At 64.3% G+C, this 113,835-nt stretch carries 98 protein-coding genes, 1 tRNA gene and 4 pseudogenes; 51 read left to right on the forward strand and 52 right to left on the reverse strand.

The annotated features are described in order from the left end of the window. Positions 1–129: 129 nt before the first annotated feature. Positions 130–1,044 (reverse strand): phosphoribosylaminoimidazolesuccinocarboxamide synthase, encoded by a 915-nt coding sequence (locus IVA92_RS05620; RefSeq protein ID WP_247282042.1) that lies wholly within the window; start codon positions 1,042–1,044, stop codon positions 130–132. Positions 1,045–1,107: 63 nt separating this feature from the next. Continuing rightward, positions 1,108–2,025, reverse strand: a complete 918-nt coding sequence (locus IVA92_RS05625; protein ID WP_247282041.1) for a pirin family protein — start codon at positions 2,023–2,025, stop codon at positions 1,108–1,110. Between the two features lie 322 nt (positions 2,026–2,347). On the opposite strand from IVA92_RS05625, the gene IVA92_RS05630 reads away from it, so the two are divergent. Both IVA92_RS05630 and IVA92_RS05635 read left to right on the forward strand, forming a co-directional pair. Beyond that, positions 2,348–3,412 (forward strand): helix-turn-helix domain-containing protein, encoded by a 1,065-nt coding sequence (locus tag IVA92_RS05630; RefSeq protein ID WP_247282040.1) that lies wholly within the window; start codon positions 2,348–2,350, stop codon positions 3,410–3,412. A 206-nt stretch (positions 3,413–3,618) separates the two neighbouring features. Beyond that, positions 3,619–5,029 (forward strand): annotated as a pseudogene (locus IVA92_RS05635) (serine hydrolase). Positions 5,030–5,245: 216 nt separating this feature from the next. Here IVA92_RS05635 and IVA92_RS05640 read toward each other — a convergent pair. Further along, on the reverse strand, positions 5,246–6,616 hold the full coding sequence (locus IVA92_RS05640) for an MmgE/PrpD family protein (RefSeq protein WP_247282039.1): 1,371 nt from the start codon (positions 6,614–6,616) through the stop codon (positions 5,246–5,248). A 122-nt stretch (positions 6,617–6,738) separates the two neighbouring features. Between IVA92_RS05640 and IVA92_RS05645 the strand changes: the two genes are divergently transcribed. Then, positions 6,739–7,854, forward strand: coding sequence for an FUSC family protein (locus IVA92_RS05645; RefSeq protein WP_247282038.1), 1,116 nt, complete (start codon positions 6,739–6,741; stop codon positions 7,852–7,854). Positions 7,855–7,856: 2 nt separating this feature from the next. On the opposite strand, the gene IVA92_RS05650 is transcribed toward IVA92_RS05645, so the two are convergent. From IVA92_RS05650 to rpsT, 10 genes and pseudogenes are all read right to left on the reverse strand, one after another. Beyond that, positions 7,857–8,339, reverse strand: a complete 483-nt coding sequence (locus IVA92_RS05650) for a DUF2867 domain-containing protein (RefSeq protein WP_247282037.1) — start codon at positions 8,337–8,339, stop codon at positions 7,857–7,859. Then, complete coding sequence (locus IVA92_RS05655) at positions 8,336–9,727, reverse strand: MATE family efflux transporter (protein ID WP_247282036.1); 1,392 nt, start codon at positions 9,725–9,727, stop codon at positions 8,336–8,338. Before IVA92_RS05655 ends, IVA92_RS05650 begins: the two co-directional genes overlap by 4 nt. A gap of 207 nt (positions 9,728–9,934) precedes the next feature. Further along, positions 9,935–11,230, reverse strand: coding sequence for a UDP-N-acetylglucosamine 1-carboxyvinyltransferase (gene murA / locus IVA92_RS05660; protein WP_247282035.1), 1,296 nt, complete (start codon positions 11,228–11,230; stop codon positions 9,935–9,937). 117 nt (positions 11,231–11,347) lie between these two features. Beyond that, positions 11,348–11,470 (reverse strand): hypothetical protein, encoded by a 123-nt coding sequence (locus IVA92_RS35725; protein ID WP_256464605.1) that lies wholly within the window; start codon positions 11,468–11,470, stop codon positions 11,348–11,350. 96 nt (positions 11,471–11,566) lie between these two features. Beyond that, a complete protein-coding gene (gyrB, locus tag IVA92_RS05665; RefSeq protein WP_247282034.1) occupies positions 11,567–14,002 on the reverse strand; it encodes a DNA topoisomerase (ATP-hydrolyzing) subunit B in 2,436 nt (811 codons plus the stop codon). A gap of 479 nt (positions 14,003–14,481) precedes the next feature. Continuing rightward, positions 14,482–15,618, reverse strand: a complete 1,137-nt coding sequence (recF, locus tag IVA92_RS05670) for a DNA replication/repair protein RecF (RefSeq protein WP_247282033.1) — start codon at positions 15,616–15,618, stop codon at positions 14,482–14,484. Positions 15,619–15,707: 89 nt separating this feature from the next. Continuing rightward, positions 15,708–16,060 (reverse strand): annotated as a pseudogene (locus tag IVA92_RS05675) (DUF559 domain-containing protein). Between the two features lie 126 nt (positions 16,061–16,186). Then, complete coding sequence (gene dnaN / locus IVA92_RS05680) at positions 16,187–17,305, reverse strand: DNA polymerase III subunit beta (RefSeq protein WP_247282032.1); 1,119 nt, start codon at positions 17,303–17,305, stop codon at positions 16,187–16,189. A gap of 247 nt (positions 17,306–17,552) precedes the next feature. Then, entirely contained in the window at positions 17,553–18,962 is a 1,410-nt protein-coding gene (dnaA, locus tag IVA92_RS05685) for a chromosomal replication initiator protein DnaA (protein ID WP_247282031.1), read from the reverse strand. 1,230 nt (positions 18,963–20,192) lie between these two features. Continuing rightward, complete coding sequence (gene rpsT / locus IVA92_RS05690) at positions 20,193–20,459, reverse strand: 30S ribosomal protein S20 (RefSeq protein WP_027549990.1); 267 nt, start codon at positions 20,457–20,459, stop codon at positions 20,193–20,195. 402 nt (positions 20,460–20,861) lie between these two features. Between rpsT and IVA92_RS05695 the strand changes: the two genes are divergently transcribed. From IVA92_RS05695 to IVA92_RS05705, 3 genes are all read left to right on the forward strand, one after another. Then, positions 20,862–21,179 carry a hypothetical protein gene (locus IVA92_RS05695; RefSeq protein WP_247282030.1) on the forward strand — a complete coding sequence of 106 codons (318 nt, stop codon included), beginning with the start codon at positions 20,862–20,864 and terminating at the stop codon, positions 21,177–21,179. A 125-nt stretch (positions 21,180–21,304) separates the two neighbouring features. Further along, complete coding sequence (msrA, locus tag IVA92_RS05700) at positions 21,305–21,961, forward strand: peptide-methionine (S)-S-oxide reductase MsrA (RefSeq protein WP_247282029.1); 657 nt, start codon at positions 21,305–21,307, stop codon at positions 21,959–21,961. A 319-nt stretch (positions 21,962–22,280) separates the two neighbouring features. Beyond that, entirely contained in the window at positions 22,281–23,027 is a 747-nt protein-coding gene (locus IVA92_RS05705) for a polysaccharide biosynthesis/export family protein (protein ID WP_247282028.1), read from the forward strand. Between the two features lie 163 nt (positions 23,028–23,190). Here the strand turns inward: IVA92_RS05705 and IVA92_RS05710 are convergent, their stop codons facing one another. The 4 genes from IVA92_RS05710 to IVA92_RS05725 form a co-directional block, all read right to left on the reverse strand. Next, positions 23,191–23,673: a hypothetical protein gene (locus tag IVA92_RS05710; protein WP_247282027.1), complete on the reverse strand. Its 483-nt coding sequence runs from the start codon at positions 23,671–23,673 to the stop codon at positions 23,191–23,193. Between the two features lie 208 nt (positions 23,674–23,881). Next, positions 23,882–24,553, reverse strand: coding sequence for a dienelactone hydrolase family protein (locus tag IVA92_RS05715; protein ID WP_247282026.1), 672 nt, complete (start codon positions 24,551–24,553; stop codon positions 23,882–23,884). A 158-nt stretch (positions 24,554–24,711) separates the two neighbouring features. Continuing rightward, positions 24,712–25,053, reverse strand: coding sequence for a hypothetical protein (locus IVA92_RS05720; RefSeq protein WP_247282025.1), 342 nt, complete (start codon positions 25,051–25,053; stop codon positions 24,712–24,714). A gap of 25 nt (positions 25,054–25,078) precedes the next feature. After that, entirely contained in the window at positions 25,079–25,843 is a 765-nt protein-coding gene (locus IVA92_RS05725; RefSeq protein ID WP_247282024.1) for an alpha/beta fold hydrolase, read from the reverse strand. Positions 25,844–26,468: 625 nt separating this feature from the next. Between IVA92_RS05725 and IVA92_RS05730 the strand changes: the two genes are divergently transcribed. From IVA92_RS05730 to IVA92_RS05740, 3 genes are all read left to right on the forward strand, one after another. Then, entirely contained in the window at positions 26,469–26,957 is a 489-nt protein-coding gene (locus tag IVA92_RS05730; RefSeq protein ID WP_247282023.1) for a (2Fe-2S)-binding protein, read from the forward strand. Next, a complete protein-coding gene (locus tag IVA92_RS05735; protein WP_247282022.1) occupies positions 26,954–29,236 on the forward strand; it encodes a molybdopterin cofactor-binding domain-containing protein in 2,283 nt (760 codons plus the stop codon). The genes IVA92_RS05730 and IVA92_RS05735 overlap by 4 nt, the downstream gene beginning before the upstream one ends. A gap of 335 nt (positions 29,237–29,571) precedes the next feature. Beyond that, positions 29,572–30,666 carry an HD domain-containing phosphohydrolase gene (locus IVA92_RS05740; RefSeq protein ID WP_247282021.1) on the forward strand — a complete coding sequence of 365 codons (1,095 nt, stop codon included), beginning with the start codon at positions 29,572–29,574 and terminating at the stop codon, positions 30,664–30,666. A gap of 63 nt (positions 30,667–30,729) precedes the next feature. On the opposite strand, the gene IVA92_RS05745 is transcribed toward IVA92_RS05740, so the two are convergent. Together IVA92_RS05745 and IVA92_RS05750 are read right to left on the reverse strand one after the other, a co-directional pair. Next, the gene (locus tag IVA92_RS05745; protein ID WP_247282020.1) at positions 30,730–32,310 is read right to left on the reverse strand and encodes an ATP-dependent acyl-CoA ligase; all 1,581 of its coding nucleotides are present in this window, start codon (positions 32,308–32,310) and stop codon (positions 30,730–30,732) included. A gap of 137 nt (positions 32,311–32,447) precedes the next feature. Further along, a complete protein-coding gene (locus IVA92_RS05750) occupies positions 32,448–32,858 on the reverse strand; it encodes a VOC family protein (protein ID WP_247282019.1) in 411 nt (136 codons plus the stop codon). 124 nt (positions 32,859–32,982) lie between these two features. Between IVA92_RS05750 and IVA92_RS05755 the strand changes: the two genes are divergently transcribed. The 5 genes and pseudogenes from IVA92_RS05755 (at position 32,983) to IVA92_RS05775 (ending at position 36,052) form a co-directional block, all read left to right on the forward strand. Then, positions 32,983–33,957, forward strand: a complete 975-nt coding sequence (locus tag IVA92_RS05755) for a tripartite tricarboxylate transporter substrate binding protein (protein WP_247282018.1) — start codon at positions 32,983–32,985, stop codon at positions 33,955–33,957. Positions 33,958–34,103: 146 nt separating this feature from the next. Next, a complete protein-coding gene (locus IVA92_RS05760; protein ID WP_247282017.1) occupies positions 34,104–34,406 on the forward strand; it encodes a DUF3551 domain-containing protein in 303 nt (100 codons plus the stop codon). Positions 34,407–34,490: 84 nt separating this feature from the next. Continuing rightward, a complete protein-coding gene (locus tag IVA92_RS05765) occupies positions 34,491–34,949 on the forward strand; it encodes a metalloregulator ArsR/SmtB family transcription factor (protein WP_247282016.1) in 459 nt (152 codons plus the stop codon). Between the two features lie 11 nt (positions 34,950–34,960). After that, positions 34,961–35,227: pseudogene (locus IVA92_RS05770) on the forward strand (SRPBCC domain-containing protein); the annotation flags it as partial. An 87-nt stretch (positions 35,228–35,314) separates the two neighbouring features. Further along, on the forward strand, positions 35,315–36,052 hold the full coding sequence (locus tag IVA92_RS05775) for a DUF899 domain-containing protein (RefSeq protein ID WP_247282058.1): 738 nt from the start codon (positions 35,315–35,317) through the stop codon (positions 36,050–36,052). Between the two features lie 78 nt (positions 36,053–36,130). Here the strand turns inward: IVA92_RS05775 and IVA92_RS05780 are convergent, their stop codons facing one another. Continuing rightward, positions 36,131–37,378, reverse strand: coding sequence for a serine protease (locus IVA92_RS05780; protein ID WP_247282015.1), 1,248 nt, complete (start codon positions 37,376–37,378; stop codon positions 36,131–36,133). Positions 37,379–37,576: 198 nt separating this feature from the next. Here IVA92_RS05780 and IVA92_RS05785 point away from each other — a divergent pair, with 198 nt between their 5' ends. The 5 genes from IVA92_RS05785 (at position 37,577) to IVA92_RS05805 (ending at position 40,678) form a co-directional block, all read left to right on the forward strand. Then, positions 37,577–38,194 carry a hypothetical protein gene (locus IVA92_RS05785; protein WP_247282014.1) on the forward strand — a complete coding sequence of 206 codons (618 nt, stop codon included), beginning with the start codon at positions 37,577–37,579 and terminating at the stop codon, positions 38,192–38,194. After that, a complete protein-coding gene (locus tag IVA92_RS05790; protein WP_247282057.1) occupies positions 38,181–38,555 on the forward strand; it encodes a transcriptional regulator in 375 nt (124 codons plus the stop codon). The genes IVA92_RS05785 and IVA92_RS05790 overlap by 14 nt, the downstream gene beginning before the upstream one ends. Positions 38,556–38,582: 27 nt before the next feature. Next, on the forward strand, positions 38,583–39,371 hold the full coding sequence (locus IVA92_RS05795) for a di-trans,poly-cis-decaprenylcistransferase (protein ID WP_247282013.1): 789 nt from the start codon (positions 38,583–38,585) through the stop codon (positions 39,369–39,371). A 109-nt stretch (positions 39,372–39,480) separates the two neighbouring features. Continuing rightward, positions 39,481–40,167 (forward strand): DNA-3-methyladenine glycosylase I, encoded by a 687-nt coding sequence (locus IVA92_RS05800; protein ID WP_247282012.1) that lies wholly within the window; start codon positions 39,481–39,483, stop codon positions 40,165–40,167. A gap of 217 nt (positions 40,168–40,384) precedes the next feature. After that, on the forward strand, positions 40,385–40,678 hold the full coding sequence (locus tag IVA92_RS05805; protein ID WP_018319488.1) for a hypothetical protein: 294 nt from the start codon (positions 40,385–40,387) through the stop codon (positions 40,676–40,678). 76 nt (positions 40,679–40,754) lie between these two features. Here the strand turns inward: IVA92_RS05805 and IVA92_RS05810 are convergent, their stop codons facing one another. The 3 genes and pseudogenes from IVA92_RS05810 to IVA92_RS05820 form a co-directional block, all read right to left on the reverse strand. Continuing rightward, entirely contained in the window at positions 40,755–42,191 is a 1,437-nt protein-coding gene (locus IVA92_RS05810) for a HAMP domain-containing sensor histidine kinase (RefSeq protein WP_247282011.1), read from the reverse strand. Positions 42,192–42,296: 105 nt separating this feature from the next. Then, entirely contained in the window at positions 42,297–43,046 is a 750-nt protein-coding gene (locus IVA92_RS05815; RefSeq protein WP_346015614.1) for a DNA polymerase IV, read from the reverse strand. Then, positions 42,958–43,413 (reverse strand): annotated as a pseudogene (locus IVA92_RS05820) (hypothetical protein); the annotation flags it as partial. The pseudogene IVA92_RS05820 and the gene IVA92_RS05815, both read right to left, overlap by 89 nt. A 205-nt stretch (positions 43,414–43,618) precedes the next feature. On the opposite strand from IVA92_RS05820, the gene IVA92_RS05825 reads away from it, so the two are divergent. After that, positions 43,619–43,828, forward strand: coding sequence for a hypothetical protein (locus tag IVA92_RS05825; protein ID WP_247282010.1), 210 nt, complete (start codon positions 43,619–43,621; stop codon positions 43,826–43,828). 27 nt (positions 43,829–43,855) lie between these two features. Here the strand turns inward: IVA92_RS05825 and IVA92_RS05830 are convergent. The 10 genes from IVA92_RS05830 to IVA92_RS05875 form a co-directional block, all read right to left on the reverse strand. Next, positions 43,856–43,932 (reverse strand) — tRNA-Arg (locus tag IVA92_RS05830). 60 nt (positions 43,933–43,992) lie between these two features. Beyond that, on the reverse strand, positions 43,993–45,045 hold the full coding sequence (locus IVA92_RS05835) for a diguanylate cyclase (RefSeq protein ID WP_247282009.1): 1,053 nt from the start codon (positions 45,043–45,045) through the stop codon (positions 43,993–43,995). Beyond that, a complete protein-coding gene (locus tag IVA92_RS05840; RefSeq protein ID WP_247282008.1) occupies positions 45,045–48,155 on the reverse strand; it encodes an EAL domain-containing protein in 3,111 nt (1,036 codons plus the stop codon). Before IVA92_RS05840 ends, IVA92_RS05835 begins: the two co-directional genes overlap by 1 nt. Positions 48,156–48,290: 135 nt before the next feature. Next, positions 48,291–49,376 carry a branched-chain amino acid ABC transporter permease gene (locus tag IVA92_RS05845; RefSeq protein WP_247282007.1) on the reverse strand — a complete coding sequence of 362 codons (1,086 nt, stop codon included), beginning with the start codon at positions 49,374–49,376 and terminating at the stop codon, positions 48,291–48,293. Then, the gene (locus IVA92_RS05850; protein ID WP_247282006.1) at positions 49,373–50,383 is read right to left on the reverse strand and encodes a branched-chain amino acid ABC transporter permease; all 1,011 of its coding nucleotides are present in this window, start codon (positions 50,381–50,383) and stop codon (positions 49,373–49,375) included. The genes IVA92_RS05845 and IVA92_RS05850 overlap by 4 nt, the downstream gene beginning before the upstream one ends. Further along, on the reverse strand, positions 50,380–51,102 hold the full coding sequence (locus tag IVA92_RS05855) for an ABC transporter ATP-binding protein (protein ID WP_247282005.1): 723 nt from the start codon (positions 51,100–51,102) through the stop codon (positions 50,380–50,382). The genes IVA92_RS05850 and IVA92_RS05855 overlap by 4 nt, the downstream gene beginning before the upstream one ends. After that, the gene (locus IVA92_RS05860; protein WP_247282004.1) at positions 51,099–51,875 is read right to left on the reverse strand and encodes an ABC transporter ATP-binding protein; all 777 of its coding nucleotides are present in this window, start codon (positions 51,873–51,875) and stop codon (positions 51,099–51,101) included. The genes IVA92_RS05855 and IVA92_RS05860 overlap by 4 nt, the downstream gene beginning before the upstream one ends. A 172-nt stretch (positions 51,876–52,047) precedes the next feature. Next, positions 52,048–53,232 carry a substrate-binding domain-containing protein gene (locus IVA92_RS05865; protein ID WP_247282003.1) on the reverse strand — a complete coding sequence of 395 codons (1,185 nt, stop codon included), beginning with the start codon at positions 53,230–53,232 and terminating at the stop codon, positions 52,048–52,050. 240 nt (positions 53,233–53,472) lie between these two features. Beyond that, the gene (locus tag IVA92_RS05870) at positions 53,473–55,206 is read right to left on the reverse strand and encodes an EAL domain-containing protein (protein WP_247282002.1); all 1,734 of its coding nucleotides are present in this window, start codon (positions 55,204–55,206) and stop codon (positions 53,473–53,475) included. A gap of 318 nt (positions 55,207–55,524) precedes the next feature. Next, entirely contained in the window at positions 55,525–56,490 is a 966-nt protein-coding gene (locus tag IVA92_RS05875) for a sensor histidine kinase (protein ID WP_247282001.1), read from the reverse strand. Positions 56,491–56,670: 180 nt separating this feature from the next. Between IVA92_RS05875 and IVA92_RS05880 the strand changes: the two genes are divergently transcribed. Further along, positions 56,671–57,510 (forward strand): glucose 1-dehydrogenase, encoded by an 840-nt coding sequence (locus IVA92_RS05880; protein WP_247282000.1) that lies wholly within the window; start codon positions 56,671–56,673, stop codon positions 57,508–57,510. 210 nt (positions 57,511–57,720) lie between these two features. Here the strand turns inward: IVA92_RS05880 and IVA92_RS05885 are convergent, their stop codons facing one another. Continuing rightward, a complete protein-coding gene (locus tag IVA92_RS05885) occupies positions 57,721–59,097 on the reverse strand; it encodes a cytochrome P450 (RefSeq protein WP_247281999.1) in 1,377 nt (458 codons plus the stop codon). Positions 59,098–59,472: 375 nt separating this feature from the next. Next, positions 59,473–60,708, reverse strand: a complete 1,236-nt coding sequence (locus IVA92_RS05890; RefSeq protein ID WP_247281998.1) for an LLM class flavin-dependent oxidoreductase — start codon at positions 60,706–60,708, stop codon at positions 59,473–59,475. On the opposite strand from IVA92_RS05890, the gene IVA92_RS05895 reads away from it, so the two are divergent. Continuing rightward, on the forward strand, positions 60,652–60,981 hold the full coding sequence (locus tag IVA92_RS05895; protein WP_247282060.1) for a hypothetical protein: 330 nt from the start codon (positions 60,652–60,654) through the stop codon (positions 60,979–60,981). The two genes, IVA92_RS05890 and IVA92_RS05895, sit on opposite strands and share 57 nt — an antisense overlap. A gap of 336 nt (positions 60,982–61,317) precedes the next feature. Continuing rightward, a complete protein-coding gene (locus IVA92_RS05900; RefSeq protein ID WP_247281997.1) occupies positions 61,318–62,487 on the forward strand; it encodes a PHB depolymerase family esterase in 1,170 nt (389 codons plus the stop codon). Between the two features lie 26 nt (positions 62,488–62,513). On the opposite strand, the gene IVA92_RS05905 is transcribed toward IVA92_RS05900, so the two are convergent. Further along, a complete protein-coding gene (locus tag IVA92_RS05905; protein WP_247281996.1) occupies positions 62,514–62,816 on the reverse strand; it encodes a hypothetical protein in 303 nt (100 codons plus the stop codon). A 140-nt stretch (positions 62,817–62,956) separates the two neighbouring features. Between IVA92_RS05905 and IVA92_RS05910 the strand changes: the two genes are divergently transcribed. Beyond that, positions 62,957–63,343: a helix-turn-helix domain-containing protein gene (locus tag IVA92_RS05910; RefSeq protein ID WP_247281995.1), complete on the forward strand. Its 387-nt coding sequence runs from the start codon at positions 62,957–62,959 to the stop codon at positions 63,341–63,343. A gap of 4 nt (positions 63,344–63,347) precedes the next feature. Here IVA92_RS05910 and IVA92_RS05915 read toward each other — a convergent pair whose 3' ends face one another. Beyond that, positions 63,348–64,016: an MBL fold metallo-hydrolase gene (locus IVA92_RS05915; RefSeq protein ID WP_247281994.1), complete on the reverse strand. Its 669-nt coding sequence runs from the start codon at positions 64,014–64,016 to the stop codon at positions 63,348–63,350. A gap of 174 nt (positions 64,017–64,190) precedes the next feature. Here IVA92_RS05915 and IVA92_RS05920 point away from each other — a divergent pair, with 174 nt between their 5' ends. Then, positions 64,191–65,792, forward strand: a complete 1,602-nt coding sequence (locus IVA92_RS05920; protein ID WP_247281993.1) for an alpha-amylase family glycosyl hydrolase — start codon at positions 64,191–64,193, stop codon at positions 65,790–65,792. 166 nt (positions 65,793–65,958) lie between these two features. Here IVA92_RS05920 and IVA92_RS05925 read toward each other — a convergent pair whose 3' ends face one another. Beyond that, the gene (locus IVA92_RS05925) at positions 65,959–67,659 is read right to left on the reverse strand and encodes an alpha-amylase family protein (protein ID WP_247281992.1); all 1,701 of its coding nucleotides are present in this window, start codon (positions 67,657–67,659) and stop codon (positions 65,959–65,961) included. 289 nt (positions 67,660–67,948) lie between these two features. Between IVA92_RS05925 and IVA92_RS05930 the strand changes: the two genes are divergently transcribed. Beyond that, positions 67,949–68,440, forward strand: coding sequence for an MmcB family DNA repair protein (locus IVA92_RS05930; protein WP_247281991.1), 492 nt, complete (start codon positions 67,949–67,951; stop codon positions 68,438–68,440). A 150-nt stretch (positions 68,441–68,590) separates the two neighbouring features. Here the strand turns inward: IVA92_RS05930 and IVA92_RS05935 are convergent, their stop codons facing one another. Beyond that, positions 68,591–69,145 (reverse strand): ActR/PrrA/RegA family redox response regulator transcription factor, encoded by a 555-nt coding sequence (locus IVA92_RS05935; RefSeq protein ID WP_275974801.1) that lies wholly within the window; start codon positions 69,143–69,145, stop codon positions 68,591–68,593. A 103-nt stretch (positions 69,146–69,248) separates the two neighbouring features. Then, complete coding sequence (locus tag IVA92_RS05940; RefSeq protein ID WP_247281989.1) at positions 69,249–70,571, reverse strand: ActS/PrrB/RegB family redox-sensitive histidine kinase; 1,323 nt, start codon at positions 70,569–70,571, stop codon at positions 69,249–69,251. Between the two features lie 108 nt (positions 70,572–70,679). Here IVA92_RS05940 and IVA92_RS05945 point away from each other — a divergent pair, with 108 nt between their 5' ends. From IVA92_RS05945 to IVA92_RS05960, 4 genes are all read left to right on the forward strand, one after another. Further along, positions 70,680–71,483 (forward strand): ABC transporter ATP-binding protein, encoded by an 804-nt coding sequence (locus IVA92_RS05945; RefSeq protein WP_247281988.1) that lies wholly within the window; start codon positions 70,680–70,682, stop codon positions 71,481–71,483. Positions 71,484–71,676: 193 nt separating this feature from the next. Then, positions 71,677–72,495 (forward strand): ABC transporter permease, encoded by an 819-nt coding sequence (locus IVA92_RS05950; RefSeq protein ID WP_247281987.1) that lies wholly within the window; start codon positions 71,677–71,679, stop codon positions 72,493–72,495. Between the two features lie 122 nt (positions 72,496–72,617). After that, positions 72,618–73,946 carry a polyhydroxyalkanoate depolymerase gene (phaZ, locus tag IVA92_RS05955; protein WP_247281986.1) on the forward strand — a complete coding sequence of 443 codons (1,329 nt, stop codon included), beginning with the start codon at positions 72,618–72,620 and terminating at the stop codon, positions 73,944–73,946. A 217-nt stretch (positions 73,947–74,163) separates the two neighbouring features. Beyond that, positions 74,164–75,003, forward strand: coding sequence for a SprT family zinc-dependent metalloprotease (locus tag IVA92_RS05960; RefSeq protein WP_247281985.1), 840 nt, complete (start codon positions 74,164–74,166; stop codon positions 75,001–75,003). 304 nt (positions 75,004–75,307) lie between these two features. Here IVA92_RS05960 and IVA92_RS05965 read toward each other — a convergent pair whose 3' ends face one another. Next, positions 75,308–77,518 (reverse strand): penicillin-binding protein 1A, encoded by a 2,211-nt coding sequence (locus tag IVA92_RS05965; RefSeq protein ID WP_247281984.1) that lies wholly within the window; start codon positions 77,516–77,518, stop codon positions 75,308–75,310. Positions 77,519–77,686: 168 nt separating this feature from the next. Between IVA92_RS05965 and IVA92_RS05970 the strand changes: the two genes are divergently transcribed. Further along, complete coding sequence (locus tag IVA92_RS05970; RefSeq protein ID WP_247281983.1) at positions 77,687–78,112, forward strand: DUF1330 domain-containing protein; 426 nt, start codon at positions 77,687–77,689, stop codon at positions 78,110–78,112. A 116-nt stretch (positions 78,113–78,228) separates the two neighbouring features. Here the strand turns inward: IVA92_RS05970 and IVA92_RS05975 are convergent, their stop codons facing one another. Continuing rightward, positions 78,229–79,455 (reverse strand): ABC transporter substrate-binding protein, encoded by a 1,227-nt coding sequence (locus tag IVA92_RS05975; protein ID WP_247281982.1) that lies wholly within the window; start codon positions 79,453–79,455, stop codon positions 78,229–78,231. Between the two features lie 357 nt (positions 79,456–79,812). Between IVA92_RS05975 and IVA92_RS05980 the strand changes: the two genes are divergently transcribed. Beyond that, complete coding sequence (locus IVA92_RS05980) at positions 79,813–80,343, forward strand: methylated-DNA--[protein]-cysteine S-methyltransferase (protein ID WP_247281981.1); 531 nt, start codon at positions 79,813–79,815, stop codon at positions 80,341–80,343. Between the two features lie 47 nt (positions 80,344–80,390). Here IVA92_RS05980 and IVA92_RS05985 read toward each other — a convergent pair whose 3' ends face one another. Continuing rightward, a complete protein-coding gene (locus tag IVA92_RS05985) occupies positions 80,391–83,180 on the reverse strand; it encodes a [protein-PII] uridylyltransferase (RefSeq protein WP_247281980.1) in 2,790 nt (929 codons plus the stop codon). A gap of 187 nt (positions 83,181–83,367) precedes the next feature. Between IVA92_RS05985 and IVA92_RS05990 the strand changes: the two genes are divergently transcribed. The 5 genes from IVA92_RS05990 (at position 83,368) to IVA92_RS06010 (ending at position 87,544) form a co-directional block, all read left to right on the forward strand. After that, positions 83,368–84,339, forward strand: coding sequence for an aliphatic sulfonate ABC transporter substrate-binding protein (locus IVA92_RS05990; RefSeq protein ID WP_247281979.1), 972 nt, complete (start codon positions 83,368–83,370; stop codon positions 84,337–84,339). 40 nt (positions 84,340–84,379) lie between these two features. Beyond that, positions 84,380–85,225 carry an ABC transporter permease gene (locus IVA92_RS05995; RefSeq protein ID WP_247282056.1) on the forward strand — a complete coding sequence of 282 codons (846 nt, stop codon included), beginning with the start codon at positions 84,380–84,382 and terminating at the stop codon, positions 85,223–85,225. A 4-nt stretch (positions 85,226–85,229) separates the two neighbouring features. Then, positions 85,230–86,015 (forward strand): ABC transporter ATP-binding protein, encoded by a 786-nt coding sequence (locus IVA92_RS06000; RefSeq protein WP_247281978.1) that lies wholly within the window; start codon positions 85,230–85,232, stop codon positions 86,013–86,015. 54 nt (positions 86,016–86,069) lie between these two features. After that, on the forward strand, positions 86,070–86,579 hold the full coding sequence (locus tag IVA92_RS06005) for an OsmC family protein (protein ID WP_247281977.1): 510 nt from the start codon (positions 86,070–86,072) through the stop codon (positions 86,577–86,579). 167 nt (positions 86,580–86,746) lie between these two features. Next, a complete protein-coding gene (locus IVA92_RS06010; protein WP_247281976.1) occupies positions 86,747–87,544 on the forward strand; it encodes a hypothetical protein in 798 nt (265 codons plus the stop codon). Between the two features lie 106 nt (positions 87,545–87,650). Here IVA92_RS06010 and mutS read toward each other — a convergent pair whose 3' ends face one another. After that, on the reverse strand, positions 87,651–90,389 hold the full coding sequence (gene mutS, locus IVA92_RS06015) for a DNA mismatch repair protein MutS (RefSeq protein ID WP_247281975.1): 2,739 nt from the start codon (positions 90,387–90,389) through the stop codon (positions 87,651–87,653). 217 nt (positions 90,390–90,606) lie between these two features. Here mutS and pcaF point away from each other — a divergent pair, with 217 nt between their 5' ends. From pcaF to IVA92_RS06040, 5 genes are all read left to right on the forward strand, one after another. After that, complete coding sequence (gene pcaF, locus IVA92_RS06020) at positions 90,607–91,815, forward strand: 3-oxoadipyl-CoA thiolase (RefSeq protein ID WP_247281974.1); 1,209 nt, start codon at positions 90,607–90,609, stop codon at positions 91,813–91,815. 203 nt (positions 91,816–92,018) lie between these two features. Continuing rightward, complete coding sequence (gene pcaH, locus IVA92_RS06025) at positions 92,019–92,720, forward strand: protocatechuate 3,4-dioxygenase subunit beta (protein WP_247281973.1); 702 nt, start codon at positions 92,019–92,021, stop codon at positions 92,718–92,720. Further along, positions 92,721–93,323: a protocatechuate 3,4-dioxygenase subunit alpha gene (gene pcaG, locus IVA92_RS06030; RefSeq protein ID WP_247281972.1), complete on the forward strand. Its 603-nt coding sequence runs from the start codon at positions 92,721–92,723 to the stop codon at positions 93,321–93,323. Positions 93,324–93,542: 219 nt separating this feature from the next. Beyond that, positions 93,543–95,231, forward strand: coding sequence for a methyl-accepting chemotaxis protein (locus tag IVA92_RS06035; RefSeq protein ID WP_247281971.1), 1,689 nt, complete (start codon positions 93,543–93,545; stop codon positions 95,229–95,231). Between the two features lie 49 nt (positions 95,232–95,280). Next, positions 95,281–96,372, forward strand: a complete 1,092-nt coding sequence (locus IVA92_RS06040) for an ecdysteroid 22-kinase family protein (RefSeq protein WP_247281970.1) — start codon at positions 95,281–95,283, stop codon at positions 96,370–96,372. A 136-nt stretch (positions 96,373–96,508) separates the two neighbouring features. Here the strand turns inward: IVA92_RS06040 and IVA92_RS06045 are convergent, their stop codons facing one another. From IVA92_RS06045 to IVA92_RS06055, 3 genes are read right to left on the reverse strand one after another with little or no spacing between them, the layout of a single operon-like run. Next, positions 96,509–98,065, reverse strand: a complete 1,557-nt coding sequence (locus IVA92_RS06045; RefSeq protein WP_247281969.1) for an MDR family MFS transporter — start codon at positions 98,063–98,065, stop codon at positions 96,509–96,511. Between the two features lie 19 nt (positions 98,066–98,084). After that, positions 98,085–99,254, reverse strand: a complete 1,170-nt coding sequence (locus IVA92_RS06050; RefSeq protein ID WP_247281968.1) for an HlyD family secretion protein — start codon at positions 99,252–99,254, stop codon at positions 98,085–98,087. Next, a complete protein-coding gene (locus IVA92_RS06055; protein WP_247281967.1) occupies positions 99,247–99,729 on the reverse strand; it encodes a MarR family transcriptional regulator in 483 nt (160 codons plus the stop codon). The genes IVA92_RS06050 and IVA92_RS06055 overlap by 8 nt, the downstream gene beginning before the upstream one ends. Positions 99,730–99,886: 157 nt before the next feature. Between IVA92_RS06055 and IVA92_RS06060 the strand changes: the two genes are divergently transcribed. The 7 genes from IVA92_RS06060 (at position 99,887) to IVA92_RS06090 (ending at position 106,350) form a co-directional block, all read left to right on the forward strand. Continuing rightward, positions 99,887–100,381 (forward strand): transcriptional repressor, encoded by a 495-nt coding sequence (locus tag IVA92_RS06060; protein ID WP_247281966.1) that lies wholly within the window; start codon positions 99,887–99,889, stop codon positions 100,379–100,381. Between the two features lie 120 nt (positions 100,382–100,501). After that, the gene (locus IVA92_RS06065; protein WP_247281965.1) at positions 100,502–101,455 is read left to right on the forward strand and encodes a DMT family transporter; all 954 of its coding nucleotides are present in this window, start codon (positions 100,502–100,504) and stop codon (positions 101,453–101,455) included. A 12-nt stretch (positions 101,456–101,467) separates the two neighbouring features. Continuing rightward, positions 101,468–102,751 (forward strand): flavodoxin-dependent (E)-4-hydroxy-3-methylbut-2-enyl-diphosphate synthase, encoded by a 1,284-nt coding sequence (gene ispG / locus IVA92_RS06070; protein ID WP_247281964.1) that lies wholly within the window; start codon positions 101,468–101,470, stop codon positions 102,749–102,751. Positions 102,752–103,128: 377 nt separating this feature from the next. Next, entirely contained in the window at positions 103,129–104,025 is an 897-nt protein-coding gene (locus tag IVA92_RS06075; protein ID WP_247281963.1) for a TauD/TfdA family dioxygenase, read from the forward strand. 175 nt (positions 104,026–104,200) lie between these two features. Beyond that, positions 104,201–104,593 carry a Rieske 2Fe-2S domain-containing protein gene (locus IVA92_RS06080; RefSeq protein WP_247281962.1) on the forward strand — a complete coding sequence of 131 codons (393 nt, stop codon included), beginning with the start codon at positions 104,201–104,203 and terminating at the stop codon, positions 104,591–104,593. Beyond that, positions 104,590–105,537: a ring-hydroxylating oxygenase subunit alpha gene (locus IVA92_RS06085; RefSeq protein ID WP_247281961.1), complete on the forward strand. Its 948-nt coding sequence runs from the start codon at positions 104,590–104,592 to the stop codon at positions 105,535–105,537. Before IVA92_RS06080 ends, IVA92_RS06085 begins: the two co-directional genes overlap by 4 nt. Before the next feature lie 3 nt (positions 105,538–105,540). Further along, positions 105,541–106,350, forward strand: coding sequence for an N-acetylmuramoyl-L-alanine amidase (locus IVA92_RS06090; RefSeq protein WP_247281960.1), 810 nt, complete (start codon positions 105,541–105,543; stop codon positions 106,348–106,350). A 110-nt stretch (positions 106,351–106,460) separates the two neighbouring features. Here IVA92_RS06090 and IVA92_RS06095 read toward each other — a convergent pair whose 3' ends face one another. The 3 genes from IVA92_RS06095 to IVA92_RS06105 all read right to left on the reverse strand — a co-directional run bounded on the left by IVA92_RS06095 (position 106,461) and on the right by IVA92_RS06105 (position 109,514). Further along, positions 106,461–108,068: a Na+/H+ antiporter gene (locus IVA92_RS06095; protein ID WP_247281959.1), complete on the reverse strand. Its 1,608-nt coding sequence runs from the start codon at positions 108,066–108,068 to the stop codon at positions 106,461–106,463. A 48-nt stretch (positions 108,069–108,116) separates the two neighbouring features. Beyond that, positions 108,117–108,974 carry a class A beta-lactamase gene (gene bla, locus IVA92_RS06100; RefSeq protein WP_247281958.1) on the reverse strand — a complete coding sequence of 286 codons (858 nt, stop codon included), beginning with the start codon at positions 108,972–108,974 and terminating at the stop codon, positions 108,117–108,119. A 165-nt stretch (positions 108,975–109,139) separates the two neighbouring features. Continuing rightward, complete coding sequence (locus tag IVA92_RS06105) at positions 109,140–109,514, reverse strand: nuclear transport factor 2 family protein (protein ID WP_247281957.1); 375 nt, start codon at positions 109,512–109,514, stop codon at positions 109,140–109,142. A 95-nt stretch (positions 109,515–109,609) separates the two neighbouring features. Here IVA92_RS06105 and IVA92_RS06110 point away from each other — a divergent pair, with 95 nt between their 5' ends. Together IVA92_RS06110 and IVA92_RS06115 are read left to right on the forward strand one after the other, a co-directional pair. Further along, the gene (locus IVA92_RS06110) at positions 109,610–110,038 is read left to right on the forward strand and encodes a GFA family protein (RefSeq protein ID WP_247282055.1); all 429 of its coding nucleotides are present in this window, start codon (positions 109,610–109,612) and stop codon (positions 110,036–110,038) included. A gap of 177 nt (positions 110,039–110,215) precedes the next feature. Continuing rightward, a complete protein-coding gene (locus IVA92_RS06115; protein ID WP_247281956.1) occupies positions 110,216–112,036 on the forward strand; it encodes a caspase family protein in 1,821 nt (606 codons plus the stop codon). A 60-nt stretch (positions 112,037–112,096) separates the two neighbouring features. On the opposite strand, the gene IVA92_RS06120 is transcribed toward IVA92_RS06115, so the two are convergent. Both IVA92_RS06120 and IVA92_RS06125 read right to left on the reverse strand, forming a co-directional pair. Beyond that, a complete protein-coding gene (locus IVA92_RS06120; RefSeq protein ID WP_247281955.1) occupies positions 112,097–112,789 on the reverse strand; it encodes a DUF1345 domain-containing protein in 693 nt (230 codons plus the stop codon). A gap of 9 nt (positions 112,790–112,798) precedes the next feature. Further along, complete coding sequence (locus IVA92_RS06125; RefSeq protein WP_247281954.1) at positions 112,799–113,722, reverse strand: polyprenyl synthetase family protein; 924 nt, start codon at positions 113,720–113,722, stop codon at positions 112,799–112,801. Positions 113,723–113,835: the final 113 nt, after the last annotated feature.

The following is a 113,835-nucleotide window of genomic DNA, read 5'->3' on the forward strand; positions in this document are numbered from 1 at the left end:
TGCAGATAGTTGCGCTCAATCGTCCGGTCATAGCTGTTGTCGCGCATCGGATCGTCCTCCGCTGGAGCGATCCAATCAGCGAATTAGTGAACATGCACAGCAATGACGGAGCTGCGGTAACAGTCCCGCCTAAATCTTCAGCTCTTTCCCCGTCACGCGCCGATACGCTTCCAGATATCGCTTGCTGGTCGCCTCCACCACGCTCGCCGGCAGCGGGGGCGGTGGGGCGTCGCCGTTCCAGCGGCCGGCGCGGCGCTCGACGTCGAGATAGTCGCGCAAGGGTTGCTTGTCGAAGCTCGCCTGCGGCTGGCCGGGCTTGTAGGTATCGAGCGCCCAGAAGCGCGAGGAATCCGGCGTCATGACTTCGTCGATCAGGATGATGCGGCCGTCCTTGTCGCGGCCGAACTCGAACTTGGTGTCGGCGATGATGATGCCCTGCTCGCGGGCCAGCTCCTCGCCGAGCGTGTAGATCGCGCGCGTCATGCTCTCCAGCGTGTAGGCAACCTCGTCGCCGACCACCGCGCGCATCCTCGCGATGGTGATGTTCTCGTCATGGCCGCTCTCGGCCTTGGTTGCCGGGCTGAAGATGGCAGGCTCCAGCTTCTCGCTCTCGACGAGCCCCGTCTTCAGCTTCTCGCCGGCCAGCGTGCCGCTCGTGGCATATTCCTTCCAGGCCGAGCCCGAGAGATAACCGCGGATCACGCATTCGATCGGGAACACGGTGGTGCGCTTGCACAGCATGGCGCGACCGAGAATCTCGGCGCGGTGGGGCATCAAGGCCGGCACGGCCGAGATGATCGCGTCGGTGTCGGCGCTGATCATGTGATGCGGCACCACGCCCTCCAATTCGTTGAACCAGAACGCGCTGATTTGAGTCAGCACCGCGCCCTTCATCGGGATGGTCTCGCCCATCACGACGTCGAAGGCGCTGATGCGGTCGGTGGTGACGAGCAGCAGACGGTCGTCGTCGACGGCGTAGATGTCGCGCACCTTGCCGCGTCCGATCTTGGGGAGCGGCAGGTCGCTTGAGAGCATGGTGGTCATCGGCAAAGCCTTCGCACAAGGAATCCGGCCGCGGCTGACAGCGCGGCCGGAAACCGGGATAGCCTATTCCGGCAGCGGAATGAACTCATGTTCCTGCGGAACTGCGGCGAAGCGGCCGGTTTTCCAGTCCTGCTTGGCCTGCTCGATCCGCTCCTTGCTGGAGGAGACGAAATTCCACCAGATATGGCGCGGGCCCTCCAGTGCATCGCCGCCCAGAAACATCATCCGCGTGGCCTTCAGGGCCTTCACCGTAATGCGGTCGCCGGGGCGGAAGATTAAGAGCCGCGGTCCCTCGTAGCGCTCGTTCGCGATCTCGACCTCGCCGTCGACCACGTAGATCGCGCGTTCCTCGTGATCGGGATCGAGCGGCACGCTCGCGCCCGCTGCCGCCGTGACCTCGGTGTAGAACCAGGGCGACACCATCGTAACAGGCGAGGCGATGCCGAATGAGGAGCCCGCGATCACCCGCGCGGTGAAGTCGCGCTCGGAGACCATCGGCAGGTCGCCGGCGGCATAGTGCTGGAATGACGGCGCGATCTCTTCAGATCCGGCCGGCAGTGCGATCCAGCTTTGCAAGCCGAGCATCTTCTGACCCGAGGCGCGCTGCGCGTCGGGCGTGCGCTCGGAATGGGCGATGCCGCGCCCTGCGGTCATGAGGTTCATCGCGCCAGGCGCGATCTCCTGGACATTGCCTTCGCTGTCGCGATGCATGATCGCGCCGTCGAACAGATAGGTGACGGTGGCAAGCCCGATGTGCGGATGCGGCCGCACGTCCATGCCCTTGCCGGAGACGAACTGCACCGGCCCAAAATGATCGAAGAAGATGAAGGGCCCGACCATCTGCCGCTTGCCATGCGGCAATGCGCGCCGCACCGCGAATCCGTCGCCGAGATCGCGCGTGCGCGGCACGATGACGAGATCGAGCGCATCGCAGGACATGGGATCGCCGAGCACGGGATCATTGGAGGGTTGCCAGCTCATGGGTGGGCTCCTTTTGACTTTCTTCGGCGCGATCGTAGCACGATTTCGCATCGCCGTCGCGTCAGAGCCTGCTGTCATGCCCCGCGAAGGCGGGGCATCCAGTGCGCTGCAGCCTTTCGGTTGAATCGCAACCGTCTCGGAGTACAGGATCGCCCGGTCCCGTCTCCGCAACGCTGCGCCGGGCCCACAGCAATGCTCGGCCGGCGAAGCTGGAGCGAAGACGGCAAGCCGGCCGATGACAATTGTGGTGCGAATGGTCCTTGAAAAAATATGCCTGACGAAAGATGTTCGCCTGATTTCAACCGCGACCGTCGCATCGCCGATGACATTTACCGCAACAGAACTAGCCTTTTGCGCCGCGTCCGTGGCGCTGCTGCTTGTGCTTGGGGCCTCGCTCGTCGCGGATTTCCGCAACGTCCTCGCGGCCCGGCTTGGCGCGGCCTTCGCGCTTGGATCGGCCGCGCATGCGGCGAGCTATTCGGTCGGCGTGTCGTCGCTGGCGCCGGCCTCGCATGCGCCGCTGATTGCATTGTCGACGGGCAACATCGTGGTGTTCTGGCTGTTCACGCGCGCGCTGTTCGACGACGAGTTTCGCCTGCGCTGGTGGCACGGATTGATCTGGGGACTGGTGACCGCGTTCAGCTTCGCTAACTGTCTCTGGATCGTAGCGGGCGGAAGCGTTCGGCTCGCCGTCACCATTGTCAATCTGATCGTGCTCGGTTTCATTGCGCTCGCGGTGGTGCAGACGATCAATTCGTGGTCGACCGATCTGGTCGAGCGCCGTCGCCGCGTTCGCGTCTTTATCGTCTGCGCGGCCGCGCTCTATGGCGGGGTGAACGCGCTGCTCCAGATTGGCGTGGCCGGCACGGAGGTTGGCGATATCGCCGACACGGTCAATGCGGGCGTGCTCGCCTGCATCGTTGCGGCCATCGCCTATGCGATGATGCGCGTCGATGGCGCCGGCCTGTTTCCTCTTGCCGCTGAAACAGCGCGGCCGATTATTTTGAGCCAATCCCCAGCGGCAGAGCAAGCCTCCGACCAGAAGCTCATCGATGCCCTGATGCGGCTGATGGCGGACGAGCGGATCTATCGCCAGGAGAACGTCACAATCGGCGCGCTGGCGAACCGGCTGAAAATTCCCGAATACCGGCTGCGCCGGCTGATCAACCAGCGGCTCGGCTATCGCAACTTCAATGTATTCCTGAATAATCATCGGATCGAGGAAGCCAAGGCCGCGCTCGCCGATCCCGCCCAGGCCGAGGTCCCCGTCATCACCATCGCCATGGATGCCGGCTTCCAGTCACTCGGTCCCTTCAACCGCGCCTTCAAGGCGGTGACCGGCGTGACCCCGACGGAATATCGGCGGCTCAAGGCCAGCCCGGCGTGATGGGCTCTTCGCCTCTCCCCGCAAGCAGGGCGAGGGGACTGAGCGCCGTTGCCGCAGCATTCCCTATAATTCTGAAATAGCTCACTTATTTCAAAATCGGCCAGCCCATGCGCAATTCCGGCGAGGTCGTTTTCCAAATCCGGCGAGCAGTCCTCCCACGCCTCCTGCTTCGTCTCCGGCACACGCCCCCAAGCCGGAGACAGCCCGTGACCTGCCGCCACAACATCGTCCTCCTCACCACCATCGCCTGTGCCGGCCTCGCGCTCGGTGCTGCGCGCGCCCGCGACGTGCCGAAGGTCGCCACCGGCTTTGTCGCCGGCATCCTGTGCTCTGAGACCTTCGTCTCCGACCTCGATCCGCGGCGCACCTTCACCGAAACCAACGATGCGATGCCCGGGACCGGCCTGATCAGCTGGGCGATGGACTACCGGATCGATCGCGTGCGCAAGGACGTTACGGTGACACTGTTTGGCCTCGGCCGCAGCCATGCCGTCTATCGCGAGGGGCTCGGCTGCACGCTCGCGCATGGCGAGCCGCTCGCCGAAGTCATGCCGCCGCTGGACGACAGGCAGCCCGCGCTGCTTCCAGAGATCGCCGGCCCCGCGATCGTGCCGCCGCAAAGTCCCGAGGTTGCTGCCGCGCTCGACCGCGCCTTTGCCGAGCCGGCGCAGCCGCCCTATCGCCGCACCCGGGCGGTCGTCGTGGTGAAAGCGGGCCGCGTCATCGCCGAGCGTTACGCCGACGGTATCGGACCGGAGACGCCGCTGCTCGGCTTCTCCATGACCAAATCGGTGATATCGGCGCTCACGGGCGTACTGGTGCGCCAGGGCAAGCTGAAGCTCGACGGACCTGCGCCGGTCGTCGCCTGGAACGATCCGGATGATCCGCGCCATGCCATCAGCGTGGATCAATTGCTGCGCCACACCGCAGGGCTCGCGCTCGGCAGTTCGTTGCAGGCCTCGCTCGGCTCCGCCTTCGAGCCGGTCAACCGCATGAAGTTCGTCGAAGGCGACATGGCGGCCTATGCCGCGAGGATGCCGCTGGCAACCACGCCGGGCGCGGCGTGGAATTATCACGACGGCAACACCATGCTGCTCTCGCATCTGATCCGCAACGCGGCCGGTGGAACTCCCGCAGATGCACTGCGCTTCGCGCGCCGCGAATTGTTCGTCCCGCTCGGCATGCGCCATGTCACGCTCCAGCTCGACGGTGCCGGTACAATCGAGGGCTCGAGCGAGATGCTGGCATCGGCGCGGGACTGGGCGCGCTTCGGCCAGTTCTATCTCAATGACGGCATCGCCGGCGGCCAGCGCATCCTGCCCGAGGGCTGGGTGAGCTATTCGTCCTCGCCCACGCCGAAGGCCTGGGTCGGCATCGGCGCCGGCTTCTGGACCAACCTGGGCGACAGTTTCGGCGCGAAGTTTCGCATCGAGCGCGGCTGGCCGCGCGATGCCTTTTTTCGCCAAGGGCACGATTGGGCAGTACACCATCGTGATCCCCTCGGAGCGGCTGGTCATCGTGCGGCTCGGACGTTCGCCGAACTGGCCGCCAGAAGCGGATCGCGTGTTCGACCTCGTGCGCGACGTGGTGGACGCAACGCGCGAGAAGGGAAGGTAGCCGGGATGAATTGATGAAAGCAGAGCGAAGTGCCGCCTTTTCTTCCTTCTCCCCTTGTGGGGGAAGGTGGCGCGAAGCGCCGGATGAGGGGTCTGCATCCGCGAGTTCAACTGCTGAAGAGTTTGCGGAGGCAGACCCCTCACCCGTCTCGCCGCCGTCGCGGCGAGCCACCCTCTCCCACAAGGGGAGAGGGTGCAGCGTTCGTGTGGCGAGAGCTTACGACCTCCCCAGCTCGGTCGCCTTCGCCACCCGGTCGAACCGCTCCAGCGTCATGATCGCATCCGCAAACTTCTCCGCCCGTGCGTTCAGCACGGGCCGCGCCAGCGTCAAAAACTTCTGCTGCATCGCCTGCGTGTCGGGAAACGAATTCGGTTCGCCCGACGGGTCGGCATACAGTCGCTCATGCACGCCATCGTCCGTCGTGATGCTGACGCGGGCGCCGAACGGATGGGTGCGGCCGATTTCGAGCCGGTCGTCCTGCACGACGTCGAACCTGTCGGCGAGCGCGTCGATGGCGGCATCGCCCAGGCGGCTGTAGTCGTCCCAACCAAATGAGCCCTGGTCCAGCGCGAGCGCGCCGGTGAAGAACATCGAGAACTGACCGCCGACGATCGAGGTCGGATGCCGCTTGGTGGCGGCATCGCCGGTCAGCGTGATGCCGTTGCGATGCAGGCCGATCTCGACGCGCTTGACCTGGTCCGGCGTCAGATTGTGCTCGCGCCGCATCGCGATCAGCGCGTCGATCGCGGCATGGGTGTAGCGGCAGCTCGGATAGGGTTTGACGCCGATCTTCATGGTCTCGTAGCTCTTGCCGAGCTCGGCGACCGCCTTGCCCGGATGCGCGTCGTCAGTGTAGCCGGCGAGCAGGCCGTGCCTGCCCTCGACCGATTCCGTCGCGCCGACGAAATCGTTGCGCGCCAGTGTCGCGGCGATGACGCCGTTCATTGCGGCGGCGCCGACCTGGTAGCGCTTGTTCCAGGCGCCGTTGACCAGGAATTGCAGCGATCCGGCGGCCTGGCTGCCCGAGACGCCGAAGGCGGCGATGATCTGTTGCTCGGAGAGGCCGAACAGTTTTGCGGCGGCCGCGGCCGCACCATAGGTGCCGGCGGTCGCAGTCGGATGGAAGCCGCGCGCATAATGCGAGGTCGAATCGAGCGCATTGCCGAGCCGGCAGCAGACCTCATAGCCCGCGACGATCGCCGTCAGCACGTCGCGGCCCGACGCGCCGACCATCTCGCCGACCGCGAAGGCGGCCGGCACCACCGGAGCGCTCGGATGCAGCGAGGAATCGGCGTGGGTGTCGTCGAAATCGAGCGAATGTCCCAACGCGCCGTTGAGCAGGGCCGCCACCGCTGGCGTCCAGGTCTTGCTGTCGCCGAATACGGTGGCCTCGCCCTTGGTGTCGAGCGCGAGGGCTTCTAGCGTCTTCAGCATCGACGGGGTCGATTCCGCCTCGTTGCGGGCGCGGATGGCGCTGCCGAGGAAATCCAGCGTCAGCACTTTGGCGCGATCCAGCACCTCCGCCGGAATATCCTGGTATTTCAGATTGAAGACATAAGCGGCGAGCGTTGCGGTTTCGTGGGCCATCGTGTTTCCTCGTTTTGGCCGGCAAGTTAGGCGGGCTGATTTCGCCTTTCAAGCGGCCATGCCGGGGCGGGCATCAGCCATGCTTTTGCCTGGCTCAAGAGGATCTGACCGGGACGTTGACGATGACACGCGTAAGAGAGCTGTTCGACCAGATCCGGGCGCGACGGACGCAACTGGGGCTGGCGATCCGGGTCACCGTGGCGGCCGTCGCGGCCTATGCCATCGCCACCGCGCTGCATCTGCTCTTGCCGCTCTGGGCAGTGCTGACCTCGCTGATCGTGACCCAGATGAGCGTCGGCCGCTCGCTGAAGGCGACGCGCGACTACATGCTCGGTACCATCGGCGGCGCCATCTATGGCGGCGCCATCGCGATCCTGATCCCGTACTCCAGCGAAGCGGGCCTGTTGGGGCTTCTGGTGCTCTCGGTCGCCCCGCTCGCCTTCATCGCCGCGATCAATCCGAGCCTCAGCGCCGCGACGGTCACGGCCGTGATCGTGCTTCTGGTTCCGACCATGCATCACTCCGATCCCATGACCTCGGCGATCGATCGCGTCAGCGAGGTCGCGGTCGGCGCCATCACGGGGCTGCTCGTTTCGTTTCTGCTGCTGCCGTCGCGCGCGGTGCGGCAGATCCGCGCCAGCGCAGCAAAACTGCTCGAGCTGATCGCCGATGCCTTTACCGAGCTGCTCGCGGGCCTCACGCGCGGGCGCGACAACGATGCGCTGCACCGGATCCAGGACGGCATCGGCGCTGCCATGGTCAGCCTCAACGCGATTGGCGCCGAAGCCGAGCGAGAGCGCGCCGCGCGCCTGTCGAGCGGGCCGGACACCGGTCCCTTGCTGCGAACCATCCTGCGGTTACGGCATGACGTCGTGATGATCGGCCGCGCCACCGTGGTGCCGCTGCCAGCCGAAGTGCAGACGCGGCTCGCAGCCCCGCTGACGGAGGTCTCGACGGTGATCGCGCGTTTCCTGCGCTCGGCCGCCGCAGCCTTGCGGGAGGGCGCCGGTGCGCCGCCGATCCATCCCGTTCACGTCGCGCTCCAGCACTACGCCGAGGCCGTCGCCGCCGTTCGTCACGACGGTCTGATCCGCGGCCAGCCCAGCGACACCGCCGAGCGCTTCTTCGCGCTCGGGTTCTCGCTGGAGCAGATGCACCAGAACCTCTGCGACCTCGATCGCGTCGTCGGCGAATGGTCGGAAGCGGCGGCCGACAAGCCGGCGCGGTTGGCGGAGTGAAGCTAGCGCGTCACGATCCGTCCCATCATGCTGCGGACCACGAGCTTGTGAAAGGGCATGATGAGGCCGAGATAGGTCCTGCCCAGGAGATTATGCGTCCGCACCAGCGTTGTGGATGTTACCCACCGGCCGTCGGCATCGCAGGCAACATCGACCACGATACGGAAGTCGAGATGATGATCGTTGAAGCCAGCGATCAGCCGCTCCGGTGTTTCGCTCAGCACCGGAAAAAGGCCGATCATCCCGTGCGGTGCCGGTGCGCCTTCGCCGGATGTTTTCAGCCCGAACGGCGTCACCAGGATGTTGCGCAGGCGAATCAGCACATCGATCCAGCGCGGCCCGTGCAGCACCATCCGCATGCAGGCCTCACGGGCATTCACGGTCGCAGCGCCGATCTCGACGCGAAACGCGTCGACGAACTGCGCGCCTGCTAGCAGCGTGCCGGCATCGACATTGGGGGTGACTTCGCGGACGGTCCCGATCATTCCGCCAATCTGCGCGTCAGCGTGCGGAAGCGCAAGATCAGGAGACCGGCGTAGACGAAGGTCCCGACCGAGAAACCGATCCAGACGCCGACTGCGCCAAGGGCGGCGTTGAAAGCCAGCAGCCAGGCGATCGGGAAGGCGACGCACCAATAGCCGATCACCGCGAACAGCAGCGTCATCTTGGTGTCGTTGATGCCGCGCAGCGCGCCGCCCATGATGGTCTGGAGGCCGTCGGCGATGAAGAAGGTCGCGCCGACCACCAGCAGTGTCGCCGTCAGTTCGACGGTTGCCGCGCTTGCCTCGCTGCTGCCGAAGAACAGCCGTCCGAGCTGGTAGCGGCCGAGGATGATGGCGACCGTCAGCGCGGAGATCAGGACGATTCCGAGCACGGCCGCGACCAGCCCTGCGCGTTTCACTGCGGCCGGCTCGTTGCGACCGAACGCGTGGCCGACCCGTACGGTGGCGGCCATGCCGATGCCGAGCGGCACCATGAACAGCACGGCGGTGACCTGGAGCGCGATCTGATGCGCGGCGAGCGCGGTGGTCGAGATCAGCCCCATCAGCAGCGCCGCCGAGGAGAACAGGCCGTATTCCATCAGCAGCGCGAACGAGATCGGCGCGCCGATCGCGATGAGCTGGCGCATCAAGGGCCAGTCGATCCGCCACAGTCGGGCGAGCGGTTGATAGTTCGCGAACGGTTTTCGCCATGCGGCAATGGCGAGCGCGGCGAGGAAGGTGCCGAGATTGACCAGCGTGGTCGCAAGCCCCGCGCCGAACAGGCCGAGCTTCGGCAGGCCGAACAGACCGTGGATCAGGACATAGACCAGTGCGGCATTGGCGGGGATCGCGGCGAGCGTGATCCACAGCGGCGCCTGCGGCCGGTTCACCGCGCTCATCATGCTGCGCAGCGCGATGAAGCCGAGCGCCGGCGCAATGCCCCAGGCCAATCCGTTGAGGTAGCGCTGCGCCAGCGCGGCCGAGTCCGGCGCTTGCCCGAGCGCGAGCAGGATGTGCTCGCCATAAAGCGGCGAGGCCATCATCGGCAGCGAGATCAGCAGCGCGGCCCACAGCCCGACGCGCAAGGAGCGGCGTATCAGCCTGACGTCGCCGGCGCCAAACGCCTGCGCGGCGAGCGGCGACACCGCCGACATCAATCCGAGCCCGAAGGTGAAGCTGACGAAATAAACCGTATGCGCGAGCGCCGCCGCGGCCACGGCGTCCTCGCCAAGCCGGCCGATCATCGCGAGATCGGTCGTGATCATCGCGATCTGCCCGAGCTGGGTCAGCATCAGCGGAACAGCCAACCGCAGCGTCTCGGCGAATTCCACGGCGAGATGATTTGACGGCACGCCGGCTTGCGGCTGCGAATGATGGACGGTGTCGAGCATGGCCGGTCCTTAGCACAGCCACACGTCGAAAACATGGCCTGCGTTTTTCCCCTCTCCCCTTGTGGGAGAGGGTGGCTCGCCGCGATAGCGGCGAGACGGTGAGGGGTTCTCTCCGCGAATTCAAATCAGAGCTTAGTTCGCGGATAGAACCCCTCATCCGGCGCTTCGCGCCACCTTCTCCCACAAGGGGAGAAGGGAAGAAAAAACTCACCCCTTCCGTTCCGGCACGCGCTTGATCTTCGCGCCCAGCGCGTTCAGGCGTTCCTCGATGCGCTCGTAGCCGCGCTCGATCTGGTCGGCGTTGTTGATGGTGGAGGTGCCCTCAGCGCAGACGGCCGCGAGCAGCATGGCCATGCCGGCGCGGATGTCGGGCGAGATCATCGATGCGCCGCGCAGGCGGCTAGGACCGGCGATGATGGCGCGGTGCGGATCGCACAGCACGATGCGCGCGCCCATCGCGATCAGCTTGTCGACGAAGAACATCCGCGATTCGAACATCTTCTCGAACATCAGGATCACGCCCTCGCATTGCGTGGCGGTGACGATCGCGATCGACATTAGATCGGCCGGGAAGGCCGGCCAGGGCTGGTCCTCCAGCTTGGGCACGTGGCCGCCGAAATCGTCCTGGATCTTCAGCGTCTGGTTCGAGGGCACGATGAGGTCGTCGCCCTCGACGCGGCAGAGGATGCCGAGCCGCTCAAACCCCATCCGGATCGAGCGCAGATGCTCGACGCCGGCGCGGGTGATGCGTAAGGGCGAGCGCGTCACCGCCGCAAGCCCGATGAGCGAGCCGACCTCGATATGGTCGGGCTGGATCCTGTAGGTCGCACCGCCCAGCGTGGCCTGACCGTGCACGACCATGGTATTGGTGCCAATGCCCTCGATCTTTGCGCCGAGCGCGACCAGGAAGTTGGCGAGGTCCTGCACATGCGGCTCGGACGCGGCATTACGCAAATAGGTGACGCCGCCGGCGGCGACCGCCGCGACCAACGCGTTCTCGGTCGCGGTGACGCTCGGCTCGTCCAAAAATACGTCCGCACCGGCGAGCTTTGGCGCGCGGAATTCGAGCCGGTCGGTTGCGGTCACCTTGGCACCGAGCTGTTCCAGCGCCAGCACATGGGTGTCGAGCCGGCGCCGGCCGATGACATCACCGCCGGGCGGCGGCAGCATCACTTCGCCGCAGCGGGCGAGCAGCGGACCTGCGAGCAGGATCGAGGCGCGGATGCGCACGCACAGCTCCGGGTCGAGATCGGCGGCACGGATGCTCTTGGCGTGGATGTGCAGCGTATTGCGCTCGGTCCACTCCGCCGCGGCGCCGACCGAGCGGACCAGCTCGACCAGTGTCTCGGTGTCGCGGATCCGCGGCACGTTCTGAAGCGTCACCGGTTGTTCGGTGAGCAGCGCGGCCGCAATGATCGGCAGCGCCGAGTTCTTGTTCCCGGACGGCTCGATCGAGCCCGAGAGCCGGTGACCGCCCTCGACGATGTATTGGATGGGCGCCAAATGGGGTCTCGCTGTCTTGTTGGTGGGGGTGGTTTTCGAGCCGGAAACTACAGAGAATTGAGTGCGGGAGCAATTGCGCTTGCTGCCGCTGACGTCCGTCCGTCAGCCCCGAAAGGCTCAAAGCAGGCCGATGATATTGCCGACCACATGGAGAATTGCGATCAGGATCAGCGCGCCGATCACGACGAAGGAGATCTCGATCGCAATGGCGCCGGTGCCGAGAATGGCCGAACCGGCCAACGGGGTTCATGCCACTTCGTCGCGATGGCGGTTGGGCAGGTTCACCTTTCCCGCCGGGGAGAGGTGAGCCCGCAGAGCGCCAAAGCGCAGCACGCCTCAGATATCGATCGTCGCGCTGAGCGAATGTTCCTGGATAAAGTCGCGGCGCGGCTCGACCACGTCGCCCATCAGCTTGGTGAAGATATCGTCGGCCTCGTCGACTTCCTTGACCTTCACCTGGAGCAGCGAGCGCCCGTCGGTGTTCAGCGTCGTTTCCCAGAGCTGTTCCGGGTTCATCTCGCCAAGGCCTTTGTAGCGCTGGAGCGTGATGCCCTTGCGGCCGGCGTCGGTGACGGCCTCGAACAGATCGACCGGACCGTAGACCATGTGCTCGACATCTCTGCGCCGCAGCTTGCCTGGGCGGGCATAAACGTCTTGAAGCTTTACCGTGTACTCGTCGAGCTTGCGGGCCTCGGCGGACCCCAGGAAGGCGTCGTCGATCACAGCGGCCTCCTTGACGCCGCGCACCGTGCGCTCGAACTGAAAGCCCTGGCCCTCGACATATTGCCCGACCCAGCCGCGCTCGACCTCCTCGGCTTGGTTGTCCAGCCGGCCTGCGATGTACTGCGCCGCAGCCGCGGCCTTCTCGGGATCGCCGTAGATCGCCTTGTTCAGCACGCCAGTGATGGCGGCCTGCTCGATGACCTTGCGGTTGTAGCGGCTGTGCAGGTTGCGCAAAATACTGCGGACCACGCGGGCGTCGTCGACCAGCGAGCGCAGGTCGCGGCCCGTACGGTCGCCGCCGGTTCCGGGAACGAAGACGCAATCATCGAGACCGGTGTCGATCAGATAATCCTCCAGCGCGCGTTCGTCCTTCAGATATTGCTCGGACTTGCCTCTGGAGACCTTATAGAGCGGCGGCTGGGCGATGTAGAGATAGCCGCCGTCAATGATGTCGCGCATCTGCCGATAGAAGAAGGTGAGCAGCAGCGTGCGGATGTGGGCGCCGTCGACGTCGGCGTCCGTCATCACGATGATCTTGTGATAGCGCAGCTTCTCGATCGAGAACTCGTCGCTGATGCCGGTGCCCAGCGCGGTGATCAGCGTGCCGATCTGCTCCGACGACAGCATCTTGTCGGGACGCACGCGTTCGACGTTGAGGATCTTGCCGCGCAGCGGCAGCACCGCCTGGAACTCGCGGTTGCGGCCCTGCTTGGCGCTGCCGCCTGCCGAGTCACCCTCGACGATGAAGAGTTCGGATTTGGCCGGGTCCTTTTCCTGGCAGTCGGCGAGCTTGCCGGGCAGCGAGGAGACCGACAGCGGGCTCTTGCGTGTCAGCTCGCGCGCCTTTCGCGCAGCCTCGCGGGCCGCGGCCGCCTGGATCACCTTGCCGACGATCACCTTGGCTTCGCTCGGGTGCTCCTCGAACCAGGCCTGGAGCGCCTCGTTGAGGATGTTCTCGACCACGGGACGCACCTCCGAGGACACCAGCTTGTCCTTGGTCTGCGACGAGAATTTCGGGTCGGGCACCTTCACCGACAGCACGGCGGTGAGGCCTTCGCGGCAATCGTCGCCGGTCAGCGCGATCTTTTCCTTCTTGGCGTTGGCCTCGGCATAGCCGTTGACCTGGCGCGTCAGCGCGCCGCGGAAACCGGCCAGATGGGTGCCGCCGTCACGCTGCGGGATGTTGTTGGTGAAGCACAGCACATTCTCGTGGTAGCTGTCGTTCCACCACAGCGCGGCCTCGACGCCGATGCCGTTGGCTTCCGCGCGCACCATGATCGGCGCCGGCACGATCGCCTTCTTGTTGCGGTCGAGATATTTGACGAACTCCTCGACGCCGCCGGAATAGTGCATCTCCTCGCGCTTCTCGACCGCGTGGCGCATGTCGGAGAGGGCGATGTTGACGCCGGAATTGAGGAAGGCGAGCTCGCGCAGCCGGTGCTCGAGCGTGGCGAAATCATATTCGATGTTCTTGAACGTCTCGGTCGAGGCGAGGAACGTCACCTCGGTGCCGCGCTTGCCCGGGGCATCGCCGACGACCTTGAGCGGTGCGACGGCATCGCCATGGGCGAACTCGATATAGTGCTCCTTGTTGTCGCGCCAGATCCGCAAGCCGAGCTTGCTGGACAGCGCGTTGACGACGGAGACGCCGACGCCGTGCAGGCCGCCGGAGACTTTGTAGGAATTCTGGTCGAACTTTCCGCCGGCATGGAGCTGGGTCATGATGACCTCGGCCGCCGAGATGCCTTCGCCCTTGTGGATGTCGACCGGAATGCCGCGGCCGTCGTCGCGCACCGTGACGGAATTATCGGCATTGAGGATGACGTCGACGCGCGTCGCGTGGCCCGCGAGTGCCTCGTCGATCGCGTTGTCGACGACCTCGTAGACCATGTGGTGCAGGCCCGAGCCGTCGTCGGTGTCGCCGATATACATGCCCGGGCGCTTGCGGACGGCGTCGAGACCCTTGAGCACGCGGATCGATTCCGCGCCGTAATCGCTCGCGTTGGAGAGCTCGTTTTCGGCAGCGGGCTGCCGAGCAGGTTCTGTCATGAGAGGCCTTCGAGATGTCGCCCGAATCAGCGGCGCAAAAGGCGCTGATTTGCAGGCTATTTGTGCCATGAAAGAGAGTTTGCGCCTAGCGCAAAGTATCTCCTTGCAACCCTTTGGGAAGATAGGGTTTTTGGACCGATTTTCAAGGCTTCCGAAAGCCGATTCACGGCGGTGCAAAAAGCGCGATTCGAAGGCGCGTTTTGGGTCTCGAAGCCCTGGTTTTCGCGGCTTGGAGGAGTGGTTCCGGGGCGTCTTGGAGTTGCTTCGAAATGGCTCGGTGACGCTTTACTCTCTCAATTCCGGCGCACCGGCGACACTGCTGCGCGCGCGGCATCAGCGCCGGGGCAGGGTGAGACTGTTCGTGGTGGCTGAATGACCCGGCACGCTCAGTCTATAGGCGTATTGGCCTGGCAGGTCCGGCGCTAGCGGCCTCAAGCAGCTAATTGCTGATGGAAACGGCCGGGGTTCAATGTGGCGGTCTACCTTCGGGCAGAAACTCGTCCGCTTTCGACGTCAAAGACTTCGCCGCTGGCGCCGATCTCGGCGAAGGCAGCGGGGTCCGCGCCGGTCAGCCAGACCTGCGCGCCGAGCTTCTTCAGCTCCTCGAACAGCGCCGCGCGGCGGTTCGGATCGAGATGCGCGACGACTTCGTCGAGCAGCAGCAGCGGCGCGATGCCAGTCATCTCGGCGACCAGACTCGCATGCGCCAGCACGAGGCCGATCAGCAGCGCCTTCTGCTCACCGGTCGAGGCATCGCGCGCCGGCATGCTCTTTGGCGCATAGACCACCTGGAGGTCGGTGAGATGCGGGCCGTCGGTGGTGCGGCCGGCGATGGCATCGCGCGGACGGTTATCGCGCAGGATCTGGCGGTAGCGGTCCTCGACCGACGTCGCGGTCTCGTTAAGCAGCGCGTTCTCCATCCAGCCGTCGAGCGCGATGTGCGCCGACGGGAAGGCGGAGGCCTGCGCGCGCGTATTGAGCATGCCGGTCAGCCGTGCCGCGGTCTGGCCGCGCGTTGCGGCGACCGCGACCGCAAGCTCGGCGGTCTCGCGCTCGATCGCGTCACACCAATGGTCGTCGTAATTGCGCGTCTCCAGCAGGCGGTTGCGCGAACGCAAGGAACGCTCCAGCGCCGCGATACGGCTGGAATGGTCGCTGTCGATGGCGAGCACCAGGCGGTCGAAGAAGCGACGTCGCTCGGAGGCCGCGCCCATGAACAGGCCATCCATCGCCGGCGTCAGCCACACCATGCGGATGTGGTCGCCGAACGAAGCGGCGGAATTGACCGGCTCGCGGTCGATACGGCAGCGCCGGCTCACGGGGCTGTCAGGCCGCGGCGCATCGATGCCGGTGCCGAGCGTGGCGAGCCCGAGCGCGCCCTCGACCTGCGCCGACACCGCCCAGGAGCCGTCGCCCTGGTTGTCGGCGACCTCTTCCAGCCTCGCCCGCCGCAGGCCGCGCCCCGGCGACAGGAACGAGATCGCCTCGATGCAATTGGTCTTGCCCGCCCCGTTCGGCCCGACCAGCGCCACCATATCAGCCGCCGTCTCGAGCCCCGCCGCCCGGTAATTGCGAAAATGCGTCAGGGTCAGGCGATGAATGCGGGAGGGGGTCATCAGTTCTTCGTCGTGAACGGGATTCTTCCCCTCTCCCCTTGTGGGAGAGGGTGGCGCCTCACGTAGTGAGGCGACGGGTGAGGGGTATGTTACCGCCCGGCAAGCTTTGCAAGGATGTCCTCCAATACAGAGGCGGACTGCTGAAGCACGTCATTATTCCAATAGCGCGCTATACCGGAGAGCGCGGCTTCACGAGCTGCATCGCGTTGCGATTCAACGTGCTGGCTTCCGTCGATCTCGATCACAAGACGCTTCTCGAAGCAGACGAGTCGAGAATGTAATTCTTGAACGGGACTTGCCGGCGAAACTTGAAGTCCGACAGGCGTCGCTCCCTGAGCAGCCGCCACATCGCGCCTTCCGCATCGGTCGGCTCGCGCCGCATATTCTTCGCAAACGCGCGGAGATGTTTGGGGACCGGCCGATGGGACGGCTCTTGCGGCACTAACCCCTCACCCGATCGAATATATATCCGCCAGCGGAGCTGCCCTCTCCCACAAGGGGAGAGGGCGCAATAATGCGCATCGCGCCTGGCTCACGAAGGATTGCTCGGGGCCGAGAGCCACCTCCCTCACACCCGCATCGGCATCAGCACGTACAGCGCGCTCTTGTCGTCGCGGTCTTGCACCAGGGTGGGCGAGCCGGGGTCGGCGAGCCGGAGCGTTGCGACGTCGCCTTCGATCTGGGCGGCGATGTCGAGCAGGTAGCGGGAGTTGAAGCCGATATCGAGGGCATCGGAGGCGTATTCGACCTCCAGCTCCTCGGTCGCGCTGCCGGAATCCGGATTGGTCACCGACAGCACCAGCTTGCCCGCCGACAGCGACAGTTTTACCGCTCGCCCGCGCTCGCTCGAAATCGTCGAAACACGGTCGACCGCGTTCTCAAAATCCTTCTTGTCGACGATGAGCTCCTTGTCGTTGCCTTGCGGGATGACGCGTCCGTAGTCGGGGAAGGTGCCGTCGATCAGCTTCGAGGTCAGCACCACGTTGCCGATCGTGAAGCGGATCTTGGCCTGTGACAGCTCGATCGTCATCTCGGCCTCGGTGTCCTCGATCAGGCGCTGCACCTCGCCGACGGTCTTGCGCGGCACGATCACGCCGGGCATGCCCTCGGCCCCCTTGGGCTGGACCAAATCGAGCTGGGCGAGGCGGTGGCCGTCGGTGGCGACGCCGCGCAGGGTCGCGGCCTTAGGCGTGCCGGCCGCATGCAGATAGATGCCGTTGAGATAGTAGCGCGTCTCTTCCGTCGAGATCGCGAACTGGGTGCGGTCGATCAGCCGCTTGACGTCCTTGGCGGCGAGCGAGAACGAGTGCGACATGTCGCCGGCGGCGAGATCCGGAAAGTCGTTCTCCGGCAGGGTCTGCAGCGTGAAGCGCGAGCGGCCGGCGCGGATCGCCAGCACCGCACGGTCGCCGTCGGCCTCCAGCACGATCTGCGAACCGTCCGGCAGCTTGCGCACGATGTCGTAGAACATGTGCGCCGGCACGGTGGTGGAGCCCGCGGTTGCGGTCTCCGCCGGCAGCGTCTCGGTCACCTCGAGGTCGAGGTCGGTCGCCTTCAGCGACAATTTCGCGCTCTCGGCGCGAACCAGCACGTTGCCGAGGATCGGGATCGTGTTGCGGCGCTCGACCACGCGATGGACATGGCCCAGCGACTTCAGGAGTTGCGCGCGTTCAACCGTAACCTTCATTGCACTACTCGCCCGATCCCCAAGATGAGAAGGCCGGGCGGCGGGACGCGCGCCACGGCACCGAAGACCCCAAAAAGCCGGATCATCCTGCCGATATGACCAAAGCTGCCAGGGTCGCGCAAGGTGGCGCGGATGGCCTCCGGATTCAAGGGATCGGAGGCAGTTCCCCCACGATTTACCGCCCAGAACGAAAGCCGCCGCCCAGGCCTGGCCGGGGCGGCGGGAGCATGGCGGGAGCTCTAGGCGTTTATTCCTGAAGCTGGCGCTTCAGCGATTCCACTTCCTCGGACAGCGCGGTGTCCTTGGAAACCAGCGCCTCGATCTTGCGCACCGCATGCAGCACCGTGGTGTGATCGCGTCCGCCGAAGCGGCGGCCGATCTCGGGCAGCGAGCGCAGGGTGAGCGTCTTGGCGAGATACATCGCCACCTGGCGCGGGCGGACCACGTTGGCGGTGCGACGCGAGGACAAGAGATCGGAGCGGCTCACGTTATACTGCCGCGCCACCACGCGCTGGATGTCCTCGATCTTGATCCGCTTGGGCTCCTGCGGCCGGACCAGGTCGCGCACCTCGTGCTCGGCCATTTCCAGCGTCACCGGGCGGTTGTTGAGTTTCGAGTGCGCCAGCAGACGGTTGATCGCGCCTTCGAGGTCGCGGCCGTTATGGGTGATGGTGCGCGCCAGATAGTGCAGCACCTCCTCGGGCACCTCGAAAGTTGCATGGTGGGCGCGGGCCGCCGCGACACGTGACTTGAGAATGCCGTGCCGCAGCTCCTCGCCGAGCGAGCCCATCTCGACCACGAGGCCGCCGGCGAGCCGCGAGCGGACGCGATCGTCCAGGCTCTCGAGGTCGGACGGCGGACGGTCGGCCGCGATCACGACCTGGCGGCCGGCGTCGATCAGCGCGTTCAGCGTGTGGCAGAACTCGGCCTGGGTCGACTTGCCTTGCAGGAACTGGAGATCGTCGATGACGAGCACGTCGATGCCGCGCAGCGCTTCCTTGAAGGCCAGCGCCGTCTGCGTCTTCAGCGCGGCGACGAAGCCGTACATGAATTTCTCCGCAGTGAGATACAGCACTTTGCGCTCGTTGCCGGAATTGCCGGCCCAGGTCACCGCCTGCAGGAGATGCGTCTTGCCGAGGCCAACGCCGGCATGGATGTAGAGCGGGTTGAACATCACGGGGTCGCCGCGGCGTCCTTCGGCGACCTGGCGAGCGGCTGCATGCGCCAGCGTGTTGGAGCGGCCGACGACGAAGCTCGCAAAGGTCAGGCGCGGATCGAGCGGCGAGCCGCCGAGCGCATCGTGATTGGCCGAGACTGGCGCGGTCGCGGTCGAGCGCAGCTCCGGCGCCGGCGTGCGGCGCGCCTCGACCGGGGCGGGCGCTTCCTTCGGCTGGGCGAGCGGGCGCACCGCCGAGCGGACCGTGAGATCGATGCGATGCACTTCCGGCATCTCGGCCTGCCAGCACGACAGCACGCGCTCGGCGTAATGGGCCTGAATCCAGCTCTTCAGGAAGCGGGTCGGGACCGAGAGCCGCACGCTCTCGTCCTGCACGCCTTCCAGATCCATGCGCGCAAACCAGCTCGTGTAAACGTCTTCGCCAACGCTTGAGCGCAGCCGACCCTTCACGCGTGACCAGCGATCCTGTTCCATTGTCATCGTCTGAAAAACTTCTCTTGAGAGATAAGGTTGCGTTGTGAGCGCCATGCAGGGTTCCTGCCGGGATCCCTGGAATGGCACGACCTCAAGCGAGTCCATCGTCAGGCATGGCTCGACCGTCCGGCGAGAACGCCGCGTCCGATCAGCGATGTCAGAGATGAAGGGGTCGCGAGGTCAGCGCGTACTCTGCGCGCTCTCACACGTGGGAGGCTGGCCGTATGACGGATCGGAGACGGCATCGCCGAAAGAAGGACACTGTGTCAATACCGCGTTGAATCCGTAGGACATGATACCTCCCCGTCCCGCCGTGATTGCTCACGACAAGGTCCTGCGTGTGAAAGACAGCCGCACCTGAAAGCCCCAGTCGCGGATGCCCTGCCCGTCTATACTCGTCCGCTCGACTTCGCCGCCTTGCGAGCCGGGGTAGCCTTGCGATGTCTCTCGTGAGCGCTTGGCGCGAGGCGGGAAGATCCCACTTGGAGACATTCAGACAAAAAACTACCATTCCCATATTGCTATGGGTTTTGAACCGACATCGCTTGTTGAAGCGTCGCCTACGTGCACATCGCCGCCGATTTGCACGCTCGCCCCGTTTCCTAAACCGCGCTGGTCTGAAGATCGTGGGCGCCGCTGACGACTTAAGGAATACACTAAGCGGAAAGACTCGCAATCGAATTGATTCACACTTGAGGCATCAAAAAACTTGATCTGCGTTAATGGCGCGCCCGAGTTGTTCACAGGCTGCGAAGCAAGTTTTTGGATTCGTGCACAGAATCGAGAACGCCGCGCCTCATGTGACAAATTCTCCGCCACCGCCAATATTTTTTTACAAATTCGTCACGCCCCTGACGTGCCGGCGATTTTTCCAAACGCTTGCGATCACTATGTCGATAAGTGATTAGCGAGACATCGTTTTTTGAGTCTCGTTTTGCAGGGTAACTCCACGCCGACGTGCGTTCCTGTGAATCTACGGTGTGTAGAACTTTCGTCACTCGCGGATTCAATTCAAGCCGGCAGCGCAGGGGTTTTTGCAACGCGGTGAAAGTTTCCGCTGTTGCAGAACATCTGCAGGTAGAATTACGGTACGAAGAATAGTGCAGACGATCCAGATCTTCCAATGCGAAGATCGAGCAATGGCGTCACTGCTTGCGTGAATCAACAAAAAAGCCCGGCGCGATGCCGGGCTTTGTTTGACGTGCTGATCGGGTCGGGCCGATCAGATCACGCCGATTACTTCGCGAGCTTGGCGATCTGCGCGGTGAGGCGCGAGACTTTGCGGCTGGCGTTGTTCTTGTGAATGATGTTGCGCTGCGCGGCACGCATCAACGCCGGCTCGGCATTCGCCAGCGCCTTCACGGCAGCGGCGCGATCGCCGGTCTTGATGGCTTCCTCGACGGTGCGCACGGCACCGCGCATCTGAGTGCGGCGCGACTTGTTGACGGCGGTGCGGCGGGCGATCTTGCGCGTCGCTTTCTTGGCGGAAGTGGTATTGGCCATGGTCTCAATGTCCTTTGCGGTACCGGTCGCGTCTTGGTCGGGTAGCGCCGGCTGCTTGACCGCTTAATCGACGCTCGGATTTAGGGTGTTCGGTTGCTGGGCCGTTCCCGGAACATGAGCGACGGCCTTGCGGTCGTCTCTGAGGCTCCAAAGAGTCTTAAGCTCAAGGTGCCTGCAATTGCTCAAAGAACAGCGGCGGCAGGATTGCGCCCACCGCCAGTTGGCGTCCTTATAGAGAGGGTCTTCGGCACCGTCAACGCTTTCGGGAGTTGGAAAAGCGGCCGCGAACGGGCTGGAGGCGGGCCCTAACGCTCTGAAGAGGTTGAATTTCTGCCGTCGCCCGGCTATTGGCTGGCGACGTTCCGCAAGGCCGTCCGGTCGGACGACCATCGTAGGTGAGGCATGATCCGCGGCTTTTTCCGACTTATTGGGCTGTTGCTGCTCGCCGGCGGGTTCATCTTCATGGTCTATGACGGCGCCCGCTGGGTGGCCGACCAGACCCTCAAGTTCACCCGGTTCGACCAGTTCTGGAACGATATCAATCAGGCCAGCCAGACCGCGTTCCGGACCTGGGTCGAGGCCAAGGCGCCTTGGCTCTGGACCTCGGTGATCCGCCTGGTGCTGGATCAGCCGGTGTTCGCCGTTCTCGGCGTTCTCGGCATCCTGCTGATGATCCTGTTCCGCCCCCGGAAACCGCTGATCGGCTATTCTCGGGATTGAGCGCGCGCGGGCCACGTAACAGAGCTACCTCTCGCTGCGTAGATGCTTATATTCCCCACTGATCGCGAGCTCGCCGCCTGAGCGCTTGTCTCATGGACCGGACGGCTCGTTGCGGAGACCCAATCATGCTGTTCATGCGCAAGACCACCGCATTGCCGAGCGCAACTGAGGCGCTGCCGGGCCGTGCGCAAGCCATCCCGACTGCGACCACCCATTTCGTCAACGGTGCGAAGCTGCAGCCGCCTTATCCCCCCGGTCTCGAGCAGGCGGTATTCGGCCTCGGCTGCTTCTGGGGCGCCGAGCGCAAGTTCTGGGAGCTCGGCGATGGCGTCCATGTGACTGCCGTCGGCTATGCCGGCGGCCACACGCCGAACCCAACTTATGAAGAGGTCTGTTCGGGCCGCACCGCCCATACCGAAGTGGTGCTGGTCGTGTTCGATCCCAACAAGATCTCCTACGACAGGCTCTTGAAGACATTCTGGGAGAGCCACAACCCGACGCAGGGCATGCGCCAAGGCAACGATGTCGGCACGCAGTACCGCAGCGCGATCTACACCTTCAGCGACGCGCAGAAGAAGGCCGCCGCGGAATCGAGAGCGCTCTATCAGAAGGCGCTTACCGCAAAGGGTCTCGGCGACATCACCACCGAGATCGCGCCCGCCGGCGCATTCTATTTCGCCGAGGACTACCATCAGCAATATCTGGCGAAGAATCCCGCCGGCTATTGCGGCTTAGGGGGCACCGGCGTGTCCTGCCCGATTGGAGTCGGTGTGAGCGCGTAATTGAAAGTGGTCGAAGCGTGCTGCGCTTACCCGCCCTCTGGAGGGTAGAGCATCGCATATGACTTCTCGCAACGCCGGAGCGCAGGCCTCGTCCTTCGAGACGACCGCTTCGCGGTCTCCTCAGGATGAGGCTAAGCAGCACGGCCCGTTGACACTGCTGCCACGCATTCCGTCCTTATCCTGAGGCGCCCGCCTAAAGCGGGCGTCTCGAAGGATGGCCACAGGAACCCGCTCTCAACCTCCAGGCGAGGGTACGAAACGCTTTATTAACCATAACCGGTGCAAGACTGGAGCTGTCTCGTTTCGAGGGATGGGTCCGGTGCCGGTTGCACGCGCGTTTCGATGGTCGAGTTTGGCAGCGTCCCTGGCAGCGTCCGCGGCGCTTGCCCTTGGCGGCTGCATGCAGACCGCCGGCCCGGTCGCGGTGATGCAGCCGCGCCCCGATCTCGACTCCATGGCCTACGGCCAGCCCTATGGCGCGCCGCAGCCCGTTGTCGTCGCCGACGGTGGCGGCGCCATCGGCGCGCTGCGCAATTCCTTCGCCTCGTCGCCCGCGCCCATGCCGGTCGGCTATGCCGTGCCCATGGCGGCGCCGGTGCGCTATGACTCTTCCTACCATCTCGATGCTGGCGACAAGCTGCGCGTCGTGGTCTACGGCCAGGAAGGTCTCACCAACAGCTATGCGATCGATGCCGGCGGCTCCATCACCATGCCGCTGATCGGCGCGGTGCCGGCGCGCGGACGCACCACGGCGGGCCTTGCCGGCGAAATCGCCGCACGCCTGCGCAACGGCTATATCCGCGAGCCCTCGGTCGCCGTGGAGATCGAGGCCTATCGCCCGTTCTTCATTCTCGGCGAGGTCCTCGCGCCCGGCCAATATCCTTACGTGCCGAATATGACGGTCGAAAGCGCGGTCGCCATCGCCGGCGGCTTCTCGCCCCGCGCCAAGCGCGATGTGGTCACGGTCACGCACACCGAAGCTGGCGGCGCTATGCGCGCCGTCGTCCCGCTCGGCACGCCCTTGGCGCCGGGTGACACCGTGTTCGTCGGCGAGCGCTGGTTTTAGGTTTCAGCCGACTATCTCCGTCATCATTCCGGGGCGCACGTGAGCGCGAGTCCGGAATCCATTCCTCCACCAACTCTGTGGCAAGATGGATCTTTCCGGGTCTGCGCCTGTCGGCGCGTCCCAGAATTGACGAAGGTGAGAGTGGGGGCGCTACGTCCGCATTTCACCTTCGGAAATCCAGCCGCCCGTTCGGAAAACACCCGTCGATCCGCGTATCGTCGACCACGCGCCCGACCCATGGCCGTGTGATCGCCGGCGTGGTCAGGTTGATGTACTTGCCGACCAGGCGATCCGCGCCCTCCCGCGCCGCATCGATCAGCCCGTGCCGGCGGCCGTTGTCCCAGTCGAAGCGCAGGTAGATGCGGCCTCCCGTGATGCGGATTTCCGCGCGCCCTTCTTTCCATCTGTCCGATGTATCGCCGGCAATGGTCGGATCGGCGCCGCCATTCCAGCGGCTCTGCCAGCAGCCCTCGAGCGGATCGGAGGGCGAAGCGGCTATTGCCCACGCCGCCGCGTTGGCGTCCGCGGCATCGCCGGACAGCGTGGCCGTCGCGGCATAGTTCCTCACTTCGGAATCATCGGGCTCTGGCACGTCCATGGTTCCGAACGGATTGCGACGGATGAGGTGCGTGATGGCTTGCTGCATGGCGAAGCTCCGGAGCGAGTTGGCTTGATCGGCCAGCTCTATCGCCGCGCGGCCTGATGCAGCCACCCGATTTCCGCTCTCTCCGTCATGTCCGCGGCGCAACGACGTCGCGAGCGCAAAATCCATTCTTCCACTAACCCTGACGCACAATGGATACCGGGCTCGCGCTCCGCGCGCCCCGGGATGACGGAGAGAGAAATGCTGTGCTCTACTTCAAATGCTTTGCGAAAAAATCCATGCTGCGCGGCCAGGCGATGTCGGCGCTGGCCTTGTCGTAGCTTGCCCGCTCGTCGCAATGGAAGCCATGCTGCGCGCCCGGATAGACGAAGACTTCGACATCGGGCCGCTTCGCCTTGATGGCGTCGACGTCGGTCAAGGAAATGCCGGCATCCTTCTCGCCGAAATGCAGCTGCGTCGGCACCTTCGGCGTCTCGTCCGCGAAGCGCACCACCGCGCCGCCGTAATAGCCGATCGCGGCCTTGAGGCCCGACAGCCGCGTCGCCGCGAGGAAGGCGATGCTGCCGCCAAGGCAAAAGCCGATGATGCCGACCGGGCCAGCACCCCGCGCCGCATCGATCGCCGCCTGGGTGTCGCGCAGCATCGCGGCCCAGTCCGGATTGGCGACGAATTTGCGCGCCTCCGCGATCTCGTCGGGCGAGTAGCCCGATTGGAAATTCGGCGCGGTCCGATCGAAGATCGACGGCGCGATCGCGACATAACCCTCCTTGGCGAGCCGATCGCAGACCGAGCGGATGTGGTGATTGACCCCAAAGATCTCCTGGATCACCACCACCGCGCCCTTCGCGGTGCCTGCGGGATCGGCGCGATAGGCGCCCAGCTGGAAATTGTCCGAAGCCGTCAGCTTGATATCTTGTCCCACGCAGGTTGTCCTTCTTGGTTGGTCTTCGATCCGAAAGCTATTTCCCCTCATCTGAGGAGCGCGTCAGCGCGTCTCGAAGGATGCCAGGCCGAGATGTCGCCGCGGGGCCTTTAGTTCGAGACACGGCTTCGCCGCTCCTCACCACGGGGAGGTCCACCTCACTCCCACATCCAGTTCTCGCCGTAATCCTCCTTCCATCCTGCCAGCCGGCCGTGACGGAATTGCAGGAACAGGCGGTGGCGGTTGGGGATCAAGCGGCTGCCGCCGATGTTGCGCAAAGCAAGATAGATTTCGTCGCCAGGACGCCCGCGCACATATTGCAGCGGCTGGCCGAGGGCACGGGCGGTCTGTTCGGCATCCATGCCGAAGGCGAGCGGCGTGTTGTTCGACAAGGTTGCGAGGAACGGTCGGCGCGGCGGCACGGTGCCGAACGGCTCGGCCTGCGCCGCCGACGCCAGCAGCGACACGACTGCGCCCACCGCGAAGATCCCTCGCATCATGGTCTTGCGTCCTCGATTGACCGGCCTATCCCGGCAAGTTCTTCAGGAAAGGCGCGACCGCGTCAACAAAAGCCTCGGGCTGATCGATGTTGACGGCGTGTCCGGCGGCGGGGATCACGACCTTTTGTGCGCCGGGGATCTTTGCCGCCATGTAGTCGGACGCCGCCAGGAACGGCGTGTCGTCGGCGCCGACCACGATCAGCAACGGCACCGTGATGTCGGGCAATAGCTCGATCACGCGCGCGTCGCGCTGGGTCAGCATGCCGCGTGCGGCGAGCGCCAGCCCGTTGGCGTTGCGATGGCTGGCGGTGGCGCGCTCGCGCGTCGCCGATTTGAGGACGTCAAGGCCTTCGCGGTCGAGCCTGTCGGCGGTGGCAAGCGCGCGCGCGTTCCAGGCCTCGCGCGCATCGTCTTTCTTGAAGCCCGGGCCAGTGTCGATGATCAGCAGCGCGCGGGCGCGCTGTGGGTAGGCGCGATAGAACGCAAGCGACATGTAGCCGCCGAGCGAGAGACCCCCGATGATGGCGCGCTCAGTGCCGACAGCATCGAGGATCGCCGCCATGTCGCCGACCGTGAGTGCTTCACTGTAGGCGTCGGGATCATCGGGGTAATCGGACTGGCCGTGGCCGCGCATGTCCCACAGCACGAGCTTGTGGTTTTTCGCGAGCGCATCGATTTGCCCATGCCACATCGCCGATGTCGATGAATAGCCGTGAGTGAGCAGCAACGGCGGCCCCTCACCATGAACCTCGTAGTAGATTCCGACGCCGTCTCGATCGATCCTTGGCATTGCTCCCGCCCTGTTGTTTCTGGTTTCGTCGCCGCGATAACGGTGCACCCTCTCCCCTTGTGGGAGAGGGTGGCTTCGCGCAGCGAAGCCGGGTGAGGGGTTCTCCCCTCACAAACAGTCTCGCGAGCCGAGAGATACCCCTCATCCGGCGCTTCGCGCTGAGCAACCGGCGACATGGGTAACAGTTCAAACCGACGACATGGGTAACACAATTCTCGTTTCGTTCAGGCCTGCTGTTGTTGGGGCTGTGGACCCTGGGGGCAACGCGCAGCGTTGTCCCCAAGGTCCACAGCGCTTTGGCGTTCTTAATTGATCCGCCCGATAAGCAATGGTGCCGAGCGTGACCGGGCCGTAGGTGACCGTTTGGCCATCCTCGGACGCCACCAAGCCTACGGGCTCGCATGTCGGATGCGCTTGCTGTTGTGTCCAGTGGCTGCACCGCGTCCTTGGCGCGGCGCACAACGAGCAAGTGCAGAGCTGGTTTTTTCGACCCATTCCAAATTGCATTTGCCTCCGCGCGTTAACGCGATCATGCTCGCCGTCAAGGTCGACGCCAGCCCGGTGGGCGTCCGCCGCACAAGTTGCCGCCGTAAGCGGCTTCATGCACCGGCAGGGGAAGACGCCTATGCCAACACTCACCATCAACGGGCGGAGTCTGTCCGTGGATGCGGCGAACGACACGCCGCTCCTCTGGGCGATCCGCGAGCAATTGCAGATGACCGGCACCAAGTTCGGCTGCGGCGCCGGGCTGTGCGGTGCCTGCACCGTGCACGTCAACGGCGAAGCCGTGCGTTCGTGCCAGACCATGGTCGGAGACGTCGCCGGCAAGAAGATCACCACCATCGAAGGCCTCTCCGCCAAGGGCGATCATCCCTTGCAGAAGGCGTGGATCGCCGAGCAGGTGCCGCAATGCGGCTATTGCCAGTCCGGGCAGATCATGCAGGCAGCCTCGCTGCTGTCGAAGAATCCCAATCCGACCAAGGAAGAGGTCGTCGCTCACATGGATGGCAATCTCTGCCGCTGCATGACCTATTCGCGGATCCAGAAGGCGATCATGCGGGCCGCGTCCGAGATGCGCACCGCATCCACGGCCACCGAACGGAGGCCCACATGAATAAGCACGTGAACAACGTCGTCCCAGAGGCGACCGATCTCAGCCGCCGCTCCTTCCTCGTCGGCACCGCCGCGACGGGTCTCGTGCTCGGTTATTCCGGCGTGCCCGGCATCAGCGACGCGCTTGCGGCGCCTTCGAACTTCGAGCCGAGCGTCTGGTATGCGATCTCGCCGGACGGTCTCGTCACCGTGACCTGCGGCAAGGCCGATATGGGCCAGCATATCGCCTCCACCATGGCGCAGATCGTCTGCGAGGAACTGGGCGCGAAGTGGAGCGACATGCGCGTGTCGCTTGCCTCCAACGACCCGAAGTTCAATGATCCCGTACTGGGCGCGCAGATCACCGGCGGCAGCTGGTCGACGATGATGAACTTCGACGCCATGAGCCGCGCGGGCGCCGCGGGCCGCATGGCACTAACGGAAGCCGCGGCTGCCGCCATGGGTGTGCCGGCCTCGGAGCTCGTGGTGCGCGATTCCATGATCGTGCATCCGAAGTCGAAGAAGCAAATGTCGTTCGCCGATGTGGTGAAGAGCGGCAAAGCGACCAAAACCTTCACGCCGGATGAGCTGAAGGCGATCAAGCTGAAGACGCCGGATCAATACACCATGATCGGCGTGTCGGTGCCGCAGCTCGACATCCCCTCAAAGACCAATGGCACGGCAAAGTACGGGATCGATGTGATGTTGCCGGGCATGGTCTATGGCGCGGTGGTCACGCCTCCGGTGCGCTTCGGCGCCACGGTGACATCGGTCGACGACAGCGGCGCCAAGAAGGTGCCGGGCTTCATCAAGGCCGTCACGCTCGACGACAAGACCGGAACGACGTCGGGCTGGGTCGTCGCGGTGGCCGGCACCTACGCCAACGCCAAGAAGGCGGCGCAAGCGCTGAAGATCGCCTATGACAATGGTCCGAACGCCAAGCTGTCGAGCCAGTCGCTGCTCGATGAAGCCAAGCGGCTTCAGATGTTAGAGGATTCCGGCCAGTTCTTCGTCAAGGACGGCGATCCCAATGCAGCCCTCGGTTCGGCGGCCAAGGTGGTGGAGGCCGAATACACCACCAGCATCAACATCCACGCGCCGCTGGAGCCGATGAACGCCACAGCGGAGTTCAAGGGCGACATCCTGCACATCTATTCCGGCAACCAGTTCGCGACGCGCTCCGGCGCGATCGCTGCAGGTGCAGCCGGGATCGATCCGAAATTCGTGGTCATGCACCAGATGTGGCTGGGCGGCGGCTTCGGCCGGCGTCTCGATGCCGACATGATGATTCCGGCGGTGCAGGCGGCAAAGGCGGTCGGCAAGCCGGTGAAGGTGATCTATTCGCGCGAGAACGACATGACGATGGATTTCTCGCGCCCGCTTACCTATCAAAAGGTCAAGGCCGGCGTGGACGGCGATGGCAAGCTCATTGCGATCAGCCACGACGTGGTCTCGGCCTGGCCGACCGCGCGCTGGGGAATCCCCGACTTCCTGACGCCGTCGGTCGACAAGAAGGGCCCGCTCGATTCCTTCACGGTGAATGGGGCCGACTTCTTCTACACCGTGCCCAACCATTATGTGCGCGCGATCAAGAACGAGCTCGCGCACAACGCCACGCCGTCCGGCCAGCTCCGTTCGGTGGCGCCGGGCTGGACCTTCTGGGCGGTCGAAAGCATGATCGACGAGATCGCGGCGGCCACGGGCAAAGACCCCGCGCAGTTCCGCATCTCGCTGCTCGATGGCGCCGGCAAGAACGACGGCGGCGCGCAGCGGCTGCGCAACACGCTGCTCGCCGCGATGGGACTGTCCGGCTATGGCACCAAGCAGCTGCCGAAAGACGAGGGCATGGGTGTGGCCTGTGTATCGTCGCAGGAGCGTGCGACTGCGAGCTGGACGGCCTGCGTCGCCCATGTCGCGGTGGCGCCATCGGGTGAGGTGACGGTGAAGAAGCTCACGGTCGCAACCGACGTCGGCACCCAGGTGCATCCCGACAACATCCGCGCCCAGGTCGAGGGTGCGGCGCTGTGGGGCCTGTCGCTGGCGATGTACGAGAAGGCGACACTCAAGGACGGTGGCATCGAGCAGACCAATTTCGACAGCTATACGCCCTTGCGCATGAGCCAGACGCCCGAGGTCGCCGTCGCCGTGATCGCCAACGGCGAGAAGGCAACTGGCGTCGGCGAGCCCGCGGTGACGGTGGTGGCGCCCGCCATCGGCAATGCCATCTTCAACGCCTCCGGCGCCCGCGTCCGGGCGCTGCCGATCACGGCCGAAGCCGTGAAGGCGAGCATGAAGGCGTAAGGCTGGCCAAGACAGCTTGAGACGATCCGCCGGAGGGCAACCTCCGGCGGATTTGTTTTGGCGCCGCCTCCACACTGTCGCTGTCAAGCCGGGCGATGACAGCGGAGGGTGTGGCTATGGCGCCCAAAATTCCCCTTATTCCTCAATGGCCCGCTACTGTGCATGGGGTTGTTTTTCGACTTTTTTGTTTGGAGCCGCCCCACAGCGGAAATTCCTCAAATTGCCTCCAATTGCGCAGGGTTCCATTGAGGACGCCTCTTAAGGGCCAGAGAACCTGATCCGGCTTAGGCTTAAGGCCAATACGCACGTGCTCTCGGTACCCTTTTGGGGAAGTCATGAACGCCTCAGCCAAACCTGCCGCCAAACGCCGGCTTCTGCTCGCTTCCGACCGGAGCGACGAGAGCAGCGAGCTCGTCAGCATCCTGAAAGCGGTCGGCGAGGTCTCGACGGTGACGACCCAGGACATCCCCGACAGGCCGTCGCGGGATCTCTCCGGCCTCGTCGTCGACATCAATCTGCGCTCGCCCGAGAGCGTGCAGCGGGTGCGCAACAAGCTGCGCGGCGACGCCTATCGGTCGATGCCGCGCCTGTTCGTACTCGCCGATGCCCTCCACCACGGCACCATGCAGGCCTGGGCGCTGGGCGCCACCGACACCATCTCGCGCCCGCTGCAGGCGGACGCCATCCTTCAGCGCATCCGCTCAGCGTTCCCGGACACCGCCCTCTATGACGCGACCGACCGCGGCAAGACGCTCAACCGCGGCGTCGAGGCGGCGCATGCCGTCCTGGCAAAGATGTTCGAGAAGCTTCCGCTCGGCGTGCCCCTGACCTTCGACGACGTCATTGCCGCCGAGAGCAAGATTCTGAAAGCGATCAAGCACTCCTCGTTGCGCGAATGGCTCACCACGGTCGGCTGTCACCATGTCGGCAGCTATCGGCATTGCCTGTTCGTCACCGGCTTTGCCGTCGCCTTCGCGCAGCATCTCGGCATGCGCGAGGACGACCAGCGCCGCCTGACTCGCGCCGCGCTGCTGCACGACGTCGGTAAGGCCTTCGTTCCCTCCGCACTGCTCGACAAGCCCGGCAAGCTCACCGACGAGGAGATGACCGAGGTGCGCCAGCATCCCCGCCGTGGCTATGACGCGCTCGCCGCGCAAGGCGGCTTCCCGCCGGAGATGCTCGACGTGGTGCTGCATCATCATGAATTCCTCGATGGCTCCGGCTATCCCAACGGCCTGTCGTCGAACCAGATCAGCGACATCGTGCGGCTGACGACAATCGTCGACATCTACGCCGCTCTCGTGGAGAAGCGCGCCTACCGCATGCCATTCACCCACTCGCGTGCGTTCACGATGATGGAAGGCATGGGCGGCAAGCTCGACCAGCAGCTGTTGCAGGCGTTCCGCCCGGTGGCGCTGGGATCGTTCTAAGCGAGACGCTGCAATTCCAGAGGCGCGCGGCCTGCTTACCCTCCCCTCCAGGGGAGGGTGAAGTCACTCCACCATCTTGCGCAGCTCCGCCTTCGCCACCTTCTCCAGCGTCGAGCGCGGCATGTCGTCCACGAACCTGATCTCGCGTGGCACCTTGAAGTCGGCGAGGCCGGCGCGGCAGGCCGCCATCACGCGATCATGCAGATCGCGTACCGCACCGGCGACGCCGCCCTGCGGAATGATGAAGACGACCGGCACCTCGTCCAGCATCGGATGCGTCTTCGCCACCACCGCCGCCTCGCGCACGCCGGGAACGAGCGCGATCACCTGCTCGATCTCGGAGGCCGCGACGTTCTCGCCGCCGACCTTCAGCATGTCCTTGGCGCGGTCGCCGAACTTGATGTAGCCGTTCGCCAGCCGTTCGACACGGTCGCCGGTAAGGAAGAAGCCGTGCTCGTCAAAACTCTCGCGCGTCGCCTTCTCGTTGTGCAGATATTCGGCGAACAGCGATAGACCGGGGATGCCCTTGATCGAGAGATTGCCGGTGCCGCCGACTTCCGTCGGCCGGCCGTCGTCATCGGTGATGCGGATCTGGTACTCCGGCGCGGCGCGGCCGATCGACATGGGTATGTTGGGCTGGTCGACCTCGCCGACGATGCCGTGGGTGATGGTCTCGGTCATACCCCACCAGCCGATGATCTTGACGCCGAACGCGGCGAACGCCGGCGGCTCGTTGATCGCGCTGCCCCACAGGCGGAATTTGTGATCGTGCGGGATCTCCTGCTCGAGCAGCGCTTTCATGCAGAACGGAATCGTCGAGGTCCAGGTCGCGCCGTGCTCGCGCGCGACGTGCCAGAACCGGCTGGCGGAGAAGCGCGGTTGGATCACGCAAGTGGCGCCGACCCACAGCGTCGCCAGCATGGAATAGGCCAGCGCGTTGGTGTGGAACAGCGGCAGGTAGGTCTGGTGCACGTCGCCGGCATGAAGGTCTTCATGCGCGGCGTTGATCTTGGCGCCCCACAGTGTGTTGGCGTGGGTCCACAGCACCGCCTTGGGGCGCGACGTCGTGCCCGATGTGTACTGCACGCTGCACGGCGCGAGCGGATCGGGGGCGCGCCTGGGACGGTCGGCACTGTCGGCGAACAGGGATTCAAAACTGTCGCCGCGTGCGACCGCTTGCGCAGGCGCTGTGCCCGCATCGTGTGAGGTCACCGCCATCCAGCGGATGTTGCGGCAATTCTGCGCGACGACTTCCGCATAGGACGGCTGAGTGATCGCGGCGGCCGCGCCGCAATGATCGGCGAAGTACGCGATCTCGGCTGGCGCCGAGCGGGTGTTGGTGGTCACCGCGATTGCGCCCAATTCGACGCAGGCGAACCAGGCCAGCATCGCCTCGATGCAATTGTCGAGATGGATGAGCACATATTCGCCGGGCTTGACGCCGCGCTTGGCGAGGCCCGCCGCGAGCGCGCCGACCCGCTCGTGAAACTCGCCATAGCTCCAGCGCCGCGCCGGCGCATCGAACGGCGCCCAGATCAGGAACGGATGTGAGTGGCGCACCTCGGCGCGCAGCTTCAGCAGCCAGGGCACGTCGAGCCCGTCGAAAGGGCCTATGATCCCGGCGGCGGTCTGTGGATTGGTCATGTGTCCTCCCGTGCAGCCCTGCATCTTGATGGCGGCTGTCTTTGGATGATTGCGTCTTCCTGCCATTGGACAGCGCGGGGAGCAACTCGGCGGGGCGGCATGGAACAGCCAGCGCTCGCTCTCTCGACGAGCGCGCCCTATTCCGCGTAAGACGAGATCTCGATCAAGCTGCCGTCGGGATCCCGGCAATAGACCGAGCGCAGCGTGCCGCGGGCACCTTGCCTCGGGCCCGGCCCTTCCTCGATCGCAACGCCGTGCGCCTGCAAATGCGCCATCACCTCTTCGGGCGTGGAGGAGGTGAGGAAGCACAGATCCTCGCTGCCGGCGGTCGGGTGGTCCGCGGTGAACCACTCCACCTTATCGCCATCGCGCGGCCGCACGTTGATCTTCTGGTCACCAAATACGAGCGAAGTCCGCGGCGCTTTGCCGCCGCCGGGGTCGAACACCTTGACTTCCATGCCGAGATTCCTGCGGTACCACTCCGCAGTCACTGCGACATCGGCGACATTGATCACGAGATGATCCAGGGCATGAACCTTGACCGGCATGTCTTATCCTTTCGTCGTGATGCGCCCCGTGCACTTTCCGCCTGCGGCAAGCTTTGTTACAACCGCGCCGACGCCACTTTCAAGATATCCGTCTTTCAAGAACAACACTGGGAGAACCCTTGAGATGATCACTCGCCGTACCGCGCTGGGCCTGCTCGCCGCCAGTCCGCTTGCAGCCGCCCCGCTGTCCAAGGCCCTTGCCGCCGATTATCCGGCCCGTCCGGTGAAATGGGTGGTCGGCTATCCGCCGGGCGGGGCCACCGACATCCTGGCGCGGCTGATCGGCCAGCGGCTGTCGGAAAGGCTAGGCCAGCAATTCGTGATCGAGAACAAGCCGGGCGCCGGCAACAATATCGCCACCGAATCGGTCGTCAACGCCGAGCCCGACGGCTACACGCTGCAGCTGGTCAACCCGGCCAACTACATCAACGCCTCGCTCTATACCAACCTGAAGTTCAACTTCGTGCGCGACATTGCCCCGGTCGCCTCGTTCCAGCGTGTGCCGAATGTGATGACGGTCAACAAGGACGTGCCGGCCAAGACCGTCGCCGAGTTCATCGAATATGTGAAGGCCAATCCCGGCAAGGTGAACATGGCCTCGTCCGGCAACGGCACCTCGGTGCATCTGTCCGGCGAGATGTTCATGGCCATGACCGGCTGCAAGATGCAGCACGTGCCGTATCGCGGCGCGGCGCCCGCGATCACCGACATGCTCGGCGGCCAGGTGCAGGTGATCTTCGACAACATGCCCTCGATCATCCAGCACATCCGTTCCGGCAGCTTGCGTGCAATCGGCGTCACCACCACGGAACGCTCTGCGCAATTGCCCGACGTGCCCGCGATCGCCGAGACCGTCAAGGGTTATGAGGCCAGCGCGTTGTTCGGTATGGGCGCACCCAAGAACACGCCCAAGGAGATCATCGCCAAGCTCAACAATGAGGTCAACGCGCTGATGAAGGAGCCCGACATGACCAAGCGTCTGGTCGAGCTCGGCGGCGAGCCGCGGGTGCAGACGCCCGAGGCGTTCGGTGAGGAGATCAAGGCCGAAACCGAGAAATGGAAGAAGGTCGTCGAGTTCGCCGGCCTGAAGGTCGAGTAGATATCTTGTGATCAACGCGCTTGAAGCCCTGCCGTCCGGCAGGGCTTTTTTCTTACGCGCGCTACACTCGATCTGGAATAAATTGGCGCGACCAAACCTGATGAGGATGGTGGCGTATCTCACGCCAGCAGGAGAGGAGTTGGATCATGCGCAATATCCGATTGGCGCTGCTGACGCTCGGCGTGACGGTCCTTGCCGGTTTCGCCGCCATTCCTCCAGCCGCCGCGCGCGACTATCCCTGGTGTGCCCAGGGCGGCGAGTATGACTATCCCGGTGAATGCGCCTACAGCACCTATGAACAATGTCAGGCCAGCGTCTCCGGCCGGCTGCTGTTCTGCGATCGCAATCCCCGTTTCGGCTACGGCCAGCTGCAGCCGCTGCAACCGCAGCCGCGGGTGCACCGCAGGCGGGCCGTCGCGCCGTACGAGCCGCGCCCCACGTCCCACTGACCGCTGCCTGATCACGCGCTCGTGCAGAACCGCGTGCGGGCTTTCTCGCTTGACGCGTCACCGTTCGCGGCTATACTAAACCTAATGGTTAAGTATCAGGACGAGACGCTGGACCGGACCTTTGCGGCGCTATCCGACCCGACGCGGCGTGCCCTGCTGGCGCGGCTCGGCGAGCAGGACGCCCTGTCGGTGAGCGAGCTGGCCGCACCGTTCCCGATCTCGCTGCCGGCGATCATGAAGCATCTCGACGTGCTCACGGATGCGGGTCTGATCGTGCGGGAGAAGACCGGGCGAACGGTCGCCTGCCGGCTCACCGCGCAGCCGATGGAGCAGGCGATGAACTGGCTCAATCGCTACGCCCAATTCTGGTCCGACAATCTCGATCGCCTCGCCGCCTTTGTGGAGGAAGAGACATGGCCAACGCAGCCGCCGCCGAATGCTCAACCGAACGCCCAAAGGAAAGTCCAAGCCTCACGCTCACGCGCCGGCTCCGCGCGCGGCCGGAAAAGGTCTACGCGGCCTGGACGCAAGCCGAGCAGCTAGCGCAATGGTTCGGGCCGCCGAACATGAAGCCGGCGACGCTTCGGGCCGAGCTCGACGTTCGCACCGGCGGCAGCTTTCGCATCGGCTTCACCCGTGACGACGGCGAATATTTCGAGGCCGGCGGTACCTATCGCGACGTCGTGCCGAACGAGCGGCTGGTCTTCACCTGGGCCTGGCATTCGACGCCGGAACGCGAATCGCTGGTGACGATCACGCTGAAGCCGGACAGCGCCGGCACCTTGATGGTCTTCCATCATGCCCAGTTCTTCGACGAAACCGCCCGCGACAATCATTTGCGCGGCTGGAGCTCGTTCTTCGACAAGCTCGACGCCTTCGTCGGCTCACCCCGATCAGAGGAGGATACCATGCAGCAACATCAGATCGTCTCGCGCGAGCAATGGATCGCCGCCCGCAAGGTTCATCTGGCCCATGAAAAGGAGCTCACTGCCGCCCGCGAGCGTCTGGCCGAGGAGCGCCGTGCATTGCCCTGGGTCAAGGTCGACAAGAACTACGTGTTCGACGGACCGAACGGCAAGCTGACGCTCGGCGATCTCTTCAAGGGCCGGCCGCAGCTCGTGGTGCAGCACGTGATGTTCGCACCCGATTGGGACGCCGCCTGCAAGAGCTGCTCGTTCTGGGCCGACGGTTTCGAGCGCATGGTGCCGCACCTGGCGGCGCGCGACACCAGCATGGTTGCGATCTCGCTCGCGCCTGTTGCCAAGCTCGACGCGTTCAAAAAGCGGATGGGCTGGACCTTCGACTGGGTCTCCTCGGGAAGCAACGACTTCAACTACGATTATGAAGTCTCGTTCACGCGCGAACAGATCGACAAGGGCGTGCCGAAGTACAATTTCGGCACCACGCCGTTCTATGGACCCGAGCTGCCCGGCATCAGCGTGTTCTTTCGCAACGAGGCGGGCGAGATCTTCCACACCTACTCATGCTTCGCCCGCGGCCTCGATATGATGAATGCCGCCTATCAGTACCTCGACCTTACGCCGCTCGGCCGTCACGAGGACGGTTTGCCCTATCCGATGGACTGGGTTCGCCTGCGCGACGAGTACGAACCGCAGGCGGCGAAGGAGGCGTGCTGTCACGGCTGAGAGGCCGCCTCGTTCAGCCATGTCGTCCTGGCTTTCGTCGGGACGATGGCGGCGTGTGGGACGCCGCCAGCCGCCGTTCTACCGCTTCGCGTCGGCCTGCTCGGTCGCATTGCACGAGATCAGCATCGTGTAGGCGCGGGCATTGCCGGCGATGTCGGTGGTCTTGAGCTCGCCCTTCGGCTCGGCGGTCTGGTAGGGCACCACGGAATTGTCGAGGAAATCGCGTAGCGCGCCGGTTTTGATGGCGAAGTTGATGTTCTCGGGAATATCGCCGGTCGCAGCGGCGATGCGCAATCCGGGGATCTTGCCGGTGACCACGCCCACAATCTGGCCGGTGGTGTCGAACAGCGGGCCGCCACTATTGCCGGGTTGCACGGGTGCACTGATTTGCAGAAAACGCGTGTCATTGCGCATGCCGCTGAGCGAGCTCACGATACCGGTCGTCACGGTGAAGTCCGAGCTGAGCAGTCCGTGGTAGGGAAAGCCGATCGCGACGACGGAATCGCCGGAGTGAAACGAGCGGTCGCGGATCCGGGCAAAGTCCTTGAATGCCGTCGGCGACGGCGCCTGAAGGAGAGCAAGATCATTGTTGGCGTCGGTCGAAACGACGCGCAGCACCATTGCGGCCTCGCCGGTGAGATTGCCCCTGATGTCGCCGACGCAGCCATTGATCACGTGATTGTTGGTGACAACATGCCCGCTGGCGCTGACCACAAAGCCGGTGCCGCTCCTGGCCCTGGCAACTTTGCTTCCAGCCGGCGGAGACGCCTGCTTCTCCGCCGTGGCCGCCGGCTTGGCCGCACCCTTGGTGAAGTCGCCGGCCTTGTCGAGCCCGTCGGCCTTCACCTTGCTCACGCAATTGGCCAATGCCGCGATGACCGGCCCGGTCGATGTCAAATCGAAATTCAGTACGGCGCGGCCGGCTGTTGCCACCATAAGGCTCGCCTTTTGAAACGTACGCACGACATTGAGCGGCATAATGGCCGTGAGCATGTTGGACTGATACGCCGTAGCGTACAGCCTAGCTTGCTCCTGCCCGTCAAAGGTCACGTCGATCGCGGCGTTCTCGCCCTTGTTGAAGCGGTAACCGGGACTCGCAAAGGCGAGCGACCAGGTGCCGGCGGCGTTTTGGCTGACGACGAGGATGACGCCGTTCGCATAGGGCGTCGTCGCAGCGCAATGGGAGAAGCCGCCCGTTTGGTCATTGCTGAAGGCGCCGCCGATCCAGTTGCCGACATTGACGGAGCCGAACGGTCCCGCCGCACGCGCGGCGTTGATGACACCCACTTGCAACAAAGACGCAACGACAAACGATTTAAGCCACATACCAGCCCCCGGGAATGCTTTGGCTGCATCTTAGCCGTGGCGGGAGCGGCAACGCAACCGGCAGTTGCCCGCGCGGACAAGATCTCCTTGCCGCGACATTCGGGCTTGCCTTTACTTTGCAGTGCCATATACTTTGCAATACAAAGCGGCGGGAATGATCCCGGGAAGCATGAGCGGAACGAGATTTTGGCATTGCCAATGCGCGATCTCGACAAGGCACTGGCCGATATCGTGGCGATCCGCAGCCAGATCGCGGCGGGCACCGCGTTCCGCGGCTACGGCCCGGCGACTATGGCGGCGACAGGTGCCGTCGCGCTCATCACTGCGATCCTGCAATTCTGGCTGATCGGCGATCCCACCAGCCAGCCGCTCGCCTTCTTCACCGGCTGGTTCATTGCCGCCGCGCTCTCCGGCCTCCTGATCGGGATCGAGATGCGCGCACGCTCGCGCCGCCATCATTCCGGTCTTGCCGATGCCATGATCTACCAGGCGGTCGAGCAGTTCCTGCCGGCAGGCGCTGCCGGCGTGCTGCTTGCGGTGGTGATGTGGAAGTTCGCGGCCGAAACGCTGTGGCTGTTGCCCGGCTTGTGGCAGATCCTGGTGTCGCTCGGCATCTTCGCCTCCGTCCGCACGCTGCCGCGCACCGTCGCGCTCGTTGGCGCCTGGTATTTCGTGTCCGGCTTTGCGGTGGTGACGCTGGCGAGCCAGACCAAGATGCTGTCGCCATGGACCATGGGTCTGCCCTTCGTGATCGGACAGTCGGTGATGGCTGCCATTCTGTATTTCGCATCCGGAGACCATGATGTCGAAGTCTGACAGCGCGCCCTTCTCCTATGAGGGGCTTGATCGCGTCATCCACGAGAAGGCGAGGCTCGGCCTGCTGACCTCGTTGATGGCGCACCCCAAGGGGCTGGCATTCGCCGACCTCAAGCAGCTCTGCGGCCTCACCGACGGCAATCTCAGCCGGCACATCGCCGTGCTCCAGGAGGCCGGCCTCGTCGAGGTGACCAAGGGTTATGAGGGCAATCGCCCGCACACGACCTGTCGTCTTACCAAGTCCGGCCGCCGCCGTTTCCTCGATTATCTCGCCGTGCTCGAACGCCTCGTGCGCGACGCCGCCAAGGCCGCCGGCCGCGAGGCCCCGCCGCTCGGCCGTCTCGGCTTCGCTTCGGCTTGATCCCCTTTTTTGACCGGAGACTTTGTAATGCAAAGTAAGCCTGTGTTCGACGACAAGCTTCACGTTGGCATCATCATGGACGGCAACGGTCGATGGGCGACGCGGCGCGGCCTGTCGCGCCTGCGCGGCCACGAGACCGGCGTCGAGACCATCCGCCGCATCGTCGAGGCCGCGCCAAAGCAGGGCATCGGCACGCTGACGCTCTACGCCTTCTCCACCGACAATTGGCGAAGGCCCAAGGCCGAGGTCGCCGCGCTGATGACGTTGCTGCGCTTCTATCTTTCCAATGAAGTGCAGAGCCTGGTCAAGAACGGCGTGCGCCTAACCGTGATCGGCCGTCGCGACCGTCTGCCCGACGGCATCGCCAGCGCGATCGCGCGTGCCGAAGAGGCGACCGCCCATGGCAGCACGCTGCATTTGCGCATCGCCGTCGACTATTCCGCGCGCGATGCCATCCTCAATGCCGCGGCCAAGGCAGCGGCGCTGACCAGCCTCACCCGCGAGGCGTTCTCGCAACTGGTCACCGGCGAGGCCAGCCTGCGCGACGTCGATCTCATCATCCGCACCTCGGGCGAGAAGCGGCTGTCGGACTTCCTGCTCTGGGAAGGCGCCTATGCCGAGCTGCACTTCACAGAGCGGATGTGGCCCGAATTCGACGCGGGCGATCTCGCCGAAGCGCTCGCTGCTTTCCACGGCCGCGAACGCCGTTTCGGCGGCCTCCAGGCGATCATGCCCGAGGAGTGCCCGCGCTCTCGCGAGCATGATGGGACGCGCGTGATCGATCTTGGCCTGAGACGATCGCCGGCGGTGCCATGATCATCGGTGCGAGAGCACGCTGCGGCACGCATGGCGACCGGGTCGCGCAGGACTGGACCAGATCATCGAATTCTGATCTCGTGACGCACCCTCAACCGCTCTTGTCCGCATGACCTCCTTCAAGACCATTCGTGCCCGCGCCGAGAAACGCAAGGGTGGGCCCAAGGCGCTGGAGAAGTTGATGCCGGCAAGACCAGACCTCAAGCGGCTGGCGAAGCTCGGCGACGACCGCATCCTCGCCGAGATGACGAGACGGGTGTTCTGCGCCGGCTTTGCATGGAGCGTGATCGAGTCGAAATGGACCGGTTTCGAAGCCGCCTTCCTGCATTTCCAGCCGGCCAAGCTCAGCTTCCAGCCCGAGGATTATTGGGAAGGCCTGCTGCGCGATACACGCATCGTACGCAATGGCGCCAAGATCATGTCGGTGCGCGACAATGCCGCTTTCGTGCAGGAGATCGCGAAGGAGCACGGCAGCTTCGGCAAGTTTCTGGCGAAATGGCCATCGTCCGACGAGATCGGCCTGCTCGATCTCCTCACCAAGCGCGGCAGCCGGTTAGGGGGCAACACCGGCCAGATGCTGCTGCGCTTCGTTGGCTGGGACGGTTTTGTGACCTCCAAGGACGTTGTCGCCTGCCTGCGCGGTGCAGGTCTCGACATTGCCGAAGAGGTGAGATCGAAGGGTGATCTCGCCAAGGTGCAGGCGCAATTCAACGCCTGGGCCGAGGAGACCGGCCTACCCTACACCTATCTATCACGCATCTGCGCGCTGTCGGCCGGCGGAGACCGGAGCGAGTAGCGGGTTAGTGGAAGGCCGTCGGGTCGCTGGATCGTGTGGTTCCTGTGGCGATCTCGTGCCGCGAGCGCGGCAGATGCGGCGCGCGATCACGAAATACATTTCTCAGGAACAATTGTGCGCAGCACTTGTTCGGACGTTTGAGCCAGGCGCATCGAGGCAGGGAACGTCCGCTCTGGCTCAGCTCAACGAAACCCGACGTGACAGAACGGAGCAGCTCATGAAGCTCACATCCGAACAGGTGAAGCAGACCGTCAACCAACTCGGCGCTCAGGTGCTGCCCGACGAGCATCCGGCCATGCCGCAGCTCAACAGCATGTTCGGCGAGCACACCTTCTTCGTCGACGAGATGGGCCTCAAGGTCCTCGAACCCACACCGTCGCTCGGCGCCGACCGCCAGAGTGGCGAGGTCGTCAGCCTCGCCGATTGGGGCGATTCCGACCTGACCCGCCTCATGGCGCACGAGCCCGAGCCGACCGGCGTGATCGTGGTGTTCGAGCACGTGAGGCATTGATCGGCCCGAGCGGATCGACTTTCATGGGTGGCGGGATTTGAAAAAATTCCGTCACCATCAGTCGCGCGCGAGCGCTCTATGCCCAGGCGGCTCCAAGGTGGTCGCAGGAAACTGGAATCTCGATGGCGATCTGAGTTCCCGGACCCGCCTTGCTCTCGAGGCGCAAGCGCCCGTTGAGCGATGAGACAACCAAATTGAACGCGATGTGGAGCCCCAGGCCGGCGTTGCCACGCTGCCGGCTGGTCGTAACGAACGGATCGAAGATGTGAGCCTGCAATGGCTCGGGGATTCCGATGCCTTCATCGGCGCAGACCAGGCGGACTGACGTCGGGTCCGGTTGGCTAACGGTGATGACAAACCTGCCGCCTCTCTTGTCAGGGTACGCGTGCGCGGCACTGTTGAGAGCGAGATTGCTGATCACCTGAGCGAGCGCTCCGGGATAGCTGTTGAGCGTGATTCCGGCCGGGCATTGCACGTCGACCGTCAGGGCGTGGTGCGACAATAGCGGCCCGAGTTTGGACATCAACTCTGACAGCCAATCCTTGAGCTCGAAGGTGCGCCGGTCCTCATCGGCTTGATGCACCGCGACCTGCCTGAAACTATGCACCATTTCGGATGCGCGGTGCAGGTTATCGAAGGTCAGACCGAGCCCCTGCTTGAGCCTGTCAATTCCCTTGGTCAAATCGGATCGCCGGACCGACACTCCACCTAATGCCTCAGCCATTGCTTGGAGATCAGTCTGCATGGCCGTCGAGGTCGTCAAGGCCAGGCCGAGCGGGGTGCTGACTTCGTGAGCGACGCCTGCCACCAATTGTCCGAGCGAGGCGAGCTTTTCTGCCTGCACAAGGTGCTCCTGGGCCGCACGTAGATCGCGCAGCGATTTCTCCGAGCGTTCTTTTTCCCGTTGCAGCGCCTCGGACGTTCGGAATTGCTTTCGCGCCCGGTACTCGCGCGCCGCTACGGCATAGAGCGACAATGCGTAAGCGTTTCCGACGAGAGAATGATTGATGAATCGCAGGCCCGTCGGCATCGCCAGCGCGAACGTCTCGGCCACCAGCAGCGCCACCCAGGAGAGCAAACAGAAAATAGCCAGCGAACCGATCCGCAACGGCAGCATGGTCGAGACGAACAGGATGATCATCATCATGCCCGGAGCGGCAAACGTGAAGCCCGACGGCAGGACGAGATAAATGCTCGGCAGGATACAGCCGGGAATGACACAATAGACCAGGAAGATCGTCTCGGCCCACGGCTTCATCCATCGCCGTGACAGCAGCGCGGTCAGTGGTAGCAGCACGAACAGAGCCGTGCCGCCGCGGATGGCCAGCGTGGTCGGAACGACTTCGGGGTAGAGCACCCAATCCCAGATGGTGTAGCCGGCATAGGTGGCGGCACCGAGCAGCATCGCGATCTGCGTCCACCCGAGATTGCCCCGGACGTATTGGTCGACAAACCGCCGCTCCTCGATGCGGTCTTCGAAGCGCAGTCCAAGGCGTATCAATAGGGCAAGCATTCCAACATCAATCGCGAAAAGTCGTGTTTTGCTGTCTCTACGACAGGTTTGGAGGCGCGTCGCGGACAAAGATGTCGCGTTTGCCGGGATCCCCGCCGGTCTCGTTCAAATGCCCAATGTCAGCTGCGGCTGCGCATCGTCCCCGGCCTGGAGCGAAGACAGCGAGACCCCCAGCAGCCTGACGCGCTTGGGCAGCGGCATCTCGATTTTGAGCAGGCCGCAGGCCAGCCGCTCCAGTTCGTCTCGTCCCGCAACCGCCCCCGGGACGGACCTGCTGCGCGTGATGATCTCGAAGTCGGCAAACTTGATCTTCAGAGTGACGGTGCGGCCGCGGTTGCCGGTGGCCTCGCAATGGTGCCAGACCTTGTTAACGAGAGGTCTGAGCTCGGCGACCAGCGCATCGAATTCGGTGAGATCGCTTGAGAACGTGTTCTCAGCGCCGATGGACTTGCGGATCCGGTCGGCCCGGACTGGACGTTCGTCCACCCCGCGTGAGATCCAATAATAGTACGCGCCCGACTTGCCGAAATTCGCATTCATGAACTCCAGCGTCTGGTTGCGGATGTCGAGACCGGTGAACATGCCGAGCGCGTTCATCTTCGCGCGCGTCGCCGGGCCTATCCCGTGGAACTTGCCGACGGGCAGCGTCTCGACGAACGCGGGTCCCATCTCTGGCGAGATCACGAACTGGCCGTTGGGCTTGCGATGATCGGAGGCGAGCTTCGCCAAAAACTTGTTGTAGGAGATGCCCGCCGACGCGTTGAGGCCCGTCTCGGCCTTGATCTTCTCGCGGATGCGCAGGGCGATGTCGCGCGCGAGCGGAATGCCTTGCAGGTTTTTCGGTGACGTCCAGATACGCTTCGTCGAGCGACAACGGCTCGATGATGGGCGTGTGTTCGGCAAAGATGTCGCGGACTTGCCTGCTGATTGCCTTGTAGACCTCGAAGCGCGGCTTGACGAAGATCAGATCGGGGCACTGCCGCTTCGCAGTCACGGATGGCATGGCAGAGCGAACACCGAACTTGCGTGCTTCATAGCTGGCGGCCGCGACGACGCCGCGTTCCGCAGAGCCTCCGACTGCGACCGGCTTTCCGTGCAGGTCCGGATTATCGCGCTGCTCCACGGACGCATAGAAAGCATCCATGTCGATATGGATGATCTTGCGGATGGGCGAGGCTTCGCCGGTCATCGTGTCGGATCCGGTCATGGAAGGATAATACATTTGAGAGACGTCAAGCGCGAGATGATGGACGTTTCAGTTGTCGCTCTTCGTCGCCACCGGGGCCGGCATCGTCTGGCTGAACTCAGCCGCATGGCCCGACGCTGCGCGACGCTCTGGAATGTATCGGATCATCAACCGGCAATCTCACGCTTGTGAGTGGCGAGCGCGGGCCTGCAATCTAATATAAGCCCGCGGAGGACAGCCAATGCAATACAGCTCCGAACTCATTCAGACGATGCGGCAGGCGCTGGAGGCCGTGATGGCGAGCGTACCGGCCGATCAGTCGGTGTTCGGCCTGAAAGCGGCCGTAGCGGAATACATCTTGAAGGCTGCGGCACATGGTCAGACGTCATATGACGGGCTGGTCTCGTCCGCCTCCGACCAGATCCAGACGATCGTCTCGATGCTGACCTAAGCGCCGGCATGAAAACGGCGACAAGGCTGGCGCACCCGACACGATTCGAACGTGTGACCTTTGCCTTCGGAGGGCAACGCTCTATCCAGCTGAGCTACGGGTGCAGTGAGGCTTCATGTAGCCGATTGGCGAGGGGCGGGCAACGGCTTCTCACCGGCTCGCGATTAAGCCGATTTGCGCCGGACCGGGGCCGGAACCGGCTCGTCCTCCCGGGCAAGGTCGGCGAATTCGGCGAGCAGCCGTTCGGCGCAGATGACGCGGTTGCGGCCGAGCCGCTTCGCCGCATAGAGCGCCTGATCGGCCGCGCCGAGCAGCCGGTCCGGCCCGCCATCGGCTTCGCCGGGAATGTGGCTCGCGACGCCGACGCTGAGGGTGACGTGGTCGCCGGCGCCAGTGGCGCCATGGGCGATCCGCAAGCTCATGACAGCGCAGCGGATCTCGTCGGCGACGACGCAGGCGGCGTCGCAAGTCGTGTCGGGCAGGATCAGCGCGAACTCCTCGCCGCCATAGCGGCTGGCAAGATCGAGCGGCCGCACGGCGTGCCGGCTGACGGCAGCGGCGACCGCGCGCAGGCATTCATCGCCGGCCTGATGGCCGTGGCGGTCGTTGAACAGCTTGAAATGGTCGACGTCGACGAACAGCACTGCCAGCGGCTTCTGCGTGCGCTGGGCGCGGGCCCATTCGCTCATCAGCATCTGGTCGAAGGAGCGGCGGTTCGACAGGCCGGTCAGCCCATCCTTGGTGGCGAGCTCCTTCAGCGCCATCTCGGCGCGCTTCTGGTCGGTGAGGTCGCGCAGCGTTTCCACCACGGCGATCAGTTGGCCGGCCTCATCGTGGATCGGGCCGGCGTCGATGGCGAGATAGAGCTGGCTGCCTAGCTTCGGCATCACGCACCAGTTCTCCGCGGAAAAGCCGAGGCCGTTATGACCGCGCGCCGCATATTCCGAATAGAACTCGGGCAGCTGCTCCGGACGGTCGAGAGCGACCAGGTCGGCGAGACAGGGACGCTTGGTCTCGTAGAAGGCCTGCCAGTGCTTATTGGTGCCGATCACCTCCGAGGCGGCGACGCCGGTCAGCCGCTCGCAGGCACGATTCCAGATCACGACGCGGCGCTTCGGGTCGATCACGAAAGTCGGCACCACAAGATGCTGCATCAGCCGCACCGCGTAGGAGTCCGCGACATCGACGGTCTTGGAAGGACTCTTTGACTTCGTCATCACGCCACCGCCGCCACCGGTGCGGCATCGCCTGTGCGAAACAGTTTTCGCACCTCGCTGGCCGGCTTCGGCGCGCTGAAAAGATAGCCCTGCATTTCCGTGCAGCCGAGCTTGCGCAGCATCTCGCGCTGGGCTTCGGTCTCGACGCCTTCGGCGACCGTGGTCATGCTGCTGGCGGCCGCGATGTTCACCACGGCCTGCACGATGACCGGCGCACCGTTCGTCTCCGCGATGTCGGCGACGAAGCAGCGATCGATCTTGATCTTGTCAAACGGGAAGCGCTTCAGATAGCTCAGCGAGGAATAGCCGGTGCCGAAATCGTCGAGCGCGATGCGCACGCCGATGGCGCGGAGCTGGTGCAGGATCGAGAGCGCCGCCTCGTCGTCGCGGATCAGCACGGCCTCGGTGATCTCGAGCTCGAGCCGGCGCGGGTCGAGCCCGGAGGCGGCGAGCGCGCCGGCGATCCGCAACGCCAGCGTGTCGCATTTGAGCTGCACCGGCGAGACGTTGACCGCAACCCGCACATGCGCCGGCCAGGTCGCGGCCTCGTTGCAGGCCATGCGCAGCACCCAGTCGCCGAGCTCGTTGATCAGGCCGGTGTCCTCGGCGATTGGAATGAATTCGGCGGGCGACACCATGCCGCGCTCGGGATGGCGCCAGCGCAGCAACGCTTCGCAGCCGGAGACCTCGCCCGAGCGTAGATCGACCAGCGGCTGGTAGTGAATCTCGAAGCCGCCGTTCACCAGGGCCTGGCGCAGATCCTGCTCCATGGTCAGACGCGCCTTGGCGCAGGCGTCCATCTCCGGCTCGAAGAAGCGGTGGGTGCGACGTCCTTCGGCCTTGGCGCCGTACATCGCGAGGTCGGCATTCTTGATGAGCTGATCGAGATCGGAGCCGTCCTGCGGTGCCAGCGCGATCCCGATGCTCGCGTCGGTGGAGAGCTGATGGCCCAGACAGTGATAGGGCTGCCGGATCGCTTCGTACATCCGCGTCACGAACGACACCACGTCGGCGGAGGACTGGATCCCGGTCTGGATGACCGCGAATTCGTCGCCGCCGAGCCGCGCGATCAGATCGCCCTGCTTGAGGCAGCCGCGGAGACGGCCCGCGATTGCCTTCAACAGCTCGTCGCCGACATGGTGGCCGAGCGAATCGTTGATGCCTTTGAACTCGTCGACGTCGATGTAGAGCAGCGCGAACTGCCCGCCGCCGGCGACCTCCGCCAGCTCGCGTTCGATCTGCTCGCGAAACAGCGTGCGGTTCGGTAGATCAGTCAGCGCATCGTAATGCGCCATGTGCGCGATCTTCTCGTCGGCGCGACGCCGCTCGGTGACATCATCGATGACATGAATGAGATAGCGCGGCTCGCCGGCTTCGTCACGGATGCCGATCCGGGTCGAAGTAATGTAGCGAAGCCCCATGCCTGGCATCTGCCAGGGGTGTTCGTCCTTGAACAATCCCTTGGCCGATTTCAGCGCGCTGCTGTCATCTTCGGTGATACGGGCGGCAGGCGCCTCAGGGAAGATGTCGAAAGCGGTCTTGCCGACGACATCCTGGCGAGACTGGCCGAACAGTTGTTCGGCGACGCCATTGAGCAGCAGATATTGCCGCGTGCGCGCATCCTTCACCGTGATCTGCGAGGGAATGTGGTCGATGATCTCGCGCAGGAAGGTGTGGTTGCGGTCGCGCTCCTGCTCCAGGTTGCGACGCTCGGTAATGTCTTCGATCGTGGCAACCCATCCGCCTTGCGCCAGTGGCGTGTTGATGACCTGGAATGCGCGGCCGTTGGCTAGCTGATGAGTTCGCGTGGAGACCGTGCCTTCCGCCGCGATCCGCATGACCTCGGCGCAAAATTCCTCGACATTGCCATCGAACGCGCCGCGCTCCTTGCGGTGATACATCGCCTCGCGGATGTGGCAGCCGGGTTTGATGACGTCGTGCGAGAGACCGAACATGTCCGCGTAGCGGCGGTTGCAAATGACGATATATCCGGCGGCATCGTACAGGATCAGCCCCTGCGACATGTTGTTGAGGGCAGTGTCAAGCCGCTGCCGCTCCAATTCGATTCGCTCCTGGGCCTCGCGGCTCTGCCGGTTGATCTGCCGGATGATCAGATACAGGATCAGCGCGATCATAGCGGCCGAAAGCGTCGCGGTCGTGACCATGAAGCCGGTCTGCTGCCGCCAGTCGGCAAGCGCAGCCGACATCGTATTGGTCGCGACGATGACCAGCGGAAAATGATTGAGGGACGCGGCCGAGCCGAGCCGCTCCTCGCCGTCGATCGGACTCCTGACGCGAAGCGTGTGCTGACCGCCATTGGTCAGCACCTTCCGCATCAGCGGGGCATCCTTGAAGCTCCGTCCGATCAATTCTTCGACGTGCGGATAGCGCGCCAGCATCTTGCCTTCGCGATCGAACAGCGAGATCGCCGTCCCCTCGGCAAGCGCGACAGATGCAAAATATTGCCGGTAGCTGTCGGGATCAATTCGCCGGACCATCGCGCCGAGGAAGGAGCCGTCGGCGCCGTTCAGCCGCCGCGCGACGACCGTGGTCCATTTACCAATGATGTAGCTGCGGACGGATTCCAGGATGACCGGCTCGGCCTTGGGATCGGATTTGAACGACTGGAAGTAGGCGCGAGAAGAGATGTTGATCTTCGGCAGCGGCTGGGCCCGCGACCAGTTGATCAGCTCGCCGTCGGCGTCGTAGATCGCGATGTCGCCAAGATTGGACACCGAACTGATCTTGCTGCGTAGCATCTGGTTCGTCGCGAGCCCGGACATGTGCTCGCGGAACATCGCGGGCGAGCTGATCTCCGGCAGGTTCATCTGCGCGATTACATCGGTGGCGACGACGTCGGAATCCTCGAATTGCTGATCGAAGTGTCGAGCGATCAGTTGCACGGTGTTTTCCAGCTCGCGTTCGCGGTTGGCCAGGGTTCGCTCGCGAAACTCGCCGACGGCCATGGCGGTCACGGTGAAGATGCCCGCGACCAGCAGCACGCCGCACAGGGTCAGCCACAGCACTGGCCCGCGCCGAATGGCCGCCCTCCGGCCGTTGCTCGCGGCCTGCGACATTCCGGCAGCGATCGTTGCAAATACCTGGCGCATTCCCCCTCCCGCAACAGCAGGAATACACCACACAAATGGCCTAAAGCTTAGGAAAGCCAGTTACCTGAGCATTAATCCCGTCGCGCGATCGCGTCTGTGTGCAGCGAACCGCTGCGCTGCATCACTAACAGCGGCTTAATGCGAGGCGCTGCCGCTCTTGGCGCCGCCGGCATTGCGCAGCCGTCCGACCACGCCGGTCGGGAAGAAGTACACGCTGGCGATGAACAGCAGCCCGAGCCACAGCAGCCAGCGGTCGGGATGCAACAGCCCCGGCAGCAGCGGTAGCCCGGCTTCCGACGCCGCCTTGGACGCGACGCCCATCAGCGACTGCAAATAGTTCTGCGCGAGGATGAAGATGGCAGCCCCGATGATCGCGCCGTAGATCGTGCCCATGCCGCCGATCACGACCATCAGCAGGATGTCCAGCATGATCGAGAAGCTGAGGGAGGTGTCGGGCCCGGCATAGCGCAGCCACAGCGCATTCAGGATGCCGGCGCTCGCAGCGACCGATGCGGCGATGCAGTTGGCGTAGGTCAGGTGGAAGACGGTGCGGAAGCCCAGCGCCTCGGCGCGAAAACGGTTCTCGCGGATGGCCTGGAGCACGCGTCCGAACGGTGAGTTCACCACCCGCAGCAAAGCGAGGATCATCAGGGCGGAGATGGCGAATACCAGGTAGTAGGTGAGGATGCGGCCGTTGATCTCGAAGCCGAACAGGTTCTTGGAGACCAGCACCGTGCCGGGCCGCAGCAGCTCGGGAAGCTGAAAACTGCGTCCATCCTCGCCGCCGGTCAGCCAGGACAGCTGCGAGGCCAGCACCTGGAAGGCGGAGGCGACCGCGAGCGTGATCATGGCAAAGAAGATCGCGGCCACCCGCAGTGAGAACAGCCCGATCGCGAGCGCCAACAGGGCCGCGAGCGGCAGGCCGATGACGATGCCGGTCGCGACCGCGGCCCAGTTCGGGCCCATCCCGTACAGCGCGATCGCGATCGCGTAGCTGCCGATGCCGTAGAACATGGTGTGGGCGAACGACACCGAGCCGGTATAGCCGAGCAACAGGTCGTAGGATGCGACAAGGGCGGCGAAGACGCAGATCTTGGCTGCGACGTTGAGCGCCTTGGCGCCCGGGAACAGGAATGGCGTCGCCGCCAGCGCCAGGATGATGAGGACGAGAACAAGCGTGAGAACACGGCTGCGCGGCGGGTCGCCTGAGAGGATCATCATCGGCTGGTCACCGCATAGAGGCCGCGCGGCCGCCACATCAGAATGGCGACCATCAGCAGGATGTTGGAGACGAGGGCGAGCTTCGGCACCAGGAAACCGCCGTAATTGGCAACCATGGCCACGAGGATGGCGCCGATGAAGCAGCCGCCGATCGACCCGAGCCCGCCGATGATGACGACGATGAAGATCAGCACGGTGAGCTCGTCGCTCATGGAGGCATGGACCTGCTCGCGATAGAGCGCCCACATCACACCGCCGAGGCCCGCGAGCGCCGATCCCGTCATGAACACGCCCAGGAACAGGCGGCGGATACGATAGCCGAGCGCCTCGACCATCTCGCGGTTCTCGACGCCGGCGCGGATCAGGAGGCCAAGCTTGGTGCGGTTGAGCACGAGCTGGATCGCGATGAAGACGGCGAGGCCGATCAGCATCGCCAGCACGCGGTATTTGGCGATCGCGACGTCGCCGAGAATGAAGGAGCCGCGCAGCGAGGTGGGCAGCGGCATCGGGATGATCTGCGGTCCCCACAGCGCATACAGCGTCTGCTCGGCGACGATCAGGCCGCCGGTCGTCATCAGGATCTGCTTCAGATGCTGGCCATAAACAGGAAGGATCAGCACGCGCTCGACGACCAGGCCGAGCGCGCCGGACACGGCCATCGACAGCAGCGCTGCTGGCGCCAGCACCGCGAGGTTCACCCACAGCGAATCGGCCTGGATCGAGGCTGCAAACGGCGCCAGCACCAGGGTCGCGACATAGGCGCCGACCGCGATGAAGGCGCCGTGGCCGAAATTGAGCACGTCCATCAGGCCGAACACCAGGGTTAGACCGGAAGCCATGATGAAGATCATCATGCCCATGGCGAGGCTGGCGGCGGTCAAGGTCAGCCAGGTGCTGGGCGAGCCGATCAGCGGGATCATGACAAGCGCGAGCGCGACCGGCAGCAGGATCGGTGCGATGTCGCGCTTCGGCTTCGGCAGCGGATCATTTGCGGCGAGTTCAGTCACTGATGCGCCTCCAGGCTCAGGCCGAGCAGTCGCTCTTGCAGCGGCATGTCGGCGGCCAGCGCCGCCATCTCGCCGCGATGGACGATGGTACCGTTGTCCATCACCAGCACGTTGTCGCCGAGCTCGCGGGCGGCAAAGAAATTCTGTTCGACCAGCAGGATCGTCGCGCCCTTGCGCTTGATTTCCTTCAGGCACTCGATCAGCGCCATGACGATGGCAGGCGCGAGGCCCTTGGTCGGCTCGTCGATCAAGAGAAGCTTGCGCGGCTCGATGATGGCGCGCGCGATCGACAACATCTGCTTCTGCCCGCCCGAGAGGCTTCCCGCACGCGACAGCCAGAAGCGGCGCAGCGCCGGGAAGAAGCCAAAGATCCAGTCGAGCTGGGCATCGTCCAGCGGACCATCGCGCGCCGCCAGGACCAAATTCTCTTTCACCGTGAGGTCGGAAAACACGGCCATGCTCTCCGGCACGTAACCGACGCCGAGCCGCGCGATGTCGGGCGTGGCGCGGCGCTCGATCCGCTGCCCGGCGAAGCTGATCTCGCCGTGCGAGGCCTGCCACAGGCCCATGATGGTGCGCAGCGTCGTGGTCTTGCCGGCACCATTGCGGCCGAGCAGCATCGTGGTCTGCCCCTGCGGAACCGCGAGATCGATGCCCTGGAGAATGTGATAGCGGCCGATATGGGTGTGCACGCCGGAGAGTCTTAAAAGGTCGGTCATGCTGCACTCCCTGCAGCCGTCTTGGGCGCCACGCCGAGATAGGCCTCCTGCACGATCGGCGAGGCGATCACTTCGGCAGGCCTGCCGTCGGCGACGAGCTGGCCGTTATGCAGCACGATGATGCGGTCGGCGAGCGAGCGCACCACGTCCATCTTGTGCTCGACGAGCAGGATGATCTTGTTTAGGTCCTGTTTGAGCTGCGCGATCAGGTTCAGGACGACGGGCACCTCGTCGATGCTCATGCCGGCGGTCGGCTCGTCGAACATGAACACCTTCGGCTCCAGCGCCATCATCAGCGCCACCTCGAGCTTGCGCTGGTCGCCATGCGACAGGGCGGTCGCGGCGACGCCGCGCCGGCTGCCGAGCGCGACCTGGTCGAGGATGCCGTCTGCGCGGGTGATCAGGTCGCGGCGGACCATCCAGGGCCGCAGCATATCGTAATGAGTGCCGTTCGCAGCCTGCACCGCGAGGCGGACGTTCTCCTCCACGGTGAGGTTCGGGAAAAGATTCGTGAGCTGGAAGGCACGCCCGAGGCCTGCGCGCGTCCGCATCGGCGCGGACTGCCCCGTGATATCAATGCCGTCGAACAGGATGCTGCCGCTGGATGCGCGCAGCTGACCCGAGATCAAATTGAAATAGGTGGTCTTGCCGGCGCCGTTCGGCCCGACGATGGCGGTGAGCTCGCCCGGGCGGAACGTGCAGGTGACGTTGTTGACCGCGACATGGCCGCCGAAGCGGATGGTGAGGTCGCGGGTTTCGAGGGTCAGCGGCATTGGAGTCCGGCGAATGATGGAAACGGAGATATATCCGCGATCACGCTGCGCTCCCTCCCCCGCTTGCGGGGGGAGGGCTGGGGAGAGGGCTGTTTCGACAATCGAGAATCCCCAAGAGGAAAAACCCTCTCCCGGCCTCTCCCGCAAGCGGGAGAGGTGAAGCACCACCGCCCTACCGCTTGTTGCGGACCGGCACGTCCATGTCCTCGATCTTCAGCTCGCGCACCGGCTCGAGCACGGCCCAGGCGACGTTCGGATCGACCTTGACCTTGAAGTGATACATGCTCTGGAGCGCCTGATGGTCCTCTTTGCGGAACACCATCTTGCCCTTCGGCGTATCGAATTCCAGGCCTTCCATTGCCGTGATCAGCTTCTCGGTGTCGGTCGACTTCGCCTTGGTGACGGCGGCGACGACGGACATCGCGGCGGCAAAGCCGCCCGCGGTGAAGAAGTCCGGCGGCGCTTTGAAGCGCTTCTGGTGCTCGGCGACCAGCCAGTCGTTCACCGGGTTCTTCGGGATTTCGTAGAAATAGTAGGTCGCGCCTTCCATGCCGGGCAGGCCCTTATAGGCGGCGAGCGCCGGCAGGATGTTGCCGCCGGTCGACAGCTCGATGCCGTAGCGCTTGGGATCCATGTCCTGGAGCTTGGCCAGCGGATTGCCCGCGCCGGCCCAGATCACCCAGATCACCTTGCGGCCTGGCTTGTCCTTCAGCGCGTCGAACAGGCGCTGGCCGACGGCGGTGAAGTCGGTGGTCGAGGTCGGCGCGTATTCCTCGGCGGCCAGCGTCGCGCCCGTCTTGGCGAGCGCCTCCTTGAAGGCGGCGACGCCGTCACGGCCGAAGGCGTAGTCCTGCGCCAGCGTCGCGACTGTGACGCCCTGCTTGCCGATGGCGACCGCGTTGGAGATCGCGTCCTGCGAGGAGTTGCGCGCCGTCCGGAAGATGTAGCGATTCCACTTCTCGCCGGTAATCTGATCCGCGACCGCAGGCTCGACGATCAGAATCTTCTTGTTCTCCTCGGCGACGGGAAGAATGGCGAGCGCCGCGGCCGACGAGGTCGTGCCGATCGCGATGTCGGCCTTGTCGTCCTGATAGGCTTCCGCGAGGGCGGCCTTGGCGAGATCGGGCTTGCCCTGGTCATCCTTGGTGATGACGACGATCTTGCGGCCGTCGAGCGTCATGGTGCCCTTGGTGGCGTATTCAAAGCCCATTTGCAGGCCGGTCTCGGTCTGCTTGGCATAGGCCTCCAGCGGACCGGTCTTGCCATAGATAAGCGCGATCTTGAGATCGTCGGCCCGTGCGGACGCGCCCGCGGCGAGCGCGAGGACGGCTGTTGCCATGATAAATGATCGACGCACGATATTCCCTCCTGATTTAAAGCTTCTGGCAACAGCGATTTGCACACGCCGAGAAACTTTGCAATTCCACCTTACGGTGGTCTGGCGCGTGAGACCATGTGTGACAGCTGTGACAGCGTCTTGTCTTGATCGCCGGTTGCCGCCTGCCCAGGAAATCGGCAGAGCAGATCTTGCAGGTGCGCCGCAATCATCACAGGATCGGGTTACCAGGCTTTGAATCTACCTGCCTGAAAGGCAACCCTATCGCCGGTACCCGCTCGCCCGCGAATAGCCTTGGCGGTTCTGCTGCGTCGGGCGGCTCACCATGTTGACGCGCGCTTCGCTGGAGATTGGTGTTACGAGCTTCAGCTCCTCCAGGAAGATCGGCCGGGAGAAGTAATAGCCCTGCGCGTAGCGGATCTTGGTCGCGGCCTGGAGATAGGCGAGCTCCTCGTAGGATTCGAGGCCCTCGGCAATCACGGTCATGCCGAGCGCTTCGCTCAAGGATTCGATCGCGCGCAAAATGCCCTGGCTGCGCGGACGCTTATGGATGTCGGTGATGAAGGAGCGGTCGATCTTGATCTCGTCGGCAGTGATGTCGGCGAGCGCCGAGAGCGAGGAATAGCCGATGCCGAAATCGTCGATTGAGATGCCGACGCCGAGCTTGCGGAACGTCGGCAGGATTTCGGCCTGGAAATGATTCTTGGCGACAAAGGCGTCTTCCGTTACTTCGATCATGAAGCGGCTGGGAAAGCCAGTGTCGTCCAGCGCTTGCGCGAAGCTGCGCATGAACTCGGGGTTGCCGGCCTGCTTGGCGGCGACGTTGATGCTGATGGTTGCTTCGGCGCCGAAGGTCTCGTTGATCAGGTCGATCGACTTGACGATCTCGGCCAGCACGAGATGGGTCAGCTCATCGATCAGTCCGAGCTCGCTGGCGAGGTTGATGAACGAGCCGGGCGCCTGGATCACGCCTTCGTCGTCACGCAGGCGCACCAGGGCCTCGATGCCCGTCACGGCCTGCGTCCTGATGTCGACCTTGGATTGGAACGCGCAGCAGAAGCGCTTCTCCAGGATGGCAAGTCGTAGCGACTGCTCAACCTTCATTCGCGCCAGCGCCTCTCGCTCCATGCTGGAATCGAAGAAAGCCGCCGACCCCTTGCCATCGTTCTTGATGCGGTACATCGCGATGTCGGCGTTCTGGCGCAGAGTCTCGAAGCTGCGTCCGTGATCGGGGTAGAGGCTGATGCCGACCGAGGTGGAGGCGAAGACTTCCGAAGTGTCGATGAAGAACGGCGCGGTGAGCCGCTCCAGGGTCGATTGCATGAATTCGGCAACTTCCTCCTGGCTCTGGATCGGCGACAGCAGCAGCAGGAATTCGTCGCCGGAGATGCGCGAGAGCATGTCGGAATCGCGCAAGTCGCGTCCGAGCCGCTTCGACAGCTCGACCAGCAGCGCATCGCCGACTGCGTGGCCGTAATAGTCGTTGATGTGCTTGAAATTGTCGACGTCGAGAAAGGCCAGCGCGAACCGCTCGCCGCCATCGCGCGCGAGCAGGCCGTTGGCGTGATGCTCGATCACGCGCCGCGAGGGCAGCCCGGTCAGCTCGTCGAAATAGGCCGAGCGGAACAGCTGGTCCTCGAAATTCTTCTGCTCGGTGATGTCGGAGGAAGCCGAGATCAGGAGCTCGCGTCCGGCGAGGCGGACGGGACGATGGGTCGTGAGCAGCACCTGGCGCGCGGCGCCGTTGTGAATGGCTTCCTCGGTGACGACCGGCTGGCCGGCGCTCAGCGCCTGCCGACAGGCTTCGCGGCGCGGCGACAGATCGGGCGAGGGACGGCTGCCGTCGATGCCGAGCTGGGCAGCCGCGGCATCGTTAACCAGCAGCAGCTCGCCGTGCGCGTCCTGCACGGTCAGGCCGGCCGGCAGCATTCTAACGATTTCCTTGAGAAATCCGAGCTCGGCTTCGCTCGCGCCAAAATATTTATTGTCGTTCATAGAAGTCATGAATCTTGTTGTTTCAGCGCGCCTTTGCAATGGACGCGATCTTGCGCGGTTCCCTCTTAAGTTTGGTTAAGGGGTCCGAAGAAATACGGGGGTGTTTTGGCCGAAACTTGCGACCATGCGACGCGCGCCGCCGATCGTCATTAACAGAGCGTCAATGCGCCCAGGGAAACTGCGAGTGGAGCGCGCGTTCTCTTTCGCTTGTAACAATCCGGCGGCGCGATGAGCTTTGGCTGAACCGATGCGAGCCCCGGGCTCGATCACCTCTCTCTCCGGGGAGAGGTGACCCGATCGACCGAACTTTGTTGTCCGTCAGCCGCTCTTGGGGATACGGCATTGCATGATGCAATGGAGGCCGGTTTTCAAGAATGAGAGCTCGGTCTTGCCGTCGAAGGCGGTTAGCGCCGACTTCAGCAATTTGGTGCCGAAGCCCGGTGCCGACACCTCGCCGATGCTCGGCCCCTCGGTCTCATCCCAAGTGATGGTCAGGCGATCGCCGGTGACCGTCCAGGACACCTGCAACAATCCGCGCGGTGCAGAGAACGCGCCATATTTGCCTGCATTGGTGGCGAGCTCGTGAAACATCAGTGACAGCGTGACCGCGAGCTTCGGCGGCAGGAACAGCCGGTCGCCGTTGAGGGTGAAGCGCACATGGCCGTAAGGCCCGAGCTCCGCGATCAGGAGGTCGCGGATGTCGCAGCCCGCCTTGTCGATCCGTGAGATCAAATCGTCGGTGCTGGCCAGCGACCGCAGCCTCGGATCGATCCGGGCCCAGACCTGCGGCTGGTCGTGCAGCACCTGGTGCAGCACGGCGTGCACCGTCGACAGCTTGTTCTTGAGCCGGTGCTGGAGCTCGTCGACCAGCAGCTTGCGATAGTCTTCTTCCTCGATCAGGCGTTTGGAAATCCGGCGCTGCTCGATCAGCAGGGTACGATAGTGCTCGACACCCCAGATGGTGAGTGCACAGACCACCCAATAGAGCGTCAGCAGCGCAAACCGGGCGCGGTCGGCAGAGGCATCGCCGAAATTGACGATCACGCCGAGCACGCCGCCGAAAAGTGCGGTCACGATGCCGATCCGGAAGCCTCCGAACGCGGCGGCGAAGAACACGGCCGGGAAATACGGGGTGAAGTAGACGTCTGGCCGCACCTGGGCGAGAGCCCAGCGCGACAGCGTCGCGAGCAGCAGGCAGGCGACCGCGAAGGCGATGCTCAGACCGAGCGATGGCGGTGCCACGCCCTGCCAGCCCTTGCGGAACTCGTCGATCAGCTTCCCCATGCCCAGCCCGGTCGCGATGCCCGTCCGAAAGTCGAGCCATGGGTTCGAATGTTACGCATGTCGGACACGCAAGCAAAGCTTGCCTTGCCACGGGTCGGCGGGAATAGTGACCGTCGCGGCGCCGTCATCTGTCAGTGTCCGCCATCTGAAAATCAAATCATTCGAAAACGGGAACATTACATGGGCAGGCTGGACGGCAAGATTGCGATCATCACCGGCGCGACGAGCGGGATCGGATTGCGCACCGCGGAAGTCTTCGTTGCCGAAGGTGCCAAAATTGTGATCGCGGGCCGGCGCATCGCCGAAGGCGAGGCGCTGGCGAAGCAGCTCGGGCCGACTTGCGTCTTCCGCCAGACGGACGTGACGGTCGAAGCGCAGATGCAGGCGCTGATCGCGCTCGCGGTGGACAAATTCGGCAAGATCGATTGCCTCTTCAATAATGCCGGCGGTCCGGCGCAGACCGGGGGCATCGAAGGCCTCGAGGTCGAGCGGTTCGACGCGGCGATGGCGACGCTGGTGCGCAGCGTCATGCTCGGCATGAAGCACGCAGCGCCCCACATGAAGAAGCAGGGTTTTGGCAGCATCATCAACAATGGCAGCATCGCCGGCCGTCTCGCCGGGTTCTCGTCCTCGATGGTCTATAGCGCGGCCAAGGCGGCGGTGATCCATCTCACCAAATGCGTGGCGATGGAGCTCGGCGAGTCAAACGTGCGCGTCAACTCGATCTCGCCCGGCGCGATCGCAACCGGAATCTTCGGCAAGGCACTCGGGCTGTCGACCGACGCAGCCGAGAAGACGCCGGCGGTGATGCGCGAGGTCTACAAGACCGCGCAGCCGATCCCGCGCGCCGGTCTCCCTGATGACATCGCCCACGCCGCGGTGTTCCTGGCGAGCGACGAGTCCAGCTTCATCAACGGCCACGACCTCGTCGTCGACGGTGCCATGACCGGCGGCCGCAACTGGAGCCAGCAGCAACAGGGTTACGTGGCCTTGCGCAAGGCGTTCGATCAGGGGGCGTAGCGGCGAGCGGGAGGCGGGCTCCAACACCTCTCCCGCTTGCGGGAGAGGGAGTGCGCTTCTTGTGCTGCGAGCTATCAATCCGATCTCGTCATTGCGAGGAGTCCGCGATCAAATTGCGAAGCAATTTTGTCGCGGGCGACGAAGCAATCCAGCCTGTTTCCGCGGAGATAGTCTGGATTGCTTCGCTTCGCTCGCAATGACGGTGTGGCGCTAAATCGCCTTCACCCGCACCTGCAAGCCGTCCCGCGGCTTCGGGATCGGCCACATCTGCCAGTCCGGCTTGTAGCCCGGTTCCAGCGACACCTCGATGTTCTGCAAAAAATGCCGCGCGAAGCATTTCGTCTGCATATAGGCGAAGTGCAGGCCGAGGCACATATGCGCGCCGCCGCCGAACGGCACAAAGGCGAAGCGGTGGCGGTTGCGCTGGGCTTCCTCGGTGAACCGCAGAGGATCGAAGCGGTCCGGCTCCGGCCAGATGTCCTTCATGTGATGTGTGTAGAGCGGATTGACGCCGACGGCGGTGCCGGCGGGGATCGTAAAGCCCTTGAAAGTGAAAGCGCGCATCGCGCGGCGCGGCATCGATGGTACCGGCGGCTTGATCCGCAGCGCCTCCTTAAACGCCATCTCCGACAGCGGCATCTTTTCCAGATCGTCGAAGCTGCTCGGCGCATTCGGAGCGAGCCCCAGCGCGAGGACCTCCTCCCGCAGCCTGTTCTGCCAGTCCGGATTTGCCGCGAGCTCGCCGATGAAGGAGGTCAGGGACGAGGTCAGCGTGTCGTGCGCCGCCATCATCAGGAAGCTCATATGGTCGACGATGTCCTGCTCCGACAGCAGCGCGCCGTCTTCATGGGTGGCGCGGCAGAGCTGCGAGAACAGGTCGTCGCCGCCATGATTGCCGCGTCGCAGCGGAATCTGCTCGCGGAAATAGGCGACGATGCGTTTGCGCCCCTTCACGCCTCGCGCCATCTGGGTGCCCGGCAGGGGGCGGCGGATCGGGGCGACGGCGGCCGCGACCATGTCGATGAAGGCACGGTTGATCTCGTCGACTTCCGGTCCGATGTCGGCGCCGAGAAACGAGGCCGCAGCGAGATCGAGCGTGAGCTGCTTCATCGCCGGGTAGAGCTGCATCTCGCCGGGCTTGGCCTTCCACTGCGCGACGCGCGCGGAAATGCCGCGATCGAGATCGCGCAGATACGACTTCATCGGACCGGACTTGAACGCGACCGACAGCGCCTTGCGATGCAGGCGGTGCTCATCGAAATCGAGCAGCATCAGCCCGCGCGGAAACAACAGACCGAGCACCCTGTTCCAGCCGTGTGTCGACGAGAACAGCTTCTGCTGGTCGAACATCACGAGCTCGTTCGCTTCCGGACCGAGCAGCACGACATTGGTCTCGCCGAAAATGTGCGTGCGGTAGACCGGGCCGTATTTGGCGCCGTTCGCCTCGACGTGGCCCTTGGGGTCGGCGAGCACCTGAAAGGTCTTGCCGATGATCGGCCAGCCCTCGTCGCCGGGAATGTGCGTCAGCTCGTTGCGCCTGGGCGCAGTGAACTGAAGCGCAGGGGCGGCCACATTCTGCATCGACATGACGATCGCTCCGGTTGGCGGACACGGTCAGCATAGCACAGCCGATTGCGATGACACGGCGGTCGTTTGCGCACAAAATCGTCACACGCGCGTCGTTGTCGTCCCGGCGAAGCCGGGACAATCGCATTTGAGAGCAGTCCTTGCGGCCGATCCTTCGAGACGCCCGCCTTTGGCGGGCCCTCAGGATGAGGACGGAGCGCGCGGCAGCAGATTCGGCGGACGCCGATGCCGCTTAGCCTGATCCTGAGGAGACCGCCACCGGGTCCGCGCAAAGCGCGGCCCGATGACAGGCTCCGCGATCGTCTCGAAGCACGAGGCGCTCGCTCAGGCGCCGCCAAGTATATGCGACAGCCCTGCGGGAGCGCAGATCGGCGCCTACCGCTTCGCCGCTTCCTTCTGCAAATCCGGTGCGTTCACGGCGGGAATCGCGACACGGCCGGGGCCAGTCACCTTCAGCGCCTCGGCGGCCTTCTCGTTCTCCATGATCTTGGCCATCACGGCCTGGCCCGCGCGCTCGAAGATCGCGCGATTCTCGATCACGAATTTTTGCGACTTGCGAAGACCGTCGATATAGCCGTTGATCTCCGGCACGACGTAGCGCGCGACCATGTCCCAGCTGCGGCGCGTATTCTCCGGATTGGCCCAGTCATGCACGAAGCCGATGATGGCGCCGACGCCGCCGGACACTTGCATCACATTCTTGATGGTTTTGACGAGATCGTCGGGCGTGCCGATGGTGGATGCCGCGCCTTCGACGAAGGCGGTCTTGTCCACGGCCTCATCAGGTGAGGAAAAAGCCGTGAGGCCCGGACGTTGCAACGTGCCGACATTATATTCGTTGTGCCAGCGCATCAGCCCTGCACCGGCCTCGCGGCGCGCCTGCTCGCGTGTCTCGGCGATATGCCAGGTCAGGAGCACGCGCCAGTCGGCGCGGCTCACATTGGTGCCGTGTTTTTTCGCCGCGTCCTCGGCGAACTGCCATTGCTGCTGCAGCGACATCAGTCCCTGCGTCGTCATCGAGCCCAGCGAGATGATGCCGATGCCGTATTTTCCGGCGAGCGTCATGCCGGAGGGAGAGATCTGCGAGGCCACCACGAACGGCATCTCCTCCTGCAAGGGTAGGATCTGGAGCGCGGCGTCGTTCATGGTGAACCAGTCGCTCTTCGCGGTGACGCGCTCGCCGTTGAAGAGGCGGCGGATCACGCCGATCGCCTCGTCCTGGCGGTCGCGCTGCGTCATCGGGTCGATGCCCAGCGTGTGCGCGTCGGACGCCAGCGCGCCCGGGCCGGAGCCGAAGATGGCGCGGCCGCCGGTCATATGGTCGAGCTGCACCATGCGCTGGGCGACGTTGAAGGGATGGTGATAGGGCAGCGACACCACCCCGGTGCCAAGCTTGATCCGCTTGGTGCGCTCGCCGGCCGCGGCCAGGAACATCTCGGGCGATGCGATCATCTCCCAGCCGGAGGAGTGATGCTCGCCGCACCAGAACTCGTCATAACCGAGGCTATCCAGCTGCTCGACCAGGTCGAGGTCGCGCCGGAACTGGAGCATCGGATGCTCCCCGATCGGATGATGCGGGGCAAGAAAGGCTCCAAACTTCAGGCGCGCCATGGCGTTCTCTCCGGCTTTGATTTTCTGTTTGTTGAAGCGGCGAGGCTACGTGCTCGCGGAAGCGAACGCAATCGTACGATGTCCCGCATGGCGGAATGCGCGCATGCGTCTGTCTTTTTCCTCCCCCATTCTTGCGTGCAGGCGCTTACGGCCGGGCTTGTCCCGGCCACCCGCGACCTTTGTCAGGGCACGAAGAACGTAGATGCCGTGCTCTGGCGCCGGAAGGCGATCGCGTTTGATCATTCACAGGAGATCGTCATGCTCGGACGGTAGCTGGCGCAGGGCGCGACCGCCGCCTTGATGGTGCGAGCAGGTGCCGGCGATCCTGCATCTGTTGGTCACCGACGATTGGGGCAGCCGCGCCTTCAGCGCGCGCAGGATTTCTCATCTCGCTTGGGCTGTCTGTCACATTGATCATGATCTGCGCCGCATTTCTGGCGTGAATGCGCCCCGCATCGGCACGAAGTCAGGGCATTGCGGTTAATGAGCGCAGATTCCACGGGAAATCCCGTCGATTTTGCAGGATTGACAGCACACGGCCTTTTTATTTCGCAATGCAGCAACTATCTGGTTTGGCTGGAGTTGAACCTCGCCCACCAGGAAGTTGCCGTGTCGTTAGCCAGAAATGTCGATCTCTTGAGACGTCTGCCAAAGCTGGACGGTCTGCGCTTTGCCGAACTCGGCCGCAGCGCAGGTTCATCCAGCCCACTGCAAGAGGTCACGGGCTTCGGTGTCAATCCCGGGACCTTGCGCATGTTCGCGTTCGTGCCGGCGCAGCTTCAGCAGCCGCGCGCGCTCGTCGTCGTGCTGCACGGCTGCGGCCAGACCGCTTCCGGCTACGATCTCGGCGCCGGCTGGTCGACGCTGGCGAAGCATTACGGCTTCGCGCTGCTGATGCCCGAGCAGCAGCGCATCAACAACGGCAACACCTGCTTCAACTGGTTCAATCCGGAAGACACCGCACGGGACAGCGGCGAGGCGCGTTCGATTCGCGAGATGATCGCGCACATGGTGGAAGCGCATCGCATCGACCCCAAGCGCATCTTCATCACCGGCCTGTCCGCCGGCGGCGGCATGACGTCGGTGATGCTCGCGACCTATCCGGAAGTCTTCGCGGCCGGCGCGATGATCGCCGGCTTGCCCTATGGCATTGCCTCGAACCTGCGCGAGGCGCTGGACGGCATGTTCCATTCCCCGGCGCGTCCGGCGCGCGAGCTCGGCGATCTCGTGCGCCGCGCCTCTGATCATCGTGGTCCCTGGCCGAAGGTGTCGGTGTGGCACGGCAGCGCCGACCGCACCGTCAACCCCGGCAATGCCAACGAGATCGTCAAGCAATGGCTCGATTTGCACGATCTGCCCGAGGTGCCGATGGCGGAGACCATTGTGGACGGCTATCCGCGTCAGGCCTGGTGGAACAAGGACGGCGAGACGCTGGTCGAGTCCTACGCCATCACCGACATGGCGCACGGCACGCCGCTCGGTCTCGCCGACAACGATCAGCGCTACGGCATGGAAGGCGCATTCCTGATCGAGGCCGGCATCTCCTCGTCCTATCACATCGCAAAGTTCTTCGGTCTCACCGGCTGGATTCCGGAGGCGGCAAAGAAGGCGCAAGCCAAGTCATCGAAGCCGGCGCTGACGCCCGCGCCGCATCTCGCCCGCTCGATCCTGACCGCTGTCGCCGAAAAGCCGGCCGAGCCGAAGCGCGAGAGAACACGCAGCTTCGATCTCGGCCGGATCATCACGCGCGCGCTGACGGCGGCGGGGTTGATGAAGTAGTTTGTCGCGCAGGCAGATGATACTCACTACGCCGTTGCGCCAATCATCTCGATCGGCGTCACCGTGACCTCGCCGCCGGCCACCTTGCGCGTCATCTCCTGATAGGCCCGAAAGAAGTCGCGCGATTGCAGGGTCTTTTGCGCGGTATCGTCCATGACGCTGGCGAGGTGGATATAGCTGCCGTCGTCGCGGTGCTTCAGGACACGATAGCCGATCCGCCCTTTCAGCTCCGGATCGCCGTCGATCGCCCTGATGAAACGGCCGACCTCCTGGTGCCAGGCCTCCGTCGTGCCGCTCCTGAATTCATACTTGATCATGAAGTGCTTCATGTGACGCTCCCTGTTCGTCATGTGCGTCAATCATCTGCGCCTTGCACGCGATCCTGCAAGTATGGACAAAATTGATAGTATGGATTTTTTCGGCGCCGCCCCTATTCTCGTGCAAGCTGGATGCGCATGGAGGAGACGAGATGGCCAAGGCACTGGTGAAGGCAACAGCGAACCCGGCGCGCACCTGTCCGGTCGCGGCGTTTCAGAAGATGATCAGCGGCAAGTACAAGCTGCGCATCGTCTGGGATTTGAAGGATGGTCCGCGCCGCTACGGCGAGATCAGGAGCGGTCTGCTGCGCGGCACGGAAGGCAGCGCGGAGATCACCCCGCGCGTGCTCAGCCGCGAATTGAAGGCGCTGACGGCGAGCGGCCTGATCGACCGCAAGGATTTTGGCGAGGTGCCGCCGAAGGTCGAGTATCGCCTGACTCGCAAGGGCAGGAGTTTTGTGCCGGTCGTCGCCGCGATCCGGGAATGGGGCGACCGTAACCTGAGCGAACCCGCGGCGCTGGCGGACGCCGCCGAGTAGAACCTTACATCTCGCCGGTGATGAACGGATTGGTCATCCGCTCCTGGCCGATGCTCGAGCCGGCGCCGTGTCCGCAGATGAAGCCGACGTCATCGCCGAGCGGCAAGAGCTTGGTCTTTATCGAATTGATCAGCGTGGCGTGACTGCCGCCGGGCAGGTCGGTGCGTCCGACCGAGCCGGCGAACAGGACGTCGCCGACATGCGCAAAACGCAAGTCCTTGTTGAAGAACACCACACTGCCGGGCGAGTGGCCGGGGCAGTGCAGGATGTCGAACTGCAAGCCGCCGATCGAGACGCTGTCGCCTTCGTCGAGCCAGCGGTCCGGCGCAAAGTTGCGCACCCCCGTCATGCCGAAGCGCGCGCCGCTCTCGACCACATTGTCGAGCAGGAACTTGTCCGTTTCATGCGGGCCCTCGATCGGCACCTTCAGCGCGTCGCGCAGATCGGCCGCGCCGCCGACATGGTCGATATGGCCGTGGGTCAGCCAGATCTTCTCCACGGTGACGCCGGTCTGCTTGATCGCATCCAGAATCTTCGGCACGTCGCCGCCGGGATCGATCACCACGGCCTTTTTGGAGGGCTCGTCCCAGATGATGGTGCAGTTCTGCTCGAACAGCGTCACGGGCACGATGATCGCGCCGGCTTTGGCTTTGGTGTCATTTTGCTCGGTCATGGCCTCACAATGCCGATTTTTGCCAGGCCGCCAAGCAAAAGATTCGGGCCAAACAGCCGGAACGAGACCGGGAACAATGGTCACACCGCCGTCCCAATTGATCTGCCAATTTGAACCGGGGCGTCGCTGTCGCGTTCTCCCGCGCGAGGGCGCAGATTTGGGTGGTCTTTCGGCATGGCTCAAGGCAATGCGAATTGGTGGCGCGACGGGATCTTCTATCAGATCTACCCGCGCTCGTTTCAGGATTCGAATGGCGACGGCGTCGGCGATCTCGCCGGCATCCTCAGGCGGCTGCCTTACGTCAAATCGCTCGGCGTCGACGCGATCTGGCTGTCGCCGATCTTTCCCTCGCCGATGGCGGATTTCGGCTACGACATTTCCGACTATACCGGCATCGAGCCGCTGTTCGGCACGATGGAAGATTTCGATGCGCTGCTCGCCGCCGCCCATGACAACGGCCTGAAGCTGATCCTCGACCTCGTTCCCAACCACACCTCGGACCAGCATCCCTGGTTCATCGAGAGCCGGTCCTCACGCGACAATCCCAAGCGCGACTGGTACATCTGGCGCCATCCGGCGCCGGATGGCGGCGTGCCGAACAACTGGTTGTCCGAGTTCGGCGGCAGCGCGTGGCAATTCGACGAGACCACGGGCCAATATTATTACCATGCTTTCCTGGCCCAGCAGCCGGATCTCAACTGGCGCAATCCGGAGGTTCGCACGGCGATCTACGACGTGATGCGGTTCTGGCTGGAGAAGGGCGTCGACGGCTTTCGCGTCGACGTGATTTGGCACCTGATCAAGGACGCCGAATTCCGCGACAATCCACCGAACCCGCACTACGTCGAGGGCCGGGCGCCGAACGAGAAGATCCTGACGCAATACTCGACCGATCAGCCGGAGGTGCATGACGTGATCGCGCAGATGCGGCGTGTCACCGATGCCTTTGGCGCGCGCGTCTTGATCGGCGAGATCTATCTGCCGCTGCATCGATTGGTGGCCTATTACGGCAACGATCTGACCGGCGCGCAGATGCCGTTCAACTTCGCGCTGCTCTCGACCTTCTGGAGCGCGCGCTCGATCGAGAAGATCATCGAGGATTACGAGAAGGCGCTGCCGCGCGGCGCCTGGCCGAACTGGGTGCTCGGCAATCATGACCGTCCGCGCGTTGCCAGCCGCGTCGGTCCCGAGCAGGCGCGTGTCGCCGCCATGCTGCTGCTGACGCTGCGCGGCACGCCGACGCTCTATTACGGCGACGAGATCGGCATGCATCAGCTCGCGATCGCGCCGGAGGACGTACGCGACCCCTTCGAGAAGAACGTGCCCGGCATCGGTGTCGGCCGCGACGGCTGCCGCACGCCGATGCAATGGGATTCCTCCAACTTCGCCGGCTTCTCGGAGGTCCGGCCATGGCTGCCTCTGCCGGAGGATCACATCCGCGAAAACGTCGTCAATCTCGAAGCCGATCCACGCTCGATCCTCACGCTATACAGGCGCCTGATCGCGTTGCGGAAAGCTTCCCCGCCGCTGGTCGCAGGTGATTATCACCCGATCTCGGCGCAAGGCGATCTGCTGATTTATCGCCGCGAGGCCGGCGGCAAGGCGGTGATCGTGGCGCTCAATCTCGGCGCCGATCCGATCGCTGTCACCACCAGCGCCATCCCCTTCGGCAGCGAGATCCTGCTGTCGACGTTTCTCGATCGCGAGGGGGAGAAGTTGGAGGGCGTGCTGGACTTGCGCGGCAACGAGGGCATGGTGCTGGCGCCGCCGACGTAGCCACGCTTTCGCCAGGAGAACGTCGGAAGAGTGACCACTGCTATCTCCCTGTCATTGCGAGCGCATCGAAGCAATCCAGACTGTCACCGCGGCGCGATTCTGGATTGCTTCGCTACCCTCGCAATGACGATCGTTGAAGCAGTGGAGCAGATTGCGGCTCTCGACGTCACCCCGGATGCTTCTTCGCCCGCACCGTGCTCCCGTCGATGTCGCTCCGCTTCAACAGATAATCCAGCCCGCCGACGCGGTACCAGCGATAGCCGTAGGGCTCCAGCACGACGCGGTGCTGGCCGCGCTTGTCGGCGTGGCTGTGGTCTTCCGCGAGCAGATTGACGAGGTGCGCGCCGGCCCCATCAGGCAATCCGGCCGAGAACGCGATCTCGCGCGGCTTCTCGTCGAGATTGTGCACGAACAGCACCGAATTGTTGCGCCAGTCATAGCGCATGATGAACACGGCGGGATCGCGCACAGGAATTATCGCGAAATCGCCCCAGCCGACTTCCGGCACCTCCTTGCGCATGCGCACGATGCGTTCGGTCCAGTTCAGCATCGAGTTGGGATCGCGCCGCTGCTTGGCAACGTTGACGTGGTCGTAGCCGTAAGGGCCCTTGTCGATGACGGGGCATGCCGGCTTGTTGCTCTTGGTGAAGCCGCCATGCGGCTCGGTCGACCATTGCATCGGCGTGCGCGCGCAGTTGCGTTCAGGCAGCGAGAGATCGTCGCCCATCGCGATCTCGTCGCCATAACGGATGACGGGCGTCCCCGGCAGCGTGCACATCAGGCTATAGGCGAGCTCGAGCCGCCGGCGGTCGCCGCCCAACATCGGTGCGAGGCGCCGCCTGATGCCGCGGTCGTAGAGCTGCATGTCCTTGTCGGGACCGAAGCATTTGAACACGATCTCGCGCTGTGCCTTGGTCAGGCGGCCGAGATCGAGCTCGTCGTGATTGCGCAGGAACAGCCCCCATTGCGCGGTGGCCGGCCGCGGCTTGGTCGCCTTCAGCGCCTTCGCCAACGGCCGCGAGTCGGCCGAGGCCAACGCGTAGAACAGGTTCTGGTTGACGTGGAAGTTGAACATCATGTGCATGCGATCGCCGTCGCGCCCGAAATATTCCATGTCCGTCTTCGGCAGCACGTTGGCTTCGGCAAGGATGATGGCGTCGCCCTGGCGCCATTGCAGGAATTCGCGGAAGGCGCGCAGCATGTCGTACTGCTCGACCGGCTTCCTCACTTTCGCGCCCTTGGTCGCGATCACGAAGGGCACGGCATCCATGCGGAAGCCGGAGACGCCGAGCTGGATCCAGAACCCCATGATCTTGAGGATCTCGGCCTGCACGCGCGGGTTTGAGGTGTTGAGATCGGGCTGGAAATCGTAGAAGCGATGAAAGTACCAGGCACCGGCTTCCTTGTCGCGCGTCCATGTCGATTTCTGCACGCCTGGAAACACCATGCCCTCGTTGGCGTTGGCCGGCTTCTTGTCGGACCAGACATACCAGTCGCGATAGGGCGAGTTCTTGTCGCGCCGCGCCTCCTTGAACCAGGGATGCTGGTCCGAGGTGTGGTTGACCACGAGATCGATGATGATTCGGATGCCGCGCTGCTTGCAGCCATGGGCGAACTCGACGAAATCGCCGAGCGTGCCGTAGCGGGAATCGACGCTGTAATAGTCTGCGATGTCATAGCCGTCGTCGCGGCCCGGTGAGGTCTGGAACGGCATCAGCCAGATCGTGGTGATGCCAAGCCCGTGCAGATAGTCGAGCCGGCGGAGCAAGCCCTTGAAGTCGCCGATGCCGTCGCCGTTGGCGTCCATGTAGGAGCCGACGGACAGGCAGTAGATTATGCCGTTCTTGTACCAGAGATCGTCGATCATGCGCCGCAGCCTCGATGGATCCGCCCGGGCGCGGCGGCTGCGTGATAAGTGTGAAGGAGAAGGGAGGTTCCGCCCTCTCGCCTCACACTCGCTGTCGTCCCGGGGCGCGTAGCGAGCCCGAGACCCTTAACCCCCAGGGAGAAGTTTGGCGAAGATTCGAAGTGACCGTCTTCGTTAAGCAACCACTTCCTGTGGTTATGGATTCCGGGCTCGCCCCAAGCGGGCGCGCGCCGGAATGACGGGTGGGGAGACAGTGTCCGTCCCTCACGGAATCGGCTATCCTCCTCCCATGGACAACACCGCCCGCAACATCGCTCTCGTACCGCCGCCGGACCGTCGCCAGTCGGAGACGGCGCTTGCGGTTGCGCGCGGGACGGCGCGGCTGTTGCGATCGCTCGGCTTCTCATGCATCAGCGAATTGCCGCTGCCGTCGGGCCGCCGCGCCGATCTCGTCGCGTTGAACGAGCGCGGCGAGGTCTGGATCGTCGAGATTAAGTCGTCGGTGGAGGATCTGCGCGCCGATCAGAAATGGCACGAATACCGCGCTCATTGCGACCGGCTGTTCTTCGCCTTCACGCAGGATCTGCCGTGCGAGATCTTTCCTGAAGATACCGGCCTCATCATTGCCGACGCCTATGGCGCGCACATGCATTGCGAGGCGCCCGAGCACAAGCTTGCTGCCGCCACGCGCAAGCAGATGACGGTGCGCTTCGCGATGGCGGCAGCGCTGCGGATCAACCGCCTGGTCGATCCGCAGGGACACGCGGATTTCTGGGAGTAGGGCGCACTCGTGTCCCGGACGCGCTGCAGCTGAACGCTGCGGCGCAGAGCCGGGACCCAGAAGGCGACAATGTATGCTGAGGCATGGGCCCCAGCTCAGCAGCGCACCACTTCGTGCTGCGCTGCGTCCGGGGCGCAAGTGCGGCGAAAACTACCTCGGCGCGCGCTTGGCCAAAATCCGCTGCAACGTGCGGCGGTGCATGTTCAGCCGGCGCGCCGTCTCCGAGACGTTGCGGTTGCACATTTCGTAGATGCGCTGGATGTGTTCCCAGCGCACGCGGTCGGCGGACATCGGATTGGTCGGCAGTTCGGATTTCTCCGCGCTGGTCGAGAGCAGCGCCGCGACGACGTCGTCGGCGTCCGCGGGTTTCGAGAGATAATCGACCGCGCCCATCTTTACCGCGGTCACGGCGGTGGCGATGTTGCCATAGCCGGTCAGCACGATCGCGCGCGCGTCCGGGCGCTTCTTCTTCAGCGCCGAGACCACGTCAAGGCCGTTGCCGTCGCCGAGCCGCAAATCCACCACGGCGAAGGCCGGTGCCGATTTGCCGATCTGCGCAAGACCGTCCGAGACGGTGTCGCAGGATGTCACGGCAAAGCCCCGCGTCTCCATCGCGCGCGACAGCCGCTCCAGAAACGGCTTGTCGTCCTCCACGATGAGAAGCGAGCGGTCGGTCTGTTCGTTCAGTTCGGCGATGGCGTTCAAGGTGTTGTCCTCTCTCCAGCGCATTGACATATGGCGTCGCAATCGTTCGGTGCCAAGGCGGCCAATAGTCGATCGGCCCCGTTGTGCGACGCAAGGTCGCGGCCTATCCTATTGTTTCTTCAAGCGTCTCGATAGCCTCAAAACGCTCTCGCGGCCAATTGATCTGGACCACCGCGCCGTGATCCGGAAAGGTCCGGTTGGTAAAGGAGACCTTGGCGCCGGTGCGTTCGAGCAGTGTGCGCGCGATGAACACGCCGAGACCGAGGCCGCGCCGCTCGCCGCCGCCTTCATCCTGGGTGCGCCGCCGCGACAGATAGGGCTCACCGATCCGGTTGAGGATGTCGGGCGGGATGCCGGGACCGTCGTCGGAGATCACGAGTTCGATATGGTCCTTGTTCCACCAGGCGTTCACCTCAACGGTGGTGCGAGCGAAATCGACTGCGTTCTCGACGATGTTGCCGATGCCATAGAGGATCGCGGGGTTGCGTGAGCCGACCGGCTCGGCCGCGACGGCCACCGCGATCCGCACCTTGATCTCGACACCGAAGTCGCGATGTGGCGCAACCACCTCCTCGATCAGCTCCGACAGCTTCATGCGGTCGAACGGCGCGCCGGTGGAGGACAGCTGCGTGATCTTGCTCAATATGTCGCGGCAGCGCTGGGTCTGCTCGCGCAGGGTTTTCAGGTCGGCGGCGATGGTCGGATCGTTCACCGTCTTTTCCAATTCGCGCGAGATCAGGAAGATGGTCGCGAGCGGCGTGCCGAGCTCATGCGCGGCTGCGGCAGCTAATCCGTCGAGCTGGGTCAGATGCTGCTCGCGCGTCAGCACGAGCTCGGTTGCAGCCAGCGCGTCCGCGAGCTTGCGCGCCTCCTCGGTCACCTGGAAGGAGTAGAGGCTGGTGACGCCGATCGCGAGCGCGATCGAGAGCCAGACGCCGATGAGATAGATCGGCGGCAGCACCAGGGGATCATCGGAATCCCAGGGCAGCGGCAGATGAAAGAAGAACAGGATCGAGGCGCAGGCAACGGCAAGCAGGCCGAGGCCAAAGGTGAAGCGGGCGGGCAGCGCCGTGGCCGAGATCAGCACGGGTGCGAGGAACAGGAACGAGAACGGGTTCTGGAGGCCGCCGGTGAAGAACAAAAGCCCAGCCAATTCCACGATGTTGAGTGCCAGCAGTCCGGCCGCCTGCATCGGCTCCAACCGCTGCATTGGATTGGCCACCGTCTGGAGCGCCAGGTTGAGTGCTGCCGACAGGAAGATGATGCTGACGCAGGGGACGATCTCGACGTTGAATTCCAGCCCCTGCGCCACGATGAAGATCGCGGCGAGCTGCCCCAGCACCGCGAGCCAGCGCAGCCGCAGGATCGTGTCCAGGCGGATATGCCGCTGCGCGTGGCGAAAGCCGGAATCGGCAATTTCGGTCATGTCGGCCAATGTGGCGGTGCCTTCTCGATCACAAGCGCTGGGCTCACGGAACCACCCAGGAATTACAAGCCTTGCGCTATCGGCTGCAATAGCAGAAGAACGGCCAGCATGACTGAGAATGACAAGGCTTCAAGTCGGCCGACTGTCGCGGATCGCAGCGCACCTGCGGCGATTGCGGTCGATCATCTCGTCAAGGTCTACAAGCAGACCCGCGCCGTCGACGATATCTCCTTTTCGTTGCCGCGCGGCAGCATCACCGGGCTGCTTGGCGGCAACGGCGCCGGCAAGACCACGACCATTGCGATGATCATGGGCCTGGTGCTGCCGACCTCCGGCCGTGTGCAGGTGCTCGGGCGAAGGATGCCTGAGGAGAGCGCGTCCGTGCTGGGGCGGATGAATTTCGAGAGCCCCTATGTCGACATGCCGATGCGGCTCACGGTGCGACAGAACCTCACCATCTTCGGCAAGCTCTACGCGGTGAAGAACCTGTCCGAGCGCATCGCCGAGCTCGCCGATGATCTCGACCTCAGCGATTTCATCGATCGCGCCAACGGCAAGCTCTCCGCCGGGCAGAAGACCCGCGTCGCGCTCGCGAAAGCGCTGATCAACCAACCCGAGCTGCTCTTGCTGGACGAGCCGACCGCCTCGCTCGATCCTGACACCGCCGATTGGGTGCGGGCGCATCTGGAGCGCTATCGCAGGCAGCACCACGCCACCATCCTGTTGGCCTCGCACAACATGCTCGAGGTCGAGCGGCTCTGCGATCGCGTCATCATCATGAAGCGCGGCCGCATCGAGGACGACGACACGCCTGAGGCGATCATGGCCCGCTACAACCGCACCACGCTGGAGGAGGTGTTTTTGGACGTCGCACGCGGGCGGGTGAACGGTGCGAAGGAGGCGGCGAAGTGAGAGTGAGAAGGCAGCGGGTGCTCCTTTCGTCACTGCGAGCGAAGCGAAGCGATCCAGAATCTTTCTGCAGAAGGAGTCTGGATTGCTTCGTCGCATCAGCGCAAAATTGCTACACAATTTTGTCGCGAGCTCCTCGCAATGACGTCTTGGATAGATCGTGCGCGGCATTTCCATCGCTATGCGGGAGGGCGCCATGAGCCAGCTCTCGCTCCGCCGCGGCATCTCCGCCCATCGCATCGGCGCGATGATCCTGCGCTATTGGTATCTGCTGATGTCGTCCTGGCCGCGGCTGCTCGAGCTCTTGTATTGGCCGGCGCTGCAAGTCATCACCTGGGGCTTCCTCCAGCTCTATATCGCCGAGAATGCCAATTTCTTCGCGCGCGCCGGCGGCACGCTGATCGGCGCCGTTATCCTCTGGGACATTCTGTTCCGTGGGCAACTCGGCTTCTCCATCTCGTTCCTCGAAGAGATGTGGGCACGCAACATCGGCAACCTCATGATGAGCCCCTTGAGGCCGATCGAATTTCTGCTGTCGCTGATGGTGATGAGCCTGATCCGGCTCGCGATCGGGATCATTCCGATGACGCTGCTCGCGCTGTTCCTGTTTCACTTCAATGTTTATGCCCTCGGCCTGCCACTGATCGCCTTCTTCTGCAATCTGATCTTCACGAGCTGGTCGGTCGGCATCTTCGTCTCGGGCCTGGTGCTGCGAAATGGCCTCGGCGCCGAGAGCATCGTCTGGACCTTGATGTTCGCAATCCTGCCGCTCGCCTGCGTCTACTATCCCGTCAGTGTGCTGCCTGCCTGGCTGCAATACGTCGCCTGGGCGTTGCCCCCGACCTATGCCTTCGAGGGAATGCGCGCGCTCCTGATCGAGCAAACCTTTAGGACCGATCTGATGCTGGAGGCGTTGGCCATCAACGCAGTGCTGCTGGTCGCATCTTTTGGGGCATTCCTTGCCCTATTGCGAAGCGCCAGGAAGCACGGTTCGCTGCTCTCGGCTGGCGAATAACGTCACTTTCCCGTGGATTCATGCTGGTTTTGGCGCTTCCGCTACGTAGATGTACGGAACCATGCATTGACGCAATATTGCGCATTCGGCAGTATGCTGCGATGCGAAGAGGGATATGAGCGATGCCTATTGGTGAGTTTGGCGGCGCGCCGCCCCTGGCGGCTGAAGGCAGTCCGGTCCTGACGACGCCGATGTACTGGATGTACGAGATGGCGCAAGCCTCTCTCAATCCGGCGCGCGCGGTCACCGATGCGACCAAGCTCCTGTTTCAGAATCCTCTCAATCCCTGGGCGCGTACCGAGGTCGGCAAGTCGGTCGCCGCGGCCTGCGAATTGTTCGAGCGCACCACGCGCCGCTACGGCAAGCCGGAATGGGGCCTCAACGACACCGAGGTCAATGGCATCCGCGTCCCCGTCGAGATCCGTTCGGTCTGGGAAAAGCCGTTCTGCAAGCTGCTCTATTTCGATCGCAAGTTCGCTCGCCCCTTGCGCAGTCCGCAGCCGCGCGTGCTGATCGTGGCACCGATGTCCGGCCATTATGCGACGCTGCTGCGCGGTACGGTCGAGGCCTTTCTGCCCGCGCATGAGGTCTACATCACCGATTGGGCCGATGCCCGCATGGTGCCGCTCAGCGAGGGCCGCTTCGATCTCGACGACTACATCGACTATGTCATCGAGATGCTGCACGTTCTCGGCGGCAACACCCACGTTATGGCGGTGTGCCAGCCCTCCGTCCCCGTCGTCGCCGCCGTCTCGATCATGGAAGCACGGCGTGATCCCTTTGTGCCGACCTCGATGACGCTGATGGGCGGGCCGATCGATACCCGCCGCAATCCGACCGCGGTGAACAACCTCGCCCAGGAGCGCGGCATCGACTGGTTCCGCAACCACGTCATCACCAAGGTGCCGTTCCCGCATCCGGGCATGATGCGCGATGTCTATCCGGGATTCTTGCAGCTCAACGGCTTCATCAGCATGAATCTCGACCGGCATATGGATGCCCACAAGCAGCTCTTCGCCAATCTGGTGAAAGGCGACGGCGATCTCGTCGACAAGCATCGCGAATTCTACGACGAATATCTCGCAGTCATGGATCTCTCCGCGGAGTATTATCTGCAAACCGTCGACACCGTGTTCGTGAAGCACGCACTGCCGAAGGGCGAGATGACCCATCGCGGAACACGCGTCGATCCTTCCAGGATCACGCGCGTGGCCTTGATGACGGTCGAAGGCGAGAAGGACGATATCTCCGGCCTCGGTCAGACCGAAGCAACGCACACTTTGTGCAGCGGGATTCCCGATCATCGCCGCGTTCATTACGTCCAGAAGGGCGTCGGGCATTACGGCGTGTTCAACGGCTCGCGTTTCAAGTCGGAAATCGTGCCGCGGATCCATGATTTCATGGTGTCGGCGGCGAATCCGACCTCGCTGCAGGCGCTCGCGGCCGAATAGTCGCGTATTTCGGCTTTCCCGTCGAAAATTCCTGCCCTGCCGGGGCCTTTTGGAGCGGGCGGTTCCGTCCAGATTCGCGGTATTAAGGTAACCTCAAAGGAGTGAGTCGCTACTCACCCCTTGGGGGTGCCGCATGCGTCCAGCGGGGAGGAAAATTGATGGTTCCAACCCCAGTCTGTAGGGTCTCCCGGACGCCTGACCGCTGTATATTGGGCAAATGATTTGTTTTTGCGCCGAGCGCTTCCCATGGCGGCGGTTATGGCAGAATCGGGGCGCCCTCCTGCCCCCCGGACTGACAGACATGGCCACTCGCGCGCTCCTTTATCGGCGGCCCCACGAACCAAAGACCCTCGTCATCACCCACGGCTCGCAATTTTTTGCGATCCGGCTGCGCCGCCACAGACGCGCGCGACGCTATACGCTCAGAATCCATCCGAGCGATCGCGAAGCCATCCTCACCATGCCGCCGCGCGGCACGCTCGCCGAAGCAAAAGACTTCGCGCAGCGTCACGGCGCTTGGATCGCCGCACGCCTCGGCCGGTTGCCGAAGGCGGCTCCGTTCCAGCCAGGCACGGTGATACCGTTGCGCGGCACGCCCCATCGCATCGTTCATCGCGCCGGCCAGCGCGGCACGGTGTGGACCGAGATGCGCGAGTCCGGCGAACGCATTCTCTGCGTCGCCGGTGGTCTCGAGCATGTCGACCGCCGCGTCAGCGACTTCCTCAAGCGTGAGGCGCGCCGCGATCTCCAGCGCTCAGCCGAGGCCTACGCGGCCGAGCTTGGCGTCAGGGTCAAGCGGCTCTCGATCCGCGACCAGTCCAGCCGCTGGGGCTCCTGCACCTCGGCGGGCTCGCTGTCGTTCTCCTGGCGGCTGATCCTCGCACCGCCCTTCGTGCTCGACTACCTCGCCGCCCACGAGGTCGCCCATCTCGTCGAGATGAACCACTCGGCGCGGTTCTGGCGCGTCTGCGGTAAGATCTGCCCGTCGATGGAACGCGCCAAGAAGTGGCTCGACACGTGCGGGAATGATCTGCACCGGTATGGGGTCGAGGATTAGGCCCTGCTTTTGCTGGAAGGTGTCATTGTCGGCCTTGTCGGCGCTTGCGCACTGGAGCGGGCGATCCGGTATTCGAGAGGCAGTGATTGTTTGGTCGAGAGGCTGCGGCGCGCTGGATTCACCGCCCAGCCATCATCGGCCTCCGTCGAACGCTGCTGTTTTGCCCCGACGTGTCAAATGGTCTTGCCGCCAGCGTCAGCTGTTTTGCGATCCGCGTAAGCCGTTGATTCCTCTATCACCGGCTACTGTGCATGGGGTTGTTTTCGCAGTTTTGTTTTGATGCGCTCAGGACCTCAACCCGAATCTACCTGGTCCCGCCGAACAGCCGGTCCATCAACCAGCCGTCGAGCCCTGCCGCCGCCTCGGGGCGTACATTGGCGCGCGTGGGAGGCGGCGGGCGATAGCCGCCATTGTTCGTCGGTGCAGGTCCGGCCGCTGTCGGCGGGGAGACTTGCGAGGCGGCCTGCGCAAGGTTCGAAAGGCCCCAGCCGCCTGGTGAGCTCGGCAAGGCGGCCACCGGCACACCCTCATGTGCCGTGCGCATGAAGCGCGTCCAGACTTCCACCGGCAGCCCGCCGCCGGTGGCCTTCTTGGTCGGCGAGTTGTCGTCATTGCCGAGCCAGACGCCGGTGACGAGGTTGGCGGTGTAGCCGATGAACCAGGCGTCGCGGTAATCCTGGCTGGTGCCAGTCTTGCCGGCCGCCGGCCAGCCCGGGATCTCGGCCTTCTTGGCGGTGCCGTTGATCAAGGTCTCCCGCATCATCGTGTTCATCATGCCGACATAGCGCGGGTCGATCACCTGGTTGCGCTCGTCCGGCTGGCGCATGTAGAGCAGCTTGCCGCCGAGCGTCTTGATCCGCGTCACGACATGCGGCGCCACCGCGAGGCCGCCATTGGCGAACGGCGCATAGGCGCCGACCAACTCGACGACAGAGACTTCCGATGTTCCGAGCGCGATCGAGGCGTTCGGCTCGAGCTTCGAGGAGATGCCGAGCCGGTGCGCCGTGCGCACCACGTTCTTCGGTCCGACCTCGAGGCCAAGGCGGATCGCGACCGTGTTGAGCGACATCGCCAGCGCCTGCGTCAGCGTCACCGCGCCGAAATATTCGTGGGTGTAGTTCTCAGGCCTCCAGCCCTTGACCTCGATCGGGGCGTCCTGGCGAACGGTATCCGGCGTCAGCCCCTGCTCGAGCGCCGTCAGGTACACGAACGGCTTGAACGAGGAGCCCGGCTGGCGCTTTGCGGTGACCGCGCGGTTGTACTGGCTCTCGGAATAGTTCCGTCCGCCGACCATGGCGCGTACCGCGCCGTCAGGCGTCATCGCCACCAGCGCACCCTGGCTGACGTTGAACTTCACGCTCTTGGCCGCGAGCTCGTCGATGATGGCGGCTTCCGCCACGCTCTGCAGCTTCGGATCGATCGTGGTTTCAACCTTGATGCTCTCGTCGATCTGGCCGACGAGATCGTCCAGCACCTCGCCGATCCAGTCGGCGACGTAATTGACCGTTCCGGCGCCGACCGGCTTCACGTTATAGGAGGGATGGCCGATCGAGGCCTTGGCTTGCGCGTCGGTGATGAATTTCGCATCCGCCATCGCCGCGAGAACGATTTGTGCGCGCGCTTCCGCGCCCTCGGGATTGCGATTCGGCGCAAGACGCGAGGGCGATTTGACGAGGCCCGCCAGCATCGCGGCTTCGGCGATCGTCACGTTCTTGGCCGACTTGCCGAAATAGCGCTGCGCCGCGGCCTCGACCCCATAAGCGCCGGAGCCGAAATAGACGCGGTTGAGGTAGAGCTCCAAAATCTCGTTCTTGGAATGCTTGCGCTCCAGCCAGATCGCGAGCTCCGCCTCCTGCAGCTTGCGCTGCATGGTTCGCTCCTGGGTCAGGAACAGGTTTTTGGCGAGCTGCTGCGTCAGCGTCGAGCCGCCCTGCGAGACGCCGCGATGGAGCACGTTGGTGACGAGGGCGCGCAGGATGCCGACCGGGTCGATGCCGAAATGGGAATAGAAGCGGCGGTCCTCGATGGCGATGAACGCCTTGGGCAGATAGGGCGGCAGGTCTTTCAGCGCGACGTTGGCGCCGGCCATCTCGCCGCGCTGCGCCAGCATGCTGCCGTCGATGCCGACGATCTGGATCGTCGGCGGGCGCTTAGGGATTTCCAGCGACTGGATCGGCGGCAGATGGGCGCCAACATAGATCACGACGCCGATCACGGCGATCACGCCCCACAAGCTCAGCACCGCGCTCCAATAGACCAGACGGCCGAGGCTGAAGCCTCCGCGCGACTTTGCCCGTCGCTTGGCGCTGCCGGGGCCGGCCGATACCTTGCGCTCGCGCGGCGGCTCGTCGCCGGCATCGTCGCTCTTGCGCTTGGCGGATGATTTCGCTGATTTCTTCGGCTTGTCGTCGCCACCGGGAATGCGGTCCGCCGCGGTCAGGCGCAGGTCGGCGAGCGCCGCAGGCAAGCCGAATAGCGGCTCCTTCCGCCCACCCTTCTTCTTTCCCCACGCCATACGCCAAACGCCCGGTCAGCCCACCCCGCCGCACGCTAGCGGTCGCTGTTTAAGGCCCGGTTACCCAGAACTTAACGCGCAATTAGGAGGTGCGGCATTCGCCGGCCGCAGTTCCGCTTCTGGAGCGCCAGAGCTAGGATCGCTCGCATCAAGAAAAAGGAAACTCGCATGGGCCATATCGATCCGACCAAGGAGATCTTCGCGCATTTCCGGGAGAACGACCGCCCGGGCCCGATCCACATGCTCAATCTGGTGCGGCTACGCAAAGAGGCAGCCTATCCGGACGGCCGCAAGGCGAGCGGCGCCGAAGCCTATGCGGCCTATGGCCGCGAGAGCGGCCCGGTGTTCGAACGCCTCGGCGGCCGCATCGTCTGGCAAGGCAAATTCGAGCTGATGCTGATCGGTCCCCAGGAGGAGCGCTGGGACCATTGCTTCATCGCCGAATATCCGAGCGTCTCAGCCTTCGTCGAGATGATCCGCGATCCCGTCTATCGCGAGGCCGTGAAGCATAGGCAGGCAGCGGTGGAGGATTCGCGCCTGATCCGACACGCGGTGTTGCCGGTGGGGAAGAATTTTGGGGAGATACCGGAGTAGGCCCCGTCATTCCGGGGCGATGCGAATGCATCGAATGATGGTGCGCACTTGCGCACCTGAGAATCTCGACATTCCGGGTCTGGCGCTTGCGCGCCATCCCGGAATGACCGTTTAGCCTAGCCCGACGGCCCCGTGTCCTCGATGACCGGCCCGAACAGCTCCCAGCGTTCGCCGTTGAATTTCATCATCTGCATCTGCTTGTTGACGCGGTAGTCGTTGGGACCGGTGGTGATCTTGATGCCGGGCAGCGCCAGGCTCGGCGTATAGCCCTTGATGTTGGCGACCTGCTTCATGACGTTCTCACGCGTCAGGTCGTCGCCGCATTGCTTCAGCACCTGGACCAGGAGCTCCGCCACCGAATAGGCATAGGTGTTCACGGTGTTGAGCTTGTCGCCTTCCGGGAAATACTTGTCCATGAAAGCGAAGAAGGCCTTCACACCCGGATCGTCCTTCCACTGGGGATCGCCGGGGTCCTTGCCGTAATTGGTCGAGATGATGCCCTTGGAAATATCGAGGCCGGCCGGCTTCAGCGTCGCCGACACCGGGCTCGCATTGATGTCGAGGATATGCACCGGAGACCAGCCGAGGTCGGCGAGCTTCTTGATCGCCTGCGCCGCGAATTTCGGCGTCGAGGCGTCATAGAACAGGTCGACGCCCATCGACTTCAGCTTGACCACCTGGGAGTCAACGGTCGGATCGGTGACCTCGTAGGAGACCTCGCCGACGATCATGCTGGCGGCCTTGTCACCCAGGCCGCTCTTGAGGCCCGCGAGATAGTCGCGGCCCATGTCGTCGTTCTGGTAGAGCACGCCGATCTTGGCGTTGGGGTGGTTGGCGAGAATGTACTTGGCGTAGATCCTTCCTTCGGACACGTAGTTCGGATTGTAGGCAATGGTCCAGGGAAAGTTCTGCGGATCGTTGAAGCGCGCGGCGCCGGTGGACGCCAGCAGTTGCGGCACCTTCTTGCCGTTGAGATATTTTTGCACGGCGGCATTGGCTGCGGTGCCGATCAGCTGGAAGGTGAACAGCACCTCGTCGCCTTCGACCAGCTTGCGCACCTGCTCGACCGTCTTCGGCGGCGAATAGGCATCGTCATACTGGATCAGATTGATCTTGCGGCCGTTGATGCCGCCCTGATCGTTGATCATCTTGAAATAGGCGGCCTGGGTCTTGCCGATATTGGCGTAGACCGAGTAGGCACCGGAGAACGGAACGGTCTGGCCGATCTTGATCTCGGTGTCGCTCGCGCCGGTGTCGTATTTCTTCTGGGCGAGGGCTTGGCTTGCGGAGAATGCGAAGGCGAGCGCCGCCGTGGCAGCTAGGAAGGCTCTGCGATTGTCCATGTTGGTTCGTTCCTCCTGACGGAATTTTCGATCGATGGTCTTTGTCCGTTGATGCAACGGTCGCCATCGCTGCCGAAGATTGTGGAGGAACGTTCGCCGCCGCGCAAGGATCACGGCGCTGCGCCGTAGCGTCTCACGCTAAAAACTAGGCCAGGAACAATGCCACTAGCGCAACCGCCGCCGGCCGCGATCACGCACGGCTTGGTCTGGAACGCTAAGGCGGGATTGCCGTGGACGAGAGCGCAGAGGTTGGCAATCAAAATCAGGTTGAGCCCCCCCAAGCGTCAGCTTTCGGGTGGACGTTAGTACGGCCGGCGTGGCAAGTCCGGCGGCGTGTTTCGATGCAATGGTGCCGCAATGCCCGCTGGACCAACCAAAACGCCTGAACGCTTTGGTCTCGATCGCCTGGTGACGCCGATCGGGATCGCCCTGCTCGTCACCGATGCCGATGGCGCCTTGCGCGCGCTCGACTGGGCGGATTACGAGCACCGCATGCGCGAGCTGTTGCGCCTGCATTATGGGGTGGTGGATCTGAGCAATCAGCCTGCGCCGACGCAGATGCGGGCTGCGCTGTCGGGCTATTTTGAAGGCGATCTTGGCCAGCTCTCGTGCATCGCATGGCGCACCGCCGGCACGTCGTTCCAGCAGAAGGTCTGGACCGCACTTGCGCGGATTCCCGCCGGGACCGCGATGAGCTACGGCGCACTCGCGGCAAAGATAGGCATGCCCAAAGCCATTCGCGCCGTTGGCCATGCCAACGGCTCCAATCCGATCAGTGTGGTGCTGCCGTGTCATCGCCTGATCGGCGCCGATGGGTCGCTGGTGAAATACGGCGGTGGGCTGGAGCGCAAGCGCTGGCTGCTGCGGCACGAGGGGGTGGAGCTTTAGGTCTCTTCTTTTCGTCATTCCGCGGCACCCCGGAACGACAGACGAGATCACGCCGCCGGCTGCACCGCCTTGTCGCCGGCCATCACATGGGTCAGCGCGCTCTTGATCGCGGCCTGGCGGGTCGGCGCGTTGATCTGTGCGCCCAGAAGGTCGGTGACGTAGAACACATCGCGCGCGCGCTCGCCGAACGTCGCGACATGGGCCGAGGCGATGTTGAGGTTGAGCTTCGAGATCGCGGTGGTCAGCTCGTAGAGCAGGCCGGGCCGGTCGAGGCCGGAGACCTCGATCACGGTGTAGCGGTCGGACCATTGGTTGTTGATGGTCACTTCCGGCTCGATCACGAACGGCTTCGCCTTGCTGCGCACGGTGCGCCGCGCCACCACTTCCGGCAGGCGCAGCTTGCCTTCCAGCACGTCCTCGATCATCTCGCCGATCCGGGTGGCGCGCCGTCCCTCGTCCTCGTCGCGGTCATACTCCCGCGAGATCGAGATCGTGTCGAGCGCACGGCCGTCGGTGGTGGTGTAGATCTGGGCGTCGACGATGTTGGCGCCGGCCGAGGCGCAGGCTCCGGCGATGATCGAGAGCAGCCAGGGATGGTCGGCGGCGAAAATCGTGAGTTCGGTGACGCCACGCATCTCGTCGAAGCCGACATTGATCGCGAGTTTGTGGCCGGCCTGCTCGCTGGAGCGGACGAAGCGGGCATGGCGGATTTTTCGCGGCAGCTCGACCTTGAGCCAATAGGCCGGATAGTGCCGGCCGATATAGGCATCGAGCTCGTCAGCCGGCCATTCGGCGAAGGCCATGCGGAATTCGGCGTGCGCAACGGCGAGGCGCTTTCCGCGGTCGACTTCCGAGAAGCCGCCGGTGAGCACCGGCTCGGTCTCGTAATAGAGCGAGCGCAGCAGCTGCGCCTTCCAGCCGTTCCACACGCCCGGGCCGACGCCGCGGATATCGGCGGTTGTCAGGATGGTCAACAGCTTCATCTGCTCAACCGACTGCACCACGGCGGCGAAATTCTCGATCGTCTTGCGGTCCGAGAGGTCGCGCGACTGCGCGACCGTGGACATCGTCAGATGCTCCTCGATCAGCCAGGCCACGAGCTCGGTATCGGCCGGGCTGAAGCCGAGCCGGGGGCACAGCCGCCGCGCCACCTTGGCGCCGGCAATGGAGTGATCCTCGAGGCGGCCCTTGGCGACGTCGTGCAGCAGCGTCGCGATGTAGATGACAGGCCGGTGCTCGGGCCTGATCTTGCGGAACAGGTCGCTGGCCAGCACGAACTCCTCGATGCCGCCGCGCTCGATGTCCTGAAGGAAGCCGATGCAGCGGATCAGGTGCTCGTCGACGGTGTAGTGATGATACATGTTGAACTGCATCATCGAGACGATCTTGCCGAAGGCGCGAATGAAGTGGCCGAGCACGCCGGTCTCGTTCATCCGCCGCAGCACGATCTCGGCATTGTCGGAGATGAGGATCTCCATGAACAGCCGGTTGGCCTCGGGATTCTCGCGCAGTTGCGCGTTGATCAGGCCCAGCGAGCGCGTCACACCGCGCATCGCATCCGGATGGAAGGCGAGGTTGTTCTTCTGCGCCAGGCGGAAAATGCGGATCAGATTGACCGGATCGTGCTTGAAGACGTCGGGCGCGGCGATGTTGATGCGATTGTTGTCGACGATGAAATCGTCGCTGTCAGGCACGCGCCGCTTCACGGTGCTGGGCCGCAGCCGCGCCATCATCCGGCTCAGCACCGGCGCGGGCTTGGCCTGCTGGTCCTCGAGCTTGGCGCAGAGAATGGCGGTGAGGTTGCCGACTTCCTTGGCGACCAGGAAGTAGTGTTTCATGAAGCGCTCGACGTCCTGCATGCCGGGATGCGAGGTGTAGCCGAGCCTGACCGCGATCTCGCGCTGGAGGTCGAAGGAGAGGCGCTCTTCGGCGCGATTGCAGTAGAAATGCAGATTGCAGCGCACCGACCAGAGGAAATCGGCGCAGCGGCGGAAGCTGCGATATTCCTGCGCGTCGAACACGCCGCGCTCGACCAGCTCGTCGGTGTCGCGGACGCGATAGACGTATTTTGCGATCCAGAACAGCGTGTGCAGGTCGCGCAGGGCGCCCTTACCGTCCTTGACATTCGGTTCGACAAGATAGCGCGACTGGCCGCCGCGGCGATGCCGCTCCTCGCGCTCGGCGAGTTTTGCGGTGACGAATTCGGACGCGGTGCCCTGCACCACCTCCTTGTCGAAGCGCTCGACCAATTCGTCATAGAGCGGCTTGTCGCCGGTCAGGAAGCGCGTCTCCAGGATCGCGGTGCGGATCGTCATGTCGCCGCGCGCCTGCCGGATCGACTCGTCGACCGAGCGCGTGGCGTGGCCGACCTTCAGTCCCATGTCCCAGAGGCAGTAGAGGATGGCTTCAGCGACCTGCTCGCCCCAGGCGGTCTGCTTGTAGGGCAGGATGAACAGCAGATCGATGTCGGATTCCGGCGCCATCAGCCCGCGGCCATAGCCGCCGGTCGCCACCACCGCCATGCGCTCGGCGCCGCTCGGGATTGGTGAGCGGTAGAGATGCCGGGTCGCGGCCGAATACAGGATGCGGATGATCTCGTCCTGGACGTGGCACAGTCGCTCGGCGCAGCGCCTTCCGTGGCGGTCCCTGAGCAGGATCGCCTGTGCGGCGGCGCGCGCCGCGATCAACTCGGCCTTGAGCAATTGCGCCATGGCGGTGCGGAACGCGTCCTCGCGGCCCTCGTGCTTTTCGGCGAGCGCATCGACCGCGGCGGTGATCCGCGCGCTGTCGAAGCGGTCATCCGTTTCGGGCTTCTGCTCAGTCGCGACGCTGTCCATGTCTCACCGGATATAAGAGGCGGCAGGCGCTGTCACCCGCGATTCTCTGGCAATAGTCGTTCCATGCTGGAAAGCTGCGGCTTTGGGTAAATCTGTTCTCGGGCTGCGCGCCTGCAAGGGACGGATTTTCTCGTTGACCTCTAGAAATAACTCCTTGAAAAACAATGAAATTTTGGAGGAGCTGGGCATGGCCAGGATTACACGACGCATTCTGTTGGCAGGAGCCGTAGCGCTCGCATTGACCCCTGCGGCACGAGCGGCGGATCCGCTCAAGGAGATCCGCATCGACTGGGCGACCTACAATCCGGTGTCGATGGTCCTGAAGCAGAAGGGACTGCTGGAGAAAGAGTTCGCCAAGGACGGGGTCACGATCACCTGGGTGCAGTCGGCCGGCTCGAACAAGGCGCTCGAATTCCTTAACGCCGGCTCGATCGATTTCGGCTCGACCGCGGGCTCCGCCGCGCTGGTCGCCCGCATCAACGGCAATCCGATCAAGTCGATCTATGTCTATTCGCGTCCCGAATGGACGGCGCTGGTGACATCAAAGGATTCCAAGATCGCTGGCGTTGCCGATCTCAAGGGCAAGCGCGTTGCGGTGACGCGCGGCACTGATCCGCACATCTTCCTGGTTCGCGCACTGCTTGGCGCGGGTCTCACGGAAAAGGACATCACGCCGGTGCTGCTCCAGCACGCCGACGGCAAGACCGCGCTGGTCCGCGGCGACGTCGATGCTTGGGCTGGCCTCGATCCGATGATGGCGCAGGCCGAGGTCGAAGAGGGCGCAAAGCTGTTTTACCGCAAGGCCGATGCCAATACCTGGGGCATCCTCAATGTGCGGGAGCAGTTCCTGAAGGATTATCCGGACACTGCTCGCCGCGTCCTCGCGGTTTACGAGGAAGCGCGGAAATACTCGCTGGCGAATTACGACGAGCTGAAGAAGACTTTCATCGCGGTCACAAAACTGCCCGAGGCGGTCGTGGACAAGCAGCTCAAGGAGCGCACCGAGCTCACCCACAGCCGCATCGGCGCGCCCCAGCGCGAATCGATCCTCGCCGCGGGTCTCGCGCTCCAGCAGGCAGGCGTCGTCGACGCCAAGGTCGACGTCAAGGCGACGCTGGATGCCCTGATCGACGACCAGGTTCCGCTGCCGACGAATTGAGGCTCCTTGCATTCCCCGACCAGACGCGCTTGCTATGGCCATGATCTCCGACGCGCCAGTCCTGCAACAATCCTCGGAGCCAGCCGAAACCGCGGCTGCGCCTTCGCGCATCGTCCGCTACGCGCGGCCGGTGCTGGGTGTGCTGCTGCCGCTGACGTTGGCGCTTGGCTGGGAGCTCGTGGTCTGGGTCGGCTGGTCCAACGGACGGCTGGTGCCCCCGCCCTCGCGCGTGTTTGCCAACATCACCGAGCTCGCCCGCTCCGGCGAGCTGGTGCGCCACATCACAGCGACGCTGTGGCGGGTCGCTCTCGGCTTCGCCTTCGGCGTGGTCGCGGGCACACTGTTAGGCGCCATCTCCGGCTATTGGTCGCTGGCGCGGCGGCTGCTCGATCCGACCGTGCAGGCGCTGCGCGCGATCCCTTCACTGGCCTGGGTGCCGCTGTTCATTCTCTGGCTCGGCATCTTCGAGACCTCGAAGATCGCGCTGATCGCGGTCGGCGTGTTCTTTCCGGTCTATCTCGGCGTGATGGGCGCGATCCTCGCGGTCGACCGCAAGATCGTCGAGGTCGGCCGCACCTTCCGCCTCTCAGGGCCCGCCATGATCCGGCGCATCCTGTTGCCCGCGGTGCTGCCGGCCTATGTCGTGTCATTGCGCGTTGGCCTCGGTCTGGGCTGGATGTTCGTGGTGGCGGCCGAGCTGATCGGCGCCTCCGAAGGCCTAGGCTACCTCCTGCTCGACGGCCAGCAGCTTGGCAAGCCCGCACAGATCCTCGCGGCCATCGTGATCTTCGCCATTCTCGGCAAGCTCACGGACTGGCTGATCGAAGTCGCGGCCGCGCCCTTCCTGCGCTGGCAGGATGCCTTCGGACGCGCGAAGGGAGCGTGACGCGATGCTGGCGCTCCACCGGGTCAGCAAGACCTATCCCAACGGCGTAGAGGCGCTGGCGCGCTTCTCCGCCGAGATCCACCAAGGCGAGATCGTCGCCATCATCGGCGGCTCCGGCTGCGGCAAATCAACATTGCTGCGCGCCATCGCCGGCCTCGATCGCGCCAGCTCCGGGACGGTGACGCTCGACGATGAGGCGATCGCCTCGCCGCATGCCAAGATCGGCATCATCTTCCAGGAGCCGCGGCTTTTGCCCTGGCTCAGCGTCGCTGACAATATCGGCTTCGGACTTGCCGATCTGCCCGCAGCCGAGCGGCGCGAGAAGGTGGCGCGCGCGCTCGAACGCGTCCGGCTCACCGAGAAGGCGCAGGCCTGGCCGCGCGAGCTCTCCGGCGGGCAGGCGCAGCGCGTCGCGATCGCACGCGCACTGGTGCCGCAGCCGGAGGTGCTGCTGCTCGATGAGCCGTTCTCGGCGCTTGACGCCTTCACCCGTCGCGACCTTCAGGATCATCTGCTCGACCTCTGGGCCGATACGCGGCCGACCTTGATGCTCGTCACACATGACGTCGACGAAGCTGTCGTGCTGGCCGATCGCGTGCTGGTGATGCGGCCGCGGCCCGGCCGATTGTTCGATCGGATCGAGATCAATCTGGGTCGGCCGCGCGACCGCAATTCGCCGCTGTTCGAGAACTTCAAGCGAAGTGTGCTGACGTCACTCGACCGTTCACTCGACCGCAGCGTGCCCGACCGTGACGCAACCCAGGGTCCCGGTCAGGCCATGTGGTGGTGACAATTCGTCTCCAAGCCGGTACATCGAGGGGCAATCTTCCGGGAGAGAACGAACATGGACGCTGCCCAATTGCGCCGGATGCAGGCCCCGATCAAGGAGCGCTACAAGACTGATCCGAAGGCCGCGCTGATCACGCTGAAGGCGAAGGGTTCGACCGACAGCGAAGGCATCGCCTGCAAGGTCGAGACCGGACGCGCCATTGCGATGGCCGGCCTGCATCCGGCCACCGGCGGCTCCGGCCTCGAGCTGTGCTCCGGCGACATGTTGCTGGAAGCGCTGGTCGCCTGCGCCGGCGTCACGCTGAAATCGGTTGCGACCGCGATCGAGGTGCCCTTGAAGACCGGCAACGTCTATGCCGAGGGTGATCTCGATTTCCGCGGCACGCTCGGCGTCGATAAGGAGACCCCGGTCGGCTTCGCCGAGATCCGGCTGCGCTTCGAGGTCGACACCGACGCGCCGCAGGATAAGCTCGATCTGTTGCTGAAGCTCACCGAGCGCTATTGCGTGGTCTATCAGACCATCAAGAACGGCCCGAAGGTGTCGGTGTCGATGCAGCGGATGTAGCTGCCCATTTCCATTGGGAGAGGTTGCGCCGACGGCGCGGGTGAGGGGCGTTCTCTCGTGGGGACCTGAAGCCGTCACCCGATGTGCTGTGCAAATCGACCTCTCCCTCCGGGAGAGGTGAACGAACCCGCGGATAATTCGCCTCAACAAAAATCATCCCGCGCTAGATGTCCCCCGATCTCCACCTCATCCTTTTCCTTCTCCTGCGCATGGCGATCGCGGCGGCGTTCGTCGTGACGGCGTCGATCATCACCGAACGTTCCGGCCCAGTGATCGGTGCGCTGGTGGCGACGCTACCGATCTCAGCGGGTCCTTCCTATGTCTTTCTCGCGCTCGACCATGACGCCGCCTTCATCGCGCAAGGGGCGCTGTCGAGCCTTCCCGTCAACGCGGCGACGATCGTGCTTGGCCTCTGCTATGTCGTGCTGGCGCAGCGGCACAATCTGCTGGTGAGTGCCGGCAGCGCGATCGCCGTGTGGATCGTGCTGGCCTCCATCATCCGCCTGTTCGACTGGACCTTGACGGCCGGACTCGCCGTGAACCTGATTGCCTTCGGAATCTGCATTCCGCTGCTCGCTAAGTACCGCCATGTGAAGATGCCGTTAGTGACGCGTCGCTGGTACGACATTCCGTTCCGCGCCGCTTTGGTGGCGACGCTCGTCGCCATCGTGGTTTCCACCTCGGGCTGGGTCGGCCCGCGCGTCTCCGGCGTCATCGCGCTCTACCCGATCGTCTTCACCAGCATGATGGTGATCCTGCATCCGCGCATCGGTGGCCCGCCGACCGCCGCGGTGCTTGCCAATTCTGCCTGGGGCTTGCTCGGCTTCGGTATGGCGATTGCCGTGATGCATGTCGGCGCCGCAAACTTCGGCTCCGCGATAGGCCTCAGCATGGGGCTCGCCACCTGCATCGTGTGGAACCTGACGCTGTGGTGGAATGGACGAAGGAAGCGGCTGGCGCACTAACCTTCGTCGTTGCAAGGATCGAGGCGACGAAGCATCCAGACGATCGCGGGGAGAGAGAATGGATTGCTTCGCTCCGCTCGCAATGACGATTGCGGTCGCGGCGTGCTTATTGCTTCGGCAGCTTGGCCTTCAACGCATACAGCGCATCCAGCGCCTCGCGCGGCGACATCTCGTCGGGATGTAACGCCTTCACCGCTTCCATGAGAAGCTCCGCTTCGCTCGGCGGCGCGGCCTCCGCCGCGGCGCGCGAGGGCACGGCGAACAGCGGCAGATCGTCGGCGAGGGCGCGGGCGGTCTGGCCGCGGTCCTGGGCCTCCAGCTTGGCCAGCACCGATTTGGCTCGCGTGATCACGGCCGGTGGCAGGCCGGCGAGCTTGGCCACCTGAATGCCGTAGGAGCGATCGGCCGAGCCCGGCAGCACCTCGTGCAGGAACACGACATTGCCCTGCCATTCCTTCACGCGCACGGTGGCGTTGAACATGCGCGGCAGTTTTGCCGAGAGCGCCGTCAGCTCGTGATAATGCGTGGCGAACAGCGTGCGGCAGCGATTGCTCTCGTGCAGATGCTCGATCGCGGCCCAGGCGATCGAGAGGCCGTCGAAGGTCGCGGTGCCGCGGCCAATCTCGTCGAGGATCACGAGTGCGCGCTCGCCGGCCTGATTCAGGATCGCCGCGGTCTCGACCATCTCCACCATGAAGGTGGAGCGGCCGCGGGCGAGATCGTCGGCCGCGCCGACCCGCGAGAACAGGCGATCGACGATGCCGATCCTCGCCCGCGCGGCCGGCACAAAACTGCCGATCTGCGCCATCAGGGCGATCAGTGCGTTCTGGCGCAGGAATGTGGATTTACCTGCCATATTCGGACCGGTGAGCAGCCAGAGCTGGCCTGACTTCTGTCCGGGTGCCGGCGAGAGGTCGCAGGCATTGGCGATGAACGGCTCGCCATTGCGCTTGAGCGCCTGCTCCACCACGGGATGGCGGCCGGCTTCGATCGCAAAGCCGAGCGAGGTGTCGACCTCGGGCCGCACGTAATTCTCGTCGACCGCCAGCTTGGCCAGCGACGTCGCGACATCGAGCAGCGCAAAGCCGTGCGCGGCGGCGCGCAAGTCTTCGCTGATCTCGAGCGCCTTGGCGCAGAGCCGCTCGAAGATCTCGAGCTCGAGCCCGAGCGCGCGGTCGCCGGCATTGGCGATCTTGGCCTCCATCTCGCCCAGCTCCGAGGTCGTGAAGCGCACCTGGCCCGCCAGCGTCTGGCGATGAATGAAGGTCGCATTCAGCGGCGGCGACATCAGCTTGTCGCCGTGCTGCGCGGTCACCTCGACGAAATAGCCGAGCACATTGTTGTGCCGGATCTTCAGGGCCTTCACGCCGGTTTGGTCGGCGTAGCGGGCTTGCATCGAGGCCACCACCAGGCGCGAAGCATCGCGCAGGTTGCGGGCTTCGTCGAGCGCAGGCTCGTAAGCCTGGCGCACGAAGCCGCCGTCGCGCTTGATCAATGGCAGTTGCTCATCGAGCGCGCCGGCAAACTCGGTCGCCAGCGCGCGAGATGGCTTTTGCAGCGCCGCCATCACCGCCACGATCTCCTGCGGCGGCTGGTCGAGCTCGGACAGCCGCGTCAGCACCTGGTCGGCGGCGATGATGCCGTCGCGGATGCCGGCGAGGTCGCGCGGTCCGCCGCGGCCAACCGAGAGACGGGCCAGCGCCCGTGACATGTCGGGCGCGCCGCGCAAAATGCTGCGGATGTCTTCGCGCGCGGCGGAATCGGTAACGAAGGTTCCGACAGCATCGAGCCGCCGCGCGATCGCCAGCGCATCGGTCAGTGGCGCCGCCAGTCGCTGCGCCAGCAGCCGCGAACCGGCCGAGGTCACCGTGCAGTCGATCGCGTCGAGCAGCGAGCCGCGGCGTTCGCCGGCGAGCGTGCGCGTCAATTCGAGATTGGCGCGGGTGGCCGGATCGATCGCCATGGTTGCGCCCGAGGCTTCGCGCGCCGGCGGCGGCAGCGGCGGATGCTTGCCGACCTGGGTGCGGTCGACGTAGGTGACGGCGGCGGCCGCAGCGGTGGCTTCCAGACGCGTGAGCTGCGCCAGCCCATCCATTGTGGCGACAGCGAAATAGTCGCACAGCCGCTTCTCGGCGGTGGCGCCGTCGAACACGTCGCGGGTCAGCGGCGTTACCGCCGGCAGCTCGCGCAACATCTGTCCGAGCTCGCTGTCGTTATAGAGCGCGTCGGTGACGATCGCCTCGTTCGGATTGATGCGCGCCAGCGTGGCGGCGAGCTCGCCGCCGCCGCACTCCGTCACCATGAATTCGGCGGTCGAGATGTCGATCCAGGCAAGGCCGAAGCGGTCGCCACCGGCGGAGGAGCGGGCGCGCGCGATCGCCAGCAGGTAGTTGTTCGCACGCGCGTCCAACAGCGTGTCCTCGGTCAGCGTGCCCGGCGTGACCAGCCGCACCACGCCGCGGCGCACCACGCTCTTGTTCCCGCGCGCCTTGGCCGCAGCGGGATCCTCGGTCTGCTCGCAGACAGCGACCCGGTGGCCGGCTGATATCAGGCGGTGCAGATAATCCTCGGAGCGTTCGACCGGCACGCCGCACATCGGGATATCCGCGCCCTGATGCTTGCCGCGCTTGGTCAAGACGATGCCGAGCGTCTTCGAGGCAATTTCGGCGTCCTCGAAGAACAATTCGTAGAAATCGCCCATCCGGTAGAACAGCAGCAAGCCCTGATGCGCCGCCTTGATCTCGAGGTACTGTTCCATCATGGGCGTGACACGCGCGGCAGCTTCCGCCTGCGGCGCGGGCGTGTCGTCGGGAGGCGGTACAGGTATTGGCTGTTGCATTGTCATGGGCGGTGCAACCTACAAAATTTCGCTCCCCGGTCCTATCGCTTTGGCCGGGCAGGTGAGGTTTTCCACGTTGTCCGCACCGCGGCATGCGTTGCGGGCGGCTGGCCCCCTGCGAGTCGCACGCGAAACCGTCAATTGACCTGCCGCGGGCGCCCTCCTAAAACTCCGCCCTCATTGAAGAAATTGGGCCGAACCGCGGCATTCAGGGAGAACAGCGATGCGTGACGTCTTTATTTGCGATGCCGTGCGGACCCCGATTGGCCGTTTCGGCGGCTCGCTCGCCAAGGTGCGCGCCGACGACCTGGCGGCCGCGCCGATCAAGGCGCTGATGGCCAAGCGTCCCAATCTCGACTGGGGCCAGGTCGACGAAGTCTTCTTCGGCTGCGCCAATCAGGCCGGCGAGGACAATCGCAACGTCGCACGCATGGCGCTGTTGCTGGCGGGCCTGCCGGATTCGGTTCCGGGCCAGACCCTGAACCGGCTCTGCGCGTCCGGGCTGGATGCGGTCGGCGCCGCGGGGCGCGCCATCCGCTCCGGCGAGATCGAGCTTGCGATTGCCGGCGGTGTCGAATCCATGACCCGTGCCCCCTTCGTCATGGGCAAGGCGCAGGAGGCGTTCTCGCGTTCGGCCGAGATCTTCGACACCACGATCGGCTGGCGCTTCATCAATCCGCTGCTCAAGGCGCAGTATGGCGTCGACGCGATGCCGGAGACCGGCGAAAATGTCGCCGAGGAATTCCAGGTCTCGCGCGCCGACCAGGACGCCTTCGCGATCCGCTCGCAGCAGCGTGCCGGCGCGGCGATTGCATCCGGCTATTTTGCGGAAGAGATCACCCCGATCACCATTGCCGGCGGCAAGGCCGGCCCTATCACGGTGGACAAGGACGAGCATCCGCGCCCCGAGACCACGCTGGAGGGGCTCGCCAAGCTGAAGCCGATCGTGCGCAATCCCGGCACGGTCACTGCCGGCAACGCCTCCGGCGTCAATGACGGCGCCGCCGCGATGATCCTCGCATCCGAAGCTGCGGTGAAGAAGCACGGGCTGACACCCCGCGCGCGCATTCTCGGCCTCGCCTCGGCCGGCGTGCCGCCGCGCATCATGGGCATTGGACCCGTGCCGGCGACGCGCAAGCTGATGGAGCGACTCGGCAAGAAGATCAGCGATTTCGACTTGATCGAGCTGAATGAAGCCTTCGCCTCGCAGGGCATCGCCTGCATGCGTCAGCTTGGCGTGGCTGATGACGCCGACTTCGTCAATCCGCATGGCGGCGCCATCGCGCTCGGCCATCCCCTCGGCATGAGTGGCGCCCGTCTCGCGCTCACCGCCGTGCATGGCATGGAAAAGCGCGGCGGCAAGCTCGCGCTTGCCACCATGTGCGTCGGCGTCGGCCAGGGCGTCGCGGTCGCGATCGAGAAATTGAACTGACGGGGCGCGGCGCATCTCGTCATCCCCGGGCGTGGTGCGCTTGCACCGAACCCGGGATCTCGAGATTTCGGGTTCAGCCCTCTCGGGCTGCCCCGGAACAACAAGTAATAGGGGCTGCGAAACCCGCTTCCCCAAATTAGTTATGTCCTATAATGATTGTCGAGCGTTGACCGGCCCCTGAACGGCCGGGGAGGAGTTCGCCAATGACGTTCATCTATCCCGTCGACAGCAACAAGGCGCATCCGCTGCCGCTGTCTCCCGAGTACAAGAGCTCGATCAAGCGCGCGCCGCACCAGCCCTTGATTCCGATGCGCCACACCCTGTCGGAGCTGACTGGCCCGGTCTATGGCCACGAGACCGTGCGCGAGGGCGACAATGATCTGACCCGCCAGCACAGTGGCGAGCCGCTCGGCGAGCGCATCATCGTGCATGGCCACGTCCGCGACGAGGACGGCCGCGGCGTGCCGAACTCGCTGGTCGAAATCTGGCAGGCCAATTCCTGCGGCCGCTATGTCCATGTCCGTGACCAGCACCCGGCACCGCTCGATCCAAATTTCACGGGCGCCGGCCGTACCGTGAGCGATGCCTCAGGTTACTACCGCTTCGTCACCATCAAGCCGGGCGCTTATCCCTGGGGCAATCATCACAATGCGTGGCGGCCCGCGCACATCCACCTCTCGGTCTTCGGCCATTCCTTTGTCACGCGCCTCGTGACGCAGATGTATTTCCCGAACGATCCGCTGTTCCCGTTCGACCCGATCTTCAATTCGGTGCCGGACGAAAAGGCGCGGGCGCGGATGGTCTCTTCCTTCGATCTCGAGAACACACAGCCCGAATGGGCGCTGTGCTATCGCTTTGACATCGTGCTGCGCGGCCAGAACGCCACGCCTATGGAGAACCATTAAGTGCAGGATTCTGTGAAGCCCAACGGGATCACCCCATCGCAAACCGTCGGTCCGTTCTTCAAATACGGCCTGACGCCGAACGGCGAATACGCCTGGAACGACGCGTTCACCAACTCGACGCTCACGCCCGACGTTTCTGGCGACCGTATCCGCATCGAGGGCCGGGTATTCGACGGTGATGGCGTCGCCGTGCCGGATTGCATGCTGGAGATCTGGCAAGCGGACGCGCAAGGTCGCTTTGCCGACCCGCAGGACAAGCGTGCGCTGCCGAATGCGAGCTTCCGCGGCTTTGCCCGCTGCGGCACCGACAAGGATGGCAATTACGCCTTCGAGACCATCAAGCCCGGCGCCGTGCCGGATCCCGACGGCAAGCCGCAGGCGCCGCACATCCTTCTTGCGGTCTTCGGGCGCGGCATGCTCAGGCATCTCTATACCCGCATCTATTTCAGCGACGAGGCCGGCAATTCCGCCGATCCCGTGCTGGCGCTGGTGCCCACTGAGCGCCGCGCCACGCTGGTTGCGACGCGCGAGGCCGGCAAGGCGGTTTACCGGCTTGACCTGCGGCTCCAGGGCGACGACGAGACGGTGTTCTTCGACGTTTAACGCCCGCGTCGTCACGGACCTGCGGGCGCGCCTGAGACGCGCTTGTCCGGGACGGGGGCCGGGGGCGTCTTCCGTATCGGAGCCGCCCCTGATGCTTCCCGTAGTTTCCCCGTAGTTTCCCCGGAGTTCGCGGAGCGCAATTTCCGCGCGTAGCAATCCCGTGTTTACCGTAGTCGTTTAGTATCCATTTGGATTTCGACCGCGCGACCGGATTGTTCCATGAAAATTCGTTTTTCGCTTTCCTCGGCAATCATTGCATTCGGTGTCGTCCTGGCCCTCGGCTTTACGGCCGTGGTCTCCACCAGCCTCTACGCCCTAAGAGAGCTCAAGGTCGGCGGCCCGCTCTATTCCGATATCAAGCTCGGCAACGACCTCATCGCCGATATCCTGCCGCCGCCGGAATATGTCATCGAAGCCTATCTCGAGGCCACGCTTGCCATGCGCGAGCCGGACCAGCTTGCCACTCATGGCGAGCGCCTAGTTCAGCTCCGCAAGGATTACGACGAGCGCAAGGCATTCTGGGTCGCCTCCAGCCTCTCGGCAGACCTGAAGACCGCGCTGGTGTCGAAGTCCGATGCCGAGGTGCAGAAATTCTGGAAGGCGTCCGACCAGCTCCTGCCAGCCCTCAAGGCCAAGGACGCGGCCGCTTCCGAGCGCGCCTATGCGCAGCTGAAGGGCGCATACACCGCGCATCGCGCCGTCATCGACAGCATCGTCGAGAGTGCCAACAAGCAGAATGCCGCCATGGAGAAGCTGGCCGCGGACCGCGACAGTTCGATGCTCTTTATCCTCCTCGGCGTCTCCGCCGCCGTCCTCGCCTTCATTGCCGCAGGCCTGCTCGGCGTTGCGCTCGGCGTGGTGCGCCCGATCGTACGAATGACGGACACGATGCAGAAGCTCGCGACCGGCGATCTCGCAGCCGACATTCCTTTCGCGCACCGCCAGGACGAGGTTGGCTCGATGGCGGGTGCGCTGCTGGTGTTCAAGCAGGCGGCGGTCGAGAATTCCCGCCTGCGCGAGGAGCAGTTGCGGCAGGAACAGGAGGCCGCGCGCGCCAAGCGCAGCGCCCTGCAGCAGATGGCCGAGACCGTCGAACGCGAGACCGGCCGGTCTGTCGACAGCGCGAGCGCGGCGACGCAGGGCGTGGAGCGGGTCGCCACCAGCCTGTCCGAGATCGCAAGTTCGCTCTCCGCGCAGTCGCAGGCGGTCGCCGCGGCCTCCACCCAGGCCCTCGGCAGCTCGCAAACCGTCTCGGCTGCGGCCGAAGAGCTGAGCGCCTCGATCCGCGAGATCGCGAGTCAGGTCGCGAGGACCAGCACGGTCACCAAATCTGCGGTCGCCGGCCGTGAGCAGGCGCGCTCGACCACTCAGGCGCTGGCTGGTTCGGTGAGGAAGATCGCCGAGGTCTCCGATCTTATCGGCGGCATCGCCGGCCAGACCAACCTCCTGGCGCTCAACGCCACGATCGAGGCGGCGCGCGCCGGCGAGGCCGGCCGCGGCTTCGCGGTGGTCGCCACCGAGGTGAAATCGCTGTCCGATCAGACCGCCAAGTCCACCGAGGAGATCGGGCGGCTGATTGCCGAGATCCAGACCGCGACTCAGGCTGCCGTCGACGCCGTCGAGACCATGGGGGGCCACATCGCCGAGATCGACGGTGTCGCGATCTCGGTTGCTGCCGCGATGGAAGAACAGGACGCCGCGACGCGTGAGATCACGCGATCGATCTCCGAATCGGCGTCGGCGGCGAAGGAGGTCTCGGCCAAGATCGGTCATGTCAGCCGCGACGCCGCCTCCGTGAACGAGCGCGCCGCGGAGGTCAGGCAGGCGATCGCCGGCATGGCCGCCAATCTCGAGCAACTGCGGTCGGTCGTGGTGCGGACCGTGCGGGACTCGACTGCCGCGGCGTGACGCCCGGCGCGATGCCTGCCGCTGGTGCCGGCGGTTGTGATCGTGCAGTATGGCGCGGCACAGGGGCATCGTGGTCTTCATGACGAATGCGCAACTGCCGGCGGTTGCCGAGCCCGGTTACCTCACGGCCGCGCTGCGCCGGGCCGGCGCGCTGGACGCCGGTGCGGTGCGCGAGGTGAAGGTGCTGCATCAGCGCGACACCATCGTGTCACATATCGTGCGTCTCGGTTTGCGCTATGTTGGGGAGTCCGCTGGCGCCCCGCAGTCGCTGATCCTGAAGACCGCGCATGCAGGCTTCGCCAAGTCGCTCGCAAATAGCGGCCGGAACGAAGTCGCGTTCTACACGCAGCTTGAGCCAGAAACGCCGCGGGGTCTCGTGCCGCGCTGCTTCGACGGACATTTTGACGAGGACGGCCTCACCTGGCATCTCCTGCTCGAGGACCTCACCGACAGCCATGAGATTGCAACTCAATGGCCGCTGCCGCCCTCGCGAGAGCAGGCAACGGCGATCGTGACGACACTCGCGCGCTGGCACGCGGCGTGGTGGGACCACGATAGCTTCGGCGATACTATCGGCACCTGGATGAGCACCGACGACAGTGCGAAGCTGATGGCGACCTTCGCTGGTCACTACGATCGTTTCGCCGATCTGCTCGGCGACCGCCTCAGCGAGGAGCGGCGCATCCTCTTCCGCCGCTTCATCGAGCAATCGGAACGGTTGCTCGAGCGTTATCATTCGCGCCGGCATGTCACCATCGCTCATGGCGACGCCCATACCTGGAATTTTCTGTTGCCGCGCACAGGCGTTGCCAACACCGTTCGCATCTTCGATTTCGACCAGTGGCGCATAAACGTGCCGACCGGTGACCTCGCCTACATGATGGCGACGCAATGGTATCCGGACCGCCGGCAGGCACTCGAACGGCCCCTGCTCAACCTCTATCACGAGACGCTGATACAGCACGGTGTCACGGGTTACACGCGCGGCGCGCTCGATCAGGACTATCGCCGGTCGGTGCTCTGGCAGATCACCAAGCCGGTCTGGCAATGGAGCATCAACATCCCGCCGCTGATCTGGTGGAATAACCTGGAGCGGGTGATGATGGCGGTCGAGGATCTCGGGTGCGAGGAGTTGTTGTAGCGCGCTCGTGTCCCGGGCGCGGTGCAGCGTGTAACGCTGCGCCGCAGAACCGGGACAATCGTGCCGCGGGCATGGGCCCCGGCTCAGCAGCGCATCAGTTGCGTGCTGCGCTGCGTCCGGGGCACGGGACCGATCACTACTCCATCACCGCATGCTCCGGCCCGGCGGCCTGCTTGCGTAGTGTGGCCTTGGTCGAGCCGATCAGCAAAGCGAGCGGGATGGTGCAGAGGATGAAGACCATCACCAGCTGGTAATCGTGCGCGAAAGCGATGATCTGCGCCTGCACGCTGACCATTCTGTCGGTCATGGCGCGGCCGGCGTCTGTGGAAAGATTGATCATGCCGCTGACGCTGGGCATCTGGAGCGCATGGTTGAACGGGTTGATGTGCTCGGAGAGAATCGCATAAGTCCGCCGCGTTCCCTGCGTCAGCTGGGCGATGACGACGGAGATGCCGACTGAGCTTGCGACGTTGCGCATCAGGGTCAGCATCGCGGTGCCGTCGGTACGCAGCTCGTTCGACAGCGTCAGGAACGCCACGGTCGAGAGCGGCACGAAGACAAGGCCGAAGCCGAAGCCCTGGATGACGCTGACCGTGACGATCTCCGGTACCTGGGTCAGGTCGGTCCAGCCGGTCATCTGGAACAACGAGCCCGCGGTCAGCGTGAGGCCTGCGATGATCAGCGTGCGGGCCTCGACATAGCGCATCATGCGGCCGACCAGCATCATGGCGAAGAAGGTGCCGATGCCGCGGCTCGCCAGCAGCAGGCCGGCGGTGATGATGGGATAGCCGATCACGTTCTGCATGTAGGGCGAAGCCAGCGCCATGGTCGAGAACAGCACGAGCCCCATCACGACCATGAACACGCAGCCGGTGACGAAGTTGCGATCCCGAAACAGCGCGAAGCGGATGAACGGCGTCGATGTCGTGAAGGAGTGCGCGAGGAAGAAGTAAAAGGCGACAGCGGAGACGATGAATTCCGCCAGGATCTCGCTCGACTCAAGCCAGCCGAGCTGCTCGCCGCGGTCGAGCGCAAGCTGAAGTGCGCCGATCGCGATCGCCAGCGCGGCGAAACCGAACCAGTCGAACTTCAGGCTGAAATCCTTCCGGGTCTCGTCCATGAAGACGATCAGCCCGAGCACGGTGATGGCGCCGAAGGGCAGGTTGACGAAGAACACCCAGTGCCAGGAATAGGTCTCGGTGAGCCAGGCGCCCAGCGAGGGGCCCATGATCGGGCCCATCATCACGCCCATGCCCCAGATCGACATCGCCTTGGCGCGCTCCTGGAGCGTGTAGTAGTCGAGCATGACCGACTGAGACAGCGGCACCAGGGCGGCGCCGAACACGCCTTGCAGCAGGCGGAACAGCACCATCTGGTTGATGTCCTGGGCGAGGCCGCACAACACCGACGCCATGGTGAAGCCCGCCGAGCAGATGATGAAGATGCGCTTGCGGCCGAAGCGGTTGGCGATCCAGCCCACCGGCGCCGTCATAATCGCGGCGGCGACGATGTAGGAGGTCAGCACCCAGTTGATCTGATCCTGCGAGGCGGACAGCGTGCCTTGCATGTAGGGCAATGCGACATTGGCGATGGTGGTGTCCAGCGCCTGCATGATGGTCGCGGTCATGGCGCAGATCGTCACCATGTTCCGGCGCAGGCCTGGGACCATCAGACTGGCATTGGGGCCGGACATCGATCAGTCCTTCTCAGGTTTATTCTTTGTCCTGGCCTTGGCCCGCGGTCGCTGACAGGCCAAGCAGGCCGGCGAGCGAGCGCCGATGGCCGGTGTCGATGGTGGCGTAGACGCTCATGCCGGCCTTCAGTTTCCGCACGTATTTGTCGGTCTCGTCGAAATAGATCCGGATCGGCACGCGCTGCACCACCTTGACGAAATTGCCGGTGGCGTTCTGCGGCGGCAGGATCGCGAATTGCGCGCCGGTGCCGGGCGAGAGCGATCCGATCTTGCCCTTGAAAAGGTGGTTCGGAAATGCGTCGACTTCGAGCGTGACGGGCTGTCCTTCGGTGACGTAGGTGAGATCGCTCTCCTTCGGATTGGCATCGACCCAGGGATGGGCGACGTCGATGATGGAGAACACCGGCGTGCCGGCGGCGACGTAGCGGCCGAGCTGGATCTGTTCCACTTGCGTGGCCACGCCGTCCATCGCCGCGCGCAGGACGGTGTGGTCGAGGTTGCGCTGGGCGTCGTCCAGCTTGGCTTTCGCCTGCGCGTAAGGCGGGAACTGCTCCAGCGGCAACGAGGGATCGCCCAGCAATTGCGTCTTGGCGTTGGAGAGCTGCTGCTTGATGTATTGTGCCTGTGCGCCTGCGGTCACCAGCGCGTTGGCAGCGTTGTCGAGATCGAGCTGCGAGCCGTAATTGTTCTTGACCAGCGCCTGCTTGCGCTCGACATCGCGTTGCTTCAGGTCGACGCCCTGCTGGGCAAGGTTGAGCATGTCGCCGTAGATCTTGATATTGGCGACGAGGTTCTCATAGGTCGTGCGGGCCTGCGCGAGCTGCGCCTTGGCTTCATCCACTGCGTGGCGGAACGGAACGGGGTCGATCTCGAACAATTCGTCGCCCTGCTTGACGGACTGTCCTTCTCTCACGATCACCTTCTGAATCTTGCCCGAGATGTCGGGCGTCACCAGCACCTTCTGCGCACCGACATAGGCGTCGTCGGTGCCGACATAGCGGCCGCCATGGAGATAGAAGGTGATGCCGCCGATGGCGACGGTGACCGGCAGGACGACCAGGAGGAGGAAGCGGCGGTAGCGGCGCAGGCCCGCCGCCACGCGGCGGCGCGGATCCGTGCCAGCCTTCTTTGTGGGCTTGCCGCCGTCGATCTTCTGCTCGGGCTGGAACTTGAGGACCTGATCAGCCATAGCGCTGCTCCTTGCGTGCTTGTTCCGCTCCGGATGTCTGGATCGCGGTCCGCACGTTTTCCTTGATCGTTTCGAGCTGGGTGAGGAGGCGGTGGGCGTCGGCCGCGTTGATGCCGTCGAGCGCATTGGCGGTGATTTCGGACTTCAGCCCGCTCATCCGGCCGAGCAATGTCCGGCCCGCCTTCTTCAGATACAGGCGCTTGACGCGGCGGTCCGAGGCGTCGCTGCGGCGCTCGATCCAGTCATTGTCGCAGAGCTTGTCGATCAGGCGCGTCAGCGTGATCGGCTGCATCTCGAGGAGCTCGGCGAGCTCCGACTGCTTCATGCCCTCGCTGCGCTCGACTTTGGACAGCACGGCCCATTGCGCGCGGGTGATGCCGAAACGGGACGCCTCCTTGTCGGCATAGACACGCAACAAGCGGTAGAGCTCACCCAGCGTGAACAGGAAATTCTGGTCGACCGACCCTCGGGTCATGAGCTTCGTCTCCAATAAGCCTGGAATATAATAAGCAAGCTTATGATTATTTCATGGCGGATTAGCGGGACGCCGTCCCGCTCCAAGAGCATGGCTGGCAGCCGCGTTGCCGGTCGCGCTTTGGGTTCCATCAGCAAAATGCTAGAACGCGTCCCGCATGACCCTCGCAAACACGGCATTTCCCGCGCCCGATCACGATCACGACCGCTGCACTGCGGATGCGCTGGCGCATGCCGAACAGGTCTGCGAGCAGCGCGCGCAGAAATTCACGCCGATCCGCCGTCAGGTGCTCGGGGCGCTCCTCTCCAGCCACCGCCCGCTTGGCGCCTATGAGGTGATCGACGAACTCGCCAAGTCGATGGCGCGACCAGCGCCGATCACGGTCTATCGTGCTCTCGATTTTCTGATGGCCAACGGCCTCGTGCATCGCATCGAGAGCCGTAACGCCTATTTGGCCTGCGCCGCCCATGACCACGACGCGACCTCGGCGGTGGCGTTCCTGATTTGCGAACGCTGCGGCCTGGTCGGCGAGATCCCGTCGGCCTCCTTCGCCAAGGAACTCAATGCCGCTGCGCGCAGCTCAGGCTTCGCTCCTAAATTGTCCGTGGTGGAGATCACGGGCATCTGCACCCATTGTCAGAAAGCTGCCTGAAGAATGCGATCAACTCGACCCAAGGCCGCGGTGTCCACCTCTCCCCGCTGGGGAGAGGTAAAGAGCCCCACCGTCCGATCGCTCAAGTAACAACGGCACAACGCCGGTAGTCGGGAAGAGATGTCCTCACCACAAGCCATATCCTCCGCCGGTCGCCCGCTGAGCGTCGGCGCCATCGCCCTGATGCTGATGCTGTGCTTGACCTGGGGCTTCAACCAGATTGCGGTGAAGCTGGTGCTGCCGGATATCCCGCCGATGCTCCAGGCCACGATCCGCTCGATGGGCGCGCTGCCGGTGCTATTCATCATCGGCACCCTTCGTGACGTCAATTTCTTCGAACGTGACCGCACCTGGAAGCCCGGCCTGATCGCCGGATTGATGTTCGGAATCGAGTTCGTTCTGATCTTCCAGGGCCTGCGCTTCACACCGGCCTCTCGGGCGGTCGTCTTCCTCTACACCGCGCCGTTCTTCGTCGCGCTCGGCTCCTATCAGGTGCTCGGCGAACGGCTTGGCGGCACGCAATGGCTGGGACTGGCGGTGAGCTTTGCCGGCGTCGCGCTCGCCATCGGCGTGCCGCAGCCGGATGTCGATGCCAAGGTGTTGCTCGGTGACCTCATGATCGTCGGCGGCGCGGCGCTGTGGGCGGCAACCACGCTGGTCGCCAAGGGCACGCGGCTGCGCTTCGCCGCGCCCGAGAAGGCGCTGGGCTATCAGGTCGCGACCTCGATCCCGATCCTCGGCCTGGCAGCCTGGCTGTTCGGCGAATCCGTCACGCATACGCCTGCGCCCCTGTCCCTCGCTCTCATGGCCTTCCAGGCGATCTGGGTGGTTGGAACCACGTTCACGCTTTGGTTCGCGCTGGTGAAGACGTATTCGGCCAGCAAATTGTCGGCTTTTACCTTCATCACCCCTTTGTTTGGCGTGGTCGGTAGCTATTTCATCATGCACGACACCCTAAGCCTGACATTCGGGGCCGCCGCGGTCCTTGTAATTGCTGGGCTTTTTCTGGTTAACCGTCCCAGCTCATCGGCTGCGGCGGCGCGCGATGCATTGCTGAACGTCACCAAAACCTGATATTTGGACCCCATGAACAAGCTCGAAAACCCTCTCGATTCCGACATCGCGGGCCCCGCGCCCCGGCACCGAACCACCCAGGTCAAGGTCGGCGACGTCTCGGTGGGCGGCGGTGCGCCGATCGTCGTGCAGTCGATGACCAACACCGACACCGCCGACATCGACGGCACCATTGCCCAGGTCGCAGCGCTCGCGCGCGCCGGCTCAGAAATGGTCCGCATCACCGTGGACCGGGAGGAGGCTGCCGCCGCCGTTCCGCACATCCGCGACGGCCTGCTCAAGCGCGGCATTACCACGCCCTTGATCGGCGACTTCCACTATATCGGTCACAAGCTGCTCGCGGCCTATCCGGCCTGCGCCGAAGCGCTCGCCAAATACCGCATCAATCCCGGCAATGTCGGCTTCAAGGACAAGCGCGACACCCAGTTCGCCGACATCATCGAGATCGCCAACAAGAACAACAAGCCAGTGCGCATCGGCGCCAATTGGGGCTCGCTGGACCAGGAACTGCTGACCAAGCTGATGGACGAGAACGCTGCTTCGGCCAATCCACGCGACGTGCGCGCGGTGACGCGCGAGGCCATGGTGCAGTCCGCGTTGTTGTCGGCCGCGCGCGCCGAAGAACTCGGCATGCCGAAGAACCGCATCATCCTGTCCGCCAAGGTCTCGGCGGTGCAGGATCTCATTGCGGTCTACCAGGATCTCGCCAGACGTTCCGACTATGCCATCCATCTCGGGCTGACCGAGGCCGGCATGGGCTCGAAGGGCATCGTGGCGTCCTCAGCCGCGCTCGGCATTCTCTTGCAGCAGGGCATCGGCGACACCATCCGCATCTCGCTGACGCCGGAGCCCGGCGGCGACCGCACCCGTGAAGTGCAGGTCGGCCAGGAACTGCTCCAGACCATGGGCTTCCGCACCTTTGTGCCGCTGGTTGCGGCCTGCCCCGGCTGCGGCCGCACAACCTCGACCACGTTCCAGGAGCTGGCCCGCTCGATCCAGGATTTCATCCGTGATGAGATGCCGAACTGGAAGACAAAATATCCCGGCGTCGAAGAGCTCAACGTCGCGGTGATGGGCTGCATCGTCAACGGCCCCGGCGAGTCCAAGCACGCCAATATCGGCATCTCGCTGCCCGGCACCGGCGAAGCCCCGGCCGCCCCGGTCTTCGTCGACGGCAAGAAGTTCCGCACGTTGCGCGGCCCGACGATCTCCGCCGACTTCAAGGCGCTGGTGATCGACTATATCGAACAGCGCTACGGCCAAGGCGCCAAGGTGCCGGTGACGGCGGCGGAGTGATCGAGGTCAGCACCGCTTCGGTTGCTCATATGCTTCGCCCCAATCCGGGTCCGCTGGTTCGGTAAGATCGACACCAGAGGGAACGAATGTAACGTCCTTCGACGCTCCGAACAGCGGATGGCGTCCGCTCGGCTTCGGAGGCTGAGAAGGGAGTGTCGAAGGATCATCCTCGGCCATTTGTTTCTCCCCGATTTTTCGCCCAACCTATCGGAAAAAGCATCAGCGCGCATCGCCGGGCCCATCAAGCGCCTGTGGCCCGGATGGAGCGAAAGCGAAATCCGGGGCCTTGCCCATCGTGGAACGACCGTTCTCAGATTGCGCATCGTTCCAGCCGGGCTACATTGCTCTCAATCAACAATGATCGGGAGCCAACCGCCATGAGCTCACTCGCCGGCAAGCAGGGTCCGCGCTATCGCCACACCGCCGAAGACGGTGCTCCCTACGAGACCATCGCGGTTGAAAAGCTCACCCCGATCATCGGCGCGGAAATCTCCGGCGTCGACATCGGCAGGCTCGTCGAGGGCGACACCCGCTCCAACCGGCAGATGGACGAGATCCACCGCGCGCTTGCCGAAAACCTCGTGATCTTCTTTCGCGATCAGCACATCACGCCAAAACAGCATCTCGCCTTCGGCCGCAAGTTTGGCGAGCTGCATTTTCATCCCGCTGCGCCGCATGAGGATGAAGACCCGGCGCTGATGAAAATCTATGCCGACAAGAACTCGCCGCGTGCCAATGGCGAGGGTTGGCATTCGGATGTGTCCTGCGATCTCGAGCCGCCGATGGGCTCGATCCTCTACATTAAGCAATGTCCGCCGCGCGGTGGCGACACGCTGTTCGCCAACATGTATGCAGCCTATGAGGCGCTGTCCGATCGCATGAAGGTCTATCTCGACGGGCTCACTGCGCTGCATGACGGCGAGCCGATTTATCGTGGACTCTACGCCAATTACGGCGTCGCGGACCGCCCCTCTTATCCGCACGCCGAGCATCCCGTGGTGCGAACGCATCCGGTCACCGGCAGGAAGGCGCTCTATGTCAACCGCGGCTTCACCCGCCACATCAACGGCATCCCGCGCGACGAGAGCGACGCGATGCTCGCCTATCTCTATCAGCACGCCGAAAATCCGCTGTTCCAATGCCGCTTCCGCTGGACCGAGAACGCCATCGCGTTCTGGGACAACCGCTGCACCCAGCACCGCGCGATGTGGGATTACTGGCCGCATACGCGCTCGGGCACGCGCGTGACGGTGAAGGGTGAGCGGCCGGTGTAAGCTCGTGCCCGGACGCAGCGCAGCGCGGTAGAGCGGGGCCCTAGGTGGCAGCGATGGCCCGGCTCTGCGTCGCGGCATTTCATGGCGCGCCACGTCCGGGACAGGGGGCGCTATCTTGCGTTGACGCCCTTGCGCTCTCGCGCCAATCTTCCCGAAAACAAATCGGGAGGATCACATGCTCCGCGCCGAGGACAACAAGTTCCTGACCGAGTCCGGCCCCGGAACGGGCATGGGCGAGCTGCTGCGCCGCTTCTGGATTCCCGTCCTGCTCTCTGAAGAGCTCCCCGAGCCTGACGGCGAGCCGAAGAAGATCATCGTGCTCGGCGAGGAGCTGCTCGCCTTTCGCGACTCAAACGGCGTCGTCGGTGTCATCGACCAATATTGCCCGCATCGCGGCGCCAATCTCTGGCTCGGGCGCAATGAGGAATGCGGCATCCGCTGCGTCTATCATGGCTGGAAGTTCGACACCGACGGACGTTGCGTCGACATGCCGACCTCCTATCCCGATCTCAACGCCAAGGATCTGATCCGCATCAAATCCTATCCGGTCCGCGAATGGGGGAGATGATCTGGGCCTATATGGGCCCGGCCGAAGCGATGCCCGAGCTGCCCGATCTCGAGCTGGCGCTGCTGCCGGCTTCGCATCGCTACGTCAGCAAGAAGTGGCAGGATTGCAACTGGGTGCAGGCGCTCGAAGGCTCGATCGACACCGCGCATTTCACCTTCGCCCATCTCTCCTTCGACAAGGAAGAGAACGAGATTCTGGACATCAAGAGGCATTTTGTGAATCCGCTCACCCGCGTGAACACGGACCATATGCGCTGGATCGCCGAGGACCCGCGCCCGATCATCAAAGTCAGCTCCCACGAGGCGGGGCTGACCATCGCCGGTGGCCGGCTGACCGGCGGCGACAACATCTACTGGCGCATCGCGCAATTCCTGATGCCGTTCCACGCCTATGCGCCGAGCGCGATGCCGGGCGAGAATATCTTTGGCCAGACCTTCGTGCCTGTGACCGACACCAATTGCTGGATCTACACCTATGCCTGGAATCCGGAGCGTCCGTTGACGCAAGCCGAGCGCGACGCTTTTGATCGCGGTAATGGCGTGATCGCGGAGGTCGACGACAATTACGTGCCGCTCCGCCACAAGGGCAACGACTATTTGATCGACCGCAAGCTCCAGAAGACCAGGAGCTACACCGGCATCAAGGGCGTCTCCGAGCAGGACGCTGCCGTGCAGGACAGCCAGGGGCCGATCGCCGACCGCACCCGCGAGCATCTCGGCCCGACCGATCTCGGCATCATGCATTTCCGCAAAACCGTCATGGATCTGGCGCGGGCGCTCCAGCACGGCGAGCCGCCGCCGCAGGCGGCGCACCAGGATCGCTACGCGGTGCGCTCCGGCGCCTGCGTCACCAGCAAGACCAAGGACCTGCCCGCGGTGATGCTGGAACGTTTCGGTGATGTCGCGGGCTTCGTCGGCCGCCCGCGGATCGCGGCAGCGGAGTAGAGCTTGGGGCAGTCGCGCAGCATCATCGCCGGGCTCATCGCCTCGATCCTGCTGTCGCCGCTCGCGCTTGTCGACGTCGGCGAGGCTGCTGCTACGCGAAAGATCGCGAGACCCAGGCCGAAGCCGTCGCCGGCCAAATGCGAGATGGCGAAATTCCGCATCGTCGTGGATGTCGGGCACACCCCAGACGCCTACGGCGCATTGAGCGCGCGCAATGATCCGGAGTTCGGCTTCAACTTGCGTCTCGCAAGTCTCATCACCGCAAGACTCAAATCCGAAGGTTTTGCCGCAACCCGCCTGCTCGTGACGAACGGCAAGGCGAGAGCGAGCCTGTTCAAGCGTGTTAGTGCCGCGAATGACGGCCGCGCCGATCTGTTCCTGTCGGTCCATCACGATTCGGTGCCGGACAAGCTGCTCGAGACCTGGGAATTCGATGGCGCAAACAGCTATTTCAGCGACCGCTTTTCGGGCCACTCGCTGTTCGTGTCGCACCAGAATCCGCACTTCGCCACCAGCCTGTTGCTGGCACGGATGATCGGCAGGCAGCTGAAAGAGCAGGGCCTGCACTATGCGAGGCAATACACCCTTCCAGTGATGGGCCACTACCGGCGCCAGCTGCTCGACAAGGACGTCGGCGTCTATCGCTACGACGGGCTCGTCGTGCTCTCGCGGACGAGAAGCGCCGCGGTGCTGCTCGAGGCCGGCTCGATCATCAACCGCGACGAGGAGATGGAGATGAATTCGTCGGAGCGGCAGGACGCGGTCGCGGGGGCCGTTGCGGCTGCGATGAGGGAGTTCTGCGAGAGGCGATAGACTGCCTGTTCGTTCAAACAACTGTCATTGCGAGCGCAACGAGGCAGTCCAGGCGGCCGCGGTGGAAAGAGTCTGGATTGCTTCGGTGCGCTCGCAATGACGGCGGGAAGCTACAGCGGCGCGCCCCGATACTCCCGATTCGCCAAACTCGCCTCCTCAAGGTCCAGGTCGCGCTCGATCCTTCGCCTTGTCTCGTCGGTGATTTGGCCGTCGCGCAGCAGGTCGTGGATGAATTTGCGCTCGGCGACGATCAGCTCCCGGGTCAACGCGATGCCGGCGGCGGAGACGTCGTGGTGCGTAGGATCGAGCAAATCCGGAAGCTGGCTGATGCGGATCTCGTGGCGAGCACGGAGGAGCCGCATCACCTCGTCGGACACCTCCTTCTCCGCTGTCAGCGCGTCGAGCGATTTGAGTGCTGCCTCGAGAGCCTGACGACGCGCGGCGATCTCGGCCTCATGCTCGCCGACATGCTCGTTGCGGCCGGCCTCGGCGACGCCGAGCCAGCGCACCACCGGCGGCAGCGTCAGGCCGACACCGATCAGGGTGATGAAGATGACGCCGAAAGCGACGAACAGGATCAGGTCGCGATATGGGAACGCCTCGCCGCTCGGCAGGGTGAACGGCAGCGCCAGCGCAGCCGCCAGCGACACCGCGCCGCGCACGCCGGTGAAGGCGAGCGTGAACACCCATTGCCAGGGCGGCGACGGATCGCGCTCGCGCAGCGATTTGCTGAACATCCGCGGTAGATAGGTCGCGGGATAGAGCCAGGCGAAGCGCGCAATGACGACGATCACCAGGACCACGGCGGTCGCGATCACGATGTCGTCGAGCGGAAAGGCCTTCGACTTCTCGTACAGCGCGCGCATCTGAAAGCCGGTGAGCAGGAACAAGAGGCCTTCGATCAAATAGATCACGAGGTCCCAGAAGAAGATGCCCTGCAGGCGCGTCGCGGAAGAAATCAGCAGCGGGCCGTTCCAGCTCACATAAAGGCCGCAGGCGACCGTCGCGATCACGCCGGAGCCGCCAACATGTTCGGGCAGCCAATAGGAGACGTAAGGCGTGATCAGCGACAGCGTGAGCTCGACCTGCGGATCCCCCGACCATTTGCGGAGACGCAGGGAAAGCCACCCCACGCCGATGCCGAAGGCGATCTCGCCGGCGATGATGAGGAGGAATTCGCCGGCCGCCAGTGGCAGCGAGAAATGGCCGACCATGATTGCAGCGAGCGCAAAGCGGTACAGGATCAGCGCGGTGGCGTCGTTGGCGAGCCCTTCGCCCTCGAGCACGACCAGGATTCGCCGCGGCATGTGCAGCCGGCGTGCGATGGCGAGCGGCGCCACCACGTCGGGCGGCGCGACGATGGCCCCCAACAGGAAGGCAACGGTCCAGGGCAGGCCGATCATGTAATGCGTGGCGGCCGCCACCATTGCCGCAGTGAAGATCACCGCGCCGACCGCGAGCAGCACGATCGGGCGCAAATTCTTCCTGAACTCGCGCCAGCTCATAGCGACGCTTGCCGAGTAGATCAGCGGTGGCAGCACCATCAGCAGCACCAGTTCCGGCGGCAGTTCAACCGACGGCATGCCCGGCACGAAGGCGAGGCCGACCCCGGCCAACATCAGCAGGATGGCAGGGGCGACGTTGAAGCGGCGTGCGGCCAGCGCCACGCCTGCCAGCACGGCCAGCAGGATGAGAAAGGTCTGAAACTTCGCTTCCATGATGGCCTGTCTTGACCCGGAAGCGGCGGCAACGTCAATGCGCGCGGCTCACGCCAGCCGCTCGGCCACCATCCGGCCGATCCGCGCGAAAGCCGCCGCGATCTGTGCGGCAGTCGGCGTGCCGCCTTGGACGTAGGCCGTAAGCAGGATCGGCGTGTCGGGCTTCGGCCAAGCCACCGCGATGTCGCCCGCTGCGTCCTTGCCATTGTAGCCGGTCTTGTCGCCGATCTTCCAGCCTGCGGGCAGGCCACCGCGCAGCCGGTTCGCACCGGTCTTGCAGTTCACCATCCATTCGGTGAGCTGCGCGCGCGAGGCCGGCAACAATGCTCCGCCCAGCATCATGCGGCGCAGGTTCCCGGCCATCGCCGCCGGCGTCGTCGTGTCCCGGGGATCGCCCGGCTGGGAGCGGTTGAGCTCGGGCTCGTTGTGGTCGAGCCGCGAGGTGGTATCGCCGATTGATCGCCAGAACGCGGTGAGCGCGGTCGGCCCGCCGATCCGCGCCAGCAGCAGATTGGCGCAAGTGTTGTCGCTGAGCTCGACGATCGCCTTGCACATCTCGGTGACCGACATTGCGCCGGCCGCCAGATTTTGCTTCGCGACCGGCGCGTATTCCAAGAGGTCGTCCTGGCCGTAGGGAATCATGGCGGCAAGCTGTTCCTCGCCGCGGTCGACCCGCGCCAGCACACAGGCCGCGAGCGAGGCCTTGAATGTCGAGCACATGACAAACCGCTCGTCGGCGCGCCAAGCGAGTTTGGCGCCGGTCGCGAGATTTTCCGCATAGACGCCAATCCGCCCGACGCTCTCGCGTTCGTATGTTTCGAGTTCAGGCGGCGCATCCGCGGCCAGCGCAGGAGATGCGGCCATCCAGCACAGCGAGGCAAGCAGGGAGCGGCGGTCGAGCAGCATGGGGGACTTTCGCGCGAATGAAGATGGGGGATGCGGCGCACTCTATCCGCATTGTCGTTGCGAGCGGAGCGAAGCGGAGGGATTCTGGATTGCCTCGCTTCACTCGCAATGATGGAGAATGGGAGACGAGCGCGCCCGATTTCGGGCAGCGGAAGGTTGAGCCCATCACTCTCTCAGGTCGTATCGATAAGATTTCGAGACAATCTGCCAACCGTCGGCGAGCTTCATCGCCACCAGGTAGTCGGTGAAATAGCGCGGCGGCAGCTGGCATCTGACCTTGACGAAGGCGGTCTTGTCGTCAGAACGGTCGATGGTGACGATGAAATCCTCTCGCGGCTTGCCTTCAGCCTTGCCGGAGGGACGCTTGCGCACGCGGTCGAGCCAGTCCGGCACGGTCAGCACCTGCAATTCGCCCTTCTCGACCCAGCGCAGGTCGGCGGAGGGATGGAAAATGGCGCCGAGCTTTTCGGCGTCGCCCTCATAGAGGCCGTCAAAATAGGATTGCACGACGGCTTCGAGACTTGAACGATTTGGGCTCATGGGTCATCCCTTTGAATGATGGCTTGAGGCGAGCTTAGTCGTACACATCAAAATGCGCTATGGAATGTCCAGACCGTTTGCGCAAGGACATCATGATGACTGGATCAGAGATTTCGAACGCTCGTATCCTGATCGGCGAATGCTATTGCCGTGCAGTGCGCTTCGAGGTGGCCGACGAATTCTCTTATGCGATGAACTGCCATTGCTCGAACTGCCGCCGCACCACCGGCTCCGCCTTCAAGCCGTTCGCCGGTATCGCGCGAGACAAGCTCCGCATCGTCAGGGGCGGCGACCAGCGGACTATTTTCGGCGACGATATCACCCACGATGTGCATTGCGCCCATTGTGGCTCCTTGCTCTATTCCCAGGTGCGTGAGGGAAAATGGGCCCATGTCGCTATGGGAGCTCTGATCGACACCCCCTCGATCCGGCCCAGCGCCCATATTTTCGTGGGCTCGAAAGCGCCCTGGCACGAGATCACGGATGACCTGCCGCAATATCGGGAGCATATCGGGGTTGACTGAGGGAACCCGGCCCGATCTGCTTCCCGGCGAACCACGGCCGCGCTGGCGCGACCAACAAAAGGGGTATTTCGTCCGGTTGCGGGCGCCGCCTTCGTGACCTCCATCACAAGCGCCGGTGGCGGATCCTGCTAAAGCGGTCCCAAAGGGCCCAGCGGCCCGAATTTCGGAAGTCGTGTCATGCGCAATTTGCTCAGACTTTGTCCGCTTCTCCTTGCCTTCGCGCTGCTGTTTGGCACTGATCCGGCTTTCGCCGGCAAGCGCGTTGCGCTGGTGCTCGCCAATTCGGCCTATCAGCATGCGCCGTTGCTGGCCAACCCGGTCAACGACGGTTCGGTGATGGCCAAGACGCTGAAGGAGGCCGGCTTCGACATCGTCGATTCCCGGCACGATTTGTCGGCGCTGGACACGCGGCGGGTGCTCCGCGACTTCGCGGACGCGACCCGCGATGCCGATATCGCCGTGGTCTATTATGCCGGTCATGGCATCGAGGTCGAGGGGTCGAACTATCTGATCCCGGTCGACGCCAGGCTCGAGCGCGACACCGACGTCTACGACGAGGCGCTCTCGCTCGACCGCGTCCTGGTTGCAGTCGAGCCCGCCAAGCAGCTCCGCCTGGTGATCCTGGATGCCTGCCGCGACAATCCGTTCGGCAAGAGGATGAAGCGCACAATCGCTTCGCGCGGCATCGGCCGCGGCCTCGCCCAGGTCGAGCCGACCAGTCCCAACACGTTGATCGCCTATTCGGCCAAAGCCGGCTTCACGGCGCAGGACGGCGACGGCGCTAACAGCCCGTTCACGGTCGCGCTGTCCAAGCATCTGGCGACACCGGGCCTCGACGTCCGCCGCGCCTTCGGATTCGTCCGCGACGACGTGCTCAAGTCGACTGGCAACAAGCAGGAGCCGTTCGTCTATGGCTCGCTTGGCGGCGAGGATGTTCCGCTGGTGCCGGTGAAGATGACGGCGGCGGCTCCGGCGGCACCTGTGGCGAACCCGCAGGCCGATATCCGCCGCGATTACGAGCTCGCGCTCCAGCTCGGCAACAGGGCGGCGTGGGATGCCTTCCTCGCCCAGCATCCCGACGGTTTCTATGCGAGCTTGGCCAAGCTCCAGCTCGAGAAGATCGGTGCCGAGCAGGCCCATGCGGCGGCGATCGCGAAGGCGAAACAGGCCGAGGCCGAGCGCGACCGCCTCGCCGCCCTTGGTGCGCAGAAGGATGCGCAGGCCAAAGCCGCAGCCGATGCGAAAGCCGCTGAGCAGGCGCAGCTTGCCGCCCAGAAAGCGAAGGAGCAGGCGCAGCAGCAGGCAGCCGTGGCAGAGCAGCAGCGCGTCAACCTCGCCGCTGCGGCACCCGGCGGTGCGCCGGCCAGCACGGCCGGTCCGGCCGGCACCAACGTTGCCTCGCTGACCCCCGCCACCGCACCGGCTGATCTCACTCGCACGGTGCAGTCCGAGCTCGGCCGCGTCGGCTGCTTCTCCGGGCAGGCCGACGGCAATTGGAATACGTCTTCGCAGCGCTCCCTGTCGCAGTTCAACCGTTATGCCGGCACCAAGCTCGACGTGAAGGTGGCGAGCACCGATGCGCTCGATGCGGTCAAGTCGAAACCGTCGCGCGTCTGCCCGCTGGTCTGTGAGCACGGCTTCAAGGTCGACGGTGATAAATGCACCAAGATCGTCTGTCGTGACGGCTATGCGGTCAACGACGACAATGAGTGCGAGAAGAAGCGTGCCGCCAAGCCGGCCAAGCCTGCGCTTGCGAAGCGCGACGACGGTGATGAACGTCCTGCACGGCAGCGTCGCCAGTCCGCCGGCGCTGGCGCAGCGGACGGTTACGGTGCTGCCGCCGGCATTGCTGCCGCCGCTGGCGCCAGTCGCGCTAAGGGTGGCGGGCAGGTGTTCTGCAATAGCGGGGGCTGCCGTCCGGTCCACCGCGGCTGCCATCTCGAATATCGCGGCGGAGGCGGCCCCGGCAACGACGCCAATGCCGAGGTCTGTTACTAGGATCGGGGTGTCCCTAAGGAATCGTCCTGGCGAATGCCAGCACGATTCCTTGGAGTGAGTTCAGGTCGCAATCGCGCTTGCCGCGATGTTCACCGTCAGCGCCAGCAACGCCGTGTTGTAGATGAACGACACGATGCCGTGCGCCGTTGCCGTGCGGCGGATGGTCTTGTCGGTGATGCCGACGTCGGAGACCTGCGCGGTCATGCCGATCACGAACGAGAAATAGACGAAATCCCAATAATCGGCGTGGTCTTCCTTGTCGCCGCTCGGAAACTGAAGGCCTCCTGCCGTACCGTGCCGATAATAATCATGCGCGTAATGCAGCGCGAAGGTCGTGTGCACGGCAGCCCATGACAGTGCGATTGTGGTGATCGCGATCGTCAGCTCCATGACGCCGCGATGCGACGTGCCGAGCTCGGAGACGATCGCCGCGATGCTCGCGAAGGCGCCGGTCGCCGTCACCAGCAGGATGACGAAGCGGCCGTCGTCCTGCATCGCAGCGGCGCGACGAATGTGCTGGTGGTCGTTGCACAGCATCATCGCATAGACCAGCACGAGGTAGACCGCGATCAGCGCGTCCCAGCCGAACAAGAGCCGCGTCACCAGCCGGTGCGTGCCCGGCAGCAGCAGGCAGACAAGGATGCCGACAGCGACCGCAACAAACGTTCGCGGCCGTGCATAAAGCAGCTGCATCGGCCGCGACATCTGGCGGAAGCGGGCGAGGACGGGATCCTCTTTGCCGCCGGCGGCCATCGATGCGCGTCAGTTCTTCCGTTCGGCGACGAATCGCGCCGCGGCTTGCAGCACCGCAGCGCGGTCGTCGAAGATCGACACAGCGCTGTCGGCTCGCGCGAGCAGGTCGCGCACGCGCTGCTTGGCGCCTTCAATGCCGAGCTGGGTGACGAAGGTGGTCTTGCCAAGCGCGGCGTCCTGGCCCGAGGGCTTGCCGAGCGCTGCCGCATCGCCCTCGACGTCGAGCAGATCGTCGGCGATCTGGAAGGCTTCGCCGAGCGCACGGCCGTAATCGTCGAGCGCCTGATATTCCGCACTCGAGGCCTGGCCGAGGATCGCGCCGGCGATGCAGCCATAGCGCAGAAGCGCGCCCGTCTTCATCTGCTGCAGGCGCGCGACATCGACGGGCTCGCGGTCGCCGAAGCGGCCTTCGCCGGCGAGGTCGAGGATCTGGCCACCGACCATGCCGCCAATGCCGGCGCAGCGCGCCAGCGCCCGTGTCAGCAGCAGCCGCACATTGGCGTCGCGATGGATCTCGTCGCGGGTGATGATGTCGAAGGCGAGCGTCAGCAGGCCGTCGCCGGCGAGGATTGCGGTGGCGTCATCGGTCTTCTTGTGCAGGGTGGGGCGGCCGCGGCGCAGGTCCGAATTGTCCATCGCCGGCAGGTCGTCATGGATCAGCGAGTAGCAGTGGATGCATTCGAGCGCCGCGCCCGCGAGCAGCGCGGCTTCGCGCGGCACACCGAACACGGCGGCGCTTTCGACCACCAGGAACGGCCGCAGACGCTTGCCGCCATTGAGGCTCGAATAGCGCATTGCGTCCATCAGTCGCTTGGGGCGGGCGATCTCATCGGGCAGGATGTCGTCCGACAACAGGCGCCCGAGCAGGGCCTCGGTGTCGTCAGCGGTCTTGTCCAGACGTTTGGCGAAATCGGACGGGGACGTGCCGGTCATCAAGAAAGGCTCCAGAACAAAAATTCGGCGGGACAATCCTTTATGAGTCGGCCCCAGTCAATCGTTTGGAAGGCCTAAAAACTGCTGGAAAAGGCCCGAATTATCACAGACTT

It is taken from the genome of Bradyrhizobium sp. 154, assembly GCF_023073875.1.
Classification (GTDB): Bacteria; Pseudomonadota; Alphaproteobacteria; order Rhizobiales; family Xanthobacteraceae; genus Bradyrhizobium.

Excerpts from the sequence above, each read along its gene's own strand:
- IVA92_RS06060 (WP_247281966.1), top strand. The coding sequence starts at position 99,887 with ATGACCCTCGCAAACACGGCATTTCCCGCGCCCGATCACGATCACGAC.
- IVA92_RS06115 (WP_247281956.1), top strand. The coding sequence starts at position 110,216 with ATGCGCAATTTGCTCAGACTTTGTCCGCTTCTCCTTGCCTTCGCGCTG.
- IVA92_RS05840 (WP_247282008.1), bottom strand. The coding sequence starts at position 48,155 with ATGCGCCAGGTATTTGCAACGATCGCTGCCGGAATGTCGCAGGCCGCG.
- IVA92_RS06010 (WP_247281976.1), top strand. The coding sequence starts at position 86,747 with ATGTCCCCCGATCTCCACCTCATCCTTTTCCTTCTCCTGCGCATGGCG.
- IVA92_RS05640 (WP_247282039.1), bottom strand. The coding sequence starts at position 6,616 with ATGGCCCACGAAACCGCAACGCTCGCCGCTTATGTCTTCAATCTGAAA.
- IVA92_RS05695 (WP_247282030.1), top strand. The coding sequence starts at position 20,862 with ATGATCCGCGGCTTTTTCCGACTTATTGGGCTGTTGCTGCTCGCCGGC.
- IVA92_RS05860 (WP_247282004.1), bottom strand. The coding sequence starts at position 51,875 with ATGCCGCTGACCCTCGAAACCCGCGACCTCACCATCCGCTTCGGCGGC.
- IVA92_RS05965 (WP_247281984.1), bottom strand. The coding sequence starts at position 77,518 with ATGGCGTGGGGAAAGAAGAAGGGTGGGCGGAAGGAGCCGCTATTCGGC.
- pcaH (WP_247281973.1), top strand. The coding sequence starts at position 92,019 with ATGACGTTCATCTATCCCGTCGACAGCAACAAGGCGCATCCGCTGCCG.
- bla (WP_247281958.1), bottom strand. The coding sequence starts at position 108,974 with ATGCTGCTCGACCGCCGCTCCCTGCTTGCCTCGCTGTGCTGGATGGCC.
- IVA92_RS05880 (WP_247282000.1), top strand. The coding sequence starts at position 56,671 with ATGGGCAGGCTGGACGGCAAGATTGCGATCATCACCGGCGCGACGAGC.
- IVA92_RS05730 (WP_247282023.1), top strand. The coding sequence starts at position 26,469 with ATGCCAACACTCACCATCAACGGGCGGAGTCTGTCCGTGGATGCGGCG.
- IVA92_RS05940 (WP_247281989.1), bottom strand. The coding sequence starts at position 70,571 with ATGACCGAAATTGCCGATTCCGGCTTTCGCCACGCGCAGCGGCATATC.
- recF (WP_247282033.1), bottom strand. The coding sequence starts at position 15,618 with ATGACCCCCTCCCGCATTCATCGCCTGACCCTGACGCATTTTCGCAAT.
- IVA92_RS05630 (WP_247282040.1), top strand. The coding sequence starts at position 2,348 with ATGACATTTACCGCAACAGAACTAGCCTTTTGCGCCGCGTCCGTGGCG.
- IVA92_RS05720 (WP_247282025.1), bottom strand. The coding sequence starts at position 25,053 with ATGATGCGAGGGATCTTCGCGGTGGGCGCAGTCGTGTCGCTGCTGGCG.
- IVA92_RS05875 (WP_247282001.1), bottom strand. The coding sequence starts at position 56,490 with ATGGGGAAGCTGATCGACGAGTTCCGCAAGGGCTGGCAGGGCGTGGCA.
- IVA92_RS06000 (WP_247281978.1), top strand. The coding sequence starts at position 85,230 with ATGCTGGCGCTCCACCGGGTCAGCAAGACCTATCCCAACGGCGTAGAG.
- IVA92_RS05990 (WP_247281979.1), top strand. The coding sequence starts at position 83,368 with ATGGCCAGGATTACACGACGCATTCTGTTGGCAGGAGCCGTAGCGCTC.
- IVA92_RS05745 (WP_247282020.1), bottom strand. The coding sequence starts at position 32,310 with ATGACCAATCCACAGACCGCCGCCGGGATCATAGGCCCTTTCGACGGG.
- IVA92_RS06095 (WP_247281959.1), bottom strand. The coding sequence starts at position 108,068 with ATGGAAGCGAAGTTTCAGACCTTTCTCATCCTGCTGGCCGTGCTGGCA.
- IVA92_RS05890 (WP_247281998.1), bottom strand. The coding sequence starts at position 60,708 with ATGGCGCGCCTGAAGTTTGGAGCCTTTCTTGCCCCGCATCATCCGATC.
- IVA92_RS05795 (WP_247282013.1), top strand. The coding sequence starts at position 38,583 with ATGCAAAGTAAGCCTGTGTTCGACGACAAGCTTCACGTTGGCATCATC.
- IVA92_RS05735 (WP_247282022.1), top strand. The coding sequence starts at position 26,954 with ATGAATAAGCACGTGAACAACGTCGTCCCAGAGGCGACCGATCTCAGC.
- dnaA (WP_247282031.1), bottom strand. The coding sequence starts at position 18,962 with ATGACAATGGAACAGGATCGCTGGTCACGCGTGAAGGGTCGGCTGCGC.
- IVA92_RS05740 (WP_247282021.1), top strand. The coding sequence starts at position 29,572 with ATGAACGCCTCAGCCAAACCTGCCGCCAAACGCCGGCTTCTGCTCGCT.
- IVA92_RS06080 (WP_247281962.1), top strand. The coding sequence starts at position 104,201 with ATGCTCCGCGCCGAGGACAACAAGTTCCTGACCGAGTCCGGCCCCGGA.
- IVA92_RS05985 (WP_247281980.1), bottom strand. The coding sequence starts at position 83,180 with ATGGACAGCGTCGCGACTGAGCAGAAGCCCGAAACGGATGACCGCTTC.
- IVA92_RS05710 (WP_247282027.1), bottom strand. The coding sequence starts at position 23,673 with ATGCAGCAAGCCATCACGCACCTCATCCGTCGCAATCCGTTCGGAACC.
- IVA92_RS05725 (WP_247282024.1), bottom strand. The coding sequence starts at position 25,843 with ATGCCAAGGATCGATCGAGACGGCGTCGGAATCTACTACGAGGTTCAT.
- IVA92_RS05790 (WP_247282057.1), top strand. The coding sequence starts at position 38,181 with ATGTCGAAGTCTGACAGCGCGCCCTTCTCCTATGAGGGGCTTGATCGC.
- IVA92_RS06045 (WP_247281969.1), bottom strand. The coding sequence starts at position 98,065 with ATGTCCGGCCCCAATGCCAGTCTGATGGTCCCAGGCCTGCGCCGGAAC.
- IVA92_RS05625 (WP_247282041.1), bottom strand. The coding sequence starts at position 2,025 with ATGAGCTGGCAACCCTCCAATGATCCCGTGCTCGGCGATCCCATGTCC.
- msrA (WP_247282029.1), top strand. The coding sequence starts at position 21,305 with ATGCTGTTCATGCGCAAGACCACCGCATTGCCGAGCGCAACTGAGGCG.
- IVA92_RS05760 (WP_247282017.1), top strand. The coding sequence starts at position 34,104 with ATGCGCAATATCCGATTGGCGCTGCTGACGCTCGGCGTGACGGTCCTT.
- IVA92_RS05825 (WP_247282010.1), top strand. The coding sequence starts at position 43,619 with ATGCAATACAGCTCCGAACTCATTCAGACGATGCGGCAGGCGCTGGAG.
- IVA92_RS05855 (WP_247282005.1), bottom strand. The coding sequence starts at position 51,102 with ATGACCGACCTTTTAAGACTCTCCGGCGTGCACACCCATATCGGCCGC.
- IVA92_RS06005 (WP_247281977.1), top strand. The coding sequence starts at position 86,070 with ATGGACGCTGCCCAATTGCGCCGGATGCAGGCCCCGATCAAGGAGCGC.
- IVA92_RS05785 (WP_247282014.1), top strand. The coding sequence starts at position 37,577 with ATGCGCGATCTCGACAAGGCACTGGCCGATATCGTGGCGATCCGCAGC.
- IVA92_RS05945 (WP_247281988.1), top strand. The coding sequence starts at position 70,680 with ATGACTGAGAATGACAAGGCTTCAAGTCGGCCGACTGTCGCGGATCGC.
- IVA92_RS05645 (WP_247282038.1), top strand. The coding sequence starts at position 6,739 with ATGACACGCGTAAGAGAGCTGTTCGACCAGATCCGGGCGCGACGGACG.
- rpsT (WP_027549990.1), bottom strand. The coding sequence starts at position 20,459 with ATGGCCAATACCACTTCCGCCAAGAAAGCGACGCGCAAGATCGCCCGC.
- ispG (WP_247281964.1), top strand. The coding sequence starts at position 101,468 with ATGAACAAGCTCGAAAACCCTCTCGATTCCGACATCGCGGGCCCCGCG.
- IVA92_RS05775 (WP_247282058.1), top strand. The coding sequence starts at position 35,315 with ATGCAGCAACATCAGATCGTCTCGCGCGAGCAATGGATCGCCGCCCGC.
- phaZ (WP_247281986.1), top strand. The coding sequence starts at position 72,618 with ATGCCTATTGGTGAGTTTGGCGGCGCGCCGCCCCTGGCGGCTGAAGGC.
- IVA92_RS06035 (WP_247281971.1), top strand. The coding sequence starts at position 93,543 with ATGAAAATTCGTTTTTCGCTTTCCTCGGCAATCATTGCATTCGGTGTC.
- IVA92_RS05650 (WP_247282037.1), bottom strand. The coding sequence starts at position 8,339 with ATGATCGGGACCGTCCGCGAAGTCACCCCCAATGTCGATGCCGGCACG.
- IVA92_RS06065 (WP_247281965.1), top strand. The coding sequence starts at position 100,502 with ATGTCCTCACCACAAGCCATATCCTCCGCCGGTCGCCCGCTGAGCGTC.
- IVA92_RS06105 (WP_247281957.1), bottom strand. The coding sequence starts at position 109,514 with ATGAGCCCAAATCGTTCAAGTCTCGAAGCCGTCGTGCAATCCTATTTT.
- IVA92_RS05885 (WP_247281999.1), bottom strand. The coding sequence starts at position 59,097 with ATGTCGATGCAGAATGTGGCCGCCCCTGCGCTTCAGTTCACTGCGCCC.
- IVA92_RS05810 (WP_247282011.1), bottom strand. The coding sequence starts at position 42,191 with ATGCTTGCCCTATTGATACGCCTTGGACTGCGCTTCGAAGACCGCATC.
- IVA92_RS06120 (WP_247281955.1), bottom strand. The coding sequence starts at position 112,789 with ATGGCCGCCGGCGGCAAAGAGGATCCCGTCCTCGCCCGCTTCCGCCAG.
- IVA92_RS05950 (WP_247281987.1), top strand. The coding sequence starts at position 71,677 with ATGAGCCAGCTCTCGCTCCGCCGCGGCATCTCCGCCCATCGCATCGGC.
- IVA92_RS05975 (WP_247281982.1), bottom strand. The coding sequence starts at position 79,455 with ATGGACAATCGCAGAGCCTTCCTAGCTGCCACGGCGGCGCTCGCCTTC.
- IVA92_RS06110 (WP_247282055.1), top strand. The coding sequence starts at position 109,610 with ATGACTGGATCAGAGATTTCGAACGCTCGTATCCTGATCGGCGAATGC.
- IVA92_RS05800 (WP_247282012.1), top strand. The coding sequence starts at position 39,481 with ATGACCTCCTTCAAGACCATTCGTGCCCGCGCCGAGAAACGCAAGGGT.
- dnaN (WP_247282032.1), bottom strand. The coding sequence starts at position 17,305 with ATGAAGGTTACGGTTGAACGCGCGCAACTCCTGAAGTCGCTGGGCCAT.
- IVA92_RS06055 (WP_247281967.1), bottom strand. The coding sequence starts at position 99,729 with ATGACCCGAGGGTCGGTCGACCAGAATTTCCTGTTCACGCTGGGTGAG.
- gyrB (WP_247282034.1), bottom strand. The coding sequence starts at position 14,002 with ATGACAGAACCTGCTCGGCAGCCCGCTGCCGAAAACGAGCTCTCCAAC.
- IVA92_RS05995 (WP_247282056.1), top strand. The coding sequence starts at position 84,380 with ATGATCTCCGACGCGCCAGTCCTGCAACAATCCTCGGAGCCAGCCGAA.
- IVA92_RS06040 (WP_247281970.1), top strand. The coding sequence starts at position 95,281 with ATGGCGCGGCACAGGGGCATCGTGGTCTTCATGACGAATGCGCAACTG.
- IVA92_RS05960 (WP_247281985.1), top strand. The coding sequence starts at position 74,164 with ATGATTTGTTTTTGCGCCGAGCGCTTCCCATGGCGGCGGTTATGGCAG.
- IVA92_RS05910 (WP_247281995.1), top strand. The coding sequence starts at position 62,957 with ATGGCCAAGGCACTGGTGAAGGCAACAGCGAACCCGGCGCGCACCTGT.
- IVA92_RS06085 (WP_247281961.1), top strand. The coding sequence starts at position 104,590 with ATGATCTGGGCCTATATGGGCCCGGCCGAAGCGATGCCCGAGCTGCCC.
- IVA92_RS05750 (WP_247282019.1), bottom strand. The coding sequence starts at position 32,858 with ATGCCGGTCAAGGTTCATGCCCTGGATCATCTCGTGATCAATGTCGCC.
- IVA92_RS06125 (WP_247281954.1), bottom strand. The coding sequence starts at position 113,722 with ATGACCGGCACGTCCCCGTCCGATTTCGCCAAACGTCTGGACAAGACC.
- IVA92_RS05870 (WP_247282002.1), bottom strand. The coding sequence starts at position 55,206 with ATGAACGACAATAAATATTTTGGCGCGAGCGAAGCCGAGCTCGGATTT.
- IVA92_RS05845 (WP_247282007.1), bottom strand. The coding sequence starts at position 49,376 with ATGATGATCCTCTCAGGCGACCCGCCGCGCAGCCGTGTTCTCACGCTT.
- IVA92_RS05835 (WP_247282009.1), bottom strand. The coding sequence starts at position 45,045 with ATGACGAAGTCAAAGAGTCCTTCCAAGACCGTCGATGTCGCGGACTCC.
- IVA92_RS05780 (WP_247282015.1), bottom strand. The coding sequence starts at position 37,378 with ATGTGGCTTAAATCGTTTGTCGTTGCGTCTTTGTTGCAAGTGGGTGTC.
- IVA92_RS05755 (WP_247282018.1), top strand. The coding sequence starts at position 32,983 with ATGATCACTCGCCGTACCGCGCTGGGCCTGCTCGCCGCCAGTCCGCTT.
- IVA92_RS05915 (WP_247281994.1), bottom strand. The coding sequence starts at position 64,016 with ATGACCGAGCAAAATGACACCAAAGCCAAAGCCGGCGCGATCATCGTG.
- IVA92_RS05895 (WP_247282060.1), top strand. The coding sequence starts at position 60,652 with ATGCTCCCCGATCGGATGATGCGGGGCAAGAAAGGCTCCAAACTTCAG.
- pcaF (WP_247281974.1), top strand. The coding sequence starts at position 90,607 with ATGCGTGACGTCTTTATTTGCGATGCCGTGCGGACCCCGATTGGCCGT.
- IVA92_RS05805 (WP_018319488.1), top strand. The coding sequence starts at position 40,385 with ATGAAGCTCACATCCGAACAGGTGAAGCAGACCGTCAACCAACTCGGC.
- IVA92_RS05925 (WP_247281992.1), bottom strand. The coding sequence starts at position 67,659 with ATGATCGACGATCTCTGGTACAAGAACGGCATAATCTACTGCCTGTCC.
- IVA92_RS05620 (WP_247282042.1), bottom strand. The coding sequence starts at position 1,044 with ATGACCACCATGCTCTCAAGCGACCTGCCGCTCCCCAAGATCGGACGC.
- IVA92_RS05970 (WP_247281983.1), top strand. The coding sequence starts at position 77,687 with ATGGGCCATATCGATCCGACCAAGGAGATCTTCGCGCATTTCCGGGAG.
- IVA92_RS05905 (WP_247281996.1), bottom strand. The coding sequence starts at position 62,816 with ATGAAGCACTTCATGATCAAGTATGAATTCAGGAGCGGCACGACGGAG.
- IVA92_RS05655 (WP_247282036.1), bottom strand. The coding sequence starts at position 9,727 with ATGCTCGACACCGTCCATCATTCGCAGCCGCAAGCCGGCGTGCCGTCA.
- IVA92_RS06050 (WP_247281968.1), bottom strand. The coding sequence starts at position 99,254 with ATGGCTGATCAGGTCCTCAAGTTCCAGCCCGAGCAGAAGATCGACGGC.
- IVA92_RS05765 (WP_247282016.1), top strand. The coding sequence starts at position 34,491 with ATGGTTAAGTATCAGGACGAGACGCTGGACCGGACCTTTGCGGCGCTA.
- mutS (WP_247281975.1), bottom strand. The coding sequence starts at position 90,389 with ATGACAATGCAACAGCCAATACCTGTACCGCCTCCCGACGACACGCCC.
- IVA92_RS06075 (WP_247281963.1), top strand. The coding sequence starts at position 103,129 with ATGAGCTCACTCGCCGGCAAGCAGGGTCCGCGCTATCGCCACACCGCC.
- IVA92_RS05980 (WP_247281981.1), top strand. The coding sequence starts at position 79,813 with ATGCCCGCTGGACCAACCAAAACGCCTGAACGCTTTGGTCTCGATCGC.
- IVA92_RS05930 (WP_247281991.1), top strand. The coding sequence starts at position 67,949 with ATGGACAACACCGCCCGCAACATCGCTCTCGTACCGCCGCCGGACCGT.
- IVA92_RS05920 (WP_247281993.1), top strand. The coding sequence starts at position 64,191 with ATGGCTCAAGGCAATGCGAATTGGTGGCGCGACGGGATCTTCTATCAG.